The following is a 113,926-nucleotide window of genomic DNA, read 5'->3' on the forward strand; positions in this document are numbered from 1 at the left end:
GGGTGGCCATTTCGCATTTCACCCCCACCCATTAGCGAGCGCTGGTACGAGCTTTCCCTTCGGGGGAGCACGTACCAGCGCTTCGTCGTACCCGGGCTCGGAACTAGGCTCGAAGGGGTGACCGACTTCACAGGGCACGTGCCGGGCGGCCGTGAGTATCGCCGTCTCCTGGTCGGGCTGTTCTTCGGCGGCGTCGCAACGTTCGCCCAGCTCTACGCCACGCAGGCGGTCCTGCCCATGATCGGCGCGGACGTCCCCACGTCACCGTCGGCGGCGGCCCTGACCGTGTCGGCGTCGACCCTGGGTCTCGCCGCCGCCGTCATCCCCTGGTCGATCGTGGCCGACCGGATCGGTCGCGTGCCCGCGATGACGATCGGGCTCATCGCCGCGACGATCCTCGGCGGTGTCACGCCCCTCGCCCACGATCTCGGCATCCTTCTCGCCCTGCGTCTTCTCGAGGGGGTCGCTCTCGGAGCAGTGCCCGCCGTCGCCCTCGCCTACCTGAGCGAGGAGGTCGATGCGCGTTATGTCGCGGCGGCAGCGGGGTCCTACATCGCGGGGACGACGGTCGGCGGGCTCAGCGGCCGGGTGGTCTCTGGCTGGGTGGCGGAAGCGTTCGGATGGCGGTGGGGGGTGGCATCCGTCGTTCTGTTGTGTGTGATCGCGGCAGTGCTCTTCCTCACTCTCGTGCCCGCGTCGCGCGGGTTCGTGCCGGGCCGCCTCCGCACGACACCTGGCCCGTCGGTGCGGCGGCGTCTGTTGCTCAATCTGCGATCGCCGGTGCAACTCGCGCTGTATGCACAGGGCTTCCTGCTCATGGGCGCCTTCGTCGCGGTGTACAACTACCTCGGATTCCATGTCATCGAACCGCCGTTCTCTCTCGCACCGTCGGTGGTGACTCTGCTGTTCCTGGCCTACCTGGCCGGAACCGTCTCGTCGCCCCGCGCCGGGGTCCTCGCGGTCCGCCACGGACGACTGCCCGTGCTGCTGGTGTGCTGCGTCGTCATGTCGGCGGGCGCGGCGCTGATGTTCGTGTCCGCAGTCGTGAGCGTGGTCGTCGGGCTCGTCGCCTTCACCGCGGGATTCTTCGGAGCGCACGCCGTGGCATCCGGGTGGACGCCGGTCGCAGCGGACGGGGAGGCGCGCGCCCAAGCGTCTTCCCTGTACTACCTGGGGTACTACGCCGGATCGAGTCTGTTCGGGTGGGCGTTGGGCATCGTGTTCGGTACGGCCGGGTGGGGGTGGTTCCTCGGTGCCGTGCTGGCCATGTGCTCGCTGGCCATGGCTCTCGCGGGATGGGCGTTGCGCCGATCGTCATCGCCGTCGCAGTGACGGCAACAGTCACCGGTTTCCGCGCCCAGGTCAATGCCTCGGCGCATCATCGTGCCGACCGACTAGCGTCGAAGAGGACGTGAGGGAGGTCGCGAGTGGACGATGCCGGCGAGCGCAGCATGACGGACGACGAGATGGTGGGATCGACACCGGTGGATGCAGAGGACGCGGTCGAGAACGTGTCGGAGATCAGCTACGACGAGCAGCGGTATCCGGCCCGGCCGAGACGCCTTCGACCGCGGGATCAGTTCCGCGGTGGCACGCTCCGGCGGTTCCTCACCGATCCGCGAAGCGCCAACGGGCTCAACCCGTCCTATGTCGAATGGCTGGTGCGGCAGTCGATGTTGAAGGATGCCGACGTCCTGAGTCGGCAGTTGTCGGGCCAACCGTCGATGTGGCGCAACCCCTACGCCCGCCCCGATGCTCGGCGGGCCATCGAGTCGACGGACGTGTGGTTCACGGCGTACCCCATTTCGCTGATCACCCGACCGGGGGAGTCCTTCCTCGAAGCGCTGGGCGATGAGGCACTGTGGGAAGCGTTCGAGTGGGTGGGGATCAACGGCATACACACGGGTCCGGTCAAGCGGGCCGGCGGAATCACGGGATGGCAGGAGACGCCGAGCGTCGACGGTCACTTCGACCGCATCAGCACGCAGATCGACCCCGAGTTCGGTGACGAGAACGCGTTCCGCCGCGTGGCCGATGTGGCGGAGTCGCACGGCGGCAGCGTGATCGACGACATCGTCCCCGGTCACACGGGGAAGGGTTCCGACTTCCGCCTCGCCGAGATGGCCTACAAGGACTACCCGGGGATCTACCACATGGTGGAGATTCCCCGAGAGGACTGGGAGCTGCTGCCGGAGGTGCCCGCGGGGCGCGATTCGGTCAACCTCGACGCCGACACCGAACGCGAGCTGAGTGCGCGCGGGTACATCATCGGCGAACTGCAGCGCGTCATCTTCTACACGCCCGGTGTGAAGGAGACGAACTGGAGTGCGACGGCGCCCGTCGTCGGCACCGACGGTCTCGAGCGCAGGTGGGTCTACCTGCACTACTTCAAGGAGGGGCAGCCCTCCATCAACTGGCTCGACCCCACTTTCGCGGGAATGCGGCTGGTCATCGGCGATGCTCTGCACTCGCTCGGCGACCTCGGTACGAGCGCCCTCCGCCTGGATGCCAACGGTTTCCTCGGTGTGGAGAAGAGCGCCGAAGGTCTTCCCGCGTGGTCGGAAGGCCACCCGCTCTCGCATGCGGCGAATCACATCATCGCCGGCATGGTGCGCAAGGTCGGCGGCTTCACTTTCCAGGAGCTCAACCTGACGATGGAGGACATCCGCGATACCAGCGCGGTCGGCGCCGACCTTTCGTACGACTTCGTCACGCGCCCGGGCTACCACCACGCGCTGGCGACGGCGAACACGGAGTTCCTCCGCCTCGCCCTGAACACCGCGCTCGAGACCGGCGTCGAGCCGGTGCAGCTGGTGCACGGAATGCAGAACCACGACGAGTTGACGTACGAGCTCGTCCACTGGGCGACCACGCACCGCGACACGCTCTATCCCTTCCGGCACGACGAGCACTCGGGCGCGGAGATCGCCGAGATGGTGCGGGCCGAGCTGACCGAGAAGCTCACGGTCGACGCCGACTACAACCTCGTCTTCACCCAGAACGGCATCGCCTGCACGACGGCATCCCTCATCGCCGCCACGCAGGGCAAGTCGACCCTCGAGGACATCACCGAAGCCGACGTGCCCGCCATTCGTGACGCGCACCTGCTGCTGGCGAAGTACAACTCGTGGCAGCCCGGGGTGTTCGCCCTGTCGGGGTGGGACCTCACGGGATCGCTCACGGTGCCTGCCGACGATGTGCGCCACCTCATCTCGTCGGGCGACACCCGCTGGATCGAACGCGGTGCCCACGATCTGCTCGACGTGGCCCCCGACGCGGCGTCGTCGATCTCGGGGATGCCGCGCGCGCGCTCGCTCTACGGGTCGCTGGGTGATCAGCAGGCGGACCCGCAGTCGTTCCTGTCGGGGCTGCGCGACGTACTGCGGATCCGCGGTGACCACGGCATCGCGATCGCGTCGCAGGTCGACATCCCGCAGGTAGGCCACCCGAGCATGCTCGTCATGGTGCACCGACTCGACGGGGGCGACCACCGCGCCGAGGATGCACCTTTGCAGATCACGGTCCTGAACTTCTCGGCCGAGACGATCGAGGGCACGGTGCGCTCCGAGTACCTCGTTCCGCAGAGCACCGCAGTGGATGCGGCGACCGGCGACGTCCTCGGGCGCGTCGACGAACTGCAGAGCTTCTCGATCGAGCTGGGACCGTACGCCGGCCTCTTCCTGGTGTTGGAGGGTCCCGAGAGCGACGAGTGAGCGATGTCGGGGGTCGGGCGTAGCGTGAGCGCATGTCCGCCCCCGTCTGCCTCGTCGACTCCTGCGCCGGTGCCGTCGACCCCACGGCGCCCGTGGCCCTGTGCGGGTGGCACGCGGCCGTCAGCGCGGAGTGGACGACGGCGCACGACGGTGTGACCGACGTTCTGCCGACACCGTGCCGATTGTGCGGATCGCGGCTCGGGGTGCGGTGGCCGAGCGGGTGGCTGTGCGCGGTGTGCGAATGGCGGCACGGCGACGCCGTCGACGACGAACTCCCCCCACCCCGTGTGGACGTCGTGTACTACCTGCGGTTCGAGGACCGGATCAAGATCGGTACCACCGCACGGCCGCGGCAGCGGCTCGCCGCCATCTGGCACGATGAACTCCTCGCCTTCGAGCCGGGCGACAGATCGGTCGAGCGTAGACGACATGCTCTGTTCGCCGACGAGAGGTTCGGCCGCACGGAATGGTTCCGGCGGTCCACGGCCCTCAATGCCCACATCGACGCCGTCGCTGCCGGGGTCGACGACCCGTGGGCCCTGTACGCCCGGTGGGTGAGCGAAGGGATCGCTCGGCGAGGGTGAGGGAACACCTGTCCACGCCGGCGGCAAGCCCTCGTGGGCGCTGAGGCGGGCCGTCTAGCGTGGGCCGCACACGATGTGGGAGGTAACGCACCATGGGATTCCTCGATCGACTCTTCGGGTCCGGCGATGAGCCGCCGCGCGCGGCCGCACCGGCGGCCCCGCGCGGCGTGGCGAGCGAACTGCGCGATGCCGACGGCAGATACGCACCGCCGCCGGCCGGTGCCGGTGAGCCTGCGGCATCCGGATCCGACGAAGACCGACAGGCCGTGGATCGCTACCGGTACCTGTTGCGCACGGCTCCGCCCGAGACGGTCGAGCAGGTGCACGCCGAGGCGTTCGGCAAGCTCACAGCGGCGCAGCGTCAGCAGGTGCTGCAGGACCTCTCGTCGGGGTTGGCGCCCTCCGAGCGGCCCGCCGACGACCAGCCCGCCACTCTCGCGCGTGCCGCGACCCGCGCCGAGTACTCGCAGCCCGGCTTCATGGAGCGCACGTTCGGTGGCAGGTCGTTCTCGGGCGGCCCCGGTTTCGGCTCGATGCTGGGCGCGTCGATGCTCGGCACGATCGGCGGATACGTGGTGGGCTCGGCGCTGGTGGGTGCGATGTTCGACCCGGGATACGACGCGGGGTACGCCGACGGCGCCGCCGCGGACGCGGGGGCGGGCGACGCGGGGGCCGTCGACGCCGGCGGGGTGGACCCCGGTGCGGGAGGTGACGTCGGCGCGGACTTCGGAGGCGACTTCGGGGGCGACTTCGGCTTCTGAGGGCGCGGTCGGGCGGCCGGTGCTCGCCGTCACCCGCCCCACGATGTGGCATCCTCGTCGGGTGCCTCTTCTCGCGCTGACAGGTGGAATCGCCTCGGGCAAGTCCACCATCGCGACCGCCCTCGCCCAGCACGGAGCCGTCGTCATCGACGCCGACGCCATCGTGCGCGAGGTTCAGGCACCCGGATCCCCGGTGCTCGAGGCGATCGCCGCCGAGTTCGGTTCCGAGGTGCTCCGCGATGACGGCGCCCTCGATCGACCCGCCCTCGGTGCTCTGGTGTTCGGGCATGCCGACCGGCTGGCCGCCTTGAACGCGCTCGTGCACCCCGCCGTCCGCTCCGAATCGCAGCGGCGGTTCGACGAGGCGTTCGCCGCCGATCCGGATGCCGTCGTCGTCTACGATGTTCCGCTGCTCGCGGAAGCGCGGGGCGGTGATGGCTGGGATCTGATCGCCGTCGCCCACGCGCCGGTGGAAGAACGCGTACGCCGCCTCGTCGAGATCCGCGGACTCAGCGAGAGTGATGCGCGCGCGCGCATCGGGTCTCAGGCCAGCGACGAGGAGCGCCTCGCCCTCGCCGACGTGGTCATCGACACGGGCACGACGCTGGATGCCACGAGGCACCAGGTCGACCAGCTGTGGGACCGCGTGACGCGCCCTCGCTGACAGAGGGAACCCTCCCCAGCGCCGTCGTGCTCGCGTACGGCGAACGCAACCCGACCCCGATGTCGGAGGCCCCGCCTACGCTGGAATCATGCAGGCAACGCGTTCGGTCCGTCCCTTCGAGGTCATCAGCGAGTACTCGCCCTCCGGCGATCAGCCGCAGGCGATCGCCGACCTCGCCGGTCGCATCAACGCCGGCGAGACCGACGTGGTGCTGCTGGGTGCGACCGGTACCGGCAAGTCGGCGACGACGGCCTGGCTGGTGGAGCAGGTGCAGCGCCCCACGCTGGTGCTCGCGCACAACAAGACCCTCGCGGCGCAGCTGGCTAACGAGTTCCGCGAGCTGATGCCGAACAACGCCGTCGAGTACTTCGTCTCGTACTACGACTACTACCAGCCCGAGGCCTATGTGCCGCAGACCGACACCTTCATCGAGAAGGACTCCTCCATCAACGCCGAGGTCGAGCGTCTGCGCCACTCGACCACCAACTCGCTTCTGTCCCGCCGTGACGTGATCGTCGTATCCACGGTGTCGTGCATCTACGGCCTCGGTGCGCCCGAAGAGTACCTGCGCGCCATGGTCGCCCTGCAGGTGGGGGAGCGGTACGACCGCGACGCGCTAATCCGCAAGTTCATCTCGATGCAGTACAACCGCAACGACGTCGATTTCTCACGCGGCAACTTCCGCGTGCGCGGCGACACGATCGAGATCATCCCGGTGTACGAGGAGTACGCGATCCGCATCGAGATGTTCGGCGACGAGATCGAGGCGTTGTACACGCTGCACCCGCTCACCGGTGACGTCATCGAGAAGATGGATTCCGTACCGATCTTCCCGGCCTCGCACTACGTCGCGGGCACCGAGACGGTTCAGCGCGCGATCGGCACCATCGAGCACGAGCTCGAGGAGCGCCTGAAAGAATTCGAGTCGCAGGGAAAGCTCCTCGAGGCGCAGCGTCTGCGCATGCGCACGACCTTCGACCTCGAGATGCTTCAGCAGCTCGGTTTCTGCTCGGGCATCGAGAACTACTCGCGTCACATGGACGGCCGCATGCCCGGTGACCCGCCGCACACGCTGCTCGACTTCTTCCCCGACGACTTCCTGCTCGTCATCGACGAGTCGCATGTGACGGTGCCTCAGATCGGTGCGATGTACGAGGGCGACGCGTCACGCAAGCGCACGCTGGTGGAGCACGGGTTCCGACTGCCGAGCGCCATGGACAACCGCCCCCTGCGGTGGGATGAATTCAAGGAGCGCGTCGGTCAGACCGTCTATCTGTCGGCCACGCCGGGTCGCTACGAGATGGGCATCGCCGACGGGGTGGTCGAGCAGATCATCCGTCCGACGGGCCTGGTCGACCCCGAAATCGTCGTGAAGCCGTCGAAGGGTCAGATCGACGATCTGCTCGAAGAGATCCGGTTGCGCGTCGAGCGCGACGAGCGCGTGCTCGTCACCACCCTCACCAAGAAGATGGCCGAAGAGCTGACCGACTTCCTCGGGGAGCACGGCGTGCGGGTGCGGTACCTGCACTCCGACGTCGACACCCTGCGGCGCGTCGAGCTGCTGACCGAGCTGCGCGCCGGCGTCTACGACGTGCTCGTGGGCATCAACCTGCTGCGAGAAGGACTCGACCTGCCCGAGGTCTCGCTCGTGGCGATCCTCGATGCCGACAAAGAGGGATTCCTCCGCAGCGGGACGTCGCTCATCCAGACCATCGGCCGTGCCGCGCGAAACGTCTCCGGCGAGGTGCACATGTACGCCGACAGGATCACCGACTCGATGCGCAACGCGATCGACGAGACCGAGCGGCGGCGAGAGAAGCAGGTCGCTTACAACACCGAGCACGGAATCGACCCGCAGCCGTTGCGGAAGAAGATCGCCGACATCACCGAGGTGTTGAACCGCGAGGCCACCGATACGAGGAAGCTCCTCGCACGAAACGACAAGGCGGGTAAAGGCAAGTCGCCGACGCCCTCGCTCCGTCGCACGGGAATCGCCGCAGAAGGTGCAGATCAACTCGAATCGACGATCGCCGACCTCACGCAACAGATGTTGGCGGCGGCGGCGGAGCTCAAGTTCGAGCTCGCCGGGCGTCTACGCGACGAGGTGCAGGACATGAAGAAAGAGCTGCGAGCGATGGAGAGAGCCGGGCACGCCTGAGCCCGCAACCACTCATGGACCAACGGATCACCCTCGTCACCCTAGGAGTTCGCGACCTCGCGCGCGCGATCATCTTCTACGGCGCACTGGGATGGAAGGCGCATCCTGCATCCGTCGAAGGCGACGTCGCATTCTTCGACACGGGTGGCCTCGTCGTGGCGCTGTGGGGTCGCGACGAACTCGCCGCCGATTCGGGCGTCGAAGACAGCGGCGGATGGGGTGGCGTGACCCTGGCCCACAACGTCGTCGAGGCTGAACAGGTCGACGCCATCCTCGCCGACGCCGCGGCGGCGGGTGCGCGCGTGGCGCGGGCGGGCGCGCCGACGCCCTGGGGCGGCTACTCGGGAGTCTTCGTCGACCCCGACGGGCACCCGTGGGAGGTCGCCGTCAACCCGGGGTGGCCGTTGGACGAGGCGGGGCGCCCGCAGCTGGGGTGATCGTCGACCGGCGCCCTTCCCGTGTCAGGGGCAGTGCAGCAGGGGCTTCGGCCCGGACCGGTCGACGCTGTGCTCTGTCATCGGATGACCGCACAGGGGGCAGGGGCGGCCCGTGCGGACGGGCTCCGGCGTCGTCTCGTAGGGGCCGACCGAGGCGGGTCCGGCGACGCGGATCAGACGCGTGTTGAGGTACTGGTACCAGCCGCCCGCCTCGCGCACACGCTCGCGAAGCGGCGGGCGATCGGCATCCTTTCGTGTCATGATTATTAGTGTACTAACGATTTAGGAGGTCGCGCGTGCAGGATCCGTTGAAGCTGGAGAACCAGGTGTGCTTCGCCCTCGTCTCCGCCGCTCGCAACATCGTCTCGATCTACCGCCCCGTGCTCGAGCCGCTCGGCCTGACGCATCCGCAGTATCTGGTCATGCTCGCCCTCTGGGAGCGATCGCCGCGCGCGCTCGGGGCGCTGGCCGCCGAGCTCGCGATGGAGCCGGCCACGTTGTCACCGCTGGTCAAACGTCTCGAGGCGCAGGGGCGCGTCGATCGCACCCGCCGCACCGACGACGAGCGGGTGCTCGACATCGCTCTCACCGACGAGGGGCGCGCGCTCCGCGAAGCCGCGCTCGGTGTCCCCGGCCAGATCATGGCGCGGGTGGGCGTGTCGGAGGAAGCGCTGATCGCACTGCGAGACGGGCTCGCACCCTTCGCCGGGGTCGCCCGCTCGGCGGAGTGAAGCCCGTATCGCGCCGCCGCACTCTCGCACATCCGTGCGCCCGGGGCGAACCCGGGGCCGATGTCGGAGGCCCGACCTAGACTTAACACGTGCCGATCGTTCCCGTTTCTTCGCCCTCCTCGCCCGCCACCTCAGGTACGAGCGCAAAGCTCAGTGTGCGTGGCGCGCGCGTGCACAACCTCAAGAACGTCGACCTCGACATCCCACGCGATTCCCTCGTCGTCTTCACCGGTCTGTCCGGCTCCGGCAAGTCGAGCCTCGCGTTCGACACGATCTTCGCCGAGGGTCAGCGCCGCTACGTCGAGTCTTTGAGCGCCTACGCGCGCCAGTTCCTCGGGCAGGTCGATCGACCCGACGTCGACTTCATCGAGGGACTCAGTCCGGCGGTATCGATCGACCAGAAATCCACCAACCGCAACCCGCGCTCGACGGTCGGCACGATCACCGAGATCCACGACTACATGCGTCTGCTGTGGGCGCGCGTCGGTGTGCCCCACTGCCCCGACTGCGGTGCCCGCATCCAGCGTCAGACGATCCAGCAGATCGCCGACCAGCTGATGGAACTGCCCGAGCGCACCCGCTACCAGATCGTCGCCCCCGTCGTCACGCAGAAGAAGGGCGAGTTCGTCGACCTCTTCAAGGAGCTCAGCGCGAAGGGCTATGCGCGCGCCGTCGTCGACGGCGACTTGATCCAGCTGGCCGAGCCGCCGACGCTGAAGAAGAGTTACAAGCACGACATCGCCGTCGTCGTCGACCGGCTCGTGGCATCCGGAGACAATCTCAGCCGCGTGACCGACTCGGTCGAGACGGCCATGGGTCTCGCCGGCGGCATCATGCAGGTGAACTATGTTGACGAAGAGGGCGACGACGCCTGGCAGTCGTTCTCCGAGAAGCTGTCGTGCCCCAACGGGCACCCGCTGCAGCTCACCGAGATCGAACCGCGCACCTTCTCGTTCAACGCCCCGTTCGGCGCCTGCCCGGTCTGCTCGGGTCTCGGAACGCGCATGTCGGTCGACGTCGACCTCATGCTCGGCGACGAAGAGCTGTCGATCCGCGACGGCGCCATCCTTCCCTGGACGACGCAGGGCAAGGGCCTGTTCCAGTACTACGAGCGCCTCCTCGAGGGTCTGGCCCGTGACCTCGACTTCTCGCTCGACACCCCGTGGAAGAAACTGACGCACGACGTGCAGCAGGCGGTGCTGCGCGGCGAGAACTACAAGGTCACGGTCAAGTGGAAGAACCGCTACGGCCGCGAGATGCGCTACTCGTCGGGGTTCGAAGGCGTCGTTCCTTACATCGAGCGTCAGTACCTGCAGGCGGAGTCCGACACGCAGCGCCAGCGCTGGTCCGAGTACCTGCGCGAGGTGCCGTGCGCCGTGTGCGACGGCGACCGCCTCAAGCCCGAGGTGCTCGCCGTGCTCGTCGACGGCACCTCGATCGCCGCGGCATCCCGAATGAGCCTCGCCGACGCCCGCGAGTTCTTCTCGGAGCTCACTCTCACCGACCGCGAAGCCACCATCGCCGCGGCGGTGCTGCGCGAGATCCGCGCGCGTCTCGACTTCCTCCTGCAGGTGGGGCTGAACTACCTCAGCCTCGGCCGCGCTGCCGGCACACTGTCGGGTGGCGAGGCGCAGCGCATCCGTCTCGCCACGCAGATCGGTTCCGGTCTGACGGGCGTGCTGTACGTGCTCGACGAGCCCTCCATCGGACTGCACCAGCGCGACAACCGTCGTCTTATCCAGACGCTCGAGACCCTCCGCGACCTCGGCAACACCCTCATCGTCGTGGAGCACGACGAAGAGACCATCCACGCGGCCGACTGGGTGGTCGACATCGGACCCCGCGCCGGCGTCGACGGCGGCAACGTCGTGCACTCCGGGCCGCTCGCCGAACTGCTGACCGACGAGAGCTCCCTCACCGGCGCATACCTCTCGGGTCGTCGCGCGATCGAGGCGCCGAAGAAGCGACGCAAGATCGACAAGAAGCGACAGGTCACCGTCGTCGGCGCGCGCGAGAACAACCTGCAGAACGTCACGGTCGACTTCCCCCTCGGCGTCCTCACCGCGGTGACCGGCGTGAGCGGATCGGGCAAGTCGACGCTGGTGAACGGCATCCTGTACGAGGTCCTCGCGTCGAAGCTGAACGGCGCGCGCCGCGTGCCCGGCAAACACACCCGCGTGACCGGTCTCGACAACCTCGACAAGGTCGTCCACGTCGACCAGGCACCCATCGGTCGCACGCCGCGCTCGAACCCGGCGACCTATACGGGTGTCTTCGACCGGATCCGCACGCTCTTCAGCGAGACCCCCGAGGCGAAGGTCCGTGGCTACCAAGCCGGCCGGTTCAGCTTCAACGTCAAGGGTGGCCGCTGCGAAGCGTGCTCGGGTGACGGCACGCTGAAGATCGAGATGAACTTCCTGCCCGACGTGTACGTCGACTGCGAGGTATGCCACGGCAAGCGCTACAACCGCGACACCCTGTCGGTGCACTACAAGGGCAAGAACATCGCCGAGGTGCTCGAGATGCCGATCTCCGAGGCCGCCGAGTTCTTCGAGCCCATCCAGGCGATCCACCGCTACCTCAAGACCCTCGTCGACGTCGGTCTCGGCTACGTCCGCCTCGGCCAGTCGGCCACGACCCTCTCGGGAGGCGAGGCCCAGCGCGTCAAACTCGCCACCGAGCTCCAGCGCCGCAGCAACGGCCGCTCCATCTACGTGCTCGACGAGCCGACCACGGGTCTGCACTTCGAGGACGTGTCGTTGCTGCTGAAGGTGCTGAACGGTCTCGTCGACAAGGGCAACTCGGTCATCGTCATCGAGCACAACCTCGACGTCATCAAGAGCAGCGACTGGGTGATCGACCTCGGACCCGAGGGCGGCGCGGGCGGCGGCACGATCGTGGCGACCGGCACCCCGGAACAGGTCGCGAAGGTCGAGGGGAGCCACACCGGCGCCTTCCTCGCCGAACTGCTCGAGACCGGGCGCACGGGGACGCAGCGCAACGCCCCCTCACTCGACGCGGACCGCGCCGAGCGGGAGCTCGTGAGCGCGGCGGGCTGACCCGTGGCATCCCGAGAACGGATGTCGCATCTGCCCTACCGACCCAAGGCCGGAGAGATCCCCACCAACCCGGGGGTGTATCGGTTCCGGGATGCCGAGGGGCGGGTGCTGTACGTCGGCAAAGCCAAGAACCTGCGGGCGCGACTGTCGAACTACTTCGCACCGCTGTACTCGCTGCACGAGCGCACTCGCCGCATGGTGACCACCGCGGCGAGCGTCGAGTGGACGGTCGTGCCCAGCGACGTCGACTCGCTCCAGCTGGAGTACATGTGGATCAAGGAGTTCGATCCGCCCTTCAACGTGCGCTACCGCGACGACAAGTCGTATCCCTTCATGGCGATCACCCTCGCCGATGAGGCGCCGAGGGTGATCGTGACCCGCAATCACAGGATTCGCGGCGCCAAGTACTTCGGCCCGTACCCCAAGGTGTGGGCGGTGCACGACACGATCGACCTCATGATCAAGGTCTTCCCGATCCGCACCTGCAGCGACTCGTCCTACAAGAAGGCGATGGCCTCGGGGCGTCCGTGCTTCCCGGGGCAGATCGGTCGCTGCGGCGGGCCGTGCTCGATGAAGGTCACGATCGACGAGCACCGGGCCGTGGTGAACGACTTCATCGCCTTCATGTCGGGCGGAGACCAGCGCTTCGCGCGCGAGCTGACCGCGCGCATGAAAGAGGCCTCGGCCGCGATGGACTACGAGTCCGCCGCGCACTACCGCGACCGCCTGCAGGCCATCGACGCCGTGCTCGGCAAGAGCGCCCTGGTGCTGGCATCCGACACCGACGCCGACCTGTTCGGCATCGCCGAAGACGAGCTCGCCGCGACGGTGCAGCATTTCGTGGTGCGCGGCGGCCGCGTGCGCGGTGTGCGCGCGACGACGATCGAGAAGGAGATCGACATCTCGGGCGCCGAACTCGTCGACCAGGTGCTGCAGCGCACCTACGGCGACGCGGATGCCGCCGACATCCCGCGGCAGGTGCTCGTGCCCGAGCTCCCCGACGACGCCGAGCAGCTGGAGGCGTGGTTGCGCGAGCGTCGCGGGCGCCCGGTGACCCTGCAGGTGGCCCAGCGCGGACGCAAGTCCGACCTGCTCAAGACGGCCACGCTCAACGCACAGCAGGCGCTCATGCTGCACAAGACGCGCCGCACGAGCGACTACGTCGCCCGCTCGCAGGCCCTGACCGATCTGCAGGAGGCGCTCGGCATGACCGAGGCGCCGCTGCGCATCGAGTGCTTCGACGTGTCGCACCTCGCCGGCACCAACGTCGTGGCGTCCATGGTCGTCTTCGAAGACGGGCTGCCGCGAAAGGACCAGTACCGCTCATTCGGTGTCGCCGAGACCACCGACGACACCGACTCGATGTACCAGGTGCTCACACGACGACTGGCCTACCTCGACCGGCCTGAGGAGATCGAGCCCGAGACCGTCGGGGGCGCGATCATCGCCGACCCCGACTCCGACCACGCCACCGCCGACGGCGAGGTCGTGACGGCGCGCAAACGTCCGCGCTTCGCATACCGGCCGCAACTGCTCGTCGTCGACGGCGGTCAGCCGCAGGTCGCGGCGGCGGCGCGAGCGCTCGCCGACGCGGGGCACGAAGAGATCGCGCTGTGCGGCATCGCCAAGCGACTCGAGGAGGTGTGGCTACCGGGGGAGGACTATCCGGTCATCCTGCCGCGCACCTCGGAGGCGCTCTACCTGCTGCAGCGCCTGCGCGACGAGGCCCACCGTTTCGCCATCGTGCATCAGCGCAAACGTCGCAAGCGCGACATCACCAGCGTGCTCGCGGAGGTCCCGGGGCTCGGCGACACCCGCATCAAGGCGCTGCTCCGGCACTTCGGGTCGGTCTCGGCGCTCAAAGACGCCAGTCCCGACGAGATCACGGCCCTTCCCGGGATCGGTCCGGCCCTCGCCGAGGCGATCCACTCGCACCTGGCTCGGTAGGCTGTGACGACACGACGGGAGGCCACGCCCATGGAGCCGGCACGCGACGAGCCAGGTGAGGTGCTGATCGTCACCGGCATGTCGGGAGCAGGGCGGTCCACCGTCGCCAACGCCCTCGAGGACCTCGACTGGTATGTCGTCGACAACCTGCCGCCGCAGATGCTGCGGCCGTTGCTCGAACTCACCGAGCTCGCGGGTGGTGCGGTACCCCGGGTGGCTGTCGTGGTCGACGTGCGCGGGCGGTCGCTGTTCAGCGACCTGCCCGAGGCGATGCGCGCGCTGCAGGCAGGTCGTCAGGTGCGCGTCGTCTTCCTGGATGCCAGCGACGCGGTGCTCGTGCGCCGGTTCGAGGCCGTGCGACGACCGCATCCCCTGCAGGGCGACGGCACCATCCTCGACGGCATCCGACGCGAACGCGAGCGTCTCGCACCGTTGCGGGAGGCCGCCGACATGGTGATCGACACCTCGGGGCTGAACGTGCACCAGCTGTCCCTGCGCACCGTGGCGTTGTTCGGTGAAGAGGGCGCCGCGCGCCACACCGTGACCCTCATGAGCTTCGGTTTCAAGTACGGACTGCCGCCCGACGTCGACCTCGTCGCCGATATGCGCTTCCTGCCGAACCCGTTCTGGAACGAAGACCTCCGTCCCCTCACGGGCGAAGATCCTCGGGTGCGCGAATACGTGCTGGGACAGCTGGGAGCGTCGGAGTTCCTCGACGCCTATGCAGCAGCCCTCCGTCCGGTGCTGGACGGGTATCAGCGCGAGAACAAGCGGCACTCGGTCGTCGCGGTGGGCTGCACCGGGGGCAAGCATCGCTCGGTGGTGATGGCGCGAGAACTGGCTGCACGTCTGGCCGATGTTCCCGGGGTGGCCGTCCGCGTGGCTCATCGCGACCTCGGTCGCGAGTAGGCTGTACCGTCGTCCCCGCCGCCCCCCCCCACCCGAGGAGAACCGTGCCGCTGACCGCCGACGTGAAGGCCGAACTCATCACCGTTCGCGACCCGCGCCCGACCGCGCGCGTCGCCGAGCTCACGGCCCTCCTGCGCTTCTCCGGTGGTCTGCACTCCATCGCCAATCGCGTCGCCGTCGAGGCCGAACTCGACTCCGACGTGCTCGCGCGTCGCGTCGCCCGCGACCTCATGGAGCTGTACGGCGTGCGTCCCGAACTGCACCACGTGCAGGGCTCCGGGGGGCGTACCGGCGGACACTACGCCGTGCGCGTCATCGAGGCCGGCGAGACCCTCGCACGCCAGACGGGACTGCTCGATCAGCGCCGCCGCCCGGTGCGCGGGCTTCCCAACAAGCTGACCACGGGCTCGCGTCCCGACCTCAGCGCCATCTGGCGCGGAGCGTTCCTCGCGAGCGGCTCATTGAGCGACCCGGGCCGGTCCGCGGCGCTGGAGATCTCGTGCCCGTCGTCCGAGGCCGCGATGGCGCTGGTCGGCGCGGGTCACCGCATCGGCATCCCCGCCAAGGCCCGCGAGGTGCGCGGTGTTCCGCGCGTCGTGGTGCGCGACGGTGAGGCGATCCGCAGCGCGCTGTACGAAATGGGCGCCCGCCGCACCGCGGGGGAGTGGGACCAGATGCGTCAGCGCCGCGAGGTGCGCGCCGGCGTCAACCGCCTCGTCAACTTCGACGACGCCAACCTTCGCCGCTCGGCCCAGGCTGCCGTGGCCGCCTGCGCCCGGGTGGAGCGCGCGCTCGAGATCCTCGGCGACGAGGTTCCCGACCACCTGCAGCAGGCCGGCGAGCTGCGCCTGGCGCACCGCGACGCGAGCCTCGACGAGCTCGGGCACCACGCCGACCCGCCCCTCACCAAAGACGCCGTGGCCGGCCGCATCCGCCGTCTGCTGGCGATGGCCGACAAGAAGGCCGAGACCGAGGGCATCCCGGGCACGGAGGCCGCCGTGCCGATGGGCGCCGAGGACTGAAGTCGTCCGGATGCCGTGACCCGCGGCATCCGCACGCACCGCTCCCGCACGCACGCCGATCCCGCACGCACCGCTCCCGCACGCACGCCGATCTGCACGCACCGCTCCCGCGCGTACCGCTCCCGCGCCGGGGACAGTGCGGATGTGCCGAGCACGGAGACTTCTCGGATGTCGTGACCAGCGGCATCCGATCCTGCCCGTGCCCGATGGGGCAGGGCGCTACCTTCCGTCATCCGGGGAAGCAACCCTGTGGGTCGGGTGTTACCCCTCAATAGGATGAAGACGTCACCCTCGCTGCGCGGTTCCTCGCACGTCGTCTCGGCGGAGAGGTCCCGGCGGTGCCCGATTCGGAAGTTGAGATCATGGCGAAGTACACGCTGCCCGAACTGCCCTACGACTACTCGGCGCTGGAGCCGCACATCAGTGCGACCATCATGGAGCTGCACCACAGCAAGCACCACCAGACCTATGTCAATGGCGCGAACACCACCCTCGACCTGCTCGCCGAAGCGCGCGAGAAGGGCGATTTCGCCAACATCAACCGTCTGCAGAAGGACCTCGCGTTCAACCTCGGCGGTCACACGAACCACTCGATCTTCTGGACGAACCTGTCGCCCAACGGTGGCGACAAGCCCACCGGTGACCTCGAGTCGGCGATCGACGACCAGTTCGGCTCGTTCGACGCGTTCCGCGCGCAGTTCACCGCCGCCGCTCTCGGCGTGCAGGGCTCGGGATGGGCGGGGCTCTTCTGGGACTCGATCGGCGAGAACCTCGTGATCCAGCAGTTCTTCGACCAGCAGGGCCAGATCGTCGCGGGCACCGTGCCGATCCTCCTGCTCGACGTGTGGGAGCACGCGTACTACCTCGACTACAAGAACGTGCGCGCCGACTACGTCAAGGCGTTCTGGAACATCGCCAACTGGGCCGACGCCCAGCAGCGGTTCGCCGCCGCCCGTGAGAAGACCGCGGGTCTGCTGGTACTGTCGTAAACGGCGTGGGCGTCCCGGTGGGCACCCCGCCGGGACGCCGTTGTCCGCCAGCGAACACCGCAATCACGCGCATATCGCGCATAACTGATTCAGGAGAAATTCCGTGACCGTCAAGATCGGAATCAACGGCTTCGGCCGTATCGGACGCAACTACCTCCGCGCGGCTCTCGCGCAGGGGGCCGACCTCGAAATCGTGGCGGTGAACGACCTCACCGACAACAAGTCGCTGGCGCACCTCCTCAAGTACGACTCCGTCGGCGGCGTGCTGACCGAGGACGTCTCGTACACCGCAGACTCCATCACCGTCGGTGACAAGACCATCAAGGTCTTCGAAGAGCGCGACCCCGCCAACCTCCCCTGGGGCGAGCTGGGTGTCGACATCGTCATCGAGTCGACCGGTCGCTTCACCAAGGCGGAAGACGCCAAGAAGCACATCACGGGTGGCGCCAAGAAGGTGCTCATCTCGGCTCCCGCCACGGGTGACGACGCGACCATCGTCATGGGCGTGAACGAAGAGACCTACAACCCCGAGACCGACGTCATCATCTCGAACGCGTCGTGCACCACGAACTGCCTCGCGCCGCTGGCTCAGGTCTTCGAAGAGGCGTTCGGCATCGAGCGCGGGTTCATGATGACCGCTCACGCCTACACCGCCGACCAGAACCTGCAGGACGGCCCGCACAGCGACCTCCGTCGTGCCCGCGGTGCGGCGATCAACATCGTCCCCGCCTCGACCGGTGCCGCGAAGGCCATCGGCCTGGTTCTGCCCGAACTGAACGGCAAGCTCAGCGGCTCGTCGTACCGCGTTCCGGTGCCCACCGGCTCCATCGTCGACCTCACGATCATCACGCCGACCGACGGTCTGACCGTCGACCAGGTCAACGAGGTCTACAAGAAGGCCGCCGCCGAGGGTCGCCTCAACGGCATCCTGCAGTACACCGAGGACCCGATCGTCTCGAGCGACATCCAGGGCAACCCGCACTCGTCGATCTTCGACGCGGAGCTGACCAACGTCAGCGGCAACCTGGTCAAGGTCTCGTCGTGGTACGACAACGAGTGGGGTTACTCCAACCGCCTCGTCGACCTCACCGAGTACGTCGCCGAGCGCCTGTAAACCTTCATGGCTCTGCGCACCCTCGATTCGCTGGGGTCGCTCGCCGGCACGCGCGTCATCGTCCGTTGTGATCTGAACGTCCCTCTCAAGGACGGCGTCATCACGGACGATGGCCGCGTGCGCGCGTCGCTGCCTACTCTCAACGCACTGATCAACGCCGGCGCGCGTGTGGTCGTGTGTTCGCACCTCGGTCGCCCCGACGGGGCGCCCGACCCGAAGTACTCGCTCGAGCCGGTCGCCCAGCGCCTCTCCGAGCTGCTCGGCCAACCGGTCGCGTTCGCGCGCGACACGGTCGGCGAGTCGGCTCAGGATGCCGTCGGCGCGCTCGAGAACGGCGAGGTCGCCGTCATCGAGAACCTCCGCTTCAACCCGGGGGAGACCTCGAAGGACGAGTCCGAGCGCCAGGCCTTCGCGCGAGAACTCGCCGGTCTCGGCGACGCGCTCGTCTCCGACGGATTCGGCGTCGTGCACCGCAAGCAGGCGAGCGTCTACGACCTCGCCCAGCTGGTGCCCTCTGCCGCGGGCCTGCTCATCCAGAAGGAGCTCGAGGTCCTCGACCGTCTGACCGAGAACCCCGAGCGTCCCTACACGGTCGTGCTCGGCGGGTCGAAGGTCAGCGACAAGCTCGGCGTGATCGAACACCTGCTGCCCCGCGTCGACAAGCTCCTCGTCGGCGGCGGCATGATGTTCACCTTCCTCGTCGCCGAGGGGTACGAGGTCGGTGCGAGCCTGCTCGAGAAGGATCAGATCGACACCGTCAAGGGCTACCTCGCCACCGCCAAGGAGCGCGGCGTCGAGATCGTCCTCCCCGTCGACGCCGTCGTCGCGGCATCGTTCTCGGCCGACGCCGAGCACGTCGTCGCCGACGCCCAGGCTCTGGAGGACACCGACTTCGGTGCGTCCGGACTGGGACTCGACATCGGACCCCGCACGGCGGAGATCTTCGCCGACGCGATCCGCGGCTCGCGCACCGTCTTCTGGAACGGCCCGATGGGCGTGTTCGAGATGAAGGCGTTCGAAGCCGGCACCAAGACCGTCGCCCAGGCGCTCACCGAGGTCGACGGCCTCAGTGTCGTCGGCGGCGGCGACTCCGCCGCAGCCGTGCGCCAGCTCGGTTTCGCGGACGAGGCGTTCGGCCACATCTCCACCGGTGGCGGCGCGAGCCTGGAGTTCCTCGAAGGCAAGAAGCTCCCCGGACTGGAGGTCCTCGGATGGGTGTGACCAGAACCCCCCTCATTGCAGGCAACTGGAAGATGAACCTCGACCACCTGCAGGCGGTCGCGTTCGTCCAGAAGCTGCACTGGACGTTGAAGGAAGCGAAGCACGACAAGGGCAGTGTCGAGGTCGCGGTGTTCCCGCCGTACACCGACCTGCGCACCGTGCAGACTCTTCTCGACGCCGACAAGATCGAGTTCGCCCTCGGCGGGCAGGACCTCTCGGCCCACGACTCCGGCGCGTACACCGGGGAGATCTCGGGCCAGTTCCTCGCCAAGCTCGATGCGAAGTACGTCATCATCGGTCACTCCGAGCGTCGTCAGTTCCACCACGAGACCGACGAGGTCATCGCGGCGAAGACGCAGGCGGCCCTGCGCCACGGCCTCGTGCCCGTGATCTGCGTCGGTGAGACCTCTGAGGATCTCGAGAAGTTCGGCGCCAGCGCCGTTCCGGTCGGGCAACTCGAGGTCGCCCTCGAGGGCGTGTCGGCGGATGCCGACATCGTCGTCGCGTACGAGCCCGTGTGGGCCATCGGCTCCGGTCAGGCCGCGACGCCCGACCAGGCGCAGGAGGTCTGCGCGAAGCTCCGCGCGGTCGTCGCCGACAAGCTCGGGGCCGACGCCGCCGCACGCACGCGCGTGCTGTACGGCGGTTCGGTGAAGTCGGGCAACATCGCCGGCTTCATGCGCGAGCCCGATGTCGATGGTGCCCTGGTGGGCGGTGCAAGCCTCGTCGTCGACGAGTTCGCCGCGATCATCCGCTTCCAGAAGCACGTCGGCGTCTGACGCTCACGGATGCCCGCGGCGCCTCGCCGCGGGCATCCGTGCGTCCGAGCCCCCGCCCTCTATACTTGACGCTTGTGCGGTCGACCAGGCCGCTCGCGAAAGGCTTTCGACAGTGCAGATTCTCGAGTTCGTCCTGCAGGTGCTCCTGGGCGTCACCAGCCTCCTGCTGACCCTGCTCATCCTGCTTCACAAGGGTCGCGGTGGCGGTCTGTCCGACATGTTCGGTGGCGGCATGAGTTCCGCGATGGGGTCCTCCGGACTCGCGGAGCGCAACCTCAACCGATTCACGGTCGTCCTGGCTCTGACATGGTTCGTCACCATCGTCGGCCTCGGCCTGCTGACCAAGTTCGCGGAGCTCTGACATGGCCACCGGAGGAAATGCGATCCGCGGCTCCCGCGTCGGTGCGGGCCCCATGGGCGAGCAGGACCACGGTTTCCACGCCGACCGCGTGGCCGTGTCCTACTGGGACGCCCTCGGCAACGAGACGGTGCGGTACTTCGCCGCGGGCATTCCCGACGAAGAGATCCCCGAAACGATCGACTCCCCGCACTCGGGCCTTCCCGCTGGGCGCGACAAGGCGAACCCTCCGGCTCTGGCCAAGGCCGAGCCCTACAAGACCCACCTTGCGTACGTGAAAGAGCGTCGAAGCGACGAAGAAGCCGCTTCTCTGCTCGACGACGCGTTGCAGCAGCTCCGCGAGCGCCGCGGTCAGTGACGATGCAGAGGGCCGGATGCTATGGCATCCGGCCCTTCGTCGTTCGTGCAGCTGCTCAGGTGCAGCCGCTCATTCCTGCATGGCGGTCGTTCGGCGGCTCGCGGGTGACCGGTCTGTGTGGAGACGCGCAGCATGGTGTCGTCGACGATCCGGTCGGCGGCTGTCGTCGCCCTCGACCATGCGGATGCCGTCCGGGTGCGCACCTCCGGGTCGCCCGGAGCTCCGGCCCGCCGGAGGTGGTGCCTGACTTGCACGACGCGCTCCTGCATCACGAGACCTCGACGACGAACGACGAGGACCGGATGCCGATGGCATCCGGTCCTCGTGTGTGCGTGAGCGCTCAGTATTCGCGGTCGATGAGCTGCGGCGGCACCTGATCCGCGGCCACCTCATCGACGAAGAACGCCGTTCGACGGCGCCCCTTCGCCCCCGCGGCCGGAACGCTCTGATAGCTCGCCCCGGCCAGGGCGAGGCCGAGTGCTGCGGCCTTGTCGGCACCGGCGATGACCATCCAGACGCGCTTCGAGCTGTTGATGACGGGACGTGTCAGCGAGACCCGCTCGCTCGGCGGCTTGGGGGATTCCCGGACGGGCACGGTCGCCCGGTCGGTCACCGAGATCTCGGGGCGGTCCGGGAACAGCGAGGCGATGTGCGCATCGGGGCCGACACCGAGGAAGCAGATGTCGAACGACGGCCAGGGGCCCGTCTCGCTACGATCCGACGGAGCGAACTGCGCGAGTTCGTCGGCGTAGGCGATCGCCGCGGTGTCGAGATCGACATCGTCCTCGCTGGATGCGACGGCGTGGATGTTCTCGGCCGGTACGTCGATGTGGTCGAGGAAGGCCTCGCGTGCCTGCTTCTCGTTGCGGTCGTCGCTCTCTCGTGGCACGAACCGCTCGTCGCCGAACCAGAAGTGCACGAGCGACCAGTCGATGTCGGCCACGCGCTCGTCGCGCGCGGCTGTGCGCAGGACCGCACCGCCCATGGTGCCGCCGGTGAGGCAGATGTGCATGCGCTTGCCCTCGGCGACACGCTTGACGATGCGGTTCACGAAGCGGGTGGCGACGTACTCCGCGAGGGCGTCGGCGTCGCGCTTGATGATGACGCGCTTGGCCCAACCGTCGCTCATGACTCGCTCTTCTCGCTCGCGGCGTGCAGCAGATCGTGCCCGTCGGTGATCACTCGACCATAGAGCAGGTCGGGATCGAGGCGGCGCAGTTCCTCGGCCAGACACTCGCGGAGCGTCCGTCGCGGGAAGGCGAGATCGTGCGTGGGCTGTCCGGGCTGGCGGAGGATCGCGACCCCCGCCTCGGGGCGCTCCAGCAACGTGTCGCCGCTCGCACGCGTGAGGCGGACCGACTTGATGCCGCTCGCCCACTCGTCGGCCGGGAGGTAGGCGTAGTCGACGGGAGCATCGAGCTTCATGCCCAGCCATGCCGCGAGCAGCGACGTCGAGGGGGAGTCGGCGGCACCGCGCACCTCGATCGCGGTGACCGGCTCGTAGGGAGGCTGATCGAGCACCGCCGCGAGCTGCTCGCGCCAGCGGGTGAGCCGCGTCCACGCGAAGTCCGTGTCGCCGGGGGCGTAGTGCTCACCGAGCTCGGCGACCCACGCGGCGGGATCGGCCTGCGACGAGGCGTCGGTGATGCGGCGCTGCGCGATGCGGCCGATGGCCGAGCGCGACGGGTTCGCCGGAGCCTCCGCCGGCCACCACGCGACGACCGGGGCATCGGGCAGAAGCAGACCCGTGACGAGGCTCTCGGCGTTGGAACCGGCCGCGCCGTGGGCACGCAAGACCACGACCTCGCTGGCGCCGGCGTCGCCGCCGACGCGGATCTGGGCGTCGAGACGTGGCTCTTCGTCTTCGTCGCCGAACAATACGGCGATGACGCGCATCGGGTGCTCGCGCGACGCGTCGTTGGCGGCCTCGATGACCTCCTCTTCGGCGCCGTGGTGCGTGACGATGATGAGCGTCAGCACGCGGCCGAGGGCGACGGCGCCGCCCTCTTCGCGCACGCTGACGAGCTTCTTCGAGATCGCGCTGACGGTGGTGTCGGGCAGGTCGATGATCACGGGCGTCTCCAGGTGCGGCCGTCGCGGGAGAGGAGTTCGTCGGCGGATGCCGGTCCCCACGACCCGGGCGAGTACTGTTCGAGCGGACCGCCCTCGGCGGCCCAGAACTCCTCGATCGGGTCGAGGATCTTCCAGCTGAGCTCGACCTCCTCGTGCCGCGGGAACAGCGGCGGGTCGCCGAGCAGCACGTCGAGGATGAGGCGCTCGTACGCTTCGGGGCTCGCCTCGGTGAAGGCGTGCCCGTAGCCGAAGTCCATCGTCACGTCGCGCACCTGCGTTCCGTCGCCGGGGACCTTCGAACCGAAGCGGATCGTGACGCCCTCGTCGGGCTGCACGCGGATGACGAGCGCGTTCTGCCCGAGCTCCTGCGTCTGGCTGCGCGAGAACAGCTGCTGCGGGGCGCGCTTGAACACCACGGCGACCTCGGTGACGCGCCGACCCAGGCGCTTACCGCTGCGGACGTAGAACGGCACTCCCGACCAGCGGCGGGTGTTGATCTCGAGCTTGATCGCCGCGTACGTCTCGGTGACCGACTCGGGGTTCATACCGTCTTCGTCGAGGAAGCCCCGCACCTCTTCGCCGCCCTGCCAGCCACCGGCATACTGCCCGCGGGCCGTGGACTCCGCGAGGTTCTCGGGCAGGCGCACCGCCGCGAGCACCTTCTCCTTCTCGGCGCGGAGGTCGGCCGCGTTGAAGCTGATGGGCTCCTCCATCGCCGTGAGCGCCAGCAGCTGCAGGAGATGGTTCTGGATGACGTCGCGCGCCGCGCCGATGCCGTCGTAGTACCCCGCGCGACCGCCCACTCCGATGTCCTCGGCCATGGTGATCTGCACATGGTCGACGTAGTTGCGGTTCCAGATGGGCTCGTACAGCTCATTGGCGAAGCGCAGCGCCAGGATGTTCTGTACCGTCTCTTTGCCGAGGTAGTGATCGATGCGGAAGATCGAATCGGCGGGGAATGCGCTCTCGACGACCTCGTTCAGTTCGCGTGCCGAGGCCAGGTCGTGGCCGAAGGGCTTCTCGATGACGACGCGGCGCCACCCGCTCGTCTTCTGGTCACCGTCGTTGACGAGGCCGGATGCCTTCAGCTGCGTCGTGACGAGCGGGAAGGCCTTGGGCGGGATCGAGAGGTAGTAGGCGTGGTTGCCCATGGTGCCGCGTTCGGTGTCGAGCTTGTCGACCGTCGCGCGCAGGCGCTGGAAGGCGTCGGGGTCGTCGAACTCTCCCTGCACGAAGCGGATTCCCTCGAGCAGCTCCTTCCACGTCTCTTCGCGGAACTCGGTGCGGGCGTACTTCTTGACAGAGTCGTAGACGACCTCGGCGAAGTCCTGGTCCTCCCAGTCGCGACGTGCGAAGCCGACCAGGGCGAAGCCCGGGGGCAGCAAACCGCGGTTGGCGAGGTCGTAGACCGCCGGCATGAGCTTTTTGCGCGACAGATCGCCGGTGACGCCGAAGATCACCAGGGCGCTGGGCCCGGCGATCCGGCTCAAACGGCGATCCTCGGGATCGCGCAGGGGATTGTGACCCGGTGTGATCTCTACGACCATGTCCTACTGTGCCGCCTCGAAGAGTGAGAGCACTTCGACCTGCGGGTCGGTCAGCGTCAGCGTGACGACGGGACGGCCGTGGCCCTCCGCCAGCACGCTCGCGTCTCCCGCGGCCTGTGCCTGGATGAGTTGTCCGAACGTGAACGGTCGACCGGGGATCTCCAGGTCGACGTCGGTGCGTTCGAGGATCTGGAGGAACACACCGGTGGCGGGTCCTCCCTTGTGGAACTGGCCCGTGGAGTGCAGGAAGCGGGGACCCCAGCCGAAAGTGGTGGGGCGGCCGCAATCCGCGGCGGCGAGTTCGCGCAGGCCCGAGAGCTGTGCGAGTTCGAGGCGGTTCACGTAGGCCTGGATACTGAGGTAGCCGTCTGCGGCCACCCGCTCGTACAGGGCCGCCAGCACGCCCGCGATGGTGCCGCTGGCCGCGAGAGCCGGGTCGGAGACCCGCACCTCCACGCCGTCGTCGACGAACGCCGGGGCGGTGGGCGCCGGCTGCGCGTCAAGGAGACCTCGAGTGGCGTCCTTCGCCGACTCGACATCGGGCTGATCGAACGGGTTGATCCCGAGCATGCGACCGGCGATCGCGGTCGCGTACTCCCAGACCACGAACTGGGCGCCCAGTGATCCGCTGACCAGCACCTCGTCGGTGTGGCGTTCGAACAGGTGGAACGCCGACGCGTCGTCGACGAACCGGACGATCTGCAGGTCGTCGGGCCGGGATTCGAGCTCGGGGGAGACGGGCAGCAGCACGACGGGGAGGATGCCGGAGCCGTCCTTGCCGGTCGACTCGGCGACGAGCTGCTCGATCCAGTCGGGCAAGCCCATGATGTGGCTACCGTCGGTGACCAGGCCGAGCTTGTCACGGCGCAGCGCGCCACCGCCGGCGATTGCGGCGGCCAGGACGAGCGCGGGATTCTCGGGGGAGTCGATCGCGACTTCGAGGAGTGTGGCATCCGCCTCGTCGAGCAGGTCGTCGATGTCGACGCCGGCGAGCCCCGTCGGTACGAGTCCGAACGCGGTGAGGGCGGAATAGCGTCCGCCCACCTCGGGGTCGGCGGTGAAGACCCGATAACCGTCGGCTCGCGCCGACTGCTCCAGCGGCGAGCCGGGATCGGTCACCACGACGATGCGTTCGGACGGATCGATGCCGAGGTCGCGGAACGCGGCCTCGAAGGCGCGTTTGGCGGAATCGGTCTCGATCGTCGAACCGGACTTGCTCGAGACCACCAGAACGGTCTGCGCGAGACCGCCCGACTCGGCGTCGCCGTCGATCGCGGCGAGCACCTGCGCGGGAGAGGTCGAGTCGAGCACGACCAGCGGAACACCGGCCGTTTGGGCGATGACCTCGGGCGCGAGCGACGAACCGCCCATCCCCGCGAGCACGACGCGGGTCACGCCCTGCGCGACGAGCTCGTCGCGCAGGGCGGTGATCTGGGGCACGAGCGGGCGCGAGACGGAGACCGCTCGCACCCACCCGAGCCGACGGGAGGCTTCGTCTTCAGCGGCCGGGCCCCAGAGGCTCGCGTCACCGGCGGTGATGCCCGACGCGATCAGCGAGCCGGTCAGCCCCGGCAGCTCGGACGAGACGACCGAACCGACGTGGCCCGTGACCTTGACCGCGAAGCTCACTTGGCGGCCTGGGCGCTTCCGGCCTCGAGGGCGGTCTTGACCGTGTCCTGCAGCTCGTGCCACGAGGCGATGAACTTCTCGACACCCTCGTCTTCGAGCGTCTGCGTCGCGTCGGCGACGTCGACACCCGCGGCGGCGAGGCGGTCGAACACCTCGTGAGCCTCGGCATAGGCGCCGGTGATGGTGTCACCGGTGATCACACCGTGGTCGAATGTGGCCTCGAGCGTCTTCTCGGGCATCGTGTTCACGGTGCCGGGGGCGACGAGCTCGGTCACGTACAGGGTGTCGGGCAGCGCCGGGTCCTTCACGCCGGTCGACGCCCACAGCGGACGCTGTACGGTCGCACCCGCATCGAGCAGTTTCTTGGCGCGGTCGCCCTGGAACTTCTTCTCGAACAGCTCGTAGGCCAGGCGTGCGTTGGCGATGCCCGCCTTGCCCTTGAGCGCCGCGGCCTCATCGGTGCCGAGGGCCGCGAGACGCTTGTCGATCTCGGTGTCGACGCGCGAGACGAAGAACGACGCGACCGACTGCAGGGTCGAGATGTCGTGGCCGGCGGCCTGCGCCTTCTCGACACCGGCGAGGTAGGCGTCGATGACCTCTTCGTAGCGCTCGAGGCTGAAGATGAGCGTGACGTTGACCGAGATGCCCGCACCGATGACCTCGGTGATGGCCGGCAGACCGGCCTTGGTCGCCGGGATCTTGATCAGCACGTTCTTGCGGTCGACGCGGGCCGACAGGTCGTTGGCCTGCGCGACGGTGGCGTCGGTGTCGTGCGCGAGGTCGGGCGAGACCTCGATCGAGACGCGGCCGTCGACACCGCCGGTGGCTTCGAACACGGGGAGGAAGATGTCGCACGCGTCGCGGACGTCGTCGGTGGTGATCGAGAAGATCGCTTCGTCGACATCGGCGCCGGCGGCGGCGAGTTCCTTGACCTGACCCTCGTACGCCTCGCCCTGGGAGAGGGCTCCGGCGAAGATCGTGGGGTTGGTCGTCACGCCCGACACGTTGCGCGCGTCGATCAGCTCGGCGAGGTTGCCGGACTGGATCCGCTGACGGGACAGGTCGTCGAGCCAGATGCTGACGCCGGCGGCGGAGAGGTCTGCAGTGGGAGTGCTCATGTCGTTAATCTCCTCGGATTACTTCTTGGCCGCGGCGAGCGAGTCGCGCGCTGCCTCGACGACGGCCTCAGCCGTGATGCCGAACTTCTGGAACAGGGTTTTGTAGTCGGCCGACGCACCGAAGTGGTCGATCGCGACGGAGCGGCCGGCGTCGCCGACGATCCCCGCCCAGCTGAGTGCGGAGCCGGCCTCGACCGACACGCGTGCCTTGACCGACGCGGGCAGCACCGACTCGCGGTACGCCTCGTCCTGCTCGGCGAACCACTCCAGCGACGGAGCCGACACGACGCGGGCGTGCACGCCTTCGGCGGCGAGGGTCTCGCGCGCCTCGACGGCCAGCTGCACCTCGGAACCGGTGGCGATCAGGATGACGTCGGGCTCGCCGTTCGCGGCCTCGGCGAGCACGTACGCGCCCTTGACGGCGCCCTGAGCGGACGCGAACTGGTCACCGGATGCCGCGCCGTCGCCGCGGGCGAAGACGGGGATGTTCTGGCGGGTGAGGGCGATACCGGCGGGGCCTGCGGTGCGGCGCAGCATCTCGAGCCACACGACCGAGGTCTCGTTGGCATCCGCCGGACGCACGAGGGCGAAGTTCGGGATGGCGCGGAGCGTCGCGAGCTGCTCGACCGGCTGGTGCGTGGGGCCGTCTTCGCCGAGGGCGACGGAGTCGTGCGTCCACACGAAGATGGTCGGGATGTTCATCAGGGCGGCCAGACGCACCGGCGGGCGCATGTAGTCGCTGAAGATGAGGAACGTGCCGCCGAAGGGCCGCGTGGGTCCGTGCAGCACGATGCCGTTGAGGATCGCACCCATCGCGTGCTCGCGGATGCCGAAGTGCAGCACCCGGCCGTAGGGGTCGCCCGACCACTCGTGGGTCGACCACGACGAGGGGATGAAGGACTTGGCATCCTTGATCGTCGTCAGGTTGGACTCGGCGAGGTCGGCCGAACCGCCCCAGAGCTCGGGGAGCGAGGCGGCGAGGGCGTTGATGACCGTGCCGGAGGCGGCGCGGGTCGACACGTCTTTGCCGGCTTCGAAGGCGGGCAGGGCGTCGGCGATGTCGGCGGGGAGTTCTCGCGCCTGCAGACGGTCCCACAGCTGCTTGCGTTCCGGATACTTCGCAGCCCATGCGTCGAAGCTCGACTGCCAGGCGGCCTTCTCGGCCTCGCCGCGCTCGACGAGCTGACGGGTGCGGGTGAGCACGTCGTCGGCGACGGCGAAGTGGTGCTCGGGGTCGAAGCCGAGCACCTCTTTCGTGGCCTTGAGCTCGTCGGCGCCCAGGGCGGACCCGTGGATCTTGCCGGAGTTCTGCTTGCCGGGGGAGGGCCAGCCGATGATCGTCTTGAGGATGATGAGAGAGGGCTTGCTCGTCTCGCCCTTGGCGGCCTCGATCGCGGCGTGGAGTTCGGCGACGTCCTCGACGTACTCGCCGGTCTTCTTCCAGTCGACGGTCTGCACCTGCCAGCCGTACGCCTCGTAGCGCTTGGCGACGTCTTCGGTGAACGCGACGTTGGTGTCGTCCTCGATCGAGATCTGGTTGGAGTCGTAGATCGCGATGAGGTTGCCGAGCTCCTGGTGGCCGGCGAGCGAGGAGGCTTCGCTCGTCACACCCTCCTGGAGGTCGCCGTCGCCGGCGATGACGTAGACGAAGTGGTCGAAGGGGCTCTCGCCTGCGGGGCTCTCGGCGTCGAAGAGGCCGCGCTCGTAGCGGGCGGCGTAGGCGAAGCCGACAGACGACGCCAGGCCCTGGCCGAGCGGCCCGGTGGTGATCTCGACGCCGTCGGTGTGGCCGTACTCGGGGTGGCCGGGGGTCAGCGACCCCCACGTGCGCAGTGCCTCGAGGTCCTTCAGCTCGAGGCCGAAACCGCCGAGGTAGAGCTGTACGTACTGGGTCAGCGATGAGTGACCCGCCGACAGGATGAAGCGGTCGCGGCCGGGCCAGTGCGTGTCGGCCGGGTCGTGGCGCAGCACCCGCTGATACAGCAGGTACGCGGCCGGGGCCAGCGACATCGCGGTGCCGGGGTGACCGTTCCCCACCTTCTCGACGGCATCCGCCGCCAGAATGCGGGCGGTGTCCACCGCGCGCCGATCGATTTCATCCCATTCGAAGTCCGACAAAACGGTGCCTCTCTCGATCTGCGCCCGTTCACGGCCGACGTCCGCGCTCACCACCGTAGGAGTGGGAGGGGGGTGGGGGTGTCGTCGCGGGGCGCGCGTTCACCGTCAGCATAGCGAGAACCCGCGACGCTGTTGCGGATCGTGACGGGGCTCGACAGGCGGCCGGGCGTGTGGTGCGGATGGCATAGAATCAGGGAGGTTCTTTACGCGCTACCCCGGGGGACGATGGACATCTCGACGACGTCGCACGTCATTGCGACGACCGATCGCCGCTCCGTCGGGCGCACCGTGCGGGCCTACGTGGCCCTGACGAAACCTCGCGTGCTCGAGCTCCTGCTCGTCACCACCGTCCCGGTCATGATCCTCGCCCAGGGTGGCCTGCCCGACCTGTGGCTGATCTTCGCCACGGTCATCGGCGGCTCGCTGAGCGCCGGCTCGGCGGCTGCGTTCAACATGTACCTCGATCGCGACATCGATGCGCACATGCAGCGCACCGAGAACCGTCCGCTCGTGACCGGTGAGGTCTCGCCGCGGGGCGCGCTCGTTTTCGCGTGGACGCTCGCCGCCGTCTCGACCGTCTGGCTGTGGGTGTTCACGAACACTCTGGCCGCCGGCCTGTCGGCCGCGGCGATCTTCTTCTACGTCGTGATCTACACGATGATCCTCAAGCGTCGCACCGAGCAGAACATCGTGTGGGGCGGCATCGCGGGGTGCTTCCCGGTGCTCATCGGTTGGTCTGCCGTCACGGGATCGCTCTCGTGGGCGGCGCTCATCCTCTTCGCGCTCGTGTTCCTGTGGACGCCGCCGCACTACTGGCCGCTGTCGATGAAGTACGCCGCGCAGTACGAAGAGGTCGACGTCCCGATGCTGGGCGCCACCCGCAGCGGATCCCAGGTGGGTCTGCAGGTCATCCTCTACGCGTGGGCGACCGTCGCGTGCTCGCTCCTGCTGATCCCCGTGGCATCCATGGGGCTGGTGTACACCGTGTCGGCGCTGGTGTTCGGCGGCTGGTTCATCTACGAATCGCACCGCCTCTACTCCCGAGCCGTGCGTGGCGGTGAGCCTCGTCCGATGCGCGTGTTCCACGCCTCGATCACGTACCTCACGCTGCTGTTCGTCGCGATCGCCGTGGACCCCCTGCTGCCCTTCTGATCTGACCCGTGAGCGCCCGTCCCCTATCGGGGCGGGCGCGTCGGCGTTTCGAGGAGTGCCGTGCGCGTGGCTGCCCTCGCGACCTCGGACGCCGCTCGACCGTGACACGGATGGGTGTGGGCGTCGACGGTGGTGGGCGGAGGCCGCCGGAGCGGAGGAGATTCCGCCGGGAGGAGGACCGCCATCGCGGCATCCGTCCTCCGCTCGTGAGATCTCCTCCGGTGGGCGGGTGGGGTCGAGGCGCGAGATCGAGGGACGCGAAAGCGCCCGCCCCCGAACGGGGAGCGGGCGCTTTCACGCAAGCGTGTCGTCAGCGACGGGTGGTGTCGTCTCCGGCGTCGAGCTTGGGGGCGTCGTGACCGGCCTCGGCCGTGGCGCGGGCCGGGGCAGGAGCGGTCGACGGCGTCTCGACGTCGGCGTCCTCCACCGCGAGGGGGGAGGCGGTCGTGGCGGGCGTGTACGAGGCGACGGCGGGCTCGGCGACCGACTCATCGTCGCTGGACCAGTCGATGCTCTCGACCGCCACGTCGGGGCGGCGGGTCAGGGCGGTGGCTGCGCCCAGGGCGAGCGCGGCGACGATGCCCACGGCACCGGCGCCGAGGACCGCGGCGCCGACGACGACCCACGACTGCCCGACGTAGACCTGCACGACGGTGGCGTTGGGGTCGTTGAGGACCTCCTCCATCGCGGATATCCCGTTCAGGACGATCGCGAGTCCACCGATGATGGCGGCCAGGGATCCGGCGACGAGCACCCAGAAGGGGATGCTGGTCAGCAGACGGGGACGAGTGTGCATGGGAGAACTCCTTGTCGTTCCGACCCGGGGGAGTCGGAAAGCGTCATCCGACGCGATGGCATCGGATGGATCACGGGCGCGGGGCACCCGGGGAACAACACTGTCTCACCAGCCGGTGTCGGCGTTAGGGGTCGCCGATGAATGCCCTATGAGCGTATAAGAGCGGCGTCCCGCCCCGACGGCACCGGCCGGCGCGTGCTCAGCGGCGCGCGGATGCCGTTTCGCGACGCGCGATCGGCCCGTCGGCAACCGCGGGCTGCTTCAGGCGCAGCACGACGACGGTCATGGTCGCCGCGGCCAGAGCGGCGAGCACCATGTGCGTGCCGACGGCGAGTTCGGGCAGTCCGTTGCGGGCCTGGTACAGGCCGACGGCGATCTGCACGAGTTCGACGGCCAGCAGGGCGGTCGCCCAGCGACGCACCGGGAGGCGGAGCCGCCACGCGATCACGACGACCACGAGGGTGAGGGCGAACAGTGCGTATCCGGGCCACGCGTGCACGTGCTCGAGCACCTGCGCGTCGAAGCCGTTGCGGATGGATGCCTCGTCACCCGAGTGGGGGCCGGCGCCCGTGGTGAGAACGCCGAAGACGATGGTGAGGGCCAGGATCGCGGTGGTGGCGTGCACGAGGCCCGCGAACCAGCGCGGGGCGGCGAGGGTGCGGGCACCTGCGGGCTGATACATGCGCACCAGGAAGGCCGCGCACACGGCGACGAGCGAGACCGACGCGACGTAGTGGAAGCCGACGATGAAGGGGTTCAGGCCCGTCAGCACCGTGATGCCGCCCACGATGGCTTGCGCGACGATGCCCACCAGCACGATGAGCGAGAGGACGAAGAGCACCCGGCGCTCGTGGCGCATGCGCCACACGAGCACGACGACCGCGATGGCCAGGATGCCGACGAGTCCGGTCAGCGTGCGGTTGCCGAACTCGATGACGCCGTGGATCCCCATCTCGGGCGTGTTGATGAGCGAGTCGGGCGTGCACCGCGGCCACGTCGGGCAGCCGAGACCCGACCCGGTGAGCCGAACGGCGCCGCCGGTGCCGATGATCAGCACCTCTGCAACGAACGACAGCCACGCGAACACCCGCACACGCCGGTCGACGTCGACGGGCAACCAGGCGACGAAACGTCGCACGGGCTCGGGGACGCGGGTCGGTGACGAGGGGGACGAAGCGGAGGGCATGCGTGCGGCTTCCTGGCGTCGAGGTGGCCCCGGCGGTCCCGGTGTGCGGGGGAGCGGTGCTGCCGTACCGGGAGCGGGTGCCTGTAGAATCGAAGGGTCCGGGTGCGTCGCTCGCGCGATCCGCACCAGAGACAGTCTAGGCGCGCCGCCAGCGCCTTCGAACGGGCCTACCAGCGACATTCCTGGGACTTCGACCGGAGTCCGGAATGCCGGGGCGGATGACACCGTTGAGGCCCGAGAAGGAGAGTGATCACCATGTCCGATGTACTCATCGACCGACCCGAGCTCGAAAGCCTGGGGCAATACGAGTTCGGCTGGCACGACACCGATGCCGCCGGTGCGCTCGCGCAGCGGGGGATCAACGAGGACGTCGTTCGCGGCATCTCCTCCCTGAAGTCCGAGCCGGAGTGGATGCTGAAGACGCGCCTCAAGGGCTACCAGCTCTTCGGCCGCAAGCCCATGCCCACCTGGGGTGCCGATCTCAGCGAGATCGACTTCGACAACATCAAATACTTCGTGCGCTCGACCGAGAAGCAGGCGCAGTCCTGGGAAGACCTTCCGGAAGAGATCCGCAACACCTACGAGAAGCTCGGCATCCCCGAGGCTGAGCGTCAGCGCCTCGTCGCCGGTGTCGCCGCGCAGTACGAGTCCGAGGTGGTCTACCACCAGATCCGTGAAGACCTCGAGCAGCAGGGTGTCATCTTCATGGACACCGACACCGCTCTGCGCGAGCACCCGGAGTTCTTCGAGGAGTACTTCGGCACCGTCATCCCCGCGGGCGACAACAAGTTCGCCGCGCTGAACACGGCGGTGTGGTCGGGCGGATCGTTCGTCTACGTCCCCAAGGGCGTGCACGTCGAGATCCCGCTGCAGGCGTACTTCCGCATCAACACCGAGAACATGGGCCAGTTCGAGCGGACCCTGATCATCGCCGACGAAGACAGCTACGTGCACTACATCGAGGGCTGCACGGCGCCGATCTACAAGAGCGACTCACTGCACTCGGCCGTGGTCGAGATCATCGTGAAGAAGAACGCGCGCGTTCGCTACACGACGATCCAGAACTGGTCGAACAACGTCTACAACCTCGTCACCAAGCGCGCCGTCGCCCATGAGGGCGCCACCATGGAATGGGTCGACGGCAACATCGGCTCGAAGGTGACGATGAAGTACCCCTCCATCTACCTGATGGGCGAGCACGCCAAGGGCGAGACCCTCTCGGTGGCCTTCGCCGGTCCCGGTCAGCACCAGGACGCCGGCGCGAAGATGATCCACATGGCGCCGTACACGCAGTCGTCCATCGTGTCGAAGTCGATCGCCCGCGGTGGCGGTCGTGCCGGGTACCGCGGTGAGGTGCGGGTGGATGCCAATGCGCACCACTCCGCCAACACGGTGCGCTGCGACGCACTGCTGGTCGACTCCATCTCGCGCAGCGACACGTACCCCGCGATCGACATCCGTGTCGACGACGTACAGCTCGGTCACGAGGCCACCGTCTCGAAGGTCAGCGAGGAGCAGTTGTTCTACCTGCAGTCGCGCGGCCTCCCCGAAGACGAGGCCATGGCCATGATCGTGCGCGGGTTCATCGAGCCCATCGCGCGGGAACTGCCGATGGAGTACGCCCTCGAACTGAACAAGCTCATCGAGATGGGCATGGAGGGCAGCGTCGGATGATCTCCTCGGCGACATCCGCGCCCCCCGCGCTTCCCCCTCTCGCGTCGAACGGAGTATCGGCTCAGTGACCACAGTGACCACGACCCCCGCGGCTACCGCGGAGGGCCATATCGACCCGGCCGCCCTCGTGGCATCCTTCGTTCCGGTGCAGACGCGCTCGGAGCGGGCGACCTCGTTCGATCCGGCCGATTTCGGCATGCCGACGGGCCGCGAGGTCAACTGGAAGCTCAGCCCGGTCGACCGGCTCGCGCCGCTCTTCGTGGACGAAGCCGGGCCGACCGGCGTCATGCGCGTCGAGGTCGAGGCCCCCGCCGAGGTCGAGCAGCTGCGTCTCGCGGCCGGTGACGCGCCGCGCGGCGAGCACTTCCGGCCCGAAGATCTGACGGCCGCCCTCGCCTGGACGCACGAGTCGGAGGCGCCGCTGCTGCGGATCCCCGCCGACGTCGAGCTCGACGAGCCCGTGGTGGTCCGGCTGACCGGCACCGGCGGACTCGCACACGCCCACGTGGTGATCGAGGCGCAGCCGAACTCGCGTGGCACCGTCGTCCTGCGGCACGAAGGCACCGCCCAGCACGCCCAGAACGTCGAGATCCTCGTGCGCGACGGTGCCGACCTGACGGTCGTGTCGGTGCAGAAGTGGGACGATGACGCGATCCACGCTTCGGCGCACCAGGCGCGCGTCGACCGCGACGCGAAGCTCACCCATGTGGTGGTGAGCTTCGGCGGTGGCGTCGTGCGCGTGAACCCGTCCGTCGAGCTGTCGGGTGCCGGCGCCGAGGGCCGGCTGTACGGTCTGTCGTTCGCCGACGCCGGCCAGCACCTCGAGTCGCAGGTGTATCTGCACCACAAGGGTCCGCACACCGTCGGTGACGTGCTCTACAAGGGCGCGCTCCAGGGTGCCAGCGCCCGCAGTGTGTGGATCGGCGATGTTCTCATCGGACCGGATGCCACGGGCACCGACTCGTACGAGGCGAACCGCAACCTCGTGCTCACCGACGGCGCGCGCGCCGACTCGATCCCGAACCTCGAGATCCAGACGGGCGACATCCAGGGTGCGGGCCACGCCAGCGCCACGGGTCGCTTCGACGACGAGCAGCTGTTCTACCTCCAGGCCCGCGGTATCGGAGAAGACGAAGCGCGTCGACTCGTCGTCCTCGGGTTCCTCAGCGAGATCGTCCAGCGCATCGGCATCCCCGAGCTCGAGACCGAGCTGACCGAGGCGATCGAGCGCGAGCTGGCCCAGGGGGCTGCCGCGTGAGCGCTGCCCGCGCCTGCGCGCTGAGCGACCTCGTGCAAGACGAGGCGCACCGCGTCGAGATCGGCGGTGTCGCCATCGCCGTGGTGCTCGACGGCAACGGCGACGTGCACGCGATCGGCGATGTCTGCACCCACGGCGACATCTCTCTGTCGGACGGCTTCGTCGAGGGCGAGACGCTGGAGTGCTGGGCCCACGGCTCGGCCTTCTCGCTCAAGACCGGACGCCCCCTCAACCTGCCGGCTTTCGAGCCGGTGCCCGTGTACGAGGTCGTGATCGACGGAGACGACGTGCTCATCGATCCTTCCGTCACCAAGGCGACGGCCTGAGCCGCGCCCACGACCCCAGACTTACGTAAGGAACCCCATGTCTGTCCTCGAGATCCGCGACCTCCACGTGACGGTCGAGACGGAGAACGGTACGACCCCGATCCTCAACGGCGTGACGCTGACGCTGCGCACCGGTGAGACCCACGCCATCATGGGCCCCAACGGCTCCGGCAAGTCGACCCTGGCGTACACGATCGCCGGTCACCCCAAGTACACCGTCACGAGCGGCTCCATCACGCTGGACGGCGAAGACGTGCTCGAGATGACCGTCGACGAGCGCGCCCGCGCCGGTCTCTTCCTGGCGATGCAGTACCCGGTCGAGATCCCCGGTGTCACGGTCACCAACTTCCTCCGCACCGCCAAGACGGCCATCGACGGCGAGGCTCCGGCCATCCGCAGCTGGACCAAGGACGTCAAGGGCGCCATGTCGAACCTGCGTATGGACGCGACGTTCGCCGCGCGCAACGTCAACGAGGGTTTCTCCGGCGGTGAGAAGAAGCGTCACGAGATCCTCCAGCTCGAGCTGCTCAAGCCGAAGATCGCCGTGCTCGACGAAACCGACTCGGGTCTCGACGTCGACGCGCTCAAGATCGTGTCGGAGGGCGTGAACCGCGCGAAGGAGCAGACCGACCTCGGTGTGCTGCTCATCACGCACTACACGCGCATCCTCCGCTACATCCGTCCCGACTTCGTCCACGTGGTCGTCAAGGGTCGGATCGTCGAAGAGGGCGGCCCCGAGCTCGCCGACCGTCTCGAAGAAGAGGGTTACGACCGTTTCCTCGAGGCCGGTACGCCGGTCGACGCGTAAGATCGTTACATGACCGCAACGCTCGCGCCCGAGAAGTACGACGAGGTCACCGAGGCCCTCAAAGACGTGATGGACCCCGAACTGGGGATCAACGTCGTCGACCTGGGGCTCATCTACGACCTCGCATGGGATGACGAGAACGACGCCCTCGTCATCCACATGACCCTCACCTCGGCCGGCTGCCCGCTGACCGACGTGCTCGAAGAACAGACCGCCCAGTCCCTCGACAACGTGGTGGACCGTTTCCGCATCAACTGGGTGTGGATGCCGCCGTGGGGTCCCGAGCGGATCACCGACGACGGCCGCGACATGATGCGCGCTCTCGGTTTCGCGATCTGAACGGAACGGCCGAGCGCGGCCGGTCGGTGTGTACCCGCGCCCGCTCCGCGAACGCCCGTCCCTCCGGGGGCGGGCGTTCTTCCGTGTCTCGGGCGGTGCCATCGTGGCCGTGTTTCGCCGTCTGACGCGTCGATTCCCCGGCATCCGGGGCTCTCATTAGGCTCGCGACATGAGCGTTCCTCCCCTCCAGGCCCTGCCGCTCGCCCTCCTCCGTCAGCGGACCAGCACGAAGTGGCGCTCGTACGGTGACGACGTGATCCCCATGTTCGTCGCCGAGACCGACTTCGCGTTGGCCCCGGGGATCACGGCCGCCTTGCACCGCGCGGTGGAGATCGGCGACACCGGGTACACGCCCCCGCGGCCCGGGATCGACCTCGACTTCGCGGACTTCGCCGACCGTCACTGGGGCTGGCGCCCCGATCCGACGCGCATCCGCTGGACGGGCGATGTGATGATGGGCGTCGTCGAGGTGTTGCGCGCGGTCACCTCGCCCGGTGACCGTGTGATCGTCACGCCCCCGGTGTACCCGCCGTTCTACGACACGGTCGAGGAGGCGGGTACGGTCGTGGAGCGGGTTCCGCTCGTCGACGACGGCCACGGCTGGCAGCTCGATCTCGAGGGCATCGAGCGGGCCCTCGCGGCCGGCGCCCGGTCGGTGCTGCTGTGCAACCCGCACAACCCCACCGGCACGGTCCACACACGCGAGTCGCTCGCCGGCCTCGCACGGTTGGCGCACCGGTTCGGCGCGACCGTCGTCAGCGACGAGATCCACGCGCCGCTCACCCACGCCCCCGCGGTGTTCACCCCGTTCCTGGATGCCGCGCCCGAGGCGGCCGTGGTCGGTTACACCGTGACGAGCGCGAGCAAGACCTACAACCTCGCGGGGCTCAAGTGCGCGGTCATCGTGACGGGCGCCGACGAGACTGCGGCGGTCGTTCGCGGGCTGCCGTGGGAGGTCGAGTGGCGCGCGGGACTGTTCGGCGTCATCGCCAACCGCGCCGCGTTCTCGGCCGACAGCGACGAGTGGCTCGAGGGGCTGCTGGCCGCCCTGGATCAGAACCGCCGCCTGCTGGCCGACCTGCTCGCCGAGCACCTTCCCCTCGCGCGCTACCGCATCCCCGACGCCGGGTTCCTCGCCTGGGTGGACGTCTCGGCATACGGGTGGGGGGAGAACCCCGCGCCGTTCATCCGCCGTGAGGCGAAGGTCGCGCTGCACCACGGCCCGCTCTTCGGCGAAGAGGGCGTCGGGCACGTGCGCATCAACGTCGGGTGCGCGCCCGAGGTCCTGCGCGAGGCGATCGAGCGCATCGGCCGGTTGGTGCCCGCCGTCTGACCGCAGCGGCGGCGTGGGTCCGTGGCATCCGTTGTCCGTCAGCGCCCGCGCCGGGCGGGGGCCCGGGGTGCGTGGCATGCGGACTCGGTTGAGCGTCCGCGCGCGACCTCGGCTCGGGGCTGCGGCATCCGGTGCTCCGTCAGCACTCCGCGCGACCGGTGCGCCAGTAGCCCATGAAGGCCACGGCGCGCCGATCGACCCCGCGCTCGGTCACGAGGTGACGGCGGAGGGTCTTGATGGCCGAGGCCTCGCCCGCGAGCCACGCGTACAGCGGCGCCCTCTTGAGGGCCGCTCCGCCCTTGGCGGTGCGGGGGACCTCCCAGAGCATTCCCTCGTCGATGTCGATCTCCTCGACCTCGTCGCCGTGCCCGTCGGGGGTGAGCGCGAAGGCGGCGTCGCGGGTGGCGGTCACCAGGTGCGCGTGTCGGTCTCGGCCTGCGCGCGCCGCCACCAGGAACGAGAAGCCGGGATGCCGAGGCAGGTAAGCGCAATCCTCGGGCGTCGGCACCTCGAGGACGACCGTGCCCGTGGCATCGGCGGGCAGCTGCTCCAGGATGACGGCGATCGCGGGAGCAGCTGTCTCGTCGCCGGCCAGCAGGTAGTCGCCGGTTTCGGCGGGAGGGACGAAGTCGACGCCGAAGCTCACATCGGTCAGCGCGACCGTGGGCGCGAACACCAGCACCTCGTCGCCGACGCGGCTGTTCTCGATCCACGCGGAGGCAGGTCCCAGCACTTCGTGGGCGACCATGTCGATGTCGACCTCGCGGTCGGCGCGTCGCACGGCGCGGGTCGTGTAGGTGCGGAACGGCAGGCGCAGCTCGTCGGGGAGTTCGCGCCAGGCGGTCCACCAGTCCGCGCCGGTCGGCATGGCATCCAGGCTCAGCGTGTCGGTGGGGAAGACGACCTTGATGCGCTGGTCGAAGCCGGGGTCGCCGTACTCGTGGAGGTCGTCGCCGACGAAGGTGAACCGGCGGAAGCTGGGCGTCAGGTCGGTGATGCGGGCGACGCGGACGCGGAAGAACCGCGAGGTCTCACGAGGGGAGGGCATCGAGGGGCTCCTGAACGGTGTCGGGGGCGGGCACGCGCGGGCTCACGTGGTGACGGCCGCGGGGGAGGACGAGCGGGGTGCCCGAGACGGGGTCGGGGACGACGAGCGCATCGAGTCCGAAGACGTCTCGGATGAGCTCGGAGGTCATGACGGCGGTGGGGTCTCCGGCGGCGACCACGTGACCCTCGCGCAGCGCGATCAGGTGATCGGCGTAGCGCGCGGCCATGTTCATGTCGTGCAGCACCATCACCGTGGTGGTGCCGCGATCGCGGTTGAGGTCGGTGAGCAGGTCGAGCACCTCGACCTGGTGCGCGACGTCGAGGAAGGTCGTCGGTTCGTCGAGCAGCAGGATGTCGGTCTCCTGCGCCAGAGCCATGGCGATCCACACGCGCTGACGCTGGCCGCCGGAGAGTTCGTCGATCGAGCGGTCGGCGAGGTCGCTGATGCCGGTCGCGGCGAGGGCCTCGGCGACGACCTCGTAGTCGCGGGTGCTCCAGCGGGCGAGCGCGCGCTGGTGGGGGTGGCGGCCGCGGCCCACCAGGTCGGCGACGGCGATGCCCTCGGGTGCGATCGGGCTCTGCGGGAGCAGGCCGAGGATGCGTGCGACCTCTTTAGAGGGACGTTCGTGCAGCGCTTTGCCGTCGAGCACGACGCGACCGGTCTTCGGCGGAAGCAGACGCGCGAGCGCGCGGAGGAGCGTCGACTTGCCGCAGCCGTTGGCCCCGACGATCGCGGTGATGCGGCCGGCGGGGAAGGCGATGTCGAGGTCGTCGACGATCACGCGGTCGCCGTACGCGAGAGTGAGTCCTTCGGCGGTGAGCGTGCGGTTCGCGGTCACGAGCGGGCTCCATCGGAGTGGGAAGTCACGGGGGTGGTCACAGTGAGCCTCCGGAACGGTTGGTCCTGATGAGCAGGTAGATGAGGTACGGCGCACCGAGCACGCCCGTGATCACGCCGACGGGGTAGCGGTTGTCGAACGCGAACTGACCGAGCAGGTCGCTGAGCATGACGAGGAGGGCGCCGACGAGGCCGGCGGGCACCAGGAGCGAGCCACCCGGCCCGATGAGTCGGGCGGCGATCGGGCCGGCCATGAACGCCACGAACGCGATGGGGCCGCTCGCCGCGGTGGCGACCGCCAGCATGACGACGGCGCCGACGATGAGCAGCAGGCGGGTGCGCTCGACCCGTACGCCCAGACCGGCGGCGGAGTCATCACCCAGGCGCAGAACCGCGAGTCCGCGCGTGTGGGCGACCATGAGCGGCACGACGACCGCGACGGTGACGGCCAAGGGCAGCAAACGCTCCCACGAGGCGTTGTTGAGGCTACCGGTGAGCCACTGCATCGCCGTCTGCAGGTCCCAGTTGGCTGCGCGGGTCAGCATCCACGTCGTGACGCTGTCGAGCATCGCCGCGACGCCGATGCCGATGAGCACGAGTCGCGTGCCGGTGAAGGCCCCGCGACGGGACAGGAGATAGATGGCCCCGGCCGTGGCGAGGGCGCCGAACAGGGCGAAGGCCGAGACGGCGGCATCCGAGAGCGAGAAGCCGATGATCGCGACGACGGCGAAGGCACTGGCGCCCGAGGAGATGCCGATGATGTCGGGGGATGCGAGGGGGTTTCGCAGCATCGTCTGGAACGTCACGCCAGCCATGCCGAAGGCGAGGCCCGAGAGCAGTCCGAGACTGGCGCGAGGGAGGCGGAGTTCGCCGATGGTGAAGGAGGCGCCCGGCACCGTCTGGCCCAGGATCACGCGGATGACCTGGTCGGGAGTGTAGAAGGTGTTGCCGACCATGAGGGTCACGACGTAGACGAAGACGACCGCGCTCAACAGGATCGCGGACACGAGGATCCGTCGACAGGCGCGGCCGCGCCGGCCGCGGACGAGAGCGGCGACGTCGGGCACGGATGCCGTCGCGGCATCCGCCCGGGGAGAGAGGGTCTGCGTGCTCACAGTTCACGCACCTTCTGCCGGCGGACGATCCAGATGAAGAAGGGGGCACCGATCAGGGCGGTGAGGATGCCGACCTCGACTTCGGTCGGGCGCGCGACGAGGCGGCCCACGACGTCGGCGCCCACGAGGAGGATCGCCCCTCCCAGGGCCGAGAAGGGCACGAGCCAGCGGTGGTCCGTGCCGATGAGCATGCGGCAGACGTGGGGGACCACGAGTCCGACGAAGGCGATGGGGCCCGCGACAGCGGTGGCGGCGCCCACGAGCACGACCGCGCCGGCGGACGCCACCAGGCGCGTGCGTCCGACGTGCTCGCCGAGGCCCGTGGCGACGTCATCGCCGAGCGCGAGGGAGTTCATGCCGCGGGAGCAGAGGACGCAGACGAGGGCGCCGATCGCGAGGACCGGCAGGAGGACCTGGACACGCTCCCACGTCGCCCCGCCGATGCCGCCGATCTGCCAGAACCGGAACACCTCGAGCAGATCCACGCGGGGGAGCAGGATCGCGCTCGACAGTGAGCCGAAGGCCGCCGTGGTCGCAGCTCCCGCGAGGGCGAGCTTGAGCGGGGTGGCGCCGCCGCGCCCGAGTGAGCCCACGGTGTAGACGAAGACGGCCGCCGCCGCCGCGCCCACGATCGCGAAGCCCACGTATCCGGTCGAGCTGGAGAGCCCGAAGAAGGCGATGCCGCTGACCACGGCCAGTGACGCGCCCGCGGAGACGCCCAGGATGCCGGGGTCGGCGAGCGGATTGCGGGTGACGGCCTGCATCGTCAGTCCCGCCATCGCGAGAGCGGCGCCGACGAGCAGACCGAGCACGGTGCGGGGGACACGGGCGATCACCGCGGCCTCTCCGACGCCTCCGCCGCCGGTGAACGCGGAGGCGATCTCGTCGAAGGAGACATCGCGGGTGCCGAAGGCGACGGATGCCACCGACACCACGACCAGGCCCCCCGTGAGCACCAGTACCCACAGAAGGCGGCGACCCACCGGACGCCGCAGGGAGGCGGCATCCGGGAGTGCGTCGACGACGGGGGAGCGTGTGGTCACGAGGGGCGCGGTCCGGTGAGGAGGGGGATCAGCCGACGGCGGTGGTCAGCAGGTCGAGGTACTTGTCGAAGCCCCAGCTGATGGACAGCGGCGAGGGGTTGGCCGAGGCGGCGAGGGGCGTCGCGTCTTCGAGGACGGCGATGTGGCCGGCCGCGATGGCGGGGATCTGCGACAGCAGCGGGTCGGCCTGCAGCTGGGCGACGGTGGAGCCGTCGGTGTTGCCGTAGGTGATCCACAGGCCCACGTCGCTGAAGACGTCGGCGTTCTCTGAGCTGATGTCGCTGTAGAACGCGTCGGTCTCGGCGGAGGTCTTCGTCACCTGCTCGGGCTCGGGCATGCCGAGCTCGTGCAGGTAGCCGGCGCGCGGGTCGTGCGAGGTGTAGTACGTGATTTTGCTGAGATCGGTGGGGTCGGTGAAGGCGAACAGCGGCGCGACGTCGGCGAGCGCCGGGTGCGCGGCGAAGGCCTCCTGCGATTCGGTCTTGATCTGCTCGATGAGGGCGTCGCCCTCGCTCTTCAGACCCAACGCCTGGGAGTTGAGCTGGATCATCTGGTCGAGCGTGGTGCCCCAGGCGGCGTCCGGGTAGGCGACGACGGGCGCGATCTTCGACAGGGTGTCGTAGTCCTCCTGCGTCAGACCCGAGTAGGCAGCCAGGATGACGTCGGGCTGCGTGTCGGCCACGGCCTCGAAGTCGATGCCGTCGGTCTCATCGAAGAGCACGGGGGTCTCGCCGCCGAGCTCGGTCAGCTTGTCTTCGACCCAGGGCAGGATGCCGTCGCCGTCATCGTCGCCCCAGGTGGCCTTGGCCATGCCCACGGGCACGATGCCGAGTGCGAGGGGGACCTCGTGGTTGGACCAGGCGACGGTGGCGACGCGCTCGGGCTTCTTCTCGATCACGGCCTGGCCGAGGGCACTGTCGACCGTGACGGGGAACACGCCGTCGGACCCTTGCGCCGCCTCTCCTGCGGGGGATGCGGACGTACCGGCGCAGCCGGTGAGGACGAGGGCGGAGCCGACGGCGAGGGCCGCCAGAGCGCGGAATCGGGACACAGAGAGCCTCCTGTGATTCAAGTAAGGACAGGCTTAGCTTAGGTCAGCAATCGGGTGAGAACGCAACCCCGGATGCCGAGACCGGGGTCGAACGTCTCGACGCCGAGCTACCGGACGCGGATGTCGTACGACGGTCCGCATACGGGGCATCCGGTCCGCGCGGTCGCTCGGCGAGTTCACTGTCGGGGGATGTTCGGGAAGGCGACTTATACTGGGTGGCTGGCCATGCTCTGGCCACTCCCCGACCCCGAAGAACGGACGTTCGCTGTGCTCGCCGTGCACGACCTCGAGATCCGCGTGGGCGCCCGCGTGCTCATGTCCGATGTGGCGTTCCGCGTCTCCGACGGCGACAAGATCGGCCTTGTCGGGCGCAACGGTGCCGGAAAGACGACGCTGACCAAGGTGCTCGCGGGCGACCTGCTGCCCTCGAACGGCGGTGTCGACCGCTCCGGCGAGCTCGGGTACCTGCCCCAGGACCCCCGCTCGGGCGACCCCGAGATGCTCGCGCGCACGCGCATCCTGGACGCCCGCGGACTCGGTTCGTTGGCGCTGGGCATGCACGAGGCGTCGCTGGCCATGGCCGACGACGACGCCGCGGTCGCAGCCAAGGCGATGAAGAAGTACGCCAACCTCACCGAGCGGTTCGAAGCGGCGGGCGGATACGCGGCCGAGGCCGAGGCGGCATCCATCGCCCACAATCTCTCGCTTCCCGACCGCATCCTCGATCAGCAGCTGAAGACCCTGTCGGGTGGTCAGCGTCGTCGCATCGAGCTCGCGCGCATCCTGTTCTCGGATGCCCGCACGATGATCCTCGACGAGCCGACCAACCACCTCGACGCCGACAGCGTCGTATGGCTGCGGGAGTTCCTCAAGGGGTACAAGGGCGGTCTGATCGTCATCTCGCACGATGTCGAGCTTGTCGGCGAGACGGTGAACCGGGTGTTCTACCTGGATGCCAACCGCCAGGTCATCGACATCTACAACATGAACTGGAAGAACTACCTGCGCCAGCGGGTGGCCGACGAGGAGCGCCGCAAGAAGGAGCGCGTCAACGTCGAGAAGAAGGCCACGGCGCTGCAGCTGCAGGCCGCGCGCTTCGGCGCGAAGGCGTCGAAGGCCGCCGCCGCCCATCAGATGGTCGCGCGCGCCGAGAAGATGCTCTCGGGCCTCGACGACGTGCGTCAGGACGAGCGGGTCGCGAAGCTCCGCTTCCCCAAGCCCGCGCCCTGCGGCAAGACCCCGCTCATGGCGTCGGGGTTGTCGAAGTCGTACGGATCGCTGGAGATCTTCACCGACGTCGACCTCGCGATCGACCGCGGCTCGCGCGTCGTCATCCTGGGGCTCAACGGTGCCGGGAAGACGACGCTGCTGCGCATCCTCGCGGGCGTCGACCAGCCCGACACCGGTCAGCTCGAGCCCGGTCACGGCCTCAAGATCGGCTACTACGCGCAGGAGCACGAGAACCTCGACGTCTCGCGGTCCGTGCTCGACAACATGATGTCGGCCGCGCCCCACATCACCGCGACCGAGGCCCGCAAGGTGCTCGGATCGTTCCTCTTCGTGGGCGACGACGTGCTCAAGCCCGCGGGAGTCCTTTCGGGTGGCGAGAAGACGCGCCTGTCGCTCGCGACGCTGGTGGTGTCGTCGGCGAACATGCTGCTGCTCGACGAGCCCACGAACAACCTCGACCCCGCCTCGCGCGAAGAGATCCTCGGGGCGCTCGCGCACTACGAGGGCGCCGTCGTGCTCGTCTCGCACGACGAGGGAGCCGTCGAGGCGCTCAACCCCGAGCGCGTGCTGATCCTCCCCGACGGCGTCGAAGACATCTGGGGTCGCGACTACGCCGACCTGATCACCCTGGCTTGAGCGCGCGGGCCTGAGCGAGCCGGCCGGATCTTGCCCGCAGGTTCACGCCGGCCGGATCTCGCCCGCAGGGTCACGCCGGCGGGACCACGCTGCTCGGGTTCCGCTGGCGGGATCACGCTGGCGGGATCACGCGGGCAGGATCACGCTGTACGGGTCACGCCGGCCTGATCATGCTGACGAGAACTCTTCCGGCTGCTCATTCGGGCGGGACCGCGGTGCGACCGGATGGATGCCGGGAGACCGTGATCCATGAGATCACCGGGCGTCGAGCAGGGCGTCCTCGTCGTCGGCGTCGCGGTCGCGCGGGCGCTTCCGCGAGCGGTGCAGGGCGACCGGGTCGACCCGGCGGGCTTCCTTCGGCGCGGTCTCGGTCGCGGGGGCCAGGACGGACTCGTCTTCGGCGTCTTCTCGACGGAGTCTGCGCTCGTTCACGATGACGTAGCCGATGAAGGCGAAACCCATCACGGCGAACAGGATCCACTGGATCGCGTACGACAGGTACGGGCCCGGATCGTTGCTCGGCGGGTCGATGGTGAACGGAGCCGTCGCCGGGGCGGGGGTCTCCGACATCAGCAATCCGTAGGCGCCCTGCTCGAGGGGCCCGGTCTGCTCCGCGACCAGCCCGAGATTGATCGTGGGCACCTGGCCCGGCTCGGCCGAACGGCCCGAGGTGGGGGCCGCCTCGCCGGGACGCAGGCGCACCTCGACGGTGACCTCGCCCGCCGGTGGAGCGGGGATCTCGTCGGGCGCCGACTGGCTGTTGCCCGGCGGCAACCACCCGCGATCGACGAGGACGATGCGGCCGTCGTCGAGACGGAAAGGCACGAGCTGCTCGTAGGCCGCGGAGCCGCCGTGCGCGCGATTGCGCACGAGGAGCTGGTCGTCGGCGAGGTAGCGGCCCTCGAGGCGCACCGGGCGCCATTCGTCTGCGGGGTTCAGCTCGGCTCCGGGGGCGAGCAGCTGCCCCAGAGCGACGGGGGGAGCGTCGTAGTTGTTCTCGACCAGCTGCAGCTGTTCGGTGCGCTCGGCGTTGCGCGAGAACTGCCAATTCGACAGGAACGCGCAGGCGATCGCGAAGAGGATCGCGACGCCGACGTACATCGCCCATCGGGCGGCGGCGGGGGTCTCTCGGACGCTCACGGGCGGTCTCCGATGACCTGCGCTGCGAAACCGCTCACGTCATCCTCCCTCGCCACGCTTCCAGGGTACGTCGGTCAGAGCGTGCGCGTGCTCACGCGGGTCGCACCGCGAGGGCGGCGACCTCGACGGGGAAGTCCCGCGCGCTCAGGAACTCCCGGAGGTAGACGACGTGCTCATCGCACGCGACCCACGTCTTGCGGCGGTCGGCGGCGTGGATGCGGGGGTTGCGCCAGCGGAGGGCCCAGATGGCTTTGTCCCGGCATCCCGCTCGCGAGCACTCCGTCTGCTCGACGGATGTCGGCTGCTCGGGCAACGCGGTCTGCGGAGCGATCGTCGTCTGCTCGACGGACGTCGTCGGGTCGGGGGACGCGGCCTGCGGAGCGGTCGCTCCCTGCTCGACGGACGCCGGCTGTTCGGGCGACGCCTGTGGCGCGTCGGTCACGACCGGTCGTCGCGCGGGGCGCTGATGCCCGGAGTCTCGGCGATGCGGATGACGAGCGGCGCCTCGGGATCCACGGCGGCCGCGGGTGCCGGGCGCGGAGCCTCGATCGCGCGCTCCGGGTTGATCGCCGTCGTCTCGGCCGCGTCCTCGCCCACGTTCGCCAGAATCACGGCCACGTAGGGCAGGAAGATGGCGCCCGCGGCGAAGACGAACGTGTACCAGCCGTACGGCGTGATGAGTGCCATGGCGAGGAAGCACCCGATGCGGATGCCCATCATCAACATGTACTTGGCGAAACGACCGTCGGCGCTCTCCCGAGGTGCCTTGGGGAGCGACGTCGCAGACTGGGCGCGGTTTGTCTTCACAGTGGTCTCAGGGTACGCCCGTCGGCGAGGGGGTCGGCGCGTTCTCGCGGGCGTCGTCTCGACGTCATGACAAGCGTCGCCGAAACGGCTGCGGGTGCCGCCCGATGGACGGCACCCGCAGGGAGTCACGCGGTTGCTCAGGCGCCGTAGCGCACGTCGCTTCCGCCGGTGACGCCGATGATGACGGCCGTCAGAATGATCAGGAGGATGCCGAGCCCGAGGCTGATGTAGCCGACGAGGACGCCCGACAGGGCCATACCGCGTCCGCGTTCGCTCGTCGCCTTGATCTGATTGAGCGAGATGTGGCCCGTGATGATGCCGACGATCTGCCCGATGACCGGGATGGCGAACAAGCCCACGAGCGAGGACACGAGTGCGACGATCGCCAGCGGGTTGACGCGCGGGGCCGCGCCGTAGCCGTAGGCGGGCGCGCCGTAGGGCTGCTGACCGTAGTTCTGCTGTCCGTAGTTCTGCTGACCGTAGGCGGGGGCCCCGGGCGTGGACGGGTCGTACGCGGGCGCCGGGTAGGCGGGCGCGCCGTAGGCCGGGGCCGGAGGGGCGTCGTGCCCCGTCGACGGGGTTACGCCGCCGGGTGCCGGGGGAGCGTCGTACGGGGGTGCCGGGGGCACGCGGTCACCCGTCGGACCGGAGGGGACGTCGGGGCCGGTCGCCTCGGGCGTGTGTCCGTACGGGGAGGGGTCGTTGGTGCGGTCGTCGCTCACGGGATGCCTTTCGTCGCGCTGCGCCCCAGCGTTCCAGCGCCGCTCGGCCCGTGTCAAACCCCGCGTCTCTCGCGGTGATCCGCGGACCCGCCGCCGTCGGCGCGGCGCGACGCGGCGCTCGCTAGGCTGGGCCGGTTACGTCCCCGTACGCACAGGAGTGTCACCATGTCCCAGGACCGCGTCGTCGTCGTCACCGGAGGAAACCGAGGAATCGGTCGTGCCATCGCCGAGCGTTTCGTCGCCGAGGGGTGGAAGGTCGCCGTCACAGCCCGGTCGGGCGAGGGCCCCGAGGGGACACTCACCGTCCGTGCCGATGTGACGGACGCGGCCGCCGTGGATGCCGCCTTCTCGCAGGTCGAGGCCGAGCTCGGCCCGATCGCCGTGGTCGTGGCGAACGCCGGGGTGACCAAAGACACCCTTCTGCTGCGCATGAGCGAAGACGACTTCGACAGCGTGGTCAACACCAACCTGGGCGGGGCTTTCCGCGTGGTCAAGCGCGCGTCGAAGGGCATGCTGAAGGCGCGCTGGGGTCGGGTCATCCTCATCTCGAGCGTCGTCGGCCTCTACGGTTCGGCGGGGCAGATCAACTACGCCGCTTCCAAGAGTGCCCTCATCGGCTTCGCCCGTTCGCTGACCCGTGAGCTCGGCGCGCGCGGCATCACCGCGAACGTCGTCGCCCCCGGGTTCATCGAGACCGAAATGACCGCCGAACTGCCCGCCGACACCCAGGCGGAGTACAAGAAGAGCATCCCCGCCGGTCGTTTCGCCTCGCCCGACGAGGTCGCGGGTGTCGTCACCTGGCTGGCCGGTGACGATGCCGCGTACATCTCGGGCGCCGTCATCCCCGTCGACGGTGGTCTCGGGATGGGTCACTGACGCATCGCACCGGGGCCTCGTGACCTGGGACCCGGGACCCTCGGCCTGAGACTCGAGGTCCGAGGTCCGAGGTCCGAGGTCCGAGGTCCTAGGTCCGGGACCCGAGGCCCGAGGCCCGAGGCCTGAGGCCCGGCGTGCCGAGGCGGCGGCGGCGACGAGGCCGGTGAACTTCTCGACGGGTGTGGTGATGGTCCTCTTGCCCATCTGAATCACCGCACCTTCACGTTGCGCAGCACGGCGGCTGCCTTGGTGGCCTTGAGGGCGACGGCGATCGGGCCGAGCTCGACCTCGCCCTTCTTGACGGCGCCGGCCGACGAGAAGTCAGGGAGCCATGTCTGCACGAGCTGGCCGCCGACGATGGACACGCCGTGGAAGCCGTCGAGGCCGACACGGTACGCGTACAGATCGGTCAGGCCGGTCACGGACGAACCGCCGACGGTGCGAGTGGCGATCGGGATGATCGGGTTGTTCGTGCCGGGCTTGTTGCCCGGGTCGGCGAACAGCACACCACCGTACGTCTCGCGCTCGATCGGGCGACCGTTCGGGCCGAGGAGGCCCTCGACGGGGTCCTTCGTGTACTGGCCGGCGCGGCGGGCCGCGGCGCGCACACGGGCGAGCGAGGACGCGTTGCCGAGGATGACGGTCGGCGCGCCGTCGAGCAGCGCGAGGAACTCGTCGATCTTGTCGAGCGCGCGGTGCTCGGCGCGGGCTTTGGTGTCGAAGTCGGACCAGTCGGTCACGACGCCGACGCCGGACTCCGTGGTGGAGCCGACGAGGGCCTTGTCGAGGCCGTCGAAGCCGTTCGCGTCGGTCGCGGTGTCGCCGTTGATGACGGCGTCCTGAAACTTCGTGCGGGTGGCCTTGACGGTCTGCTGCAGGTTGAGCGTGACGGCGCCGGACGCGGCCGGGCCGATCTTCGCGATGACACGGTCGACCTCGAACGAGCCACCGAGGGGCGCGAGGTTCACCGAGACCGCGGTCGTGGTGACGTGCTCGGGCGTGTACTCGGTGTTCAGCGCACGGAAACCGGCGCTGCGCTGCGTGGCGAGGCGGCGGTAGCCGTAGGTCAGGGTCGCGCCGCCGCCGGCGGGGTTCACGACGTCGTCGAAGATCAGCGAGTCGATGACGGCCGATTCCTTACGGAACTCGTCGATCACCGCCACGTCGACATCGTCGGTCGCGTTTTTCTTCGACTCTGCGATGGATACGGGCATGTTTCATCTCCCTTGAGGAGTCAGCCCCCGAGGCGCGCTTTCACGGCGCCGTCGAGGGAGGGGGTGGTGGTGGGGGTCGGCTGGCCGCCCTGGTGTCCGGGGCCGCTTGCTCCGGGGAGGGTGGGTCCTGCCTCGAACGCCGAGTTCCTCTCGAGCGCGTCTGTGATCGCCTTGTCGACGGCCGCCTGATCGGCGAGGTCGACAGCGGCGAGGGCTGTGGTGAAACTCGAGGAGTCGAGCAGCAGGTCGGCTTGGGCGCCGAGTCGGGGGGGCTGCGAGGAGCACGGCCCGCTCGCGCTTGAGCGTGTCCCGCTCGGCGGCGGCGGCGTCGCGCTCCTGCGCGCGCTCGGCTGCTTCCTTCTCGGCGGCCTCCTTGGCCTCGCGGTGAGTGCGGGCCTCGCTGCGCAGCTCGCGGACATACTCGTCCGGGTCGCCCTGATACTTGATCGGCGCGGGTGCCGCCGGGGGCGTGGCCGGTGCGCTGGGCTGTGCGGGCGGGGGAGTCGGGGTGGGCGGCGTCGCCGGTGCCGCGGGCGGCGTCTGTTCGGCGGGGGCCGCGGGCGGGGTGCCGCCGGGCGCGCCGATCTCACCGTCGAAGTACCGCAGGAAGGGGCGGTCGAACGCGGGGCGGAACTGCGGGCCGACGGTGCGGGTGGTGGGCATTCGTGAGCCTCCTGCTCGTGGGTTCGCTTCACCCCTGCGGTGAGCGACGTATGCACCCGGTAGCGTCTTTGCGTTGGGGCAGACGGGGGAAAGATGAACGAAACGTTCTGGTCAGGCGCGCTCATTGGAGCGTTTATCGGGTTGCTATTCACGTTTGCCGCGCGACCTATCGAACGCGCCCTCGATAGGCACGGTGAGCGGATAGCGTCGGAGAAGGCTGCAGAGGTCGTCGACGCGGGCCCTGCTGATCGGCAGGCCACCCGAGACTGGCTGGTCATTCAGCTGATCGAGATCGCAGTTGTCGGGGCGGTCGCGGGCATCGGCGCGGGCATCATGTTCGGCCTACAGTCGACGATTGCGTACGCCCAGCCATCGACCCACGAGGCCTACGAAGGGACTCGCCAGCTGCAGCTGGTCCTGGCAGTTATCGGCCATTTGATCTCGTTGCTCGGCGGCGCCGTCGTTCTCCGCATAGCGTCGAGCGCCGTCCGGACGGCGAGATTGCTGCGGTCCGGGAAGGTTAAAAGACCCAGGAAGGCTTAAATCTCTGCGACTCAGCGCTGAGGGGACCGCGGCCGTCGAAGTGCAGGGCCGACGACGGCCGCGGAGTGTGTGGGGGAAGAGCAGCAGCGGAACGGGTGACGTACTTGCGCCTAAATGGGTGAGACTTTTCTACGTGGGAAGCTGGTGCATCCCGTGTGACGAGAGGCAAGTCGAGTGCAAGAAGCCAGTTCAATCGCCGCTTACATTCCGCTTGCGGTCGCTCTTGTCGCGGCGGCATCCGGCCTAGGCATCGCCTTCGTGAGCAGTCGGTCAGACGCGCTGAAGCGCGCGGAGCGAATCACAGCGCTGTCCGGTTCCATTCCAGAGGGTCGGACTAGGGATCTGGTCGAGAGGTCCCGTGACCTCATCGTGCTTCGGTACTCGCTGAGGGCAGCGGCTCCACGGTACGAAGGGACGTTGACGGTGGCGTTGCTGGCGTTGACTATTGCTATCGGATTCGCAGTATGGGGGATCGAATCTTCGACGGATGGAAAGGTCGGTTGGCAGGGCTACGCATCGGTCGTTGGGTCCTGTATCGCTGGAGGTGTTTTCGGTCGCCGCATTGGCAAACGAGACATGTGGGTGCGCAGGCAGCAGCGATCCGGGGCTATCGGCGACGATCTCAGCTAGCCGTCTGCGAATCGCAGCTGCTCGCGGTACGTCGACCGCTTGCGCCCGGTCTGCTTGAGGAAGCCGCGCATCTCGGCCTGAGCCTTCGCCACGTCGCGTGCGGCACGGCGCGCGTCTGTGTCGGTCATCGCGGCGGCCTGGTTGCGTTTCGCTGACCGGATCTCCGGCTCGAGGCGGCGCTGCTCGGCGCGCTCGTGCTCGGCCTGCTTGTCGTACTGGAAGTCTCGCTGAGGGATCGCGAGCCCGGGGGAGTACGCGTCCACCTTGCACCGGTCATTCGGGTGTCCCCACCCAGTGGCGCGCGCCTGCGCGAGGGTCCCGTCGATGTGCACGGTCACGGGCTCACCGCGGGTCGCGTGGGGGAGGACGACGTCGCCGGTGGTGCCGACGAAAGACACGATCTTCCCGATCCACGGTGCGCACTTCCGGCACGCGTCCGCGCCGCCGCTGATCGTGCCGAGCTCGATGCCGTTCTGCTGCATCCGCCACACGCCGGCGTCGTTGTACGCGCGGGCGACGCTGGTGCGCCCAGCCATCTCCGCGTACGCGCCGATCGTCCACCGGCGGCCGCTGCGGTCGACGAAGCCGGTGATGCCCTCGGCGAGGAAGCGTTGCACGATGCGCGCCTGCTGCACCTGCGACGTCGTGATCCCGAGGAGCGTGGACGGCGTGTACGTGGCGACGATGCGCTGGTACGCGTCCCGCGGGTACCGAGTGATCCGCTCCCGCAGGTTCGTCAGCCTGTTCTCCAGCGACACCGCCACCATCGACGCAGCCTGAGCAGCGGTCGACGTGAACGGCACCGGACGGAGCCCCCTGCCACCGATCCCGAGAGACGCGGCGGCGGCCGCTTCCCCCTCAAGCGCCGCGAGAGCGACGAGGCGCGCGGCAAGGTCAGCGGGGCGGAGGCCGTCGGCGAGCCTTTCGCCGAGGCGGGCGAGGTCCGCGAGTGCCCGCGCACGGGTGGCGGCGAGTTCGGCGAGGATGCGGTTCTGCTCGCGACGGCTCGAGCATGGCCAGCGAGAGGTTCGAATACCCGAGCGCCGCCGACCCGCGCCCACCGGTCGCCGCGACGGCGCGCCCCCCGGCGGCGACGATCAGCGAGGACCACCGTTCCCACCCAGCGAAGGCGGTCTCGACCAGGTCCCAGCAGTGGCGGCAGAGGAACCCGACCTCGGCCGCGAGGGGGAGGCAGCCGCGGCAGGTGCCGGGGCGGGTCTTCTCGGCCCAGCCGGGGTGGTCGAGGCAGGTGACGCGGTGCTCCCCGAGCGTCGTGCACGCGCGGATGCCGGGGAGGCCGTCGTTCGTGGCGCAGACGCTCGACGCCTGCAACCGGCACCTCGCCACCCGCGAGGGTAGTCCGCCGGGAGGTTCGGGTTGTCCCGCATCGTGAAGTGGAAGCTGATGAGGTTCTTCGCCGCGCCGGGGACGATCCAGTTCTTCCGGATCCAGTGGTTCCGGGAGGCGGGGTTCATCGTCGCGAGGAGACGGGCGCCGTCGACGCGGAGGCGGGAGACGAGCATGTTCCAGAACGGTTCCGGCATGAGCGCGGCCTCGTCGACGTAGGCGAGCGCCACCGTCGAACCCTGGATGCGGCCGACGGCCTCAGCGTTGTGCGCACCGATGACCATGACCTCACGGCCCAGGATGCGGGCGGAGGATGCGCCGGGCGTGTAGACGATCTGCGACGCGATGACGGTCCCGAAGATCGACGTGTTCTGGAACAGCACGAAGATGTTCTGGTACACCGTCGTCATCGTCCGACCGACGATCACGATGATCCCCGTCTTCGGGGCCACACGCACCGCGAGCAGGAACGCCCACAGGCTGATCACCGTCTTCCCGGAGGAGACAGCACCGAACCACAGGGCCAGCTTGAACTTCGCCGCGTCGACGAGGGACAGCAGCTGCGCACGGGAGACGAGGCGTTCGAGCTCGTCAACGCTCATCGGGTGACGTCTCCACACGGAGCCGATCGGCGGCAGCCTCGAAGCCGCGCGCGATCGTGTCCAGCACACCCACCGCCTGATCGAGGCCCGTGTCCGACCGCTCCACGATGCGGGTCAGCTTGTCGAACGTGATACCCGCCGTCGTGACGATGTTCCGACGCACCTCCACCGGCGCCGACTCCAGCTCGTGCTCGTTGTACGTGTTCTCGCTGCCACCGAAGTTGAACACGATGTACGGGTCGTCGATCGTGTCGAGCATCGACTCCGACACCGCCAGCATCTTCTCCGCCAGGCGGATACGCCCAGCCGCGAGGTCCACCGTCCGAGCCTCAGATGCCTGTTTCGTCGCTGACCGGTCAAAGGACAGGCCGGCGTCTCGGCAGATGTTGGTGACGGAGCCGGCGCTGACTCCGGTGCGGCGGGAGATTTCGTTGCGGGGCACTCCGATGGCGTGGAGGTTGAGGACCTGTTCGCGCTGAGCGTCGCTGATCGCCATTTGGGGTCACCTCTTCGCGGGCCTCTTGCCCTGTGCGTGCGCCTTCGGCAGCCAGTTCTGAGATGCTGAGCACGTGGACGTGAAGCATCAAGTCTTTGTCAGTTCGACCTACGTGGATCTCGTCGACGAGCGACGTGAAGTGATGCAGGCTCTTCTGGAACTCAGCTGCATCCCCGCCGGTATGGAGATGTTCCCTGCTGCGAACGAGGACCAGTGGGAATTGATCAGGACGGTGATCGATGAAAGTGACTACTACGTGGTTATTGTCGGCGGGCGTTACGGCAGCGTGACAGCCGAGGGCGTTAGCTACACGGAGAAGGAGTTCGACTACGCCGTCGAACGTGGAAAGCCAATTGCTGGGTTCATCCACGCGTCACCTGGAGATATCCCAGCCAGCAAAACCGAGCTCGACCCGGCTGCGGCCGAGCGTTTGGACGCCTTCCGAGAGAAGGTTAAGAAGCGTGTGGTGAAGACATTCACGGACCCCGCTTCTCTCGGCGGCGCCGTGTCCCGCAGTTTGGTCGCGCTGATGAAGAAGCATCCTAAGCCCGGCTGGGTGCGGGGTGAACATGCGATGACTGACGCGACTCGAGCCGAAATTGCGGACCTCCGCGCGACCCTCGCCGACATGGAGAAGACCGCTGCCGTCGGCGCAGTCCAGTCGGAGCAATCCGACCCGACGTACGCGCAAGGCTCCGATCTGGTGAAGCTGCGATACGGCCTTGCAGTGAAGGGTTGGGGTGACGGCACCTGGGAGGGTTCCACTGCAGTCCCCTGGGACGACGTCTTCAGTGCTCTCGGGCCGCTGATGATCGATGAGGCCTCAAGCCAGGTGCTGCGCAAGCGTCTCGACGGTTGGCTTCTCACGCAGGTCAACAATCTGCCGCGCCACGCCTCCGAACTCACCCTTTCCGTGAACGAGGACGACTGGCAATCGGTGATCATTCAGTTGCGAGCGCTCCGCCTCGTGAATATGAGCATCCGGAAGCGCGGTGTTGCAGATAAGTCGACCTACTGGACTCTCACCTCGCTCGGTGATCGGCATCTCGTAGAGCTACGCGCGGCGCGTCGGTCCGAGACGGTCGAGAGTGCGTGAGATGGATGGCTCCATCGACAAGCCCCGGGTGTCCACATGGTGTGGGCCGGGGCTTCGTCGTGGGCGGAGTGATCCACGATCTAGTTCTTATCCTGCCTGTTTTGACACTTTTGCACCTTTTTCAAGGTGGGTTCGCCTCAGCGGCGTGTCGGGATGCCGCGGGGCCGCCCGCGCTTCTGCGTGAGGGCCACACGCCCGACGGCTTTCGACGGGACGACGGTGCGGCCTTCACCGTCGGTGTCGGTGGCGAGGAGGCCGCGGTCGATCCACCGGTACACGGTGCGCTCGGCCTTCCCGACGACGAGGGCGGCGACCTTGACGGTGATCCACGCGGGTAATTTCTGGTCACTCATGCGACTCCCGTCCGGTAGGTAGGCTCCGATGGTGGACGAACTGTGGGGAAGTTTGCTCGGCAACGCTGTGGGAGCCGTGGCGGGCGCGCTCGCCGGTGCTGCCGTCACCTGGGTCGTCGCCCGTCGCAAGCGCGTCGTCTGGGAACTCGAGCACGTCCGCGGCGAGCAATGGACGCTCTCTTACAGGGGTCGACGAACGGCATGGGACGCGAAGGTCCGTCCTGTCATGAGCCCATCCGCCACCGCGCGGGCGCAGGCGGGGAGCCCGCCTATCACGACCGTCTACGGCGATTGGGTTCGTGGCGATCGCGCAAAAATTTCGAACTTCGAGAGCGGCGAAGAGTTGTATCTCGAGTGGTTCGACCGGCGAAAGCGCACGGCCAGGATTCAGACGCGGGAGGCGCAGAGCCGGTACGAAGTGGTAGCCGCGCAGGTCAGTGACGTCGCGATCACCAAAATGGCGACGGTCGGGTAGAGGACAGCCCTGGTTCGTTTGCTCGACGCTCGCGGTTTTCAAGCGCTACTCCTCTCGTGGGCGGACGTCCGGCTGATGGTGTGGGCGTCGGTGATGATCCAGGCGTCGCGGGGTGCGGAGCCGGGGGCGGCGGTGGCGAGGTCGGCGTCCCACAGGGCGGGGATGCCCGCGTGGCGGGACTGCACGCCGATGAGGTGACACCAGCAGTCGCAGTCGACGTCGGGACATTCGACGTGCTCGAGCGCGTCATCTGACTCGCAGGCGGTCGACCCGCCCCAGGACGCGGGGCCCGTGCGGATCTTGTCGAGCCGGTGCCCGCAGTGCTGGCACTCGACGACGGTGAACGCCCCGACGACGCGCTCCCGGTTCCGTGTCGCCGTGAGCAGACCACACTCGGGGCACCGCGCGGGCGGGGGTGCCGTCTGCGCGCGTTCCTCGACCTCGAGCGTGCGGTAGGCGTTCAGCGCGGCGTGAGCGAACTGGATCGCGTGCGCCGCGCCGGCGGGCGTGTTCACCCACATGAGCAGGGTGAGGTCCGACGATCGCGAACGCCCTCGACGCGGGGCAGCTCGTCGTCACCGACCGGTGCACAGGGTTCACCGAAGAGGTCACCGAATATCGCTGGTCGTCAAAGGCGACTGAGAACGGTGACGACGAAGTGGTCAAGGAGAACGATCACAGCCTCGATGCCGGCCGGTACATCGCCCACTCGACGACGAACTACTGGAAGCCGCAGCTCGCGGCCGCATAGACACCGCGGAGGGCGCGCACCTCGGCCGGGACACAGATCCCTGGCACGGCAGGAAAGCGCGCCTGCCTCACACATCGTGCCCTCCGCGGCTCACTCCACCCGAAGGGGGTCTCCTGATGCCGATCCCCGCCGAGAACACCGCGTGGCCGCCCGCCCCGTGGGATGAGGCGTACAAGGCGTACGCGCTGAACGAGGCATGGCAACTCGGCGACACCGCCGCGCTCGAGCGTCTCTACGCGTCCGACCGTCAGGCCGCCGCCACGCACACCCACCGCGGGCAGGCGTACCGTGGCGGGCTCGTCGGCGCCGCGTCGAAGATGTTCTGGGGACGCCCCGTCCCCGCGAACGAGAACCGCACCCGCATCCACGTCCCCGCCCCGGCCGACCTCGCCACGCTGTCGTCGGACCTGGTGTTCGCGGAACCGCCGGAGGTGTCCCTCGGCACCGACGGGAACGACATCGCGAAGAAGCGCCTCGAACTCATTGCGAACAGCGAAGCCGCGCACGCCACCTGGAACACCATGGGCGAGCTGAAAGCGGCGCTCGGCGCGACGGTCATCACCTCCGCGTGGGACGTCGACGTCGCTGATCACGTGTGGCTCGAGGTCGCCGCCGCCGACGTCGTCATCCCCGTCTTTCGCCGCGGTGTCATGGTCGAGTGCACGATGTGGACCGAGTATCGCGAGGACCGCGCCCAGTTCGTGTACCGGCACCTGGAGCACCACGAGCTCGGCGCGATCGAGCACGCCCTGTTCCGCGGGACGGAGACCAACCTCGGCAAGCGCGTCCCCCTGCAGGACCGCCCCGAGACGGCGGCATTCGCGAGCGTGGTGAACGCGGACTCCCGCATCCTCACCGGCATCGACCGTCTCACCTGCTCGTACAACCCGAACATGCCGACCCGCGCATGGCGGAAGAAGGGCGTCCTCGCCAACACGGGACGCTCCGACTACGCGGGGCTGCACGGCCTGTTCGATGCGCTCGACGAGACGTTCTCGTCGTGGATGCGCGACCTCCGTCAGGGCGCGGGCCGCATCCTCGTTCCCGACGCGATGCTCGACTACCTCGGCCCCGGCATGGGTGCCGCGTTCGACATGGGTCGCGAGGTGTTCGCCGGGCTGAACTCCCCCGGCCAGCCCGACAAGCTCACCATCGACAAGGTCCAGTTCGAGATCCGTGTCGAGCAGCACGAGCGCACCGCATTCGCCCTGTACCGGGAGATCCTCCGCGCCGCCGGCTATTCCCAGTCCGCGTGGGGTGACTACTCCGGCGGTGGGCAGGGCGGCCAGCAGACCGCGACGGAGGTCGACGACCGGAACAAGGCGTCGGAGCGCACCCGCGACAAGAAGATCCTGTACGACCGCGCCGCGATCAGTCGTCAGGCGTCGGTCGCGCTCGCGCTCGACGGAAAGCTCTTCCCTGGGAAGGGTGGCGGCCGGTTCGAGCAGCCGACGGTGATCTTCCCCGACGTGTCGCAGGAGGACCCGGAGAAGCTCGCGCGGACCCTGTCGCTCCTGGATGCGGCCGGGGCGATCAGCCTATGGGAGAAGGTCGCTCGCGCGAACCCCGACTGGGGTGAGGACGAGATCAAGGTCGAGGTCGGCCGTATCCGTGAGGAGCGCGGCACGGTCCCCGACCCGGCAAAGTTCGACGGTGAGTCGGCCGGTGAGGTTTCTCAGGGCTGAGTCTCGTCCCACGCTTTGTTCATCCGCTTTTCGAGATCGACCGCTTGCTGCGCCCACTCCTTCTCCCATTTGCCCGTGACCGCGAACTCGGACGTCCGCTTCACGAGCTCTTTGAGGTGGTCGAAGCGAGCGGAGCGCGCAGCTTCGCCCGCCGTCATTTCGCCGTTCCCGTCGCCGTGATCTTCTTCCCAGCGGCAAAGCGCGTCGAAGCCGCTGACATTTTCGATGTCTCGCGAGAGGTAGTCCGCAAATGCGCGGTCGTGAATGAGAAGTGCTTCATCCGCTGCACCTAGGACGAGGTCATATTTAGGGGAACGTCCCTCGCGGCCCGCTGCGACGTTGTCCACGCGCAGCGTTCGCAGACGGTCCACTACACCTTCGACCAGCTTGCGACGCTCCGCCTTGTCCTGCTGACGCTTGAGAAGGCCAGCCAACCAAAAGTCCACGACGGGCTTGAGCAGGCTCATGATGCCGGTGACTGCGGCTCCCACGACGGTACCCGTCAGGAGCGCTGGCAGAAGAAGGTCCATACGCCGAACGTAGCGGGGTGGAGCTGTAAATGGCGCTGTTCAAGCCGGACCCCGACCGCACGATCGAGGACATCGTCGAGGACCTCGGCCGGGAGATCGCCGACCGCTTCCGCGACGCGGAGGACGAAGCGATCGCCGAGGTCGCCTCACGCGCACGCCGCGACATGGACCTCGCCGCCCGACTGCCCGAAGCGACCGCAGGCGCGGGGCTCACCGTCGCGGAACCTGGATACCGGGGAGCACGTCGTTCACCGCCGGCCACGGTGTGAGGCCGGTGCCGCGGAGGTCCTGCTGCATCTGCATGTGCATCGACGCGGCGGCCGGGTCGAGCATAAGGAACCGCGGCTGCACGGTCAGCGGGTACGGGGTGTGGTCCTGCGGGAGCCACGCCCGGAACTTCTCGGAGAGGGCGGCGTCGGTGAGGCGGAGGTCGTTGTGGTCCTTCGGGTTGTACCGCCACTCGTCCATCAGGATCAGGCGCGGTTTCGGTTCGTCGGACACTCCGAGCATGAGCGCCGCGGTCGTGTTCGTCGTGCCGTAGTCCATGCCGATGCCCATGACGTCCCGCAGGCGCGGCATGTCCGCGAACGGGATGACGTGACGGGCGGGGTCCCACATCGGGTAGACGGCGCCCTCAGCGTTCGTCCACTCGCCCTTGATCATCCGGTCGTAAAACACACCGGAGAACGACGCCTCCATGTCGGCGATGGTCTCGCGGGTCGCGAACCGGGTGAGCGCCGACGGCGGTCTTACCGCACAGCGGCCACCAGCTTCTCCGCGAACTCCGCGGGTTGCGAGAATTGCGGCCAGTGGCCCGAACCGAGGTGCACGACCTCGACGTCGACGATGCGACCGAACTCTTCGGCGTACGCGCCCCAATCGGCGAGGACGCGCGGCAGGGACTCGGCGTCGAGCTGACCGGACAGGATCGTCACGGGAACCGAGAACCGACGGTCGTCACCGAGGGTGATGGGCGAGGTCGGCACCCGCCCGGGCACGTCGACCACCTGTTCGGCGGTGCGGCGACGCGTCTCGTCGTCGATATCGGCGACGTCGTCGTGGTCGAAGAAGTCCCAGCCCGGGAAGTGCACCACCCCGTCGTGGACGGGGAACTCCGAGATCATCGCTCCGGGGTGCGGCACGATCGTGTCGACCAAGATGACGCGCGCGATGCGCTCGGGCCGCCGATCGGCGGCGCCCCACACGACGTTGCCCCCGCCTGAATGCCCGACGAGCACGACGGGCTGATCGAGACGGTCGATCTCCGAGACGACGGCATCGACCCAGTCGTCGACGACCAGGTCGCCGACCGCCGGACCGGGCATGCTCAACGGGTGCGGTCGGTGCCCTGCCGCTTCGAGAGCGGGAACGAGGTCGTCCCACGACGACGCGGTGAGCCAGAGTCCGGGTACGAGGATGATGTCCATGCGGGGAGCGTAGGACGGGGTTACGACATCGGAGAAGAGGGACCGTGCGGACCGTCGGGGGCGGGTGACGGTCCCTTCGAAGCGCTCGGGGACCTCGCGAGGGCGGAGGTCTGTCGAGCGGGTCCGTCCCGGACGGGCGTCTCGCGACCGGGTCAGCGAGGCAGCAGGGCGATGACCTCGGCGAGGTCGACGGCGTCGATCACGAGGTCGGCGCGTTCTCGCACGGTGGGCTTCGCGTTGAAGGCCAGCCCCAGACCGGCGACCGCCATCATCTCGAGGTCGTTCGCGCCGTCGCCGATCGCGAAGGTCAGGGCGAGGGGGACGCCGTGATCGGCGGCCCAGGACTGCAGTGTCTCGGCCTTGGCCGTGGCATCCACGATCCCACCGTCGACCTCGCCTGTGAGTGCCCCCTCGGATGTCGCGAGACGGTTCGCGCGCCAGACGTCGACGCCGAGATCGGGGGCGATGGTGTCCAGCACCTCGTGGAAGCCGCCCGAGACCACGCCGACGACTCCGCCGCGCTCGTGCACCGCGGCGATGAGCTCGCGCACACCGGGAGTGGGTTCGATGCGGGCGATCGCGCGGGCGAAGGCGTCGGTGGAGACTCCGGTCAGCGCCTTCACTCGGGAACGCAGGCTGGTGGCGAAGTCGACCTCGCCGCGCATGGCGGCTTCGGTGGCGGCGGCGACCTCGGCACCGCGACCGGCTTCGTCGGCGAGGAGTTCGATGACCTCGTTGCGGATCAGGGTGGAGTCGGCATCGAGCACGACGAGGAAGCGGGCGGGCGCAGGCACGCGCTCGACCCTAGCGGGTCGCGAGGATCGGCATCGATCGCGAGGGGCGGCGGCCCGGTGGGCCCGGTCGCTGGACCTGCCCGCCCGGCGTCACAGCGGCTTTCGGGTCACTCCGTGTCGCAGACCGACGTCGATGTCGGCGGGCGCGCGTAGTCTCTTCCGGTACCCCAGACCTTCGAGAAGGGACCCCCCATGGCCGACGTCGAGAGCTTCACCCTGGACCACACCGCCGTGCTGGCACCATACGTGCGCCTGATCGGCTCCGAGTCGGGACCGCGCGGCGACGTCATCTCGAACTTCGATCTGCGTCTCGTGCAACCGAACGAGGGTGAGATCCCCACCGCGGGGCTGCACACCATCGAGCACCTGCTTGCGAGCCTCGTGCGTGACCGCATCGACGGACTCATCGACATCTCGCCGTTCGGATGCCGCACCGGTTTCCACGTGATCATGTGGGGCGAGCCCGACGTGGCATCGCTCGTCGACGCGATCTCCGACTCGCTGCGCGCGATCGCCGAGGACGTGCAGTGGGACGACGTGCCCGGCACCGACGCGTACAGCTGCGGCAACTACCGCGACCACAGCCTGCACAGTGCTCGCGAATGGTCGAAGGCCGTGCTCGAGAAGGGCATCAGCCGCGACGCGTTCGCACGTGTGGGCGTCTGATCCGACCGTCGAGCGGTGGCGGTGATCAGCCGCGACGCGTTCGCACGCGTGAGCGTCCGTGCGTCTCCCGATCAGGATGCCGAAGGGGCGGTGACCATTGCGGTCACCGCCCCTTCGGGTATCCGGGACCCCTGGCATCCGGGTCCGGCTGATGTTCACGCGTGGACGTGCACGTCCTTGCCGACGACGGTGATGCCCGTCTCGGTGACGGTGAAGCCGCGCGCGAGGTCGCGGTCGCGGTCGACGCCGATCGTCGCACCGGGCTCGAGCACGACGTTCTTGTCGAGGATCGCGCGGTGGATGCGCGCCCCTGCGCCGACCTGCACGCTGTCGAAGAGCACCGAGTCGGTGATCGTCGAGCCGCCGCCGGCGAGGGCCCATGGGCCGACGACGCTGCGCTCGAGGTGCGTGCCCGACAGCACCGAACCGAGCGAGACGATCGAGTCGATCGCGTTGCCGATGCGTCCGACCGAGTCGCGCACGAACTTCGCCGGCGGGGCGTTGAAGGTCTGCGAGTAGATCGGCCAGTCGGTGTTGTAGAGGTTGAAGATCGGGAGGGTGGAGATCAGGTCCATGTGGGCGTCGTAGAACGACTCGATCGTGCCCACGTCGCGCCAGTACGAGCGGTCGCGCGGCGTGGAGCCCGGAACGTCGTTGCGCTGGAAGTCGTAGACGGCCGCTTCACCGCGGTTGACGAAGTAGGGGACGATGTCGCCGCCCATGTCGTGTGCCGAGGTCGGCAGTTCGCCGTCGTGCGTCACGGCCTCGACGAGGGCGTCGGCGTCGAAGATGTAGTTGCCCATCGAGGCGAGCACCTCGTGCGGGGCGTCGGCCAGGCCCGTCGGGTTCTGCGGCTTCTCGAGGAACTCGCGGATCTTCGTCGGATCGGTCGGATCGGTGTCGATGACGCCGAACTGGTTCGCGAGCCCGATGGGTTGACGGATGCCGGCGATGGTGGCGCGCGCATCGGAGGCGATGTGCGCATCGAGCATCTGGTTGAAGTCCATGCGGTAGACGTGGTCGGCGCCGATGACGGCGACGATGTCGGGCTTCTCGTCGCGGATGAGGTTCATCGACTGCAGGATCGCGTCGGCGGAACCGGAGAACCACCTCTTACCCAGGCGCTGCTGCGCGGGAACCGACGCGACGTAGGCGCCCAGCATCGGCGACATGCGCCACGTCTGCGAGATGTGACGGTCGAGGCTGTGCGACTTGTACTGCGTCAGCACGACCAACTGTCTGAGGCCCGAGTTGATCAGGTTCGAGATCGCGAAGTCGATCAGGCGATACTGGCCGCCGAACGGGACGGCGGGTTTCGCGCGGTCGGCCGTGAGGGGCATGAGTCGTTTTCCCTCGCCGCCGGCGAGGATGATTCCGAAGACCTTCGGCGCTGCAGGCATGGCACCACCCTAGGGGGCGCGGGGGGATGCAGGTATACGTGTACGGCGCGCCGTGTGCTGTACTACGGTTCGTCTCATGCGCGTCGACATCGTGACCAAGGAGTACCCGCCGGAGATCTACGGGGGAGCCGGGGTCCACGCCACGGAGCTGGTGAAGGCATTGCGTTCCGAGGGCACCGACGTGCAGGTTCGCGCCTTCGGCGCTCCTCGCGACGAGGCCGACACGACCGCCTATGGCGTGCCGGCTGAGCTGGCCTCCGCGAACGGCGCGATCCAGACCCTCGGCACCGACCTCGAGATCGTCTCCGACGTCGCGGGTGCCGACGTGGTTCACTCGCACACGTGGTACGCGAATTTCGCCGGCCACCTGGCATCCCTTCTCCACGGCATCCCGCACGTCGTCACCGCCCACAGCCTCGAGCCGTTGCGGCCCTGGAAGGCCGAGCAGCTCGGCGGCGGGTACGCGGTGTCGAGCTACATCGAGAAGACCGCCTACGAGGGCGCCGCCGCCGTCGTCGCCGTGAGTTCGGGCATGCGCGACGACATCCTGCGCAGCTACCCGTCGCTGGATCCCGCCAAGGTGCGCGTCATCTACAACGGCATCGATACCGAGTCGTGGCATCCGGTGTCGGACGACGATTTCCTCGCGACAGTCGGGATCGATCCGACGCGTCCCTCGGTCGTCTTCGTCGGACGCATCACCCGTCAGAAGGGCCTGCCGTACCTGCTGCGCGCCGCCGAGCGTCTGCCGAAGGACGTGCAGCTGATCCTGTGCGCGGGCGCACCCGACACCCCGCAGATCATGGCCGAGGTGCAGGAGCTCGTGCGCGGGCTGCAGGCGACGCGTGACGGTGTCGTCTGGATCGACCGGTTGCTGCCGCGCACGGAACTGTGTGCGATCCTCACCGCTGCGACGACGTTCGTGTGCCCCTCGGTGTACGAGCCACTGGGGATCGTGAACCTCGAAGCGATGGCGTGCGGTGCAGCAGTCGTGGGGACCGCGACCGGTGGCATCCCCGAGGTCGTCGTCGACGGCGTCACCGGCCGACTCGTCCCTATCGAGCAGGTGCAGGACGGCACGGGAACGCCCGTCGATCCCGAGCGCTTCGTCTCCGACCTGGCTCGCGTGCTCACCGAGGTCGTGATGGATGCCGAAACGGCTCGCGCCTACGGGCAGGCCGGTCGTCAGCGCGCCATCGACGACTTCAGCTGGGCGGCGATCGCCGAGACCACCGCGGCGCTGTACGCGGAGGTTGCGGGGAAATAACGGCCCCGGTCCGGCATCCCTTCGGCGCGGCGATCCTCCACAGCCCCGACGTCGTCCTCGCATGTCGCGTCACGCTCGGGGGCCTGCCGCGCGCGGCTAGGCTAGCCCCATGCCGCAGGTGCTGGAGTTCTCCGATGTCGTCGTCCGCCGCAACGGTCGGGACATCGTGTCCCACCTCGACTGGACGGTCGCGGATGACGAGCGCTGGGTCGTTCTCGGACCGAACGGCGCCGGTAAGACCACCGTCCTGCAGCTCGCCGACACCCTGCTGCACCCCACGTCGGGTGCGGTGACGATCCTCGGCGAGCGGCTTGGACGCACAGACGTGTTCGAGCTGCGCCCGCGGATCGGTTTCGCCTCGTCGGCCATGGCACGTCGGGTGCCGCCGGAGGAGACGGTGCTCGATGTCGTCCTGACCGCGGCCTTCTCGGTCGTGGGGCGGTGGCGCGAGGACTACGACGACATCGACGAGCGACGCGCGTTGCGGGTGCTCGCCGAGTGGAAGCTCGACCATCTCGCCGATCGCACGTTCGGCACACTCAGCGACGGCGAGCAGAAGCGCGTGCAGATCGCGCGTGCGGTGATGACCGACCCCGAACTGCTGCTGCTCGATGAGCCCACGGCGAGCCTCGACCTCGGGGCACGCGAAGAGCTCCTCGGCCTGCTGTCCGGCTATGCGCAGGCGCCGACGACGCCGGCGATGGTGATGGTGACGCACCACGTCGAGGAGATCCCGGTCGGGTTCACCCACGTGCTGCTGCTGCGCGACGGTGAGGTCGTGGCATCCGGTCCCCTCGGCGAGGCGCTGACCGCCGAAAACCTGACGGCGACCTTCGGCCTGGAGATCGTCCTGACCCACGAAGCCGGCCGGTACGCGGCGCGCGCCGTCTGACGTTCGGTCGGTGCGTCTGCCCTCACGAGATGCGGGCCGACCTCGCTGACCGTCGATCGGGCTCGCGCCTGGTAGACTTTCCTGTTGGTGCCCTCGGCGCCGCAGACTTTGACGTCCTGGCAGAATCCAGGGCACCACTTCTCAAAGGACCTTCCATGAAGACTGACATCCACCCCACGTACAAGGCCGTCGTGTTCCGCGACCTCGGTTCGGGCGACACGTTCCTCACCCGCTCGACCGTCTCCAGCGACAAGACGATCGAACTCGACGGTGTGGAGTACCCCGTCATCGACGTGGAAATCTCGTCGGCCTCGCACCCGTTCTACACGGGCAAGCAGCGCATCATGGACTCGGCCGGTCGTGTCGAGAAGTTCAACCAGCGCTTCAAGAACTTCGGCGGTCGTTGAGTTTCAACGGATTCGCATCGAGAACCCCTCGTCCTTCGGGACGGGGGGTTCTCTTCGTTCAGGGCGTCGGGGTGGGGCAGTCGTGCTCCTCGGCCCCGGACAGGACTTCGGGAGCGTGCCTGGAATGCCCTGGCTCAGAACGGGGGTGCATCGGCCTCGTACGTGGCTCCGAGAGGTGAGGTCCAGCGAAGATCGCCCGTCTCGGGATCGTGGGAGGGAGTGCACCCGGTCTCGTGACGCAGACGATGGTGATGTCGGCACTCGGGTTCGAGGTTGTCGGCATCTGTCGTGCCCCCGTCGGCCCATGCGGTGAGATGGTCGGCCGAACGGGGCTGCGGCGGTCGACGCGGCATCCGTCGCAGAGAGAGCACCGTCGTGCGCGTGCACCCAATCTGCCCACTGCCCTTCGACGTAGAGGTCATCGTCACTCGGCCACGGGCGCCGTCACACGCCCGCAGCACCGGCCGGGGCCGGTCGGCGAGGGGTGCTCGGGTCTCCACGTCGAAACGCTATCCGGGTCCTCCGACATCGACCCGCTCGGGGTGGTCGTGCGGGGGAGAGCCCGCGTGAGGTGCGTCGAGCCGTGGTCGTCGTGCGTGAGAGGGCGCGGGATCGGTTTGCCCACGTCGGAGGGGAAGCGGCGGAGCGTGGACGCGACGGCGTGCCGTTCACGGCCGACTCGCTCTCAGCGGATCGGCCACGCCCCGTCGAGTGGGGGAGCCGTGGCATCGAGGCGTCCGACCTTGATGAAGTATTCGGTGAGACTCGCGGCCTGCGCACGTGCCCACGCGATCTGCCGGGTGTGCAGTTCGTCGAGGGTGGGTGGCATCCACGGCCCGAACTTCTCAGCGAGCGCGAGCGCGAGGCGACCGGCGGCGACCGCGTCGGCGCACGCCTCGTGCGCCGCGTCGAGGGGGACCGCGTAGTGCTCGGCGACGACCGACAGGGTGCGCTTGCCGCGCCGGTAACGGTCGTAGGTCTTGTCGACCACGAGCGGGTCGATGACGGGTGACGGCGCGTGGATCGGCGCGATGCCGTGGCGCACGGCCTCGTTCTTGAGCATCGAGAAATCGAACGGGGCGTTGTACGCCACGACCGGGATACCGGCGGCGAAGAGCGCTCCGAGAGCCTCGACGACCTCGGCCACCACCCGCGGCGCCGGAGCGCCGTCGGCGCGGGCCCGCTCGGTCGAAATGCCATGGATAGCGGCGGCGCCCGCGGGGATCTCGACACCCGGGTCGGCCAGCCAGTCGCGCGCGTCGATCACGTTGCCGTCGGCGTCGAGCACGCCCACGTGCGCGGACACGATGCGGTCGTTCTCGACGTCGATACCGGTCGTCTCGAGGTCGAACACGCCGATGAGGCGCGCCCACTCGGGGGTCTGGAAGAGGGGGAGCGGCTCGGCCTGCCACGTGGTCATGGCGTCACCGTAGAACGGGGCTCCGACATCGCCGTCGAGGCGCGCAGACGGTGGGACGGATGCCGGGTCGGCGGGGAACGGGGGAGGAGGGGTGGCGCTGGCGGAGGAACACGTCAACCGACGGAGCGCGGAGGGGTCGCGTCGACGCGGCAACGGGGAGGGCTGCGTCGATGCGGCGATGCACACGGACTGCATCGACGCGGGAGCGCGGAGGGGACTGCGTCGGGAGCGGACGCCGTGGTGCCCGCGACGGCCCGGACCCCGTCGTCTCGGGTGGATGTCACCAGACCCCTCGTACACTCGACCCATGCCGAACCCCTACGCCGACCTCCTCGCCGCGATCCCCGTCGAGCGCCGCGAGGTCGAGGTGCTGGGGGGGACGACGGCGTACTGGGTGTACGGCGACGACGACGCCGACACGACGATCGTCGCGGTGCACGGCTTCCGTGGCGAGCATCACGGTCTCGATCCGGTGGTGGCGCACCTTCGTGGCATCCGGGTCGTCTCACCCGACCTGCCGGGATTTGGCGAGACGGCGCCCCTCGAGGGGCGCGCACACAATCTCGACGCGTACGCGCAGTGGCTGCGCTCGTTCGTCGAGGCGGTGAGTCCGGATGCCATCGTGCTCGGGCACTCGTTCGGTTCGATCGTGGCGGCTGCGGCCGTGGCCGGAGGGCTCTCGACGCCGAAGCTCATTCTGGTGAACCCGATCGGCGCGCCTGCGCTGGAGGGGCCGCGCGGCATCCTGACGCGTCTCGCGGTGTTCTACTACCTCGCCGGCGCCAAGCTCCCGCGACCGGTGGGTGAAGCCCTGCTGCGCAACGGACTCATCGTGCGCGTCATGAGCAACGCCATGGCCAAGACCCGCGATCCCGCGCTGCGGCGCTTCGTGCACGAGCAGCACGACGAGTACTTCTCGCGCTTCGCGGACCGCGACGTGCTGCACGAGGCGTTCGTGACGAGCGTGTCGCACGATGTGCGGGAGTTCGCGCCGCGGATCGCGCAGCCGACGCTGCTCATCGCCGCCCAGAAGGACGACATCACGCCGATCGAGGCCGAACGGCATCTGGCGACGCTCTTCCCCGACGCGCGGTTGGTGGAGATCCCCGACGTCGGCCACCTCATCCATTACGAGACGCCGGAGGCGGCGGCATCCGCGATCCGGGGGTTCGTGGAGTAGAACTCGGGGCGCGGGCGCCGTGGACCGAGATGCCACGCTCCGTCTCATGCGCGAACCGTGCACGCGTCGACCCCGATGGACGTCGAGAGGGTCAGGCCGGGGTCTCGGCTTTGCGTTTTCGGTAGGCGTTGACATTCATGCGATTGCCGCAGTTCCCCGCGTCGCAGTACCGCTTCGAGCCGTTCTTGGAGAAGTCGATGTAGACGCCGCGGCAGTCGTCGGCGTCGCAGACGCGCACGCGGGCGTACTCGTCGGCTCGGATGACGTCGACGAACGCCATCGCGGTCTCCACCAGGATGCGCTGCGCGAGGTGGTCGGACTCCTCGGACGCGTGGATGTGCCAGTCGAACTCGTCGTGCCGCACCAGCTGGGGGAGCGCGCGTCCGTCGCGGAGCATCGCGTTGACCAACGGCACGGCGTCGTCGCGATCGACCGTCCACAGCTCGAAGATGCGGGAGCGGATGCCGCGTACCGCGGCGAGCTCGCGATCGTCGCGCGCGCGCGAACCGGTGTACGTATGGCGCTCGGCGAAGCCGTCGAGATCAGCCATCGTCGCAAGCGTGTCGGCCCCGCTCGTATCGGTGCGGGGCAGCGTGTTGACGAGCTCGACCGTCGCGCGCAGCACCAATTCGGTGTCACGGATGAAGACCATGTTGACTCCTGACATCCCAAGGTCGTACTGTCACGAGTGTAAACGCTCTTCACTCCTGACAGCAGGGCATCGCATGACGACGTCATCCCTCACGCTTCCGCGTCCCACCCGCCACGGCTCCGGCGCCGTCACCGGGCTCCTCATCGCCGTATCCTCGGCGCTGGCGTTCTCGTCCAGCGGCCCGTTCGTCAAGCCGCTTCTCGACGGCGGCTGGTCGCTCGGCGCGGTGCTGCTCGTGCGCATGGGGACCGCAGCGCTCCTGCTCTCTCCCGCGCTCGTCATCGCCGTCCGCCGACAGCGCGGGTTCCTCCGCCGTCACGGCCTGCTGATCGCGGCGTTCGGCCTCACCGCGGTCGCCGGTTGCCAGCTGTTCTACTTCGCCGCCATGCAGCGCATGCCGGTCGCCGTGGCACTGCTGATCCAGTACATCGCGCCCGTGCTGCTCGTCATCGCCGTATGGGTGCGCACGCGCCGCTCGCCGTCGACGTCGGTGATCGTCGGTTCGATCGTCGCGATGGCGGGTCTCGTGCTCGTCGTCGACATCAGCGGCGCCCGCTTCGACCTGCTCGGCACGCTCTTCGCCCTCTGCGCCGCGGTGTGCGCGGCGGCGTACTTCGTCATCGCCGGCCGCGCGGGAGAGGACCTCCCGCCCCTCGCCCTCGCCGCGGGCGGCTTGATCACGGGCACGCTGCTCATGGGCGTTCTCGTGGCCACGGGTGTGCTGCCCTTCGCCGCCCCGTCGATCACGGTGGCGCTCGCGGGCTTCGAGGTTCCCGGCATCCTGCCCCTGCTGTGGGTGGGCGCCGTCGCGACGACGGTCGGCTACGCGCTCGGAGTGATCGCCGTTCCGCTCATCGGGTCGCGATTGGCCTCGTTCGTCGGCCTCAGCGAGGTGCTCTTCGCCCTCGGGTTCGCCTGGTTGCTGCTGGGTGAGGCGCCCGCACCGATCCAGTTCGTCGGTGGAGCGCTGATCCTCGTGGGCGTGGTCCTGGTGAAGATGGATGCGGACAGCCCGGCGGAGCAGAGGACCGAGACGGCGAGCGTTCCTGTGGTGCCGGCGCCGTAGGGCGGGTGGCGGGGGACGGCACGCTGTCGGGAAGCCGGTCCCTTCGACAGGCTCGGCATTCTGGGCGCGGGGGAGCGGGAGTTCGCGCTAGACGTCGTCGCGGGCGAGTTCCATCAGCGGACCGACGCGATAGCCGATCACCTCGCCCATCACCAGCGACGTCTCGGTGCGTTCGACGCCCTCGATCGCGAGGATGCGCGCGTCGGTGTCGAACAGGTGCTGCGTATCGCGGCAGGCGACGCGGACGAGCAGGTCGACCTGTCCACTCAGGCCGTGCGCCTGCAGCACCTCGGGCACCTTCGCGAGGTGTTCGCGGATGACCGGCAACTCCGCCTGACGCACCGTCACCTGCAGGAAGGCCTCGATCGGGAAACCCAGCGCCTCGGCCGACAGCGTGCGCTCGAAGGAGAGGAACACGCCCCCGCGCTCGAGGCGGCTCATGCGGGCCTGGACGGTGTTGCGCGAGAGTCCGAGCTTCTCGGCGAGCGCGACGACGGTGGCGCGCGGATCGGCGGACAGGGCGCGGAGGAGGTCGAGGTCGACCGCGTCGAGCTTGCTCATGGTGCGAAACATTAGCAGTGTCGAGACCGAGTGCAATGGGCACTGTGCTCAATATGTCGGGGAGGTCTTGAGCGGGCTGCATTCCGCGCGTACCGTCGCGCCTGTCGGCACTGCTGCCGGCACCCGGACCGCCGCGGCTCTCACGAGGACCCTCGGCCGCACCTGGAGGGATGACGATGACGTACACCCAGACGCGAGACTCTTCGACCGGAAGACGTCCCGACGAGGCGGGACCCGACGTCGACGACGTCGCCCGCGTGCTCGAGCCCGACGGCACACGCGTCGCCGACGCCACGCTCGACCCGTGGATCGCCGACCTGTCACCGCACGAGCTGCGCGCCCTGCACCGGGACATGGCCCTCACCCGCCGTCTGGATGCCGAGGGTGTCGCCCTGCAGCGCCAGGGTCAGCTGGCCCTCTGGGCCCCGTGCCGCGGCCAGGAGGCGACGCAGGTGGGCACGGCCCACGCCCTCGCCCCGGGCGACTTCGTCTTCCCCAGCTACCGCGAGCACGGTGTGCTGCTCGGCCGCGGCGCGAAGCCCGCCGACTACGTGCTCGCCTGGCGGGGGGAGGAGCACTCGGCCTACGACCACACCACCATCAACGCCGCCCCGCCCCAGATCATCATCGGCGCGCAGTCGCTGCACGCCACCGGCTGGGCCATGGGCGCCCAGCGCGACGGCTCCACCGACGTCGCCGTGGCCTACTACGGCGACGGCGCCACCAGTCAGGGCGACGTCAACGAGGCGATGGTCTTCGCGTCGTCGTTCCGCGCCCCCGTGGTCTTCGTCTGCTCCAACAACCAATGGGCGATCAGCGAACCCGTCACCGTGCAGGCGAAGTACCCCATCGCCGGCCGGGCGCCGGGATTCGGCATCCCGAGCATGCGCATCGACGGCAACGACGCCCTCGCCTGCGTCGCCGCGATGCGCTGGGCGCTCGATCGCGCGCGCCGCGGTGAGGGACCCTCGTTCATCGAGGCGGTGACTTACCGCATGGGTCCGCACACCACCAGCGACGACCCGACCCGCTACCGCGACGCCGGCGAGGTCGAGGCGTGGACGCGCCGCGATCCCATCGCGCGCCTCGAGGCGTATCTGCGTGCCGAGGGGGTGCTCGACGACTCCGCACTCGACGAGGTCGCGCGCGCCGCCGACACGCTCGCCGCCGAGGTGCGCGCCGCCTGCATCGGCGCGACCACCCGGGAGCCCGCGACGATGTTCGACCACGTCTACGCCGAGCCGCACGCCGGCGTCGAGCGACAGAAAGCGGAGTACGTCGAGTACCTCGCGGGGTTCGAGAAATGACCGCGCTCACCCTGCGAGCCGCGGTCAACGCGGGCCTCGCGCGGGCCCTCGAGGGCGACGACAAAGTCCTGCTCATGGGCGAGGACATCGGAAAACTCGGCGGTGTCTTCCGTGTCACCGACGGCCTGCAGCAGCGCTTCGGAGCGCAACGCGTGATCGACACCCCTCTCGCCGAGGCCGGCATCGTCGGCACCGCGGTCGGCCTCGCCCTGCGCGGCTACCGGCCCGTCGTCGAGATCCAGTTCGACGGCTTCGTCTACCCCGCGTTCGACCAGATCGTCTGTCAGGTCGCCAAGCTCCACTACCGCAGCAACGGTCGCATCCGGATGCCGCTGGTCCTGCGCATCCCGTGGGCCGGGGGCGTCGGCGCCGCCGAGCACCACTCCGAATCGCCCGAGGCGTACTTCGTGCACACGGCGGGGCTGCGCGTCGTCGCGGCCAGCAACCCGCAGGACGCCTACGTGATGCTGCGGCAGGCCGTGGCATCCGACGATCCCGTGATCTTCTTCGAGCCCAAGCGCCTCTACCACTCGAAGGGCGAGGTCGACCTCGACGTCGACCTTGCCGACGCTCCGCCGATGCACCTCGCACACGTCGCCCGCGAGGGCACCGACGCCACCATCGTCACGTACGGCGCACAGGTGCGGACGGCCCTGGACGCCGCGCTCGCCGCGGAGGACGAAGGGGTCTCGCTGGAGGTCATCGACCTGCGCTCGCTCTCGCCGATCGACATGAACACGGTCGCTGCATCCGTCCGCAAGACCGGTCGGGTCGTGGTCACCCACGAGGCCGCCCGAGAGGCGGGGGTCGGCGCCGAGATCGTGGCGAGTGTCACCGAGCAATGCTTCGAGTACCTGGAGGCGCCCCCGGAGCGCGTGACCGGACACGACATCCCGTATCCGCCGTCGAAGCTCGAGAAGCATCACGTGCCCGATCTCGACCGCATCCTGCACGCCGTGGACAGGGTGCTCGAGCGGGGCGCGGGCTCGGAGGTCCTGTCGTGATCGCCGAGCACGGTGCCGGCCGTCGAGCCGACGAGATGAGCACGGGAGGCGTTCGATGATCGCCGAGACCACCGCCGGCCGCCCCTTCGTCGACAAGAGCGCGGGGGTCAGCCGATGATCGCCGAATTCCTTCTTCCCGATCTCGGCGAGGGCCTTCCCGAGGCGGAGATCGTGCAATGGCACGTCGCGGAGGGTGACACGGTCACCCTCAACCAGACGATCGCCGAGGTCGAGACGGCCAAGGCGATCGTCGAGATCCCTTCGCCGTACGCGGGCACCGTCCAGGGGCTGCACGCGGCGGCCGGCGACATCGTCGCCGTCGGTTCGCCGTTGGTGTCGTTCGCGGTGGAGGGGGCGGATGCCGAACCTCCGGCGCCCGCGGCCGAGCTACCCGCGTCGCAGCGCACCGCCGCCGCCGGGGATGGTCGGGCGGTCGAGACCGTCGACGCGGAGCCGGCCGCCATCCCCGCCGACGACGTCGCCCCGCGCGCGACCCCCACCCTCGTCGGATACGGCGCGGCACCCGCATCGGCGAGCCGCCCACGCCGGCGCGCGCGCGGCGTCGGAACCGTCACCATCGACACCGACCACGCGGTGCGCGAGGCCGCCCCCCACGACGTCCTGCGTACCGGTCCCATCGACCTGCCGATCGAGCGTCCGCGCTCCACGCCGCCGGTGCGAAAGTACGCCAAGGATCATGGCATCGACCTCGTGCTGGTCGCCGCGTCCCACCCGGGAGAGGCGGTCACCCGCGCACACGTCGACGAATTCGCCGAGAGGGTCGCCACGGCGGGAACGGGAGCCACGCTCACGAACGGCTCTGCGTCGGCGTCGAAGGTCCCCCCGGCCGCTCCCACCACGGAGCCGCGCGTGACCCGCGTTCCCATCCGGGGAGTGCGCAAGCACACGGCCGCGGCCATGGTGCACAGCGCCTTCACCGCGCCGCACGCGACGACGTTCCTCACGGTCGATGCGACCGCGACGACCGAGCTGCTGGCATCCCTGAAGCACGATCGGGCGCTCGACGGACACCGGATCGGCGTGCTCGCGATCGTGGCGAAGGCCGTGTGCCTCGCCCTCGGGCGCACGCCCGCGTTGAACGCGAAATGGGACGAACCCGCCGGCGAGATCACCCTGCACCACTACGTCAACCTCGGCATCGCCGCCGCGACCGACCGGGGCCTGGTGGTTCCGGTGATCCCGGATGCCGAGCGACTCCCGCTCGTCGACCTGGCCGACGCGATCACCGAACTCGCCGCCACCGCCCGCGCGGGACGCACCGTCCCCGGTGCGATGACCGGCGGCACGTTCTCGATCACCAACGTCGGGGTCTTCGGGGTGGATGCCGGAACGCCCATCCTCAATCCGGGCGAGGCCGGTATCCTCGCCGTCGGCGCCGTACGGCGCACACCGTGGGAGCACCACGGCGAGATCGCGCTGCGCGACGTCGTCACCCTCAGCCTCTCGTTCGACCACCGGCTGGTCGACGGGGCCGAGGCGGCGCAGTTCCTCACGGACGTGGCCGGCGTGCTGCGCGAACCCGGGCGGGCGATGCTGCTGCGCTGAGCGACGTCATGTCGCGGATTCGCGAGTGATCTGGTGCCGGGGGAGTGGTCGCCCTCGGCACCTCCGGCGTGCGCCGGAGGCGATCGGCAAACACTGTCGAGTGTCCAAGACACGCCGCGAGAGCACGCGCCGCGCGGCGTGTTCTGGACACTCAACCTCGGGGGTGGCGGGGAGCGGGGCTCAGGCGGTCAGTGCGGCGAGCGCCATGCGCGCCAGGACGGGACGCACGCGGGCCGCCGGGATCCCGCGCACGCTGTGCGGCGTGGAGTTCATCAGCCCGAAGCACGCCAGCGCCCGCACGCGCCGCTCGGCCGGGGTCTCGGCATCCGGGAACGCTCGCGCGAGGGCATCGGTCCAGACGTCGATGTAGGCGTTCTGCAGCTCGCGTACCGTGCGGCGGTCGGCGGGGGTGAGCCGGTCGAGGTCGCGGTCCTGCACCCGGATGACATCGACCTCGGCGAGGGCGAACGAGACGTGGAAGTCGACGAGTGCGCGGAGGGGAGCGGATGCCGGGTGTGCACCACCGCCAACGACGTCGGCGACACGCCGGTCGGCGGGAGTGCGGGGCGGCGTGCCGTGCGCGGGGTCCGCCGTGGCGCCCGGGGCGGCGGCGGGCGGCGCGGCGGCGAGCGGGGCGGAGGCGGCGACACCGCGGCCGCCGAGGAGCAGGCGTTCGCTCACGTCGACGAGGATCGCGCCGAGCAGGGCCTGTTTGCCGGCGACGTGTCGGTACACGGCGGGGCCGCTGACTCCGGCGGCCTCGCCGATGTCGCCGAGCGTCACCCCGTCGAACCCGCGCTCGGCGAACAGCCGTGCGGCGGCGGCGAGAAGGGCCGTGCGTCGCTCGGCTTTGGCCCGATCGCGTGCAGTGGGAGCGGGGTGCTCCCTCGAGACGCCGGGGGACGCCCCGAGGGGGTCGTCGTGCGGTCTTGTCATCGGCATCCTGTCGGGTTAGCCTGGCATCTCAGTTAGTCAACATTAACTGAAAACTCTTCCCCACGGGAACGACGACGCCGTCGACGAAGCGGCGTCGAGACGGAGCCGCCATGAGCACAGCACCGGTCATCGGAACGCCCCCGACCGCAGACCACCGAGACGTCCCCCCGGGCGTCGACACCGCGCCGCCGACGCAGCGGAGCCTCGCCGAGGCCCTGCGAGACACTCTCGCCCGCACCGCGCGCGGAGGCCCGGATGCCGCCCGCGACCGCCACACCGCCCGGGGGAAGCTCCTCGCCCGCGACCGCATCGACCGTCTGCTCGATGAGGGCAGCCCCTTCCTCGAGGTCGCCCCGCTCGCCGCCCACGGCCTCTACCACGGTGCTGCTCCGGCTGCCGGTGTCGTCGCCGGGATCGGGCTCGTCCACGGTCGCCACGTGATGGTCGTCGCCAACGACGCGACCGTGAAGGGCGGGGCGTACTTCCCCCTCACGGTGAAGAAACACCTGCGCGCGCAGGAGATCGCGATCGAGAACCGCCTACCCTGCATCTACCTCGTGGACTCGGGCGGGGCGTTCCTCCCCTTGCAAGATGAGGTGTTCCCCGACCGCGACCACTTCGGCCGCATCTTCCGCAACCAGGCGCAGCTGTCGGCCGCGGGCGTGCCGCAGATCGCCGCGGTCATGGGCTCGTGCACGGCGGGCGGCGCGTACGTCCCCGCGATGAGTGACGAGAGCGTGATCGTGCGGGGCCAGGGGACGGTGTTCCTGGGCGGACCGCCCCTGGTGAAGGCCGCGATCGGCGAAGACGTCACCGCCGAACAGCTCGGCGGCGGCGACCTGCACGCCCGCCGCTCAGGCGTCGTCGACCACCTCGCCGACGACGACGAGCACGCCCTCGAGATCGTGCGCGACATCGTCGCCACCCTGCCGCCGACCCCCGCGCCGGTGTGGGAGGTGCTCGCCCCCCACGCCCCGGCACGACCGCCGGAGGACCTCTACGACATCGTCCCCGTCGACGTCACCCAACCCGTCGACATGCGGGCCGTCATCGACACCCTCGTCGACGCCGATTCCCTGCACGAGTTCAAGGCGCTGTACGGGCCGTCCGTCATCACGACCTTCGCGCGCGTGCACGGCCACCCCGTGGGCGTCATCGCCAACGACGGCGTGCTCTTCAGCGAATCCGCGCTCAAGGCCGCCCATTTCATCGAGCTCGCCGACCAGCGCGGCATCCCCCTGCTGTTCCTGCAGAACATCACCGGGTTCATGGTCGGGCGGGACGCCGAAGCCGGCGGCATCGCGAAAGACGGCGCCAAGATGGTCACCGCCGTGGCCACCACCCGCGTCCCCAGGCTCACCGTCGTCGTCGGAGGCTCTTACGGCGCCGGCAACTACGCCATGTGCGGCCGCGCCTACGACCCCCGGTTCCTCTGGACCTGGCCGGCGAGCCGCATCTCGGTCATGGGCGGCACGCAGGCGGCATCCGTGCTGTCCACCGTGCAGCGCGACCAGCGCGCCGCGCGCGGGGAGGAGTGGACGGATGCCGCTCGACGCGCGTTCGAGCACCCGATCCGCGCCCGCTACGACGAACAGGGCGACCCCTACTACGCGACCGCGCGGCTGTGGGACGACGGTGTGATCGACCCCGTCGACACCCGCACGATTCTCGGGCTCGCGCTCGACATCGTGAGTCGGGTGCCGATGGCCGACCGGGGCTTCGGCCTCTTCCGGATGTGATCCCGGTGACAGACACGCGCGTCTCCGAGACGCCCGGCCCGACCGCCCGCCCGATCGGGCGTGACGCCTCCCCGTCGCGGCCCTTCACCTGCGTCCTCGTCGCCAACCGCGGTGAGATCGCGCGACGGGTGTTCCGCACGCTGCGACGACTCGGCATGCGTTCCGTCGCGGTGTACACCGACGTGGATGCCGAGGCTCCCCACGTGCGCGAAGCCGACCACGCCGTACGCGTGGCGTCGTACCTCGACGTCGACGCCGTCGTCGCCGCCGCGGTGCTCTCCGGCGCCGAGGCCGTGCACCCGGGATACGGCTTCCTCAGCGAGAACGCCCGCTTCGCCCGCGCGTGCGCCACCGCGGGGGTCGTGTTCGTCGGTCCGGGGGTCGAGGCGCTCGAGGTCATGGGCGACAAGATCCGCGCGAAGGAACACGTCGCCGCCCACCAGGTGCCGACCGTGCCGGGGTTCTCGGCGAACGGTCTCTCCGATGTGCAGATCGCCGCCGAGGCTCACCGGGCGGGCTTCCCCCTGCTCGTGAAGCCCTCCGCCGGCGGTGGCGGCAAGGGCATGACGGTGGCCACCGGCCCCGACGACCTCGCCGACGCGCTCGCCACCGCCCGCCGCGTGGCCACGGCCGCGTTCGGGGACGACACCCTGCTGCTCGAGCGGCTGCTGGAGCGCCCGCGCCACATCGAGGTGCAGGTGCTCGCCGACGCGCACGGCACGACCCTCTCGCTCGGCGAACGCGAGTGCACGCTGCAGCGCCGACACCAGAAGGTGATCGAAGAAGCCCCCTCCCCGGTGGTGGATGCCGCACTGCGCGAGGCTCTCGGTGAGGCAGCGGTCGCCGCCGCCCGCAGCGTCGGCTACCTCGGTGCGGGGACCGTGGAGTTCCTGGTCGCGGGCGATCGACTCGACGAGCCCTTCTTCATCGAGATGAACACGCGCCTGCAGGTCGAGCACCCCGTCACCGAGCTCGTCACCGGCATCGACCTCGTCGAGCAGCAACTGCGGGTCGCCGCCGGGTTCGCGCTCGACCTGCCCGAGATCCGTCTCGACGGTCACGCGGTCGAAGCGCGGGTGTACGCCGAGACGCCGTCCCGCGGATACCTCCCCGCGACCGGGACCGTCGCCCTGTGGCGTCCGGGATCCGCCCGCGTCGACAGCGCGGTCGAGACCGGCAGCGTCGTCAGCGCCCACTACGACCCGATGATCGCCAAGGTCATCGCGCACGGCCCCGACCGGGCGACGGCGCTCGCCCGGCTCGACGCCGCGCTCGCCGACACGGTCGTGCTCGGCGTCGACACCAACGTCGCCGACCTGCGGGCCCTGCTCGCCGACCCCGCCGTGCGGGCGGGAGACCTCGACACGGGCCTGCTCGATCGGAGGGGGACACCCGAGGTGCCGCAGCCGACGGAGGGCGCGCTCGCCGCGGTCGCCGCGCGGGCGGTGTCGGGCGCGGATGCCGAGACCTCGGGCAGCGGCTCGCTCTGGCACCGCGTCGGGGCCTGGCGTGCCGGGGGAGCGTTACCCGCCCGCACGGTGTTCTTGGAGGACGACGCCGGGCGGGTGCACGCGGTGGCTCCGGCGTCGAGCGACGCCGTGGTCGTCGGGGATGCCGAGCAGTTCTGGGTGCACGCCGACGGCGGGTCGCACCGGTTGCGCCTCGTTTCGCGCCGGGATGCCGCTGCGCGTCGCCGCGCCGCCGCGGGCCGAGCCCCCGGAGCCGTCGACCCCGAGCTCGTCGCTCCTCTCCCCGGCACGGTCGTCGCGGTACACGTCGCCGACGGCGACAGCGTCGAGGCGGGTGCCCGGCTCGTCACGATCGAGGCCATGAAGATGGAGCACACCGTCACCGCACCCCACGCCGGCGTCGTGCGGCTGCGCACGTCCGCGGGCGCTCAGGTCGCCCGCGACGCGGCGGTCGCCACGGTGACGCCGGGGACCGGAACCCCGACGGACCGCGAACCCCGCGATTCTGCAACCGCCACGGCATCCCCCATCCCGGCATCCCCCATCCCCACTTCCCACAAGGAGACACTCCCGTGAGCATCGACACCCAGCAGGCCTTCACCGACGACGAGCGCGAACTCGGCGCCATGGTGCGCGAGTTCGCCGACGAGGTGATCGCGCCGCGCTCGTACGAAGCCGACCGCGCCCACGAACTGCCGCTCGACATCGTCGCCCAGATGGGCGAGCTCGGCCTGTTCGGCCTGCCCTTCCCCGAGGAGGTCGGCGGACAGGGCGGCGATTACGCCAGCCTCTGCGTCGCGATCGAGGGCATCGCCCGCGTCGACCAGTCGCTCGCGATCACCCTCGAAGCAGGAGTGGGCCTGGGTGCCATGCCGATCTACCGGTACGGCACCGCCGCGCAGAAGGCCGAGTACCTGCCCGACCTCGTCGCCGGCCGCGCGCTCGCCGGATTCGGCCTGACCGAGGCGGAGGCCGGCAGCGACGCCGGCGCAACGCGCACGACTGCGAGACTCGACGGCGACGAGTGGGTGATCGACGGGTCCAAGCAGTTCATCACCAACTCCGGCACGGCCATCACGCGCTTCGTGACCGTCACGGCCGTGACCGGACGCACGGGCGACCGCCCCGAGATCTCCACGATCATCGTGCCCAACGGCACACCGGGGTTCACCGTCGGACCCGCGTACGACAAGGTCGGCTGGAACGCCAGCGACACCCACCCGCTCACCTTCGACGGCGTCCGCGTCCCCGCATCGAACCTGCTCGGCGAGCAGGGCCACGGCTTCAAGAACTTCCTCCGCACCCTCGACGAGGGCCGGGTGGCCATCGCCGCCCTCGCGACGGGCGCTGCCGAGGGCTGCCTCGAAGCCGCCGTCGACTACGCCCGCAGTCGCACGGTGTTCGGCGAGCGCCTGTCGACGCGTCAGAGCATGCAGTTCCTGCTCGCGCGCATGCACGCCCGGGTGCACACCGCGCGCCTCGCCTGGGTGCACGCCGCACGCCTGTGCGATGCGGGGAAGCCGTTCTCGGTGGATGCCGCGGTGGCGAAGATGACCGCGAGCGACGCCGCCATGGCGAACGCCCGCGACGCGACCCAGGTGTTCGGCGGGAACGGATTCATCAACGAGTACCCCGTGGCGCGCCACTACCGCGACTCGAAGATCCTCGAGATCGGCGAGGGGACGACCGAGGTGCAGCTCATGGTCATCTCGCGCGCGCTGGGACTCACCGGTACCGTTGCCGCATGATCGAGCAGCGCGGCCTTTTCCTCGAGGAGTTCGTCGTCGGTGAGAAGTACGCGCACCGGCCCGGGCGCACCGTCACCGACGCCGACAACGTGCTGTTCACCACCCTGACGATGAACACGCAGGCCCTGCATCTGGATGCCGCGTTCTCGGCGACCCAGCCCTTCGGTCGACCGCTCGTGAACTCGATGTGGACGCTGTCCACGCTCATCGGGCTCTCGGTCGCGCAGCTGACGCAGGGAACGCTCGTCGCCCAGCTGGGCCTGACCGATGTGAGCTTCCCGGCGCCGCTGTTCGTCGGCGACACCCTCACCGCGGAGACCGAAGTGGTGTCGGTGCGGCCCTCGGCATCCCGTCCGGGTCAGGGGGTCGTCGTGCTCGCGCACACGGGCTGCTCGCAGAACGACGAGATGGTCGTCACCGCCACGCGCACCGTATTGGTGTGGGCGAGAGAGGGGGCGCAGTGAGCGAGCCCTCCGACGCTCGAGCCCCGTTCGGCCTCGGCCCGGCCCTGCTGTTCGTCCCCGGTGACCGCCCGGAGCGGGTGCCGAAGGCGCTGGAGCGAGCGGATGCCGCCATCGTCGATCTCGAAGACGCGGTCGCCCCGCACGCCAAGACGGTCGCCCGCGAGGCGATGGTCGCAGCCGATCCCGATCCCGATCACGTCATCGTGCGGGTCAACGGGCCCGAGACGCCCGACTTCGCGCGCGATGTCGCCGCGCTCGGACGAACCCGTGTGCGCACGGTCATGGTCGCCAAGGCCGAGGACCCGGCATCCCTCGCGCTCCTCGCCGACTACGACGTGATCGCCCTGTGCGAGACCGCGCGCGGGGTCGTCGCCGCCGAACAGCTCGCGGCGCTGCCGCAGGTCGTGGCGCTCATGTGGGGCGCCGAAGACCTCGTCGCCAGTCTCGGCGGCACATCGAGTCGGTTCCCGGACGGACGATACCGCGACGTCGCGCGCCTCGCCCGGGCCCGCGTGCTGCTGGCGGCCGGAGCGTTCGGCAAACGCGCGATCGACGCGGTGCACGTCGACATCGCCGATCTCGAGGGACTCGCGTCGGAGGCTCGGGATGCCGCGGCCTCGGGGTTCGTGGCCACCGCGTGCATCCATCCGGGGCAGGTCGCGACGATCCGCGACGCGTACGTGCCACCGCCCGCGGAGGTCGCGTGGGCGCGGGGCGTGCTCGAGGCCGCGGGGGGCGAGTATGCCGCCTTCCGTTACGAGGGGCGGATGATCGACGAGCCCGTGCTGCGTCACGCCCGGTCGCTGCTGCAGCGCGCGGGGGACCAGCAGGCAGGCGAGAGTCGGGGGGACTGAGCTCGCCGAAGCCACCGGGTTCTGCGCTCGTGCAGGGCTCTGCGGGTCGCGGCCTCCTCGGCGGGCTCAGGTTCCGGCACAGCCACCGGAACCCGGCGGCGGCGTCAGCTCGCGACGCCGGCGTACGCCCGCATCTCCCAGACGTCGCCGTCGAGACGGAACGTCGTCGCCGAGCAGTTCGGGAGCCGCTCGCCCTCGCGGGGGAACGCCCCATCGGTGGCGAACATGATGACCTCGCGGATCAGCGCTCCGTGCGCGACCGCGATGACGTCCACACCCTCGGGCGTGTCGGCGACGACCTCGGCGAGCGCGACGAGCGCCCGCTCCCGCACCGCGGGCCACGTCTCGGCGTTCGGCACGTCGGCGGCATGCCACGGACCGTACGTCTCGTAGAAGGTTGCGACGTCGAGTCCCTCGGCATCGCCGTACGAGCGCTCCTGCAGTCCCGGCATCCGTCGGCTCACCGTCGTGCCCAGGGCCGCTGCGATCACATCGGCGGTCTCGGCCGCGCGAGACAGGTCGCTCGAGACGATGACCACCTCGCGCCCCGCGTACTCGGTGGCGAGGCGCTCGGCGAGTTCGCGCGCCTGGCCGCGGCCCGTGTCGTTCAGAGGGATGTCGGTCGAGCCCTGGATGCGGCCCCCGGAGTTCCACTCGGTCTCACCGTGTCGCACAAGGGTCAGGATCGTCACCGTTCGAGCCTAACCGAGCGCGGTGTCCGACAGGCTTGAGAGCAGGCCGGGTAGTCGTTCTGGGAGTGCGCGGGGCGCGTCGGTCGTTCCGCCGTCGGGTGTCAGAGCAGGCCGGGCAGTCGTTCTGCGAGTGCGCGGAGCGCGTCGGTCGTTCCGCCGTCGATCTTCACGGTTGCCCGCTGATCGGCGCGGGTCTCACCCCTGTTGACGATCACGACCGGCAGGCGCTTGCGTCGTGCGCGCTCCACGAGTCGGATGCCGGAGTTCACCACGAGCGACGACCCCGCCACCACGAGCGCGTCGCTGGTGTGGACGAGCTGCTCGGCCTCGCGGAACTTCTCGACCGGAATGTACTCGCCGAAGAACACCACGTCGGGCTTGAGCGTGCCGCCGCACACCGAGCACTCCGGCACGACGAAGCCGTCGGCCGACGCGGGCGCGACATCGCCGTCCGGACCCAACTCGACGTTCTCGGGAAGGCTGATCCACGGGTTGTCGGCCTCGACGCGCTCCGCGAGGTCACGGCGATCGAACACCTGCCCGCACTGCAGACACCCCACCCGGCGCATGGTCCCGTGCAGCTCCACGACCCGCCCGCTCCCGGCCCGCACGTGCAGGCCGTCGACGTTCTGCGTGACGACACCGTTGGCCACGCCCGCGGTCTCGAGATCGGCGAGGGCGCGGTGCCCGTCGTTCGGCTCGGCCGCGGCGAACACCTTCCACCCGAGGTGGCTGCCCACCCAGTATCGTCGGCGGGCCTCGGCGCTGGCGAGGAACTGCTGCGCGGTCATGGGCGTACGCGTCGGCGCCCCCTTGCCGCGATAGTCGGGGATGCCCGAATCCGTCGACACACCCGCGCCGGTCAGCACCGCGATCCGGCGGCCGGCGAGCACCTCGACAGCCCGATCGATGGATGCCGAGAACCCGGCATCCTTCGTCGTGTCGGTCATGCACACCTCCGTCGCACCGAGTCTACGGCGGGGCGCCGACTCCGGATCGCGCGGGCGTCGGCGCAGGCGGCCGGCGCGGACGTGCGCCGCTGCCGCGGATACGGCTCCCTCTGCTCCGTGCGCTGGGGATACTGGGGTCATGACCCCCGTTCCCCCTCCGGCCATGCTCGACATCACCTGCCTCCGCCGAGTGCGGCCGTGGGGCGGTGATCCCGTCGACATCGCGATGGACGCGGGCACGATCACGGCCATCGCCCCGGCCGGCACCGCTCCGATCGGCGTGCGGGAGTTCGACGGGCGGGGACTGCTCGCTCTCCCCGGCATCGTCAACGCGCACGCGCACGTCGACAAGTCCTGGTGGGGCCTGCGCTGGCAGTCGTACGGGGGAGAGGGCTCCACCGAGGGCCGCATCCGGCACGAGCGCGCCGAGCGCGAGGCTCTCGGCATCCCCTCTTTCGAGCGCTCGGCGCACGTGCTGCGCGAGTTCGTGCGCCACGGGACGACCGCCATCCGCACGCACGTCGACGTCGACGACGGCATCGGCCTGCGCGGCATCGAGGCCGTGGAGCAGGCGGCCGCGGCTTACGAGGGCGCTCTCGACGTGAGGATCGTCGCCTTCCCGCAAGACGGGATCCTCCGCCGCCCCGGAGTCCTCGACCTGCTCCGGGATGCGGCGGGCCGCCCCAGCGTCGACCGGATCGGCGGACTCGACCCCGCCACCATCGACCGCGACCCGGTCGGACAGATCGACGCGATCACCGCGCTCGCCGCCGACACCGGCGTCGGTATCGACATCCACCTGCACGACCCGGCCGAGCTGGGCGCCTTCCAGATCGAGCTGCTCGTCGACCGCGCCGCACGCCTCGGACTGCAGGGTCGCATCAACATCGCCCACGGCTTCGCGGTCGCGCAGCTCGAGCCCGCTCGCCGCCGCGACCTGCTCCAGGCGATGTCCGACGTCGGTGTCACGATGACCACGGTCGCCCCGCTCCGCCTGCCGCAACTGCCTCTCGCCGAGCTCGACGAGGCCGGCGTGCGCTTCGCGTTCGGAACCGACGGCATCCGTGATCTCTGGAGTCCGTACGGCACCGGCGACACTCTCGGCATCGCCTGGCAGTACGCCCGGGCCGCGGGCATCGTGCGCGACGACGATCTGCTGCGCGTCGTGCAGCTCGCCACGAGCGCCGCGGCCTGGTCGGTCGGCCGCGACACGCACGATCTCGTCGAGGGCGCCCGCGCCGACATCGTGCTCGTGGATGCCGAGAACCCCCAGGACGCCCTGGTGCGCACGCCCGAGCGGGCCCTGGTCGTCGCCGGCGGCCGGGTGCTGCACGTCGCCTGACGCCGAGCAGGCCCTGCTCATCGCCGAGCCACGACCCGCGCGCCCCTCGGCCAGGGCGCCGAACCGGGTCGGGCCTGCGCCGGGTGCTGGCACGATGGAGTGATGCCCGTCATCCCTCTCGACGCCGCCGACGACCCGCGCCTGGCCGACTACCGCGACCTGACCGACGTGTCGCTGCGTCGCGTGACGGAGCCGGCGGGCGGCCTTTACATCGCCGAGTCGTCGAAGGTGCTCGACCGCGCGCTCCGTGCCGGTCACCGCCCCCGGTCGGTCCTCGTGCAGGAGAAGTTCCTGGCCGACGCCGTCTCGCTCGTCGGCGAGGACGCCGAGGTGTACGTCGTCCCGGCCGAGGTCGCCGAGCAGGTCACCGGATACGCCGTGCACCGGGGGCTGCTGGCATCCATGCACCGTCCGGCCCTGGCATCCGTCGCCGACGTCGTGGCGGGAGCGCGACTCGTCGTCGTGCTGGAAGACATCGTCGACCACACCAACATCGGTGCCGCGTTCCGGTCGGCTGCCGCCCTCGGAGCGGATGCCGTGCTCGTCACGCCGCGCTGCGCCGACCCGCTCTACCGCCGGAGCGTTCGCGTCAGTATGGGCACCGTGTTCCAGGTGCCGTGGACGCGACTGCCCGAATGGTCGGAGGCGAAGCCCCAGCTGGTCGACGCGGGCCTGCACCTCGCCGCCCTGGCCCTCTCCGACGATGCGGTCAGCCTCGACACCTTCTCCGCCGCCGGGCACGAGCGCGTCGCCCTGCTCCTCGGCGCCGAGGGCGACGGGCTCAGCCGGAACGCCCTCGCCGCCGCCGACTCGATCGTGACGATTCCGATGGCCGGAGGAGTGGACTCCCTCAACGTGGCCGCGGCCAGCGCTGTCGCGCTGTGGGAGCTGGGGCGCGGGCGGCGCTGATCGTCCGAAGGACGGATGCCGCGGCGGGCGCCGTGTCCGCTTGCGGACGTGTCCGCAAGCGGCTCTTGTCCGCGATATGCGGCGTCGAAGACTCTGAAGCGTCGCCCCCGTCGATCTCGACCGTGCGGGCACGCCCGAGTCGAAGGATCCACATGCCCCGCTCCACCACCCCCGTCCGTCGCATCCTCAGCGGAGGGACCGTGGTGGCACTCGCCGTGACGGCGCTCGTCGCGTCCCCCGCAACCGCCGCCGAGACGACGGTGACGACGCTCGCCGGCCTCGACAGCGCTCTGGGAGACTGCGGCACGGCGCCGAACACGATCACGCTGGGTGCCGACATCCGCGCCGGGCGCCTGACCGTGCCGTGCGACACCACGCTCGACCTGGGCACCTACGACCTCACGGTGTCCGGCATCACCATCGGCACCGGCCGGAACTTCACTGTCGCCGGCCCCACGGACGGCAGCGGCGGCACCCTCACGGCAAACGGCTCGAGCATCAACGAATTCGCCGGCATCCGCACGAGCGGGGCCACCCTCACGGTCACCGGCGGCACCGTCACGTCCTTCGGCAGCGCGGTCACCTCGGCCATCGGCGGCGATGCGGTCGCCGCTACGAACAGCGGCGGCACCCTCGTCGTCGCGGGCGGGACGGTGAACGCGTCCGTGCCGAGGAATGCGTCCGCGTCGGCCGTGGGCGGGGGTGCGGGCACCAGCGGCGGCGCCGGGGGAAGCGTCATCGTGTCGTCGGGGACGCTGAACGCCACCGCGAACGGGCTCCGCTCGGTCGCCGTCGGCGGGGGCGAGTCCAGCGGCGGTGCGGGAGGGGCGGGAGCCGCGATCACCGTGGGTCGGGGCGCAACGCTCACGGCCACGAATCCCGGCGGGGCGGTCATCGGGGGCGGGTTCTCGACGGGGGGAACCGCCGGCGGCTTCGGCTCGCTGCGGATCGACGGCCTCCTGCGCCTCCCCGCGGGGAACGTCTCCCTCGGCTCGGGGACCGCCGCCGTCGGATTCTCGGGCCGCATCGAGGGCACCGTCGCCGACCCCACGCTCGGCGCGACGTTCGCCGCCTCGGGAACGATCGACAACCAGGGGAGCATCACTCTCGACCCGCCGACCGAGATCGTCACCGGCCTCAACCGACTCGTCCGGTTCTCGACGGGGGCGCCGAGCGTCCGCGTCTTCGCGCCGTCATTCGCGCAGGGCGCGAGAGTGCTTCCCGCACTTCCCGCGGGCTCGACATGGAACACCAGCGCTGACGGCACGGGTCAGACCATCACCGCGACGTCCTCCATCGCGGGCAGCGGCGCGCTGGACCTGTACGCCGTCCGGGCCACCTCGCTCGTCGTGTCGTCCGATCCCGCCGATCTGATCGCGACGGCGGGCCAGCCCTACGTCTTCCCCGTGTCGGTGCAGACCGCCGACGGCCAGAAGATCGACCCGCAGCCCGCGATCGACTACACCTCGTCCGAGTGCCCGCTCGGCGAGAACAACGTCTTCACCGTCGCCCGGACGTGCTTCATCGCGGCCAACACCACCGAAGGTCCGCCGCTCACCGCCTACCTCACCGTGACCGTCGTCCCGGGGCCTCTGGCCGAACTGGCGATCGCACCCGCCCCGGGCACGCCGACGCCCATCGTCGCGGGCGACACCGTCGACTTCGCGGTCAGCGGCACGGACGCCTACGACAACACCACCGAGGCGCCCGCCGTGCTCCTGACGTCGTCGCGCAGCACCGACACCGTCGACGGGCGGTCGGTGACCTTCGTGGGCACGGGCATCCGCACGGTCACGGCCGCGCAGGGAGCCGTCTCGTCGCGCGTGAGCGTCGAGGTGGCGGCCGCGCCGTCGCCGACGCCGAGTGCTTCGCCGACGCCGAGTGCTTCGCCGACGCCGAGTGCTTCGCCGACGGTGTCGCCCACCTCGGCCCCGACGGCGTCACCGACCGTGTCGCCCACTGCCTCGCCGACTCCGACGGCGTCTCCCTCCCCGAGTGCTTCGCCGACGGCGTCGCCCACCTCGGCTCCGACGGCATCACCGACCGTGTCGCCCACTGCCTCACCAACGCCCACAGCCTCACCGACGCCCACAGCCTCACCGACGCCCACAGCCTCACCGACGCCGACGGCGTCTCCCACGCCGAAGCCGACCGTGTCGCCCACTGCCTCGCCGACTCCGACGGCGTCTCCCACGCAGAGTGCTTCGCCGACGGCGTCGCCCACCTCGGCCCCGACGGCATCACCGACCGTGCCGCCCACTGCCTCACCAACGCCCACAGCCTCACCGACGCCGACAGCCTCACCGACGCCGACGGCGTCTCCCACGCCGAAGCCGACCGCGTCACCGACGCCGAAGCCGACGGCCACGCCGAACCCGGCACCTCCCGTGGTCAAGCCGTGGCTGCGCCGCGCCTTCACGATCGTGATCGGCGTGCTCAGCGGGTGGCTGGCATCCGGCAACCATTGACCACCCGAGGCGCCGTCAGCCCACGGGCCGGATGAGGTGCGGGCGCCGAGGAGAGGATCCGCGTCGCGCAACGGGGTCTCGGTGTCGGCGGCGTCGACCAGCGCAACCACGGCATCAGGCAGGCTCGCGGCCGACAGTCGTCGTCTGGCGACACGGCCGTCACACGGGCGACTCGGGCGGGGCTGCGGCATCCTTTCCCGGGGCGAGCGTCGTCATGGGCAGCGGCTCGGGGCGCTTCGCCCGCACATGGTCACCCGACGACTGGTGTCGCAGGCGGCGCAGCACCCATGGCATGAGGTACGAACGCGCCCACACGAGGTCTTTCTCGCGCGCGGCGCGCCATGTGGTGGCGGTGAGGGCTTCCGGCTGGTGCGGTTGGAGGTCGTTGGGAACGTTCAACGCGCGCAACACCATGCGAGCCACCTCATGGTGGCCGAGCGCGTTGTAGTGCAGTCGGTCATCGTCGAAGAAGCGCATATCCTGCACCTCTTTCAGGCCCCACTGATCGGCGACGACGCAGTCGTGGGCGTCGGCGATCGCACGGATGTTCTCGTTGTAGATCGCCACCTTGCCCCGGATGCCGCGGAACACGGGCGTGAACTCCGTGTCGATGGCCGTGAACACCACGATGGTCGCGTGGTCGCGGCGGAGACGCACGATGGCGTCCTCGAACTGCTGGGAGACCGCGTCGGGATCGGTGCCGGGCCGGATGACGTCGTTCCCCCCGGCCGAGAAGGTGATCAGGTCGGGCTTGAGCGCCAGCGCGGGCTCGATCTGGTCGGCGACGATCTGCGCGATGAGCTTGCCGCGCACCGCCAGGTTCGCGTAGGCGAAGTCGTCTACCTGCGCGGCGAGCACCTCGGCGACACGGTCGGCCCAGCCGCGATGGCCGCCGTCGGGGAGCGGGTCGCCGATGCCTTCGGTGAACGAGTCGCCCAGCGCGACGTAGCGCCGCCACGGGTGCGGACCGGGGTTGTCGGGCAGGGGTGAGGTGCGGGGCGAGTGCGGATCGAGTGTCATTCGAAACCTCCGCTCCCAGGCTAACCCCGTCCCCCGACATCACCCGAGACGGGGCACCGACGAGGTCGGCGCCGCTGTCGCGCGGGCGAGCCCGATCGCGGTGCCGCTATCGTCGCTGAGAAACGCGATCCGCGTCGAGAAACGCCTCGTCGCGTTGTTTCTCCCCGCGATTCGCGTTTCTCGCTGTGGGCAACGCCGTCGGCGCGGGGCCAGGTCAGCCGGGCGGCGGTCACCGCGAGCGTCGAGAAACGCGATCCGCGTCGAGAAACGCCCCGTCGGGTTGTTTCTGCCCGCGATCCGCGTTTCTCGCTGATGAGGCGGCGGAACGACTCACGGGGCAGCGCCGCGCGCCGCAGAACCGCCTATCGTGGATGTTCGCGCTCGCGTGGGAAGGAGGTTCGATGCTGGAAGCAGAAGCCCGCACCCCGAACCTTCCGCACACGGAGGGCTCCGCTCCGGAGGAGACACCCCGCGTCGCAACCCCCGGCCGCGTCGCCACCCCCGGCCGCGTCGCGAGCCCTGGCCCGGTGACGACCCCCGACCGCGTCGCGAGCCCCGGCCACGTCGCGAGCCCCGGCCACGTCGCGACCCCCGGCCGCATTGCGAGTCCCGGCCCGGTAGCCACCCCCGGCGCCGTCGCACCCGCCGGCCCCACCCCCGCCGACCCGCGCAGCGGCGACGCTCCCTCCGCATCGATCCTTCCGGCGTCCACCTCCGGCGGCTCCGCGCCGACCGACCCGCTCACCGGCCTCGCGGCATCCGCCCCTGTCGACCCGGCGCACGCCACCGCCCCCGTCGCCGCCCACGCGGTCCCGGGCGGGGAACCCCTGCCCACCGACGGCGCCGAGCCCCACTTCGGCTCCTTCGCCGCCGAGCACCTCTCGCCTTCGTTCCCGCAGCGTGCCCCGTGGGGAACCGCCCAGCGCCTCCGCGCGTGGCAGGCCGAGGCGCTCGATCTGTACTTCGGCCTGGACGGGCCCGACGGTGAGGGCAGAGGTCCCCGTGACTTCCTCGCCGCGGCCACCCCCGGCGCCGGCAAGACGACCTTCGCCCTGCGCCTCGCATCCGAGCTCATGCGCCGCGGGGTCATCGACCGCATCGTCGTGGTGGCCCCCACCGAGCACCTCAAGACCCAGTGGGCCGAGGCGGCCGCGCGGGTCGGCATCCGGCTCGACCCGTTCTTCTCCAACCGCCACGCCACGCCCTCCCGGCAGTACCACGGCGTCGCGGTCACCTACGCGCAGGTCGCGGTCAAAGCCGAGGTCCATCAGCGTCTGACGATGGATGCCCGGACCCTGGTCATCCTCGACGAAGTGCACCACGGCGGCGACGCGCTCAGCTGGGGCGACGCCCTGCGAGAGGCGTACAACCGCGCCACACGGCGCCTGCTGCTGTCGGGGACGCCGTTCCGCAGCGACACCGCGCCGATCCCGTTCGTGGAGTACCACCCCAACGCCAAGGGCATCCGCCTCTCGCGCACCGACTACGCGTACGGGTACCGGCGCGCCCTCGACGACGGTGTGGTGCGTCCTGTCTTCTTCCTTGTCTACGCCGGGCAGATGCGCTGGCGCACGAAGGCCGGGGAAGAGATGGAGGCCCAGCTCGGGCAGGACAACACCAAAGACATCACCTCGCAGGCCTGGCGCACCGCCCTCGACCCGAACGGCGACTGGATCCCCGCCGTCCTGCGCTCCGCCGACCGGCGCCTCACAGAGGTACGCGAGACGGTCCCGGATGCCGGGGGACTCGTCATCGCGACCGATCAGACGGCCGCGCGCGCCTACGCCGCCATCCTCGAAGACATCAGCGGCGAGAAGGTCACCGTCGTCCTCTCCGACGAAGCCGAGGCCTCGGGCCGCATCGAGACCTTCTCGAAGGGCACGACCCGGTGGATGGTCGCGGTCCGCATGGTGTCGGAGGGCGTCGACGTGCCGCGCCTCGCCGTCGGCGTCTACGCCACGAGCGCTTCCACACCGCTGTTCTTCGCGCAGGCCATCGGCCGTTTCGTGCGCGCGCGCCGGCGAGGAGAGACCGCGAGCGTCTTCCTGCCCAATGTGCCCCAGCTGCTCGCCCTCGCCGGCGAGATGGAGGCGCAGCGCGACCACGCCCTCGACCGCGACAGCGACGCGGAAGACCAGTGGAACGCCGAAGAAGACATGATGGATGCCGCCGAGCGCGAAGACAAGGCATCCGATGCGCTCGAGCAGGAGTTCGAGTATCAGGCTCTCGGCTCGCTCGCCCACTTCGACCGCGTGCTCTTCGACGGGCAGGAGTTCGGACAGCTCGCGGTGCCGGGAACCATCGAGGAGGAGGAGTTCCTCGGCATCCCGGGCCTCCTCGAGCCCGATCAGGTGCACGAGGTGCTCATGTCCCGGGCGACCCGTCAATCGCGGCACCGTTCGACGCGTGAGGCGACCGAGAAGCAGAGCGGCGTCGAGCCGCCTCCGGTCGATGAGGGTGGACTACCGGCGCCGCTGCACCGCACCCTGAAGGAGCAGCGTCAGCTGCTCAACACGATGGTCGGCCTGTACGCCCGGCAGAGCGGCGAGCCGCACGGCCTCGTGCACGCCGAGCTCCGGCGCATCTGCGGCGGTCCCGCCGTCTCGCACGCCACCGTCGTGCAGCTGCAGGCGCGCATCGACGTGCTGCGGCGGCGCGTGCACTCCTGAGGTGCCGCGCCCCTCCTGGGCGTCGCATCCTGTCCGAGGCGTCGCCCCACGGGGTCCGAGACCTCGCGCGCTTTCGCGCCCCCGAAATGCTGGCATGAACTGGTCGGCATCCGCGTCTTTCCGGGCTTCGGAGGCCCGAAATGCTGTCAGTATCGGCCGACGCGCCCGGGGGAGCGGGGCCGCCTCATTACGGTGGGGGGCGACCCGAAGGAGCCCCCGTGACGACCGTCGCCACCCCCACCGCCCGTGATCGCCGCCGCTGGGCGCGCTATCTCGTCGACGAGCGCGCCGAGGCACGCGTCTACCGCGAGCTCGCCTCCCGGCGCAGCGGCGAGGAGCGCGAGATCCTGCTCGCCCTCGCCGAGGCTGAGGGCCGCCACGAGCAGCACTGGATCGACCTCCTGGGCGAGCAGCCCCACCGCCTGCCGCTGCCCGGCATCGGCACGCTCCTGTTGGCGTGGATGGCGCGCCGCTTCGGCTCGATCTTCGTGCTGGCCCTCGCGCAGAACGCCGAGGCACGCTCGCCGTACGCCGACGAGCCCTACGCGACCCCGGCGATGGCGGCCGACGAGCGGGTGCACCACGAGGTCGTCCGTGGACTCGCCGCCCGCGGACGCCGCCGCCTCTCGGGAACCTTCCGCGCCGCCGTCTTCGGCGCCAACGACGGTCTCGTCTCGAACCTCGCCCTCGTGATGGGCGTCGGCGCCACCGGTGTCGCCCCCAGCTTCGTCCTCTTCAGCGGCATCGCGGGACTCCTCGCCGGAGCCCTGTCGATGGGCGCGGGAGAGTTCGTGTCGGTCCGCTCCCAGCGCGAGCTGCTCGAGGCGACCGAAGAGAGCGACTTCGCCGACTCGGCTCTGCCCCACCTGGACCTGGATGCCAACGAACTCGCCCTCGTCTACCGCACGCGCGGGATGGATCCGGATGCCGCCCTCGCCACAGCCCGCGAGACCGTCACCGCTGCGCAGGCGGGAACCGCTCCGGTTGCGGCGGCCCCGGGGGAGTCCTCCCACGACGTCGTCGGCAGTGCGTGGGGGGCGTCGATCTCGAGCTTCCTGTTCTTCGCGTCGGGGGCGGTCATTCCGGTGCTGCCGTGGATCTTCGGCATGACCGGCTTCGGCGCGGTGGTGCTCGCGCTGGTGCTCGTGGGCATCGCCCTCATGGCCACCGGCGCGATGGTGGGTCTGCTCTCGGGCGCGTCGCCGCTCAAGCGGGGCCTGCGTCAACTCGCGATCGGCTTCGGTGCCGCGGCCGTGACCTACGTTCTCGGTCTGCTGTTCGGCGTGTCGGCCGCCTGACCCCGCCGTCCCCATCGAAAAACGCGATCCGCGGGCAGAAACGCGACGACAAGGCGTTTCCTCCCGCGGGAGGCGTTTCTCGCGGCGCGGTCGCGCGGCAGGGGCATCGAGGTGCAGCACCCGATGCGACCGCGGCGTCCCTCAGGCGCGGGTCGCCGCCGCCACCCGCGCCGCCTCGCGCACCGCGCCGACGTTCTTACGACCCGCGCGGGAGCCGGCGAGCTTGGCCGTGATGTGCTCCCGCACGGTCACCGGGTCGTACAGGGCCGGGGCCTCGTCCGAGACGAAGTGCGGCAGCGGCGCGATCACCGCGTCGGCGTCGCCGTCGTGGAAGAACGCCGCCGACCGCCGCCGCTCGATCGTGCCGTCGACCACCGGAGGCTTCACCCGGTGCAGCGTCGACAGCCATTTGTCGTTCGTCAGCCGCGCGGCGACGTCGCCGAGGTTGACCAGCAGCGCCCCCTCCGCCGGCGAGACATCGTTCCACGAGCCGTCCTGCCCGAGCACCTGCAGGCCCGCGACCCGATCGGCCCACAGCACGGTCACGAGTCCGAAGTCGGTGTGCTCGCCCATGCCCGTCAGTTCGGCACCCAACTCGATGGACCCCGGCGGCAAGGCGTAGTTGTTCATCCTCAGCACATCGATCGAGTGCCCCGTGATGCCGTCGAAGAAGCCGTCGGGCACACGCAGCGCGGCCGCGAAAACCCGCGTCAGGGTCTGCGCCACCCGCCGTGCCTCGTCGTAGTACGCGCTCACGGCCGGCTCGAAATCCGCCGCGTCGTCGGGCCACGTGTTCTCGGCGTAGTCCGGCGCCGTCGCGGTCGTTCCCGGATACTCCCGCCATGACGTCCCCACGTTGAACGCCTCGAAGAAGTCGTTCATCCGCGTGACCGGATCGACGCCCAGGCTGTAGCTCAGCGACTCGCTCTTCGGGGGGCTGTACCCGCGGTTCTCCGAGCCCGGTCGTACGTACCGCTTCTTCGCTTCCAGGGGCAGAGCGAAGAACCGGTCGAGAGCGCCGGCCAGATCGTCGATCACGGCGGGGTGGAGGCCGTGACCCACGACCTGCATGAATCCGACGGTGCGGCACGCGTGGTCGACGGCGGCGACCACGGCGGCGCGCGCATCGGGCGATCCGGGTCCCACCCAGGCGGAGATGTCGATCGTGGGCACGCGGAAGGGAGGCATGTCTCGACGCTAAGCGCGAAGTGTCACGTCGGTGTTTCCGCGGCGTCACGGATGGACGGGCACGACCGCCGACGGCCAGGGGAGGTGGCCTCCGGCGGCGTGGGCCCAACCCTGCACGGGTTCCACGGCGTCCCCTCGCGCAGAAATGAGAAAGACCCCCGGGCGAACCCGGGGGTCTTTCTCATCTGTGCGCGAGGGGGGACTTGAACCCCCACGCCCGTTAAAGGGCACTAGCACCTCAAGCTAGCGCGTCTACCTATTCCGCCACCCGCGCATTGGGTGTTTGTCGCTTGCGCAACGAGGAACGACATTACCACGCCGCGGACCACGACTCGAACCGGTGTGCCGCCCCGGGCGCGTCCCGCCGGTCGCACCCGGCCGACGACGGCGCGGGGTCGGGGCCGTGGAGCATCGCCCGTCCTCCCCAGGGCGACGCGCGACAGGGGAGGTCGCCGCGCCCCGGTACGGTAGTGCGCATGTCCGAGCGCGAAACCGTCGTCCCCGAAGTCGCGCGCGTCGCGTCCGACCTCATCCGGTTCGACACCTCGAACTACGGCGGCGGTCGCGCCAACGGCGAACGCGAAGCAGCCGAGTACGTGGGCGCCTACCTCGAAGAACTCGGCCTCGACACCGATTACTACGAGCCCGTCGAGCGCCGCACCAACGTGTGCGCCCGGGTTCCGGGTCGCAACCCCGACAAGCCCGCGCTGATCCTGCACGGGCACCTCGACGTCGTGCCCGCCGTCGCCGAGGACTGGAGCGTCGACCCCTTCGCCGGCGAGATCCGCGACGGCATCCTGTGGGGCCGGGGCGCCGTCGACATGAAGGACATGGATGCCATGATCCTCACCTCCGTCGCCGACCTGCTGCGCGCGGGCGAGCAACCCGAACGCGATGTGGTCGTGACGTTCTTCGCCGACGAGGAGAACGGCGGAGTCGAGGGATCCGCGCGCGTCATCCAGGACCGGCCGGAATGGTTCGCGGGTGCGACGGAGGCGATCAGCGAGGTCGGCGGGTACTCCATCGCGGTCGGCGACCGCCGCGCCTACCTGCTGCAGGTCGGCGAGAAGGCCCTCATCTGGATCAAGTTGATTGCCCGCGGTCGCGCCGGTCACGGCAGTGGTCTGCATCCCGACAACGCCGTCACCCGCCTCGCCGAGGCGGTGACGCGTCTCGGGCGGACCGAGTGGCCCATCCGCCTGACCGACACCACCGCGGCACTCCTCGCCGGTCTCGCCGAGATCACGGGTGACGACGCGGGCGATCCCGACGCGCTCGCCCTGCGCACCGGCGCGGCATCCAGCTTCATCCGTTCCACCCTGCGCACCACGACGAACCCGACGGGCCTGACTGCCGGGTACAAGCACAACGTCATCCCCGACCGAGCCGAGGCGCTCATCGACGTGCGCGTGCTGCCCGGAACCGAGGCCGCAGCCCTCGCCGACATCCGCCGCATCATCGGCGACGGCGTCGACATCGAGATCGTCCACCAGGACATCGGTCTCGAGGTGCCCTTCGCGGGCGACCTCGTCGATGCGATGATCGCCCAGCTCGACCGGCACGACCCTGGCGTCCCCGTCGTGCCGTACCTGATGGGCGGCGGCACCGACAACAAAGCCCTCTCCACCCTCGGAATCTCCGGTTACGGATTCGCGCCGTTGCGACTCCCCGCCGATCTCGACTTCACCGGAATGTTCCACGGTGTCGATGAGCGCGTCCCCGTCGACGCGCTCGAGTTCGGTCGACGTGTTCTCGCCGACCTCCTCCGGACGTACTGAAGGACCGCATGCATATCTTCGAGGTCATCATCCTCGGGCTCGTTCAGGGCCTCACCGAATTCCTCCCCATCTCCTCGAGCGCCCACCTGCGCATCGTGGGCGAGTTCCTCCCCTCGCAGACCGACCCGGGCGCGACGTTCACCGCCATCACGCAGATCGGCACGGAGATCGCCGTCCTGATCTACTTCCGCAAGAAGATCGGGCGCGTCATCTCTCGGTGGTTCCTGTCGCTCAGCGGCAAGGTTCCGCGCAACGACCCCGATGCCCGCATGGGGTGGCTCGTCATCATCGGCACCATCCCCATCGCCCTCCTCGGTGTGCTGCTGCAGAGCCTCATCCGCGACAACTTCCGCAGCCTGTGGATCACGGCGGTCGTGCTCATCGTCTTCGGCATCCTGCTCGGTCTGGCCGACCACTACGGCAAGCGCCGTCGCGAACTCGACGACCTCACGTACCCGCACGGCGTCGCCTACGGTTTCGCGCAGGCGCTCGCCCTCGTGCCCGGCGTCTCGCGCTCCGGCGCGACCACCACGCTCGGACGCGCCCTCGGGTACAAGCGCACCGCCGCCGCCGAGTACTCGTTCCTGCTCGCCGTTCCCGCCGTCTTCGCCAGCGGGCTCTACGAGCTGTACAAGAGCTTCGACGAGGGCACCGGTCCCTACAACCTGGGTGAGACGGCCATCGCGACCGTCATCGCCTTCGTCGTGGGCTACCTCGTGATCGCGTTCCTCATGCAGTACCTCAAGCGCGGCAGCTTCCTGCCGTTCGTGATCTACCGCGTGATCCTCGGCATCGTGATCATCGTGCTCCTCGTGCTCGGGGTGGTCCCGGCCGAGTCGGCGATCATCTCGGGCTGACGACCCGTTCCCCTTCGCGGCCGCTGGCCTCGCAGAGCACCGGATGCCACGGCATCCCCGCTCCGTGAGGTCAGCGGCGTCGTCGTCTCGGGGTGCCGGGTTTTCCTCCGCGTGGCCTTGAGGCCTGTGGCAGCTCCGGCGATAAACGGCATCGGCGCGGAGAAACGCCTTGTCACGCCGTTTCTTCGCGCGGAACGCGTTTCTCGCAATATCTCGCGGGTGAGCGGACCTCGTCGCGCGGAACGCGTTTCTCGCGACATGGCGCGGGAGCGGAGTTTCTTCGCGCGGAACGCGTTCCTCGCGGCACATCGCGGGCAGTCGGACCGCAGCGACGAGGACCGCAGGGACGAGGGCCGAGCGTCAGCGTCGGGGCGGGTCGTCGCGTCCGGGCTTGGTGGGACCGTCGCTGCCGCCGCCGCGGCGGAGGTACCGCTCGAACTCCTGCGCGATGGCGTCGCCCGATGCCTCGGGGGAGTCCCATGTGTCGCGTGTCTGCTCGAGCTGTCGGATGTAGTCGCTCATCTCGTCGTCGTCGGCGGCCGCCGCATCGATCGACGCCTCCCACTGCCGCGATTCGGCTTCGAGGTCGCCGCGCGGCACCGTGATGCCCGTGATCGATTCGAGCCGTTCGAGCAGCGCGAGCGTGGCCTTCGGTGACGGGGTGTGGCCCGCGACGTAGTGCGGCACGCTCGCCCACAGACTCGCCGTCGGGATACCGACCTGTTCCGACGCGTGGCCGATGGCGCTCAGGATGCCGACGGGCCCCTCGTACAGACTCCGCTCGAGCCCGAGCGATTGGCGGACGCCTTCGTTGTCGCTGCCGGCGAAGACCGAGATGGGCCGGGTGTGCGGGACGTCCGACATCATCGACCCCAGGGCGACGAAGCCCGTGACGTCCTCGCGCAGGGCGACGTCGATGAACTCGGCGGCGAAGGCCTGCCAGGCGCGAGCGGGTTCGACCCCGACGAGCAACCAGATCTCGGCGTCGTCGGAGCGTTGCGTGGGGCGCAGGAGCTTCGCCTCGGGCCACGTGAGGGTGCGTCGCCCCTCGGCATCCAGCCCGATCTGCGGACGCGTGTACTGGTAGTCGAAGTACAACTCGGGGTCCACGGAGTGCACGACGTCGTACTCGACGTCGGCGCGCAGCATCGACGCTGCCGCCGACGCGGCCTCTCCGGCGTCGTTCCACCCGTCGAACGCGGCGACGATGATCCGGCGACCCAGTGCGTCCACACAACCTCCTCTGCCCCGTCGGGGCTGGGTTCCAGGATAGGCGCACGCGCGAGACACCGGCCGGACGCCGCCGCCGAGACCGGTCGACCCGCGAGAGCGACCGCGCGGGGGCGCCGCTCGCACCCCCGCGACGACGCAGGCCGCGCGGCGACGACGCCCGCCCTCGATACGATGGAACGATGACTTCTCCGGCCCTTGCGGCGGTCCTGTGGGACATGGACGGCACGCTCGTCGACACCGAGCCGTATTGGATGGCCGCCGAGACCCCGCTGGTCGAACGCTTCGGCGGCACATGGTCGCACGAGCAGGCGCTGGGGATGGTCGGCCTCGCCCTCGAGGACTCCGCCCGCCTGCTCCAGAACGCGGGCGTGCCGTGGGGGACCGACGAGATCATCGCCTACCTCACCGATGAGGTTCTGCGCCAGCTCGCCGTCACCGGTGTGCCCTTCCGCCCCGGTGCCCGCGAACTGCTCGCCGACCTCAAGGCCGCCGGCGTCAAGACGGCGCTCGTGACGATGTCGATGCGGCGCATGGCGCTCTCGGTCGTCGACCTCATCGATTTCCCGGCCTTCGACGTCGTCGTCGCCGGAGACGACGTCGAGCGCCCCAAACCCCACCCCGATCCCTACCTGCAGGCCGCCGCGCTGCTGGGCGCCGACATCCGCGACACCGTCGCGATCGAAGACAGCCCCAACGGTCTGCGCTCGGCCATCGCGAGCGGCGCGGTGTCTCTCGGCGTCCCGCTGATGGTGCCCCTCGACGGTGTCGGCGCGCACGCACTGTGGCCGGACCTCACGGGCCGAACCGCCACCGACTTGCGCGCGCTGCACGCCGCGCAGACCCAGACCCGCCCCGATGAGACGCGAGTGAACCGATGAGCGAGACCCCCCACCTGAGCGGCCCTTTCCGGATCGGCGACAGGGTGCAGCTGACCGGCCCCAAGGGCCGCATGCACACCATCACCCTGCGCGATCAGGGCGAGCTGCACACCCACAACGGGGTGCTCAAGCACGAGCTGCTGGTCGACCAGCCCGACGGCAGCGTCGTGACCAACAGCTCCGGCCACGACTACCTGGCGGTCCGGCCGCTTCTGCGCGACTTCGTCATGTCGATGCCCCGCGGCGCCGCCATCGTCTACCCCAAGGATGCCGCGCAGATCCTCGCGCAGGCCGACATCTTCCCGGGCGCCACGGTCGTGGAGGCCGGCGTCGGCTCCGGTGCCCTGTCGCTGTGGCTGCTACGGGCCATCGGTCCCGCGGGACGCCTGCTGTCGTTCGAGCGCCGCGAAGAGTTCGCCGACGTCGCGCGGGCCAACGTCGAGACCTTCCACGGTGAGACTCCGGCGACCTGGCAGGTGATCGTGGGCGATCTCGTCGAGAGCCTTCCGGATGCCGTGGCTCCGGCATCCGTCGACCGCATCGTGCTCGACATGCTCGCCCCGTGGGAGTGCATCGACGCCGCGGCCGACGCCCTCACCCCCGGCGGCGTGGTGCTCTGCTACATCGCGACCGCGACCCAGCTCAGCCGCGTGGCCGAGTACATCCGTGCGACCGGCCTGTTCACCGAGCCGGATGCCAGCGAGACCATGGTCCGCGGGTGGCACGTCGAGGGCCTCGCCGTCCGCCCCGACCACCGCATGGTCGCGCACACGGGCTTCCTCGTCACCGCCCGGCGGCTCGCCCCCGGAGCGATCCCACCCGAGGTCAAGCGTCGCGCGTCGAAGTCGAGCTACGGTGACGACGACGTGGAGCTGTGGACCCCCGGCGCCGTCGGCGACCGCGAGATCACCGACAAGAACCTGCGCAAGCGCGTGCGCGAAGCGCAGAAGTCCGCCGAGGGCGTGCGCCAGTCCGTCGCGGGAGCCGCGTCGGAGGAGTCCCGCCCGACCACCTAAACTGTTCCGGTGCGCAGACTCCCCGCTCTCGTGGCCGTGACCGCTCTGGCCGGATTCGGCCTGGTCGGGTGCTCGGCATCCGTCGCCTCGTCGTGCCCGACGCCCTCCGACAGCGCGATCGCCGCGGTCGTCGACGCCCCGGGCGAGGTCGGCTCGGTTCCCACCGTCTCGGTGCGGTCCCCGTTCGTCCCGTCGCAGGCGGGCACCGCCACCCTGATCGAGGGCGAAGGGCCGCGCATCACCACCGACTCGCAGCTCGCGCTCGTCGACGTCACGGTGCTCGACGCCGCGTCCGGTGAGCAGCTGGTCGCGACGCCCTACAACACCGACGTCGCGACGGCCACGCCGCTGCCGCGTCTCACACAGGCGGTGCCCTCGCTCGCTCCGCTGATGCGGTGCGTCGCCGAGGGGTCGCGCGTCGCCGTGGCCATCCCCGGCTCCGACCTCGGCGCCCAGGGTGCACAGGCTCTCGGCGTGGCCGAGGGCGACGGCGCGGTGTTCGTCTTCGACGTGCGCAAGGTCTTCCTTCCCGCGGCCGACGGTGCCGACCAGTACAACGCCGATTCGGGCATGCCCTCCGTCGTCCGCGCGCCCGACGGTCAGCCGGGCGTCGTGATCCCGGCGGGCGATGCCCCGACCGAGGCGCGGTGGCAGACCATCAAGAAGGGCGACGGCGAGACGTTGACCGCCGACTCCTCCGTGGTCATCCACGTGCAGGGCGTCGCGTGGGGTGCCGACACGACCTTCGCCTCGACCTGGAAGAACGGTGCACCCGGTCAGGCGACCGTGTCGGTGCTGCCGCCGGTGATGGCCAGCGCCCTCGAGGGGCAGACGGTGGGCTCGCAGGTGCTGATCGTCGTCCCGGCCGACCAGACCGCGCAGGACACGCAGATCCTGCAGGCGCCCGAGGGCACCGCCCTGGTCTACGTCGTCGACGTCCTCGGCATCGCCGGCTGAGCACAGCGCTGAGCCGCCGGCGTCCGCGCTCGGCTCCCGCCTCGTCCAACCGGCGGCGGCTGTGCGGTTCGTCGCGCCGCCTAGGATGGGCGAGTGTCCGCCACCGCCTCCCGTAGTGCTCCCGAGGAGCGCTTGGTGAACCTCGTCGTCGCCCTCATGGCGACCGAGCAGGGCCTGACGAAGGACACGATCCTCTCCTCCGTCGCGGGCTACCGCGAACAGCTCGAGGCGGGGGCGTCGAAGGACGCGCTCGAGAAGATGTTCGAGCGCGACAAAGAGAACCTGAGGGGGCTCGGCGTTCCGATCGAGACGATCGGTAACCGCACCGACCCCGATGATCTCCGCGAGGCGCGGTACCGCGTGCCGACGGCGGAGTACTCCCTCCCCGACGACATCTCGTTCAGTCCGGCCGAGGTGGCCCTGCTCAACATCGCCGGCAGCGTATGGGGGAGCGAATCGCTCTCGGCCGACGCGCGAAGCGGTCTGCGCAAGATCCGGGCCCTCGGCATCCCCGTCGACGAGCCGATCATCGGGTACGCGCCCCGCATCCGCGTGCGGGACGCGTCGTTCCCGGCGCTGCAGCGCGCCATCGAGCAGTGCCGTGTCGCGACCTTCACCTACCTGCGCCCCGGTGAGGCGCGTCCGCGTGAGCGTCGCATCCGTCCCCTGGCCCTGCTGGAGTACGAGGCGCGATGGCACGTGTTCGGGTTCGACCTGAACATGGATGCCGACCGCACCTTCCTGCTGTCGCGAATCGTCGGCGACGTCACCGTGACGCGCGCCGGCTTCCCGGCGGAGCTCCGCGAGGGAGCGGGGGAGCGGGCGCTCGCGGGTCTGCGCCGTGTCGCGGACCGCCAGCGGGCGCTGCTCGAGGTTCATCCCGGTACCGAGGCCGCGCTGCGCCTCGCCCGGCGGGCCGAGGAGGCGCCGCAGGGCATCGTCGTCCCGTACGTCGACCTTCACGTCTTCGCCGACGAGCTCGCCTCGTACGGACCCGAGGTGCGTGTGGTCGCACCCGACGACCTGCGCGCCGAGGTGGTGCGCCGACTCGAGGCGACCCTGCGCCTGCACGGGGGTGCCGCGTGAGTGCCGAACGCCCCGTCGCCGCCCTGGACCGCGCCGCGCTCCTGCTCCAGCTCGTGCCGTACCTGCTCGGCAAGGGCGAGGTCTCCGTCGCCGAGGCGGCGGCGGATTTCGACGTGGCGCCCGACGAGATGCGCGCCATGGTCGAGCGCCTGACCGTCATCGGCCTGCCCGGAGAGCGCGGCTACTGGCAGCTGCCCCACGATCTGTTCGACATCGACTGGGACCTGCTCGACCGCGACGACGTGATCGCCATCACCAACACGGTGGGTCTCGAACGCTCCCCACGGCTCACGGCCCGCGAAGCGGCCGCGCTGCTGGCGGGACTCCAGCTGGCGCGGAGCCTCCCCGGTCTCGGTGACAACGAGCTCGTGACCGGACTTCTCGGCAAGCTCGCCCGCGGTGCCGCCGCCGCCCCGCCCGCCGTGATCGTGGCCCCCGGTCCCGTCGACGGTGTGCGCGACGTCGTCGACCGTGCGCTCCGCGAACGCGTGGCCGTGACCTTCACCTACCGCGCCCCCGGGGCAGGTCCCACCACGCGCACGGTCGACCCGATCAAGGTGCACATCGCCAACGACCAGTGGTACCTGCAGGGGTGGTGCCACCTGCGCCAGGCCGTGCGCACGTTCCACCTCGACCGCGTCAGCGACGCCGCCCTCACCGACATTCCGGCCGTGCACGGCGGCGACGACGTTCCCGACCTGTTCGCACCGTCGGATGACGAGGTCGTGGCGCGGTTGCGCTTTCCGCGGGCGGTGGCACCTCTGCTGGCCGACTACCTCGAGCGGGCCGAGATCGACGAGTCCGACGACGACACGTCGGTGGCGTCCCTGCACCTCGCCGACGAACAGAGCCTGAAGCGTCTGGCCGCGCGCCGTGGCGGCGAGGTCGAACTGCTCGAGCCGGCGGGCGCGCGCCGCGCCGCGGCCGAGTGGGCGGCGGCGGGCCTCGCGCAGTACGCCCCCGCGCATCCCTGAGCGGCTCCGGTTTCGACCGGCTCCCTCCATTCCTCGTCGAACCCCGCACCCGGCCCTCGCCCGGCGGTGGGGCACGTGCGGGGAGCTCCCGTGCAGTCACAGGCCGAATCACGCGTCGACCGCCGCCCCGTCCGCGCCTCCCGGCCCGGAGACAGGTGTGCGGGTTAGACTGAGGGCTACGCCCGACGACGACGAGGAGTCACCATGTTCCAGGGTTTGACCGGATGGCACCTGCTGGTGGTCCTGGCCGTCATCCTGCTTCTGTTCGGCGCCGCCAAGCTCCCCGCGCTCGCGAAGAGCATGGGTCAGTCCGCGCGTGTGTTCAAGAGCGAGATGAAAGAGATGAAGCGCGACGACGAGATCTCCACGTCGTCCGCCGACGCATCGCGCGTCACCGATGCCGGCACGACCCCGCCCGCGGCCCCGGAGCCGCGCAGGTCGAACGACCCCACCGTCTAACCGGTGGCGACGGCAGGACCGCCGCGGATCGACGTGCCCGAGGGGCCGCGGCGAGACAAGCGCATGTCGATCGGGGCGCACCTGGTCGAACTGCGCAAGCGCCTCATGTGGGCCGCTGCGGCTCTCGTGGTCGGCATGGTGGTCGCCTTCCTCATCACTGATCCGATCATCCACTTGATCACCGAGCCGATCCGCGTCATCGCGGAGCGTCGCGGTGACGACTTCTCGGCGCTGAACTTCACCTCGGTGACCTCGGCATTCGATCTGCGTATGCGCATCGCATTCTCGATCGGCATCTTCCTGTCGGCGCCGGTGTGGCTCTGGCAGATCTGGGCGTTCATCATGCCCGGACTCACCCGCAAAGAGATCCGCTACACGGTCGGGTTCGTGGCATCCGCTGTGCCGTTGTTCTTCATCGGATGCTGGGTCGGCCTGCTGATCGTGCCGCACGTGATCGAGCTGATGTGGGGCTTCACGCCCGAGGGTGGCGTCAACTTCTACAACGCCGTCGACTACTACGACTTCGTGTTCAAGCTGCTGATCGTCGTGGGTGTCTCGTTCGTGCTGCCGGTGTTCCTGGTCGCGCTGAACGTGGCGGGGGTGATGAGCGGCAAGGCGATCCTGAAGGGATGGCGCGTCGCCATCCTCATCGCCACGATCTTCTCGGCCCTCGCCACGCCCGCCGCCGACGTGGTGAGCATGCTGATGCTCGCCGGCATCCTGGTCGTGCTGTTCTTCGCCGCCGCGGGACTGTCGATGCTGTTCGACCGCCGCAAAGCGCGTCGGGTCGCGGCGTCGGAGATGGCGTCGGGGCCCACCGCGTGAGCGCGCCCAGCCCGGCCGAGCGCTTCGCTCGAGCCAGCGCCCGTTCGACGCACCCCCACACGGCGGACTTCGCCGAGATGCAGCGCTTCGAACTCGACGAGTTCCAGATCGCCGGATGCCACGCCCTCGAAGACGGGCGGAGCGTGCTGGTGGCCGCCCCCACCGGTGCGGGCAAGACGATCGTCGGCGAGTTCGCCATCCACCTGGCCATGCTCGAGCCCGGCGACAAGGCGTTCTACACCACGCCGATCAAGGCGCTGTCGAATCAGAAGTTCCACGAGCTGCAAGAGGCGTACGGCGACGACGAGGTCGGCCTGCTCACGGGCGACACCAACATCAACGCCTCCGCGCGGATCGTGGTGATGACCACCGAAGTCCTGCGGAACATGCTGTATGCCGACTCGCCGGCGCTGCGGGGACTCCGGTTCGTCGTGATGGACGAGGTGCACTATCTCGCCGACCGCTTCCGCGGCGCGGTGTGGGAAGAAGTGATCATCCACCTCCCGCCCTCGGTGAAGCTCGTGTCGCTGTCGGCGACCGTGTCGAACGCCGAGGAGTTCGGCGACTGGCTCGACACCGTCCGGGGTGACACCGAGGTGATCGTGTCCGAGACGCGACCCGTGCCCCTCGAGCAGCACGTGCTCGTACGCGGCGATCTGCTGCCCCTGTTCGATGACCGCGCCGGCGTCGCGACGGCCCAGGTCAACCAAGAGCTTCTGCGCATCCGCGGCGGTAACGCCGGCGGCTACGAGAACAACCGCCGCGCACAGGAGTTCCGCTCCGCTCGTCACGCCGGCGGTCCCCGCCACGCGCACCAGCGGCGCGGGGGAAACAAGCCCGTCCGCGCCTCGCAGGGCCCGCGCATCGAGCGCATCGACCGGCCCGACGTCGTCGAGCTGCTGCAGCGCAGTCACCTGCTGCCCGCGATCTTCTTCATCTTCAGCCGGGCCGGATGCGACGCCGCCGTACAGCAGCTGCGCCGCGCGAACGTGCGCCTGACCTCGGCGGAGGAGCGCGTCGAGATCCGCCAGATCGTCGACGAGCTGACCTTCAGCCTCAAAGACGAAGATCTCGCGGTGCTGCACTTCTGGGAGTGGCGCGACAACCTCGAGCGGGGCATGGCCGCCCACCACGCCGGTCTCCTTTCGGCCTTCAAAGAGGTCGTCGAGGAGCTCTTCCGCCGCAAGCTCGTCAAGGTCGTCTTCGCCACCGAGACCCTCGCGCTCGGCATCAATATGCCCGCGCGCACCGTCGTGCTCGAGAAGCTCGAGAAGTTCAACGGCGAGGCGCGCGTCGCGATCACCTCGGGGGAGTACACCCAGCTCACCGGCCGCGCCGGCCGTCGCGGCATCGACGTCGAGGGGCACGCGGTGGTGCAGTTCACCGAGGGGCTCGACCCGCAGTCGGTCGCCGCCCTCGCTTCGCGTCGTACGTACCCGCTGAACTCCAGCTTCCGTCCGACCTACAACATGGCCGTCAACCTCATCGACCAGTTCGGGCGTGCCCGTGCCCGTGAGGTCCTCGAGTCGTCTTTCGCGCAGTTCCAGGCGGACCGCTCGGTCGTGGGCCTCGCGCGCCAGGTGAAGGAGGCAGAGGAGTCCCTCGCCGGCTACGAGCAGGCGATGACGTGCGACCGTGGAGACTTCCGCGAGTACTCCACGATCCGCCGCGAGCTCAGCGACCTCGAGAAGATCAACCGGCGGGATGCCACCGCACCCCGCCGCCTGCGCGACGAGCGGCAGCAGCAGATCCAGTTGCTGCGGAAGCGGATGCAACGGCATCCCTGTCAGTCGTGCCCCGACCGTGAGGCGCACGCGCGCTGGGCGGAGCGGTACTGGAAGCTCAAGCGGTCCACCGACAAGACCCGTCAGCAGATAGACCAGCGCACCGGCACGGTCGCGCGCGTGTTCGACCGTGTGGTCGAGGTGCTGGCGGCGCTGGAGTACGTGAGCGTCGAGGAGGACGGGGCGACCGTCCTCACCCCGGCGGGCCGCACGATGCGCCGCATCTACGGCGAGCGCGACCTGCTCGTGGCCGAATCGCTGCGCCAGCGCCTGTGGGAGGGGCTCGACGCGCCCTCGCTCGCGGCTCTCGCGTGCTGCCTGGTGTACGAGCCCCGGCGCGACGAGGCGGGACCCGGGGAGCGGGGGCTGCCGCGCGGTGCCTTCCGCGTGGCCCTGGATGCCACGCAGACCCTGTGGCAGGAGCTCGACGACCTCGAGCGCGACCATCGTCTCCCCGGGTCGGAGTCGCCCGCGTCGGGCCTTTCGCCCGCGATGCACGCCTGGGCGAAGGGGTTGCCGCTGGACAGCGTGCTTACCCTCGCCGATATGGCGGCGGGCGACTTCGTGCGGTGGGCGAAGCAGACGATCGACCTGCTCGATCAGATCTCGCTCGTCGCCGACCCGAAGCTGGCGAAGACCGCGCGCACGGCGTTGGACTCCGTGCGCCGGGGCATCGTGGCGTACACGTCGGCATGAGCGCCGCTCCCGAGACGCCCGTGAACCGGGCCGACCGCGCCGCGCCCCTGCTGCGTCTGGCCTACGCCGCTCCGCTGTCGGTCGTGGCGGGGCTGCTCCTGGTGACGGCCTTTCCCGCGCTGGCGTGGTGGCCGATGGCGGTGCCCGCGGTCGTCTTGACGCTCCTCACCCTCATCGGCCGTCGATTCTGGTCGGCCGTGCTGGTGGGGTTGCTCTTCGGCGCCGCGTTCTTCTCGGTCAACCTGCTCTTCACGGCCCGCTACCTCGGCCCCGTTCCGTGGCTCGCTCTGTCGGTGCTCGAGTCGTTGCTGACGGCGGTGTTCGCCGTGCCGATCGCGCTCGCCTATCGGTGGATGCCGCGGATCGTCCCGGGCACGCTCGGACGCCTCGTGCTACTCCCTGCTCTCGTCGCGGGCCTGTGGACCCTGCGGGAGCAGATCGTCGGCTCCTGGCCGTACGGCGGCTTCCCCTGGGGGCGCATCGGTGTTTCGCAGGTGAACGGCCCGTTCGCCGAGGTCGCGTCCTGGGTGGGCATGTCGGGATTGTCGTTCCTGGTCGTGCTGCTGTGCGCGATGGGGGTGGAACTCGTCCGGGTGGGGGGCCTTCGCCGTCTCGCGCGCGTCGTGCCCGCGGCCGTCGTGCTGGTGGTGCTCGTGGCCCTGCCCGCGTTCCCGACGGCGGCGGCGGGCTCGATGCGCGTGGGCGCCGTGCAGGGCAACGGGCCGGCGGGCTACTTCGACCAGCGCGCGCGCGGCGCCGTCTTGGACGCGCAGCTCGCGGCATCCTCTCCTCTTCTCGGTCAGGACATGGACGTTCTGCTCTGGCCGGAGGGCGGTGTGGACTCCGATCCCACCTCGAACCCCTCCACGGCGGCGGTGCTGCAGCAGCTGTCGCGGCGGGTCGACGCGCCGCTGCTCGTCTCGGCGGTGACCGAGCGCGGGTCGGAGCTGTTCAACTCCTCGCTGCTGTGGACGCCCGAGGGACAGGTCGGAGCGACCTACGACAAGCGCAATCCGGTGCCATTCGGTGAGTACGTGCCCGATCGCGCGTTCTGGGAGCCGTTCGCCCCCGACCTCATCGGACTCATCGGCCGGGAGTACACCCCGGGTACCGCGGCGCCGCTGATCGAGGTGAACGGCATCGGCGTGGGACTGGCGATCTGTTTCGACGTCATCTACGACGATGTCGTCTGGGACGGCGCCGCCGAGGGGGCGCAGGTGTACATGTTCCAGACGAACAACGCCGACTTCCGCGGGACCGACGAGAACCTGCAGCAGCTCGCGTTCGCGCGCATGCGCGCGATCGAAACCGGGCGGTCGGTGGTCAACCTCTCGACGGTCGGCACGAGCCAGGTCATCGCGCCCGACGGGTCGACGCTCGACGAGCTGCCGATCGACACGGCGGGGCACATGCTCACCGATGTGCCTCTTCGCACCGGGCTCACCCCGGCGGTGATCATCGGGCCCGCGGTGAAGATCGTCCTGGGGTGGGGGAGTCTCGCTGGCCTCGTCGCTGCGGGCGTTCTCGTGGTCGTGCGCGCCCGGGATACGAGGAAGACGCCGACCCCCGAGGGGGCCGGCGTCTGAACTCGTCGGTCAGCGTCAGGCGCTGAGCTTCTCGCCACCCGCTCCGCGACGCGCGCGGACGAAGGCGAGGCGCTCCTCGAGCAGCTCTTCCAGCTCGGGGAGGGTGCGACGCTCCAGCAGCATGTCCCAGTGGGTACGTGCGGCCTTGTCGGCGCTGTGGTCGACGGTCGCAATGCTGTCACCGATGCGCAGGAGCGCCTCGGCGCCGCACGTGCGGCATTCCCAGGCCTCGGGGACCTCGGCGTCGGCGGCGAACGTCAGGACGGTGTCTCGTCCACAGGTGCTGCAGTTGTAGGTGTGCTGTGCACGGTCGTGGAACACGACGCCATCTTCGCTTTGGAGGCTCTGGGCGCCGAGTCGGATGCCGCGGAGACTGCGGTCTGCCATTGTGTGGTCCTCTCGTCGGTCACCATGTATAACGCTTGCACCTGTGCGCTTTATTCGAACCCCGGGCGACGGCGAGGCTTTCACAGACGATGCTCAGACAGCTGTCGTTCCCCGCCCGTTCACCATCGCGACGGCGACGTCGGCGCGATCGGTGACGAGCCCGTCCACGCCGAGGTCGAGCAGGCGCTGCATGTCGACCTCGGCGTTGACGGTCCACACGTGCACCTCGACGCCCGCGGCGTGGGCGTCGCGGATGAGACCATCCGTCACGACACGGACGGGCCCCTGGCGTTCGGGGACCTGGAGGGCGTCGAGACCGGCGAGCAGCCGGCGGACCCGGGTCCTCCGACGCAGCGTTCGAGCGGCGAGCAGCCTCGCCACGGTGGACGAGCCGGGGGAGGTCGCCGGTGGCAGGGCGGCACCTGCCGCCGCGGCCGCCCTCAGGGCCGCGTGACGACGTTCGTCGGAGAAGCTGGTCACCAGCACCCGCGCGGCGTGCGGTGCGACGAGGCGACCGACACGCTCCGCCGCCGCGGCGGCTTTGACGTCGAGGTTGAACCGCACGTCGGGGAAGGCGTCGAGTGCCTGGGCGAGAGTGATGAGTCCGCCGCGGTCGGACATGATCTCCTCGAGCTCGTGCAGACGGACGTCGGCGATGGCCCGCGGGTCGTCGGCCACGCGGCGGAGGTCGTCGTCGTGGAACAGCACGACCTCCCCGTCAGCGGTGCGGTGGCAGTCCGACTCGACGTAGGCGATACCCGCGGCGTGCGCTTGGGCGACCGCGGCGAACGAGTTCTCGACCACCCCGTGCCGCGCGGCATCCGGAGTCACCAGTCCCCGGTGGGCGAGCACACGCGGGACGTCGGGCGAGAGGTACGGATGCCGTGTCATCGGGCGGGAGCGTCCTTCGGTGCGACGGCGGGTGCGTCGTCGATCCCCGTGCGCGAGGCGAAGGCGCCCGAGATGCCCTTCAGGGCCTCGGTGAACTCGCTCGGGATGATCCACAGCTTGCTGGACGAGCTGTCGCTGATCTTCGGCAGGGTCTGCAGGTACTGGTAGGCGAGCAGCTTGTCGTCGGGGCGGCCCTCGTGGATCGCCGTGAACACGGAGTGGATCGCCTCCGCCTCGCCCTGCGCGCGCAGCACGGCGGCCTGTTTGTCGCCCTCGGCCTCGAGGATCGCGGCCTGACGCCGACCCTCGGCCTCGAGGATCTGCGACTGCTTCGACCCCTCGGCGGTCAGGATCGCGGCACGGCGGTCGCGCTCGGCCCTCATCTGCTTCTCCATGGAGTCCTGGATCGAGTGCGGCGGATCGATCGCCTTCAACTCGACGCGTCCGACCCGGATGCCCCATTTTCCCGTTGCGTCGTCGAGGACCACCCGGAGCTGACCGTTGATGTTGTCGCGACTGGTCAGCGCCTGCTCGAGGTTGAGCCCGCCCACCACGTTGCGCAGCGTGGTGGTGGTCAGCTGCTCGACGGCTCCGAGATAGTTGGCGATCTCGTACGTCGCGGCGCGCGCGTCGGTGACCTGGAAGTACACCACCGTGTCGATCGAGACGACGAGGTTGTCTTCCGTGATGACCGGTTGAGGCGGGAACGACACCACCTGTTCGCGCATGTCGATGAGAGGACGCACCCGGTCGACCAGCGGGACGACGAGGTTCAGGCCCGGCAGGAGCGTCTTGTGGTATTTGCCGAGCCGCTCGACCACACCGGCGCGGGCCTGCGGGATGATGCGGACGGCGCGGAAGATCACGACGATGACGAAGACCGCCACCACGATCGCCAGGACCCACCCGATCGTCGCAGGGATGAGGGTGTCGATGTTCATGTCGCGGCCTCCTGGTCGTGAGCGCGCTGCGCGCTGGCGCGGACGACGGCGGTGGCGCCGTCGATGCGGACGACCTCGATGCGCGTGGCGGGGTCGAGTCGGGTGTCGGCGTCGGCGCGTGCGGTCCACACGTCGCCGTTGGCGAGCTTGACCTGCCCCGCGACAGACGGGGACACCCGCGACAGCACGAGGCCCTCGAGGCCGATGAGGGCCTCGACGTTGAAGGCGCGGGTGTCGGCGCCGCGGTGAAGGCGCCGGAGCAGGGGCGGGCGCAGGAAGGTCAGGAGAGCGCCGGCCGCGAGCGCGGCCGCGATGACCTGTCCCCACAGGGGCGTGCCGACCAGGCCGGTCAGGAGCCCCACGGCGCTGCCCACCGACAGCATGAGGAACGTCAGCTCACCGGTGAGCATCTCGACGACCAGGAAGACCAGGATCAACACGAGCCAGCCGATCCAGGCCCACGTGTCGATAGTGGAGAGAACGTTCATGTCGCACCTCCTGAGCCTGAACGTAGCACTCGCGAGAGAGGGTGAGGCCGGTTCTCGACCACACCACAGACTGGGGTCGCCGCGGCCCCGGGCGGAGCGGTCGGTAGGCTGGTGAGTCGATCCCGATCGTCAGGAGTAATCCGTGTCCCAGACCCTTCCGTCCGGCTCGCTGAGCGGCAAGACCGCCCTCGTCACCGGCTCGTCGCGCGGTATCGGTGCCGACACCGTGCGCTACTTCGCCGAGGCCGGCGCGAACGTCGTCATCAACTTCCGCAACAAGGCGCCCCGTGCCGAGAAGCTCGCGACGCAGCTGCGCGAGCTCGGTGTCGAAGCCCTCGTCGTCGGAGCCGACCTCACCGATCCCGCGTCGGTGCAGGCGATGTTCGACGAGGTCGAGCGCACCTTCGGCGGTCTCGACATCCTCGTGCTCAACGCGTCGGGCGGCATGGAGTCGGGCATGGCCGAGGACTACGCCCTGCTTCTCAACCGCGACGCGCAGGTGAACGTTCTCGAGACCGCCCTGCCGCTCCTGAAGGCCGATGCGCGCGTCGTCTTCGTCACCAGCCACCAAGCGCACTTCATCCGCACCACCCCGACCATGCCCGAGTACGAGCCGGTCGCCCTGTCCAAGCGCGCCGGAGAAGACGCGCTCCGCGACAAGATCCCCGCCCTCGAAGAGCGCGGCATCGGCTTCACCGTCGTCTCCGGCGACATGATCGAGGGCACGATCACCGCGACGCTGCTCGAGCGCGCCAACCCCGGGGCCATCGCCGCCCGACGCGACGACGCCGGCAAGCTCTACAACGTGTCGGAGTTCGCCGCCGAGGTCGCCCGGGCCGCCGTCGACCCGGTGCCCGCCGACAACACCCGACTCGTCGGAGACACGGATTCGTTCGGAGGCGAGTGAGCATGCGCGCGACCGACATCGAAACGCTCGTCACGGTCGGTCGGCCGACGATCTCGCCCGACGGTGCCTTCGCCGTCTTCGCGACCTCACGCCCCGATCTCGTCGCCGACCGCGCGGTGGGGCAGGTGTGGCGGGTCGACCTGCCCGACGGATCGCCCCGGCGAATCACCCGCGGGGTGGCGGACCGCTCCCCGGTGCTTTCTCCCGACGGAGCGACGGTCGCCTTCCTCCGTGCGGACGCGAAGAAGCGCGTGCAGCTGTTCGTCGTGGCCGCGGGCGGGGGTGAGCCGGTGCAGGTGACCGACCTCCCCGGCGGTGTCACCGACCTCGCCTGGTCGCCCGACGGTGCGCGTCTCGCGTTCACCGCGCGCGTGCCTGAGCCGGGCCGCTACGGCACCGTGGAGGGACGGGATGCCGCGGCCGAGCCGCCGCGTCGTATCACGGGCATCCGGTGGCACGCGAACGGCCTCGGGTATCTCGATCGGCCGGCTCAGCTGTTCGTCGTCGACGCGCCGTCGACCGATGCGGAGCCGTTCTACGCGCCCGCCCCGACGCTCGACGCACCCGACAAGCGTGTCGTCGCCGCGGAGCCCGCTCAGCTGACCGATGGTGCGACGAGCTGGAGCGGCGTCTGCTGGACGCACGACGGCACCGAGCTGCTCAGCGTCCCCGATGTGATCGAGTCCGACCGCCGCGACCTGCGCGATCGGCTCATGGCCGTCGCGGTCGAGGACGGCACCCCGCGCGAGGTGTGGGGGACGGACGCCGACCTCTCGATCTCCGAGGCTGCGGTCGCCCCCGACGGCGCGGTGTTCCTGCTCGCCCACGACGTGGGCTCCGCCGGGGTCGACTTCGTCGCTCCCGGCGTCGCGCTGTTCGTGCTCGAGGCCGAGGGACCGCGTCGCCTCACCGATGCCGAGACCGTCGACCTGGGGGAGGTCGGCAGCCACATGTCGTTCGACGGCGACGACGTCCTCGTGCAGGACCGCACGCGGGGACGGTTGCGCCTGCTGCGGGTCACGCGCGGGGGAGAGGTCTCCGAGGTCCTCGGGGCCGACCTCGAGGTGAACGGCCACGCGGTGGCGGGGGGCCGGGTCGTGGCATCCGTCGCCTCGCCCGAGTCGTTCGGCGAGCTGGTCGTGGTCGACGGAGAAGCGGTGCGCACCGTCACCGACTTCGGCGGAGCCACTCGTGCGCGGGGCGTCGTCGTGCCCGTCGAGCACGAGGTCACCGGCCGTGACGGCTATCCCGTGCACGGCTGGGTCGCCGTGCCCGAGGGGGAGGGGCCGTTCCCGGTCATCCTGCAGATCCACGGAGGGCCGTACGCCTCATACGGCGTGCACGTGTTCGACGAGACGCAGGTGCTCGTCGACGCAGGCTACGCCGTGGTCTACAGCAACCCGCGCGGCAGCGCCGGCTACGGCCGAGCGCACGGGCGGTCGATCCGTCAGCGAATGGGCACGCTCGACTTCTTCGACGTCATCGACTTCTTCGACGGCGTGGTCTCGGCCGACCCGCGCCTCGATGCCGATCGCGTGGGCGTGATGGGTGGATCGTACGGCGGGTACATGACGGCGTGGGTCATCGCGCACGATCACCGCTTCGCCGGGGCGATCGTCGAGCGCGGGTTCCTCGACCCCTTCGCCTTCCCCGGATCGAGCGACATCGGCTCGTTCTTCGGCCAGGAGTACGTCGGTACCGACCCCGCGCAGATGGCCGCGCAGAGTCCGATGGCGGTCGTCGACCGGGTGCGCACCCCCACGCTGGTGATGCACTC

The 113,926-nt window shown here is 69.8% G+C and carries 107 protein-coding genes and 1 tRNA gene (1 of these 108 cut by a window edge); 64 read left to right on the top strand and 44 right to left on the bottom strand.

All coding sequences use genetic code 11. The annotated features are described in order from the left end of the window. The first annotated feature begins 117 nt into the window (after nt 1-117). The 7 genes from FHS07_RS08285 to FHS07_RS08315 all read left to right on the top strand — a co-directional run bounded on the left by FHS07_RS08285 (nt 118) and on the right by FHS07_RS08315 (nt 8,317). Nucleotides 118-1,332: an MFS transporter gene (locus tag FHS07_RS08285; RefSeq protein ID WP_183419465.1), complete on the top strand. Its 1,215-nt coding sequence runs from the start codon at nt 118-120 to the stop codon at nt 1,330-1,332. A gap of 134 nt (nt 1,333-1,466) precedes the next feature. Continuing rightward, entirely contained in the window at nt 1,467-3,713 is a 2,247-nt protein-coding gene (treS, locus tag FHS07_RS08290) for a maltose alpha-D-glucosyltransferase (protein ID WP_183420137.1), read from the top strand. A gap of 32 nt (nt 3,714-3,745) precedes the next feature. Continuing rightward, nucleotides 3,746-4,297, top strand: coding sequence for a GIY-YIG nuclease family protein (locus FHS07_RS08295; RefSeq protein WP_183419466.1), 552 nt, complete (start codon nt 3,746-3,748; stop codon nt 4,295-4,297). Nucleotides 4,298-4,389: 92 nt separating this feature from the next. Further along, a complete protein-coding gene (locus FHS07_RS08300) occupies nt 4,390-5,058 on the top strand; it encodes a hypothetical protein (RefSeq protein ID WP_183419467.1) in 669 nt (222 codons plus the stop codon). Between the two features lie 61 nt (nt 5,059-5,119). Continuing rightward, nucleotides 5,120-5,722, top strand: a complete 603-nt coding sequence (coaE, locus tag FHS07_RS08305) for a dephospho-CoA kinase (RefSeq protein WP_183419468.1) — start codon at nt 5,120-5,122, stop codon at nt 5,720-5,722. 88 nt (nt 5,723-5,810) lie between these two features. Beyond that, the gene (gene uvrB, locus FHS07_RS08310; RefSeq protein WP_183419469.1) at nt 5,811-7,880 is read left to right on the top strand and encodes an excinuclease ABC subunit UvrB; all 2,070 of its coding nucleotides are present in this window, start codon (nt 5,811-5,813) and stop codon (nt 7,878-7,880) included. Between the two features lie 14 nt (nt 7,881-7,894). Continuing rightward, complete coding sequence (locus FHS07_RS08315; RefSeq protein ID WP_183419470.1) at nt 7,895-8,317, top strand: VOC family protein; 423 nt, start codon at nt 7,895-7,897, stop codon at nt 8,315-8,317. Nucleotides 8,318-8,341: 24 nt separating this feature from the next. On the opposite strand, the gene FHS07_RS08320 is transcribed toward FHS07_RS08315, so the two are convergent. Next, nucleotides 8,342-8,578: a hypothetical protein gene (locus FHS07_RS08320; protein ID WP_058233259.1), complete on the bottom strand. Its 237-nt coding sequence runs from the start codon at nt 8,576-8,578 to the stop codon at nt 8,342-8,344. Between the two features lie 35 nt (nt 8,579-8,613). Here FHS07_RS08320 and FHS07_RS08325 point away from each other — a divergent pair, with 35 nt between their 5' ends. The 11 genes from FHS07_RS08325 to FHS07_RS08375 all read left to right on the top strand — a co-directional run bounded on the left by FHS07_RS08325 (nt 8,614) and on the right by FHS07_RS08375 (nt 20,804). Next, entirely contained in the window at nt 8,614-9,048 is a 435-nt protein-coding gene (locus tag FHS07_RS08325) for a transcriptional regulator, SarA/Rot family (protein ID WP_183419471.1), read from the top strand. Nucleotides 9,049-9,137: 89 nt separating this feature from the next. Next, the gene (gene uvrA, locus FHS07_RS08330) at nt 9,138-12,107 is read left to right on the top strand and encodes an excinuclease ABC subunit UvrA (RefSeq protein WP_183419472.1); all 2,970 of its coding nucleotides are present in this window, start codon (nt 9,138-9,140) and stop codon (nt 12,105-12,107) included. A gap of 21 nt (nt 12,108-12,128) precedes the next feature. Further along, complete coding sequence (gene uvrC, locus FHS07_RS08335; RefSeq protein ID WP_183419473.1) at nt 12,129-14,054, top strand: excinuclease ABC subunit UvrC; 1,926 nt, start codon at nt 12,129-12,131, stop codon at nt 14,052-14,054. Between the two features lie 30 nt (nt 14,055-14,084). Then, complete coding sequence (rapZ, locus tag FHS07_RS08340; RefSeq protein WP_183419474.1) at nt 14,085-14,963, top strand: RNase adapter RapZ; 879 nt, start codon at nt 14,085-14,087, stop codon at nt 14,961-14,963. Nucleotides 14,964-15,007: 44 nt separating this feature from the next. After that, nucleotides 15,008-15,985, top strand: a complete 978-nt coding sequence (whiA, locus tag FHS07_RS08345) for a DNA-binding protein WhiA (protein ID WP_183419475.1) — start codon at nt 15,008-15,010, stop codon at nt 15,983-15,985. Between the two features lie 362 nt (nt 15,986-16,347). Next, nucleotides 16,348-16,974 (top strand): superoxide dismutase, encoded by a 627-nt coding sequence (locus FHS07_RS08350; RefSeq protein WP_183419476.1) that lies wholly within the window; start codon nt 16,348-16,350, stop codon nt 16,972-16,974. A 103-nt stretch (nt 16,975-17,077) separates the two neighbouring features. Continuing rightward, a complete protein-coding gene (gene gap / locus FHS07_RS08355) occupies nt 17,078-18,088 on the top strand; it encodes a type I glyceraldehyde-3-phosphate dehydrogenase (protein ID WP_055955199.1) in 1,011 nt (336 codons plus the stop codon). 6 nt (nt 18,089-18,094) lie between these two features. Then, nucleotides 18,095-19,309: a phosphoglycerate kinase gene (locus FHS07_RS08360; protein WP_183419477.1), complete on the top strand. Its 1,215-nt coding sequence runs from the start codon at nt 18,095-18,097 to the stop codon at nt 19,307-19,309. Continuing rightward, nucleotides 19,300-20,088: a triose-phosphate isomerase gene (gene tpiA, locus FHS07_RS08365; RefSeq protein ID WP_183419478.1), complete on the top strand. Its 789-nt coding sequence runs from the start codon at nt 19,300-19,302 to the stop codon at nt 20,086-20,088. The genes FHS07_RS08360 and tpiA overlap by 10 nt, the downstream gene beginning before the upstream one ends. A gap of 112 nt (nt 20,089-20,200) precedes the next feature. Beyond that, entirely contained in the window at nt 20,201-20,449 is a 249-nt protein-coding gene (gene secG, locus FHS07_RS08370) for a preprotein translocase subunit SecG (RefSeq protein ID WP_055955190.1), read from the top strand. A 1-nt stretch (nt 20,450) separates the two neighbouring features. Next, on the top strand, nt 20,451-20,804 hold the full coding sequence (locus FHS07_RS08375; RefSeq protein WP_183419479.1) for an RNA polymerase-binding protein RbpA: 354 nt from the start codon (nt 20,451-20,453) through the stop codon (nt 20,802-20,804). A 340-nt stretch (nt 20,805-21,144) separates the two neighbouring features. On the opposite strand, the gene pgl is transcribed toward FHS07_RS08375, so the two are convergent. Genes pgl through tkt form a run of 6 tightly spaced genes read right to left on the bottom strand, consistent with a single transcriptional unit; the run spans nt 21,145 to nt 29,289 of the window. Then, nucleotides 21,145-21,933: a 6-phosphogluconolactonase gene (gene pgl / locus FHS07_RS08380; RefSeq protein ID WP_183419480.1), complete on the bottom strand. Its 789-nt coding sequence runs from the start codon at nt 21,931-21,933 to the stop codon at nt 21,145-21,147. Beyond that, on the bottom strand, nt 21,930-22,877 hold the full coding sequence (locus tag FHS07_RS08385; protein WP_183419481.1) for a glucose-6-phosphate dehydrogenase assembly protein OpcA: 948 nt from the start codon (nt 22,875-22,877) through the stop codon (nt 21,930-21,932). Before FHS07_RS08385 ends, pgl begins: the two co-directional genes overlap by 4 nt. Further along, on the bottom strand, nt 22,874-24,424 hold the full coding sequence (gene zwf, locus FHS07_RS08390) for a glucose-6-phosphate dehydrogenase (RefSeq protein WP_183419482.1): 1,551 nt from the start codon (nt 24,422-24,424) through the stop codon (nt 22,874-22,876). Before zwf ends, FHS07_RS08385 begins: the two co-directional genes overlap by 4 nt. 3 nt (nt 24,425-24,427) lie before the next feature. Beyond that, nucleotides 24,428-26,053: a glucose-6-phosphate isomerase gene (locus FHS07_RS08395; RefSeq protein WP_183419483.1), complete on the bottom strand. Its 1,626-nt coding sequence runs from the start codon at nt 26,051-26,053 to the stop codon at nt 24,428-24,430. After that, complete coding sequence (tal, locus tag FHS07_RS08400) at nt 26,050-27,171, bottom strand: transaldolase (protein WP_183419484.1); 1,122 nt, start codon at nt 27,169-27,171, stop codon at nt 26,050-26,052. The genes FHS07_RS08395 and tal overlap by 4 nt, the downstream gene beginning before the upstream one ends. A gap of 18 nt (nt 27,172-27,189) precedes the next feature. Further along, nucleotides 27,190-29,289 carry a transketolase gene (gene tkt, locus FHS07_RS08405; RefSeq protein ID WP_183419485.1) on the bottom strand — a complete coding sequence of 700 codons (2,100 nt, stop codon included), beginning with the start codon at nt 29,287-29,289 and terminating at the stop codon, nt 27,190-27,192. Nucleotides 29,290-29,514: 225 nt separating this feature from the next. On the opposite strand from tkt, the gene FHS07_RS08410 reads away from it, so the two are divergent. Continuing rightward, on the top strand, nt 29,515-30,441 hold the full coding sequence (locus tag FHS07_RS08410; RefSeq protein ID WP_183419486.1) for a heme o synthase: 927 nt from the start codon (nt 29,515-29,517) through the stop codon (nt 30,439-30,441). A 310-nt stretch (nt 30,442-30,751) separates the two neighbouring features. Here FHS07_RS08410 and FHS07_RS08415 read toward each other — a convergent pair whose 3' ends face one another. Continuing rightward, the gene (locus tag FHS07_RS08415; protein WP_183419487.1) at nt 30,752-31,237 is read right to left on the bottom strand and encodes a dinucleotide-utilizing enzyme; all 486 of its coding nucleotides are present in this window, start codon (nt 31,235-31,237) and stop codon (nt 30,752-30,754) included. Between the two features lie 199 nt (nt 31,238-31,436). Beyond that, entirely contained in the window at nt 31,437-32,423 is a 987-nt protein-coding gene (locus tag FHS07_RS08420; RefSeq protein ID WP_183419488.1) for a COX15/CtaA family protein, read from the bottom strand. Between the two features lie 255 nt (nt 32,424-32,678). On the opposite strand from FHS07_RS08420, the gene sufB reads away from it, so the two are divergent. From sufB to FHS07_RS08450, 6 genes are all read left to right on the top strand, one after another. Continuing rightward, nucleotides 32,679-34,097, top strand: coding sequence for a Fe-S cluster assembly protein SufB (gene sufB, locus FHS07_RS08425; RefSeq protein ID WP_183419489.1), 1,419 nt, complete (start codon nt 32,679-32,681; stop codon nt 34,095-34,097). A gap of 64 nt (nt 34,098-34,161) precedes the next feature. After that, nucleotides 34,162-35,355 carry a Fe-S cluster assembly protein SufD gene (sufD, locus tag FHS07_RS08430; protein ID WP_183419490.1) on the top strand — a complete coding sequence of 398 codons (1,194 nt, stop codon included), beginning with the start codon at nt 34,162-34,164 and terminating at the stop codon, nt 35,353-35,355. After that, entirely contained in the window at nt 35,352-35,681 is a 330-nt protein-coding gene (locus FHS07_RS08435; protein ID WP_183419491.1) for a non-heme iron oxygenase ferredoxin subunit, read from the top strand. The genes sufD and FHS07_RS08435 overlap by 4 nt, the downstream gene beginning before the upstream one ends. 37 nt (nt 35,682-35,718) lie before the next feature. Beyond that, nucleotides 35,719-36,489 (top strand): Fe-S cluster assembly ATPase SufC, encoded by a 771-nt coding sequence (sufC, locus tag FHS07_RS08440; RefSeq protein ID WP_183419492.1) that lies wholly within the window; start codon nt 35,719-35,721, stop codon nt 36,487-36,489. A gap of 9 nt (nt 36,490-36,498) precedes the next feature. Continuing rightward, nucleotides 36,499-36,828, top strand: a complete 330-nt coding sequence (locus FHS07_RS08445; protein WP_055837689.1) for a metal-sulfur cluster assembly factor — start codon at nt 36,499-36,501, stop codon at nt 36,826-36,828. A gap of 169 nt (nt 36,829-36,997) precedes the next feature. Continuing rightward, nucleotides 36,998-38,161: a MalY/PatB family protein gene (locus FHS07_RS08450; RefSeq protein ID WP_183419493.1), complete on the top strand. Its 1,164-nt coding sequence runs from the start codon at nt 36,998-37,000 to the stop codon at nt 38,159-38,161. Between the two features lie 139 nt (nt 38,162-38,300). On the opposite strand, the gene FHS07_RS08455 is transcribed toward FHS07_RS08450, so the two are convergent. Genes FHS07_RS08455 through FHS07_RS08475 form a run of 5 tightly spaced genes read right to left on the bottom strand, consistent with a single transcriptional unit; the run spans nt 38,301 to nt 43,255 of the window. Beyond that, entirely contained in the window at nt 38,301-39,209 is a 909-nt protein-coding gene (locus FHS07_RS08455) for a siderophore-interacting protein (protein WP_183419494.1), read from the bottom strand. Continuing rightward, on the bottom strand, nt 39,193-40,047 hold the full coding sequence (locus FHS07_RS08460; protein WP_183419495.1) for an ATP-binding cassette domain-containing protein: 855 nt from the start codon (nt 40,045-40,047) through the stop codon (nt 39,193-39,195). The genes FHS07_RS08455 and FHS07_RS08460 overlap by 17 nt, the downstream gene beginning before the upstream one ends. Nucleotides 40,048-40,084: 37 nt before the next feature. Beyond that, a complete protein-coding gene (locus FHS07_RS08465) occupies nt 40,085-41,161 on the bottom strand; it encodes an iron chelate uptake ABC transporter family permease subunit (RefSeq protein WP_183419496.1) in 1,077 nt (358 codons plus the stop codon). Further along, nucleotides 41,158-42,204, bottom strand: a complete 1,047-nt coding sequence (locus FHS07_RS08470; RefSeq protein ID WP_183419497.1) for an iron chelate uptake ABC transporter family permease subunit — start codon at nt 42,202-42,204, stop codon at nt 41,158-41,160. Before FHS07_RS08470 ends, FHS07_RS08465 begins: the two co-directional genes overlap by 4 nt. A 28-nt stretch (nt 42,205-42,232) precedes the next feature. Further along, nucleotides 42,233-43,255, bottom strand: coding sequence for an ABC transporter substrate-binding protein (locus FHS07_RS08475; protein WP_183419498.1), 1,023 nt, complete (start codon nt 43,253-43,255; stop codon nt 42,233-42,235). Between the two features lie 267 nt (nt 43,256-43,522). Here FHS07_RS08475 and FHS07_RS08480 point away from each other — a divergent pair, with 267 nt between their 5' ends. Further along, complete coding sequence (locus FHS07_RS08480; protein ID WP_183420138.1) at nt 43,523-45,121, top strand: ATP-binding cassette domain-containing protein; 1,599 nt, start codon at nt 43,523-43,525, stop codon at nt 45,119-45,121. Between the two features lie 255 nt (nt 45,122-45,376). On the opposite strand, the gene FHS07_RS08485 is transcribed toward FHS07_RS08480, so the two are convergent. The 4 genes from FHS07_RS08485 to FHS07_RS16675 all read right to left on the bottom strand — a co-directional run bounded on the left by FHS07_RS08485 (nt 45,377) and on the right by FHS07_RS16675 (nt 47,790). Beyond that, nucleotides 45,377-46,222, bottom strand: a complete 846-nt coding sequence (locus FHS07_RS08485) for an SURF1 family cytochrome oxidase biogenesis protein (RefSeq protein WP_183420139.1) — start codon at nt 46,220-46,222, stop codon at nt 45,377-45,379. A gap of 130 nt (nt 46,223-46,352) precedes the next feature. Next, a complete protein-coding gene (locus FHS07_RS16895; RefSeq protein ID WP_425488147.1) occupies nt 46,353-46,703 on the bottom strand; it encodes a hypothetical protein in 351 nt (116 codons plus the stop codon). Beyond that, a complete protein-coding gene (locus FHS07_RS16475) occupies nt 46,700-47,068 on the bottom strand; it encodes a DUF3099 domain-containing protein (RefSeq protein ID WP_183419499.1) in 369 nt (122 codons plus the stop codon). The genes FHS07_RS16895 and FHS07_RS16475 overlap by 4 nt, the downstream gene beginning before the upstream one ends. Nucleotides 47,069-47,205: 137 nt before the next feature. After that, nucleotides 47,206-47,790 (bottom strand): DUF4190 domain-containing protein, encoded by a 585-nt coding sequence (locus FHS07_RS16675; protein ID WP_183419500.1) that lies wholly within the window; start codon nt 47,788-47,790, stop codon nt 47,206-47,208. A gap of 165 nt (nt 47,791-47,955) precedes the next feature. Between FHS07_RS16675 and fabG the strand changes: the two genes are divergently transcribed. Then, on the top strand, nt 47,956-48,666 hold the full coding sequence (gene fabG, locus FHS07_RS08505) for a 3-oxoacyl-ACP reductase FabG (protein ID WP_183419501.1): 711 nt from the start codon (nt 47,956-47,958) through the stop codon (nt 48,664-48,666). Between the two features lie 209 nt (nt 48,667-48,875). Here fabG and FHS07_RS08510 read toward each other — a convergent pair whose 3' ends face one another. Then, nucleotides 48,876-49,880, bottom strand: coding sequence for a major capsid protein (locus tag FHS07_RS08510; protein WP_183419502.1), 1,005 nt, complete (start codon nt 49,878-49,880; stop codon nt 48,876-48,878). Nucleotides 49,881-50,636: 756 nt separating this feature from the next. On the opposite strand from FHS07_RS08510, the gene FHS07_RS08515 reads away from it, so the two are divergent. After that, a complete protein-coding gene (locus tag FHS07_RS08515) occupies nt 50,637-51,086 on the top strand; it encodes a hypothetical protein (RefSeq protein WP_183419503.1) in 450 nt (149 codons plus the stop codon). A gap of 626 nt (nt 51,087-51,712) precedes the next feature. Here FHS07_RS08515 and FHS07_RS08520 read toward each other — a convergent pair. From FHS07_RS08520 to FHS07_RS08530, 3 genes are all read right to left on the bottom strand, one after another. Beyond that, nucleotides 51,713-52,519, bottom strand: coding sequence for a phage minor capsid protein (locus tag FHS07_RS08520; protein WP_183419504.1), 807 nt, complete (start codon nt 52,517-52,519; stop codon nt 51,713-51,715). 294 nt (nt 52,520-52,813) lie between these two features. After that, nucleotides 52,814-53,665, bottom strand: coding sequence for a phage terminase large subunit (locus FHS07_RS08525; protein WP_183419505.1), 852 nt, complete (start codon nt 53,663-53,665; stop codon nt 52,814-52,816). Next, the gene (locus tag FHS07_RS08530; RefSeq protein ID WP_183419506.1) at nt 53,655-54,161 is read right to left on the bottom strand and encodes a hypothetical protein; all 507 of its coding nucleotides are present in this window, start codon (nt 54,159-54,161) and stop codon (nt 53,655-53,657) included. Before FHS07_RS08530 ends, FHS07_RS08525 begins: the two co-directional genes overlap by 11 nt. Nucleotides 54,162-54,234: 73 nt before the next feature. Here FHS07_RS08530 and FHS07_RS08535 point away from each other — a divergent pair, with 73 nt between their 5' ends. After that, nucleotides 54,235-55,257: a DUF4062 domain-containing protein gene (locus FHS07_RS08535; protein WP_183419507.1), complete on the top strand. Its 1,023-nt coding sequence runs from the start codon at nt 54,235-54,237 to the stop codon at nt 55,255-55,257. 137 nt (nt 55,258-55,394) lie between these two features. Here FHS07_RS08535 and FHS07_RS08540 read toward each other — a convergent pair whose 3' ends face one another. Then, nucleotides 55,395-55,610, bottom strand: a complete 216-nt coding sequence (locus tag FHS07_RS08540) for a hypothetical protein (RefSeq protein WP_183419508.1) — start codon at nt 55,608-55,610, stop codon at nt 55,395-55,397. A gap of 31 nt (nt 55,611-55,641) precedes the next feature. Between FHS07_RS08540 and FHS07_RS08545 the strand changes: the two genes are divergently transcribed. Next, complete coding sequence (locus tag FHS07_RS08545; RefSeq protein ID WP_183419509.1) at nt 55,642-56,085, top strand: hypothetical protein; 444 nt, start codon at nt 55,642-55,644, stop codon at nt 56,083-56,085. A gap of 38 nt (nt 56,086-56,123) precedes the next feature. Here the strand turns inward: FHS07_RS08545 and FHS07_RS08550 are convergent, their stop codons facing one another. After that, nucleotides 56,124-56,600 (bottom strand): hypothetical protein, encoded by a 477-nt coding sequence (locus tag FHS07_RS08550; RefSeq protein ID WP_183419510.1) that lies wholly within the window; start codon nt 56,598-56,600, stop codon nt 56,124-56,126. Nucleotides 56,601-56,952: 352 nt separating this feature from the next. On the opposite strand from FHS07_RS08550, the gene FHS07_RS08555 reads away from it, so the two are divergent. After that, entirely contained in the window at nt 56,953-58,521 is a 1,569-nt protein-coding gene (locus tag FHS07_RS08555; RefSeq protein WP_183419511.1) for a phage portal protein, read from the top strand. On the opposite strand, the gene FHS07_RS08560 is transcribed toward FHS07_RS08555, so the two are convergent. Continuing rightward, nucleotides 58,512-59,051, bottom strand: coding sequence for a hypothetical protein (locus tag FHS07_RS08560; protein WP_183419512.1), 540 nt, complete (start codon nt 59,049-59,051; stop codon nt 58,512-58,514). The genes FHS07_RS08555 and FHS07_RS08560 overlap by 10 nt on opposite strands. 29 nt (nt 59,052-59,080) lie before the next feature. Here FHS07_RS08560 and FHS07_RS08565 point away from each other — a divergent pair, with 29 nt between their 5' ends. Further along, a complete protein-coding gene (locus FHS07_RS08565) occupies nt 59,081-59,320 on the top strand; it encodes a hypothetical protein (protein ID WP_183419513.1) in 240 nt (79 codons plus the stop codon). On the opposite strand, the gene FHS07_RS08570 is transcribed toward FHS07_RS08565, so the two are convergent. The 3 genes from FHS07_RS08570 to serB form a co-directional block, all read right to left on the bottom strand. Further along, the gene (locus tag FHS07_RS08570) at nt 59,262-59,750 is read right to left on the bottom strand and encodes a hypothetical protein (RefSeq protein WP_183419514.1); all 489 of its coding nucleotides are present in this window, start codon (nt 59,748-59,750) and stop codon (nt 59,262-59,264) included. The genes FHS07_RS08565 and FHS07_RS08570 overlap by 59 nt on opposite strands. Nucleotides 59,751-59,800: 50 nt before the next feature. Further along, the gene (locus FHS07_RS08575) at nt 59,801-60,478 is read right to left on the bottom strand and encodes an alpha/beta fold hydrolase (protein WP_183419515.1); all 678 of its coding nucleotides are present in this window, start codon (nt 60,476-60,478) and stop codon (nt 59,801-59,803) included. 152 nt (nt 60,479-60,630) lie between these two features. After that, nucleotides 60,631-61,272, bottom strand: coding sequence for a phosphoserine phosphatase SerB (gene serB / locus FHS07_RS08580; protein ID WP_183419516.1), 642 nt, complete (start codon nt 61,270-61,272; stop codon nt 60,631-60,633). Nucleotides 61,273-61,464: 192 nt separating this feature from the next. Here serB and FHS07_RS08585 point away from each other — a divergent pair, with 192 nt between their 5' ends. Then, nucleotides 61,465-61,938 carry an S-ribosylhomocysteine lyase gene (locus FHS07_RS08585; protein ID WP_183419517.1) on the top strand — a complete coding sequence of 158 codons (474 nt, stop codon included), beginning with the start codon at nt 61,465-61,467 and terminating at the stop codon, nt 61,936-61,938. Between the two features lie 155 nt (nt 61,939-62,093). On the opposite strand, the gene glgC is transcribed toward FHS07_RS08585, so the two are convergent. Further along, nucleotides 62,094-63,338: a glucose-1-phosphate adenylyltransferase gene (gene glgC / locus FHS07_RS08590; protein WP_055955094.1), complete on the bottom strand. Its 1,245-nt coding sequence runs from the start codon at nt 63,336-63,338 to the stop codon at nt 62,094-62,096. 76 nt (nt 63,339-63,414) lie between these two features. On the opposite strand from glgC, the gene glgA reads away from it, so the two are divergent. The 3 genes from glgA to FHS07_RS08605 all read left to right on the top strand — a co-directional run bounded on the left by glgA (nt 63,415) and on the right by FHS07_RS08605 (nt 65,904). Beyond that, entirely contained in the window at nt 63,415-64,605 is a 1,191-nt protein-coding gene (glgA, locus tag FHS07_RS08595; protein ID WP_183419518.1) for a glycogen synthase, read from the top strand. 109 nt (nt 64,606-64,714) lie between these two features. Then, nucleotides 64,715-65,497 carry an ABC transporter ATP-binding protein gene (locus FHS07_RS08600; RefSeq protein WP_183419519.1) on the top strand — a complete coding sequence of 261 codons (783 nt, stop codon included), beginning with the start codon at nt 64,715-64,717 and terminating at the stop codon, nt 65,495-65,497. 155 nt (nt 65,498-65,652) lie between these two features. Beyond that, the gene (locus FHS07_RS08605) at nt 65,653-65,904 is read left to right on the top strand and encodes a type B 50S ribosomal protein L31 (RefSeq protein ID WP_013586710.1); all 252 of its coding nucleotides are present in this window, start codon (nt 65,653-65,655) and stop codon (nt 65,902-65,904) included. A gap of 134 nt (nt 65,905-66,038) precedes the next feature. Here FHS07_RS08605 and FHS07_RS08610 read toward each other — a convergent pair whose 3' ends face one another. Both FHS07_RS08610 and FHS07_RS08615 read right to left on the bottom strand, forming a co-directional pair. Beyond that, nucleotides 66,039-66,326, bottom strand: a complete 288-nt coding sequence (locus FHS07_RS08610) for an HNH endonuclease signature motif containing protein (RefSeq protein WP_343054659.1) — start codon at nt 66,324-66,326, stop codon at nt 66,039-66,041. 263 nt (nt 66,327-66,589) lie between these two features. Beyond that, nucleotides 66,590-67,324, bottom strand: a complete 735-nt coding sequence (locus tag FHS07_RS08615) for an exonuclease domain-containing protein (RefSeq protein WP_183419520.1) — start codon at nt 67,322-67,324, stop codon at nt 66,590-66,592. Between the two features lie 307 nt (nt 67,325-67,631). Between FHS07_RS08615 and FHS07_RS08620 the strand changes: the two genes are divergently transcribed. Continuing rightward, nucleotides 67,632-68,504 carry an alpha/beta fold hydrolase gene (locus FHS07_RS08620; RefSeq protein WP_183419521.1) on the top strand — a complete coding sequence of 291 codons (873 nt, stop codon included), beginning with the start codon at nt 67,632-67,634 and terminating at the stop codon, nt 68,502-68,504. Between the two features lie 91 nt (nt 68,505-68,595). Here the strand turns inward: FHS07_RS08620 and FHS07_RS08625 are convergent, their stop codons facing one another. Further along, nucleotides 68,596-69,156: a CGNR zinc finger domain-containing protein gene (locus tag FHS07_RS08625; RefSeq protein WP_183420141.1), complete on the bottom strand. Its 561-nt coding sequence runs from the start codon at nt 69,154-69,156 to the stop codon at nt 68,596-68,598. 73 nt (nt 69,157-69,229) lie between these two features. On the opposite strand from FHS07_RS08625, the gene FHS07_RS08630 reads away from it, so the two are divergent. Beyond that, nucleotides 69,230-70,222 (top strand): EamA family transporter, encoded by a 993-nt coding sequence (locus tag FHS07_RS08630; protein ID WP_183419522.1) that lies wholly within the window; start codon nt 69,230-69,232, stop codon nt 70,220-70,222. An 87-nt stretch (nt 70,223-70,309) separates the two neighbouring features. Here the strand turns inward: FHS07_RS08630 and FHS07_RS08635 are convergent, their stop codons facing one another. Then, nucleotides 70,310-70,783, bottom strand: a complete 474-nt coding sequence (locus tag FHS07_RS08635) for an Lrp/AsnC family transcriptional regulator (RefSeq protein ID WP_183419523.1) — start codon at nt 70,781-70,783, stop codon at nt 70,310-70,312. Between the two features lie 176 nt (nt 70,784-70,959). Here FHS07_RS08635 and pdhA point away from each other — a divergent pair, with 176 nt between their 5' ends. From pdhA to FHS07_RS08650, 3 genes are all read left to right on the top strand, one after another. Next, nucleotides 70,960-72,090 (top strand): pyruvate dehydrogenase (acetyl-transferring) E1 component subunit alpha, encoded by a 1,131-nt coding sequence (pdhA, locus tag FHS07_RS08640; RefSeq protein WP_183419524.1) that lies wholly within the window; start codon nt 70,960-70,962, stop codon nt 72,088-72,090. Next, nucleotides 72,087-73,094 (top strand): alpha-ketoacid dehydrogenase subunit beta, encoded by a 1,008-nt coding sequence (locus tag FHS07_RS08645; protein WP_183419525.1) that lies wholly within the window; start codon nt 72,087-72,089, stop codon nt 73,092-73,094. The genes pdhA and FHS07_RS08645 overlap by 4 nt, the downstream gene beginning before the upstream one ends. 114 nt (nt 73,095-73,208) lie before the next feature. Then, nucleotides 73,209-74,660, top strand: coding sequence for a dihydrolipoamide acetyltransferase family protein (locus FHS07_RS08650; RefSeq protein WP_183419526.1), 1,452 nt, complete (start codon nt 73,209-73,211; stop codon nt 74,658-74,660). 180 nt (nt 74,661-74,840) lie between these two features. On the opposite strand, the gene FHS07_RS08655 is transcribed toward FHS07_RS08650, so the two are convergent. Further along, complete coding sequence (locus FHS07_RS08655; RefSeq protein ID WP_183419527.1) at nt 74,841-75,596, bottom strand: TetR/AcrR family transcriptional regulator; 756 nt, start codon at nt 75,594-75,596, stop codon at nt 74,841-74,843. A 110-nt stretch (nt 75,597-75,706) separates the two neighbouring features. On the opposite strand from FHS07_RS08655, the gene FHS07_RS08660 reads away from it, so the two are divergent. The 5 genes from FHS07_RS08660 to FHS07_RS08680 are packed head-to-tail and all read left to right on the top strand — an operon-like array spanning nt 75,707 to nt 81,870. Then, a complete protein-coding gene (locus FHS07_RS08660; protein WP_183419528.1) occupies nt 75,707-77,335 on the top strand; it encodes a carboxyl transferase domain-containing protein in 1,629 nt (542 codons plus the stop codon). Nucleotides 77,336-77,388: 53 nt separating this feature from the next. Beyond that, nucleotides 77,389-79,380, top strand: coding sequence for an acetyl/propionyl/methylcrotonyl-CoA carboxylase subunit alpha (locus FHS07_RS08665; RefSeq protein ID WP_425488155.1), 1,992 nt, complete (start codon nt 77,389-77,391; stop codon nt 79,378-79,380). After that, entirely contained in the window at nt 79,377-80,552 is a 1,176-nt protein-coding gene (locus tag FHS07_RS08670; protein WP_183419529.1) for an acyl-CoA dehydrogenase family protein, read from the top strand. Before FHS07_RS08665 ends, FHS07_RS08670 begins: the two co-directional genes overlap by 4 nt. Then, entirely contained in the window at nt 80,549-81,016 is a 468-nt protein-coding gene (locus tag FHS07_RS08675) for a MaoC family dehydratase (RefSeq protein ID WP_183419530.1), read from the top strand. Before FHS07_RS08670 ends, FHS07_RS08675 begins: the two co-directional genes overlap by 4 nt. Beyond that, nucleotides 81,013-81,870, top strand: a complete 858-nt coding sequence (locus FHS07_RS08680; RefSeq protein WP_183419531.1) for an aldolase/citrate lyase family protein — start codon at nt 81,013-81,015, stop codon at nt 81,868-81,870. Before FHS07_RS08675 ends, FHS07_RS08680 begins: the two co-directional genes overlap by 4 nt. A 104-nt stretch (nt 81,871-81,974) precedes the next feature. Here FHS07_RS08680 and FHS07_RS08685 read toward each other — a convergent pair whose 3' ends face one another. Continuing rightward, nucleotides 81,975-82,562, bottom strand: a complete 588-nt coding sequence (locus FHS07_RS08685; RefSeq protein WP_183419532.1) for a histidine phosphatase family protein — start codon at nt 82,560-82,562, stop codon at nt 81,975-81,977. Nucleotides 82,563-82,663: 101 nt separating this feature from the next. Next, the gene (locus tag FHS07_RS08690) at nt 82,664-83,512 is read right to left on the bottom strand and encodes a Sir2 family NAD-dependent protein deacetylase (protein WP_183419533.1); all 849 of its coding nucleotides are present in this window, start codon (nt 83,510-83,512) and stop codon (nt 82,664-82,666) included. A 139-nt stretch (nt 83,513-83,651) separates the two neighbouring features. On the opposite strand from FHS07_RS08690, the gene FHS07_RS08695 reads away from it, so the two are divergent. The 3 genes from FHS07_RS08695 (at nt 83,652) to FHS07_RS08705 (ending at nt 88,231) form a co-directional block, all read left to right on the top strand. Then, on the top strand, nt 83,652-84,854 hold the full coding sequence (locus FHS07_RS08695) for an amidohydrolase family protein (RefSeq protein WP_246383425.1): 1,203 nt from the start codon (nt 83,652-83,654) through the stop codon (nt 84,852-84,854). A 102-nt stretch (nt 84,855-84,956) separates the two neighbouring features. After that, nucleotides 84,957-85,763, top strand: a complete 807-nt coding sequence (locus tag FHS07_RS08700) for a TrmH family RNA methyltransferase (protein WP_183419534.1) — start codon at nt 84,957-84,959, stop codon at nt 85,761-85,763. A 152-nt stretch (nt 85,764-85,915) separates the two neighbouring features. After that, a complete protein-coding gene (locus FHS07_RS08705) occupies nt 85,916-88,231 on the top strand; it encodes an autotransporter outer membrane beta-barrel domain-containing protein (RefSeq protein ID WP_183419535.1) in 2,316 nt (771 codons plus the stop codon). A 159-nt stretch (nt 88,232-88,390) separates the two neighbouring features. Here the strand turns inward: FHS07_RS08705 and FHS07_RS08710 are convergent, their stop codons facing one another. Continuing rightward, nucleotides 88,391-89,251: an SGNH/GDSL hydrolase family protein gene (locus tag FHS07_RS08710; RefSeq protein ID WP_183419536.1), complete on the bottom strand. Its 861-nt coding sequence runs from the start codon at nt 89,249-89,251 to the stop codon at nt 88,391-88,393. A gap of 827 nt (nt 89,252-90,078) precedes the next feature. On the opposite strand from FHS07_RS08710, the gene FHS07_RS08715 reads away from it, so the two are divergent. Together FHS07_RS08715 and FHS07_RS08720 are read left to right on the top strand one after the other, a co-directional pair. After that, nucleotides 90,079-91,920, top strand: a complete 1,842-nt coding sequence (locus FHS07_RS08715; RefSeq protein ID WP_183420143.1) for a DEAD/DEAH box helicase — start codon at nt 90,079-90,081, stop codon at nt 91,918-91,920. 218 nt (nt 91,921-92,138) lie between these two features. Beyond that, nucleotides 92,139-93,218, top strand: a complete 1,080-nt coding sequence (locus tag FHS07_RS08720; RefSeq protein WP_183419537.1) for a VIT1/CCC1 transporter family protein — start codon at nt 92,139-92,141, stop codon at nt 93,216-93,218. 141 nt (nt 93,219-93,359) lie between these two features. Here FHS07_RS08720 and FHS07_RS08725 read toward each other — a convergent pair whose 3' ends face one another. Together FHS07_RS08725 and FHS07_RS08730 are read right to left on the bottom strand one after the other, a co-directional pair. Then, nucleotides 93,360-94,406: an isopenicillin N synthase family dioxygenase gene (locus tag FHS07_RS08725; RefSeq protein ID WP_183419538.1), complete on the bottom strand. Its 1,047-nt coding sequence runs from the start codon at nt 94,404-94,406 to the stop codon at nt 93,360-93,362. A 188-nt stretch (nt 94,407-94,594) separates the two neighbouring features. After that, nucleotides 94,595-94,680: transfer RNA gene (locus FHS07_RS08730), tRNA-Leu, on the bottom strand. A 202-nt stretch (nt 94,681-94,882) separates the two neighbouring features. Between FHS07_RS08730 and FHS07_RS08735 the strand changes: the two genes are divergently transcribed. Both FHS07_RS08735 and FHS07_RS08740 read left to right on the top strand, forming a co-directional pair. Further along, nucleotides 94,883-96,184 carry a M20/M25/M40 family metallo-hydrolase gene (locus FHS07_RS08735; RefSeq protein WP_183419539.1) on the top strand — a complete coding sequence of 434 codons (1,302 nt, stop codon included), beginning with the start codon at nt 94,883-94,885 and terminating at the stop codon, nt 96,182-96,184. Between the two features lie 8 nt (nt 96,185-96,192). Further along, nucleotides 96,193-97,041 (top strand): undecaprenyl-diphosphate phosphatase, encoded by an 849-nt coding sequence (locus FHS07_RS08740; protein WP_183419540.1) that lies wholly within the window; start codon nt 96,193-96,195, stop codon nt 97,039-97,041. Nucleotides 97,042-97,401: 360 nt separating this feature from the next. On the opposite strand, the gene FHS07_RS08745 is transcribed toward FHS07_RS08740, so the two are convergent. Next, on the bottom strand, nt 97,402-98,274 hold the full coding sequence (locus FHS07_RS08745) for a PAC2 family protein (RefSeq protein WP_183419541.1): 873 nt from the start codon (nt 98,272-98,274) through the stop codon (nt 97,402-97,404). A 179-nt stretch (nt 98,275-98,453) separates the two neighbouring features. Here FHS07_RS08745 and FHS07_RS08750 point away from each other — a divergent pair, with 179 nt between their 5' ends. The 9 genes from FHS07_RS08750 to lnt all read left to right on the top strand — a co-directional run bounded on the left by FHS07_RS08750 (nt 98,454) and on the right by lnt (nt 108,535). After that, entirely contained in the window at nt 98,454-99,152 is a 699-nt protein-coding gene (locus FHS07_RS08750) for an HAD family hydrolase (protein ID WP_183419542.1), read from the top strand. Beyond that, complete coding sequence (locus FHS07_RS08755; protein WP_183419543.1) at nt 99,149-100,168, top strand: tRNA (adenine-N1)-methyltransferase; 1,020 nt, start codon at nt 99,149-99,151, stop codon at nt 100,166-100,168. Before FHS07_RS08750 ends, FHS07_RS08755 begins: the two co-directional genes overlap by 4 nt. 9 nt (nt 100,169-100,177) lie before the next feature. Next, entirely contained in the window at nt 100,178-101,125 is a 948-nt protein-coding gene (locus FHS07_RS08760) for an FKBP-type peptidyl-prolyl cis-trans isomerase (RefSeq protein ID WP_183419544.1), read from the top strand. Nucleotides 101,126-101,218: 93 nt separating this feature from the next. Further along, nucleotides 101,219-102,211 (top strand): WYL domain-containing protein, encoded by a 993-nt coding sequence (locus tag FHS07_RS08765; protein WP_183419545.1) that lies wholly within the window; start codon nt 101,219-101,221, stop codon nt 102,209-102,211. Next, nucleotides 102,208-103,185 carry a WYL domain-containing protein gene (locus FHS07_RS08770; protein ID WP_183419546.1) on the top strand — a complete coding sequence of 326 codons (978 nt, stop codon included), beginning with the start codon at nt 102,208-102,210 and terminating at the stop codon, nt 103,183-103,185. Before FHS07_RS08765 ends, FHS07_RS08770 begins: the two co-directional genes overlap by 4 nt. Nucleotides 103,186-103,389: 204 nt before the next feature. Continuing rightward, complete coding sequence (gene tatA, locus FHS07_RS08775) at nt 103,390-103,644, top strand: Sec-independent protein translocase subunit TatA (RefSeq protein ID WP_183419547.1); 255 nt, start codon at nt 103,390-103,392, stop codon at nt 103,642-103,644. Between the two features lie 63 nt (nt 103,645-103,707). Then, on the top strand, nt 103,708-104,469 hold the full coding sequence (gene tatC / locus FHS07_RS08780; protein ID WP_183420144.1) for a twin-arginine translocase subunit TatC: 762 nt from the start codon (nt 103,708-103,710) through the stop codon (nt 104,467-104,469). After that, nucleotides 104,466-106,949 (top strand): DEAD/DEAH box helicase, encoded by a 2,484-nt coding sequence (locus FHS07_RS08785; protein WP_183419548.1) that lies wholly within the window; start codon nt 104,466-104,468, stop codon nt 106,947-106,949. The genes tatC and FHS07_RS08785 overlap by 4 nt, the downstream gene beginning before the upstream one ends. Further along, a complete protein-coding gene (gene lnt, locus FHS07_RS08790; protein WP_183419549.1) occupies nt 106,946-108,535 on the top strand; it encodes an apolipoprotein N-acyltransferase in 1,590 nt (529 codons plus the stop codon). Before FHS07_RS08785 ends, lnt begins: the two co-directional genes overlap by 4 nt. Nucleotides 108,536-108,550: 15 nt before the next feature. Here lnt and FHS07_RS08795 read toward each other — a convergent pair whose 3' ends face one another. The 4 genes from FHS07_RS08795 to FHS07_RS08810 all read right to left on the bottom strand — a co-directional run bounded on the left by FHS07_RS08795 (nt 108,551) and on the right by FHS07_RS08810 (nt 111,242). Further along, nucleotides 108,551-108,922: an RNA polymerase-binding protein RbpA gene (locus FHS07_RS08795; RefSeq protein ID WP_183419550.1), complete on the bottom strand. Its 372-nt coding sequence runs from the start codon at nt 108,920-108,922 to the stop codon at nt 108,551-108,553. A 93-nt stretch (nt 108,923-109,015) separates the two neighbouring features. After that, entirely contained in the window at nt 109,016-109,813 is a 798-nt protein-coding gene (locus FHS07_RS08800; protein WP_183419551.1) for a glycerophosphodiester phosphodiesterase family protein, read from the bottom strand. Next, nucleotides 109,810-110,754, bottom strand: a complete 945-nt coding sequence (locus tag FHS07_RS08805) for an SPFH domain-containing protein (RefSeq protein WP_183419552.1) — start codon at nt 110,752-110,754, stop codon at nt 109,810-109,812. Before FHS07_RS08805 ends, FHS07_RS08800 begins: the two co-directional genes overlap by 4 nt. Further along, nucleotides 110,751-111,242, bottom strand: coding sequence for an NfeD family protein (locus FHS07_RS08810; RefSeq protein ID WP_183419553.1), 492 nt, complete (start codon nt 111,240-111,242; stop codon nt 110,751-110,753). Before FHS07_RS08810 ends, FHS07_RS08805 begins: the two co-directional genes overlap by 4 nt. 142 nt (nt 111,243-111,384) lie before the next feature. On the opposite strand from FHS07_RS08810, the gene FHS07_RS08815 reads away from it, so the two are divergent. Both FHS07_RS08815 and FHS07_RS08820 read left to right on the top strand, forming a co-directional pair. After that, nucleotides 111,385-112,149: an SDR family oxidoreductase gene (locus FHS07_RS08815; RefSeq protein ID WP_183419554.1), complete on the top strand. Its 765-nt coding sequence runs from the start codon at nt 111,385-111,387 to the stop codon at nt 112,147-112,149. Between the two features lie 2 nt (nt 112,150-112,151). Then, nucleotides 112,152-113,926: the 5' portion of a S9 family peptidase gene (locus tag FHS07_RS08820; RefSeq protein ID WP_183419555.1), read on the top strand. Its footprint extends 196 nt past the window's final position; only the first 1,775 of its 1,971 coding nucleotides appear in the window; its start codon is at nt 112,152-112,154; its stop codon lies beyond the right edge, outside the window.

Source organism: Microbacterium proteolyticum, from assembly GCF_014192415.1.
Lineage (GTDB): Bacteria > Actinomycetota > Actinomycetes > Actinomycetales > Microbacteriaceae > Microbacterium > Microbacterium proteolyticum.

Excerpts from the sequence above, each read along its gene's own strand:
- treS (WP_183420137.1), top strand. The coding sequence starts at position 1,467 with ATGGTGGGATCGACACCGGTGGATGCAGAGGACGCGGTCGAGAACGTG.
- FHS07_RS08295 (WP_183419466.1), top strand. The coding sequence starts at position 3,746 with ATGTCCGCCCCCGTCTGCCTCGTCGACTCCTGCGCCGGTGCCGTCGAC.
- FHS07_RS08300 (WP_183419467.1), top strand. The coding sequence starts at position 4,390 with ATGGGATTCCTCGATCGACTCTTCGGGTCCGGCGATGAGCCGCCGCGC.
- uvrB (WP_183419469.1), top strand. The coding sequence starts at position 5,811 with ATGCAGGCAACGCGTTCGGTCCGTCCCTTCGAGGTCATCAGCGAGTAC.
- FHS07_RS08315 (WP_183419470.1), top strand. The coding sequence starts at position 7,895 with ATGGACCAACGGATCACCCTCGTCACCCTAGGAGTTCGCGACCTCGCG.
- FHS07_RS08320 (WP_058233259.1), bottom strand. The coding sequence starts at position 8,578 with ATGACACGAAAGGATGCCGATCGCCCGCCGCTTCGCGAGCGTGTGCGC.
- uvrC (WP_183419473.1), top strand. The coding sequence starts at position 12,129 with ATGTCGCATCTGCCCTACCGACCCAAGGCCGGAGAGATCCCCACCAAC.
- rapZ (WP_183419474.1), top strand. The coding sequence starts at position 14,085 with ATGGAGCCGGCACGCGACGAGCCAGGTGAGGTGCTGATCGTCACCGGC.
- FHS07_RS08350 (WP_183419476.1), top strand. The coding sequence starts at position 16,348 with ATGGCGAAGTACACGCTGCCCGAACTGCCCTACGACTACTCGGCGCTG.
- FHS07_RS08360 (WP_183419477.1), top strand. The coding sequence starts at position 18,095 with ATGGCTCTGCGCACCCTCGATTCGCTGGGGTCGCTCGCCGGCACGCGC.
- tpiA (WP_183419478.1), top strand. The coding sequence starts at position 19,300 with ATGGGTGTGACCAGAACCCCCCTCATTGCAGGCAACTGGAAGATGAAC.
- FHS07_RS08375 (WP_183419479.1), top strand. The coding sequence starts at position 20,451 with ATGGCCACCGGAGGAAATGCGATCCGCGGCTCCCGCGTCGGTGCGGGC.
- pgl (WP_183419480.1), bottom strand. The coding sequence starts at position 21,933 with ATGAGCGACGGTTGGGCCAAGCGCGTCATCATCAAGCGCGACGCCGAC.
- zwf (WP_183419482.1), bottom strand. The coding sequence starts at position 24,424 with ATGGTCGTAGAGATCACACCGGGTCACAATCCCCTGCGCGATCCCGAG.
- tal (WP_183419484.1), bottom strand. The coding sequence starts at position 27,171 with ATGAGCACTCCCACTGCAGACCTCTCCGCCGCCGGCGTCAGCATCTGG.
- FHS07_RS08410 (WP_183419486.1), top strand. The coding sequence starts at position 29,515 with ATGGACATCTCGACGACGTCGCACGTCATTGCGACGACCGATCGCCGC.
- FHS07_RS08415 (WP_183419487.1), bottom strand. The coding sequence starts at position 31,237 with ATGCACACTCGTCCCCGTCTGCTGACCAGCATCCCCTTCTGGGTGCTC.
- FHS07_RS08420 (WP_183419488.1), bottom strand. The coding sequence starts at position 32,423 with ATGCCCTCCGCTTCGTCCCCCTCGTCACCGACCCGCGTCCCCGAGCCC.
- sufB (WP_183419489.1), top strand. The coding sequence starts at position 32,679 with ATGTCCGATGTACTCATCGACCGACCCGAGCTCGAAAGCCTGGGGCAA.
- sufC (WP_183419492.1), top strand. The coding sequence starts at position 35,719 with ATGTCTGTCCTCGAGATCCGCGACCTCCACGTGACGGTCGAGACGGAG.
- FHS07_RS08445 (WP_055837689.1), top strand. The coding sequence starts at position 36,499 with ATGACCGCAACGCTCGCGCCCGAGAAGTACGACGAGGTCACCGAGGCC.
- FHS07_RS08450 (WP_183419493.1), top strand. The coding sequence starts at position 36,998 with ATGAGCGTTCCTCCCCTCCAGGCCCTGCCGCTCGCCCTCCTCCGTCAG.
- FHS07_RS08455 (WP_183419494.1), bottom strand. The coding sequence starts at position 39,209 with ATGCCCTCCCCTCGTGAGACCTCGCGGTTCTTCCGCGTCCGCGTCGCC.
- FHS07_RS08485 (WP_183420139.1), bottom strand. The coding sequence starts at position 46,222 with ATGTACGTCGGCGTCGCGATCCTCTTCGCGATCGCCTGCGCGTTCCTG.
- fabG (WP_183419501.1), top strand. The coding sequence starts at position 47,956 with ATGTCCCAGGACCGCGTCGTCGTCGTCACCGGAGGAAACCGAGGAATC.
- FHS07_RS08510 (WP_183419502.1), bottom strand. The coding sequence starts at position 49,880 with ATGCCCGTATCCATCGCAGAGTCGAAGAAAAACGCGACCGACGATGTC.
- FHS07_RS08515 (WP_183419503.1), top strand. The coding sequence starts at position 50,637 with ATGAACGAAACGTTCTGGTCAGGCGCGCTCATTGGAGCGTTTATCGGG.
- FHS07_RS08525 (WP_183419505.1), bottom strand. The coding sequence starts at position 53,665 with ATGAGCGTTGACGAGCTCGAACGCCTCGTCTCCCGTGCGCAGCTGCTG.
- FHS07_RS08530 (WP_183419506.1), bottom strand. The coding sequence starts at position 54,161 with ATGGCGATCAGCGACGCTCAGCGCGAACAGGTCCTCAACCTCCACGCC.
- FHS07_RS08540 (WP_183419508.1), bottom strand. The coding sequence starts at position 55,610 with ATGAGTGACCAGAAATTACCCGCGTGGATCACCGTCAAGGTCGCCGCC.
- FHS07_RS08555 (WP_183419511.1), top strand. The coding sequence starts at position 56,953 with ATGCCGATCCCCGCCGAGAACACCGCGTGGCCGCCCGCCCCGTGGGAT.
- FHS07_RS08560 (WP_183419512.1), bottom strand. The coding sequence starts at position 59,051 with ATGGACCTTCTTCTGCCAGCGCTCCTGACGGGTACCGTCGTGGGAGCC.
- FHS07_RS08565 (WP_183419513.1), top strand. The coding sequence starts at position 59,081 with ATGGCGCTGTTCAAGCCGGACCCCGACCGCACGATCGAGGACATCGTC.
- FHS07_RS08570 (WP_183419514.1), bottom strand. The coding sequence starts at position 59,750 with ATGGAGGCGTCGTTCTCCGGTGTGTTTTACGACCGGATGATCAAGGGC.
- FHS07_RS08575 (WP_183419515.1), bottom strand. The coding sequence starts at position 60,478 with ATGGACATCATCCTCGTACCCGGACTCTGGCTCACCGCGTCGTCGTGG.
- FHS07_RS08585 (WP_183419517.1), top strand. The coding sequence starts at position 61,465 with ATGGCCGACGTCGAGAGCTTCACCCTGGACCACACCGCCGTGCTGGCA.
- glgC (WP_055955094.1), bottom strand. The coding sequence starts at position 63,338 with ATGCCTGCAGCGCCGAAGGTCTTCGGAATCATCCTCGCCGGCGGCGAG.
- glgA (WP_183419518.1), top strand. The coding sequence starts at position 63,415 with ATGCGCGTCGACATCGTGACCAAGGAGTACCCGCCGGAGATCTACGGG.
- FHS07_RS08600 (WP_183419519.1), top strand. The coding sequence starts at position 64,715 with ATGCCGCAGGTGCTGGAGTTCTCCGATGTCGTCGTCCGCCGCAACGGT.
- FHS07_RS08605 (WP_013586710.1), top strand. The coding sequence starts at position 65,653 with ATGAAGACTGACATCCACCCCACGTACAAGGCCGTCGTGTTCCGCGAC.
- FHS07_RS08610 (WP_343054659.1), bottom strand. The coding sequence starts at position 66,326 with ATGACCTCTACGTCGAAGGGCAGTGGGCAGATTGGGTGCACGCGCACG.
- FHS07_RS08615 (WP_183419520.1), bottom strand. The coding sequence starts at position 67,324 with ATGACCACGTGGCAGGCCGAGCCGCTCCCCCTCTTCCAGACCCCCGAG.
- FHS07_RS08620 (WP_183419521.1), top strand. The coding sequence starts at position 67,632 with ATGCCGAACCCCTACGCCGACCTCCTCGCCGCGATCCCCGTCGAGCGC.
- FHS07_RS08625 (WP_183420141.1), bottom strand. The coding sequence starts at position 69,156 with ATGGTCTTCATCCGTGACACCGAATTGGTGCTGCGCGCGACGGTCGAG.
- FHS07_RS08630 (WP_183419522.1), top strand. The coding sequence starts at position 69,230 with ATGACGACGTCATCCCTCACGCTTCCGCGTCCCACCCGCCACGGCTCC.
- FHS07_RS08635 (WP_183419523.1), bottom strand. The coding sequence starts at position 70,783 with ATGAGCAAGCTCGACGCGGTCGACCTCGACCTCCTCCGCGCCCTGTCC.
- pdhA (WP_183419524.1), top strand. The coding sequence starts at position 70,960 with ATGACGTACACCCAGACGCGAGACTCTTCGACCGGAAGACGTCCCGAC.
- FHS07_RS08645 (WP_183419525.1), top strand. The coding sequence starts at position 72,087 with ATGACCGCGCTCACCCTGCGAGCCGCGGTCAACGCGGGCCTCGCGCGG.
- FHS07_RS08650 (WP_183419526.1), top strand. The coding sequence starts at position 73,209 with ATGATCGCCGAATTCCTTCTTCCCGATCTCGGCGAGGGCCTTCCCGAG.
- FHS07_RS08655 (WP_183419527.1), bottom strand. The coding sequence starts at position 75,596 with ATGACAAGACCGCACGACGACCCCCTCGGGGCGTCCCCCGGCGTCTCG.
- FHS07_RS08660 (WP_183419528.1), top strand. The coding sequence starts at position 75,707 with ATGAGCACAGCACCGGTCATCGGAACGCCCCCGACCGCAGACCACCGA.
- FHS07_RS08675 (WP_183419530.1), top strand. The coding sequence starts at position 80,549 with ATGATCGAGCAGCGCGGCCTTTTCCTCGAGGAGTTCGTCGTCGGTGAG.
- FHS07_RS08690 (WP_183419533.1), bottom strand. The coding sequence starts at position 83,512 with ATGACCGACACGACGAAGGATGCCGGGTTCTCGGCATCCATCGATCGG.
- FHS07_RS08695 (WP_246383425.1), top strand. The coding sequence starts at position 83,652 with ATGACCCCCGTTCCCCCTCCGGCCATGCTCGACATCACCTGCCTCCGC.
- FHS07_RS08700 (WP_183419534.1), top strand. The coding sequence starts at position 84,957 with ATGCCCGTCATCCCTCTCGACGCCGCCGACGACCCGCGCCTGGCCGAC.
- FHS07_RS08705 (WP_183419535.1), top strand. The coding sequence starts at position 85,916 with ATGCCCCGCTCCACCACCCCCGTCCGTCGCATCCTCAGCGGAGGGACC.
- FHS07_RS08710 (WP_183419536.1), bottom strand. The coding sequence starts at position 89,251 with ATGACACTCGATCCGCACTCGCCCCGCACCTCACCCCTGCCCGACAAC.
- FHS07_RS08725 (WP_183419538.1), bottom strand. The coding sequence starts at position 94,406 with ATGCCTCCCTTCCGCGTGCCCACGATCGACATCTCCGCCTGGGTGGGA.
- FHS07_RS08735 (WP_183419539.1), top strand. The coding sequence starts at position 94,883 with ATGTCCGAGCGCGAAACCGTCGTCCCCGAAGTCGCGCGCGTCGCGTCC.
- FHS07_RS08740 (WP_183419540.1), top strand. The coding sequence starts at position 96,193 with ATGCATATCTTCGAGGTCATCATCCTCGGGCTCGTTCAGGGCCTCACC.
- FHS07_RS08750 (WP_183419542.1), top strand. The coding sequence starts at position 98,454 with ATGACTTCTCCGGCCCTTGCGGCGGTCCTGTGGGACATGGACGGCACG.
- FHS07_RS08755 (WP_183419543.1), top strand. The coding sequence starts at position 99,149 with ATGAGCGAGACCCCCCACCTGAGCGGCCCTTTCCGGATCGGCGACAGG.
- tatA (WP_183419547.1), top strand. The coding sequence starts at position 103,390 with ATGTTCCAGGGTTTGACCGGATGGCACCTGCTGGTGGTCCTGGCCGTC.
- tatC (WP_183420144.1), top strand. The coding sequence starts at position 103,708 with ATGTCGATCGGGGCGCACCTGGTCGAACTGCGCAAGCGCCTCATGTGG.
- lnt (WP_183419549.1), top strand. The coding sequence starts at position 106,946 with ATGAGCGCCGCTCCCGAGACGCCCGTGAACCGGGCCGACCGCGCCGCG.
- FHS07_RS08795 (WP_183419550.1), bottom strand. The coding sequence starts at position 108,922 with ATGGCAGACCGCAGTCTCCGCGGCATCCGACTCGGCGCCCAGAGCCTC.
- FHS07_RS08800 (WP_183419551.1), bottom strand. The coding sequence starts at position 109,813 with ATGACACGGCATCCGTACCTCTCGCCCGACGTCCCGCGTGTGCTCGCC.
- FHS07_RS08805 (WP_183419552.1), bottom strand. The coding sequence starts at position 110,754 with ATGAACATCGACACCCTCATCCCTGCGACGATCGGGTGGGTCCTGGCG.
- FHS07_RS08810 (WP_183419553.1), bottom strand. The coding sequence starts at position 111,242 with ATGAACGTTCTCTCCACTATCGACACGTGGGCCTGGATCGGCTGGCTC.